The 114,685-nt window shown below is 70.5% G+C and carries 94 protein-coding genes and 14 pseudogenes; 66 read left to right on the plus strand and 42 right to left on the minus strand.

From position 1 onward, the window contains the following. From ACFPIH_RS37785 to ACFPIH_RS37820, 8 genes and pseudogenes are all read left to right on the plus strand, one after another. A pseudogene (locus ACFPIH_RS37785) lies at positions 1-269 on the plus strand (sugar ABC transporter ATP-binding protein); the annotation flags it as partial. After that, on the plus strand, positions 266-1,123 hold the full coding sequence (locus ACFPIH_RS37790; protein ID WP_381187326.1) for a sugar phosphate isomerase/epimerase family protein: 858 nt from the start codon (positions 266-268) through the stop codon (positions 1,121-1,123). The pseudogene ACFPIH_RS37785 and the gene ACFPIH_RS37790, both read left to right, overlap by 4 nt. Before the next feature lie 70 nt (positions 1,124-1,193). Further along, complete coding sequence (iolC, locus tag ACFPIH_RS37795) at positions 1,194-2,147, plus strand: 5-dehydro-2-deoxygluconokinase (protein WP_381187329.1); 954 nt, start codon at positions 1,194-1,196, stop codon at positions 2,145-2,147. Further along, positions 2,140-3,009: a Cgl0159 family (beta/alpha)8-fold protein gene (locus ACFPIH_RS37800; RefSeq protein ID WP_381187374.1), complete on the plus strand. Its 870-nt coding sequence runs from the start codon at positions 2,140-2,142 to the stop codon at positions 3,007-3,009. Before iolC ends, ACFPIH_RS37800 begins: the two co-directional genes overlap by 8 nt. A 130-nt stretch (positions 3,010-3,139) precedes the next feature. Further along, positions 3,140-5,017, plus strand: coding sequence for a 3D-(3,5/4)-trihydroxycyclohexane-1,2-dione acylhydrolase (decyclizing) (iolD, locus tag ACFPIH_RS37805; protein WP_381187332.1), 1,878 nt, complete (start codon positions 3,140-3,142; stop codon positions 5,015-5,017). A gap of 13 nt (positions 5,018-5,030) precedes the next feature. After that, complete coding sequence (locus ACFPIH_RS37810) at positions 5,031-6,521, plus strand: CoA-acylating methylmalonate-semialdehyde dehydrogenase (RefSeq protein ID WP_381187335.1); 1,491 nt, start codon at positions 5,031-5,033, stop codon at positions 6,519-6,521. Between the two features lie 20 nt (positions 6,522-6,541). After that, entirely contained in the window at positions 6,542-7,738 is a 1,197-nt protein-coding gene (locus ACFPIH_RS37815) for a Gfo/Idh/MocA family protein (protein WP_381187338.1), read from the plus strand. A gap of 34 nt (positions 7,739-7,772) precedes the next feature. Further along, on the plus strand, positions 7,773-8,771 hold the full coding sequence (locus ACFPIH_RS37820; RefSeq protein ID WP_381187341.1) for a sugar phosphate isomerase/epimerase family protein: 999 nt from the start codon (positions 7,773-7,775) through the stop codon (positions 8,769-8,771). Positions 8,772-8,859: 88 nt separating this feature from the next. On the opposite strand, the gene ACFPIH_RS37825 is transcribed toward ACFPIH_RS37820, so the two are convergent. After that, positions 8,860-9,363, minus strand: coding sequence for a MarR family winged helix-turn-helix transcriptional regulator (locus ACFPIH_RS37825; protein ID WP_381187343.1), 504 nt, complete (start codon positions 9,361-9,363; stop codon positions 8,860-8,862). Positions 9,364-9,624: 261 nt separating this feature from the next. Between ACFPIH_RS37825 and ACFPIH_RS37830 the strand changes: the two genes are divergently transcribed. Continuing rightward, the gene (locus tag ACFPIH_RS37830; RefSeq protein ID WP_381187376.1) at positions 9,625-10,872 is read left to right on the plus strand and encodes an MFS transporter; all 1,248 of its coding nucleotides are present in this window, start codon (positions 9,625-9,627) and stop codon (positions 10,870-10,872) included. Between the two features lie 138 nt (positions 10,873-11,010). Here the strand turns inward: ACFPIH_RS37830 and ACFPIH_RS37835 are convergent, their stop codons facing one another. After that, positions 11,011-11,925, minus strand: a complete 915-nt coding sequence (locus ACFPIH_RS37835) for a LysR family transcriptional regulator (protein ID WP_381187346.1) — start codon at positions 11,923-11,925, stop codon at positions 11,011-11,013. A gap of 120 nt (positions 11,926-12,045) precedes the next feature. Between ACFPIH_RS37835 and ACFPIH_RS37840 the strand changes: the two genes are divergently transcribed. From ACFPIH_RS37840 to ACFPIH_RS37885, 10 genes and pseudogenes are all read left to right on the plus strand, one after another. After that, positions 12,046-13,029 carry a fumarylacetoacetate hydrolase family protein gene (locus ACFPIH_RS37840; RefSeq protein ID WP_381187348.1) on the plus strand — a complete coding sequence of 328 codons (984 nt, stop codon included), beginning with the start codon at positions 12,046-12,048 and terminating at the stop codon, positions 13,027-13,029. Continuing rightward, positions 13,026-13,982, plus strand: coding sequence for a cyclase family protein (locus tag ACFPIH_RS37845; RefSeq protein ID WP_381187350.1), 957 nt, complete (start codon positions 13,026-13,028; stop codon positions 13,980-13,982). Before ACFPIH_RS37840 ends, ACFPIH_RS37845 begins: the two co-directional genes overlap by 4 nt. Positions 13,983-14,045: 63 nt before the next feature. After that, positions 14,046-15,218, plus strand: coding sequence for an FAD-dependent oxidoreductase (locus ACFPIH_RS37850; RefSeq protein WP_381187352.1), 1,173 nt, complete (start codon positions 14,046-14,048; stop codon positions 15,216-15,218). Continuing rightward, positions 15,215-16,222: an amidohydrolase family protein gene (locus ACFPIH_RS37855; protein ID WP_381187355.1), complete on the plus strand. Its 1,008-nt coding sequence runs from the start codon at positions 15,215-15,217 to the stop codon at positions 16,220-16,222. Before ACFPIH_RS37850 ends, ACFPIH_RS37855 begins: the two co-directional genes overlap by 4 nt. Before the next feature lie 3 nt (positions 16,223-16,225). Continuing rightward, complete coding sequence (locus tag ACFPIH_RS37860; RefSeq protein WP_381187358.1) at positions 16,226-17,158, plus strand: VOC family protein; 933 nt, start codon at positions 16,226-16,228, stop codon at positions 17,156-17,158. 33 nt (positions 17,159-17,191) lie between these two features. After that, complete coding sequence (locus tag ACFPIH_RS37865) at positions 17,192-18,145, plus strand: fumarylacetoacetate hydrolase family protein (RefSeq protein ID WP_381187361.1); 954 nt, start codon at positions 17,192-17,194, stop codon at positions 18,143-18,145. A gap of 18 nt (positions 18,146-18,163) precedes the next feature. Next, positions 18,164-18,511 (plus strand): annotated as a pseudogene (locus ACFPIH_RS37870) (CoA transferase subunit A); the annotation flags it as partial. Next, positions 18,511-18,759 (plus strand): annotated as a pseudogene (locus tag ACFPIH_RS37875) (CoA-transferase); the annotation flags it as partial. The pseudogenes ACFPIH_RS37870 and ACFPIH_RS37875, both read left to right, overlap by 1 nt. 34 nt (positions 18,760-18,793) lie before the next feature. Beyond that, a complete protein-coding gene (locus ACFPIH_RS37880) occupies positions 18,794-19,483 on the plus strand; it encodes a response regulator (protein ID WP_381187363.1) in 690 nt (229 codons plus the stop codon). A 94-nt stretch (positions 19,484-19,577) separates the two neighbouring features. Beyond that, entirely contained in the window at positions 19,578-20,828 is a 1,251-nt protein-coding gene (locus ACFPIH_RS37885) for a sensor histidine kinase (RefSeq protein WP_381187366.1), read from the plus strand. A 54-nt stretch (positions 20,829-20,882) separates the two neighbouring features. On the opposite strand, the gene ACFPIH_RS37890 is transcribed toward ACFPIH_RS37885, so the two are convergent. Continuing rightward, the gene (locus tag ACFPIH_RS37890) at positions 20,883-21,584 is read right to left on the minus strand and encodes a response regulator transcription factor (protein ID WP_381187369.1); all 702 of its coding nucleotides are present in this window, start codon (positions 21,582-21,584) and stop codon (positions 20,883-20,885) included. 217 nt (positions 21,585-21,801) lie between these two features. Here ACFPIH_RS37890 and ACFPIH_RS37895 point away from each other — a divergent pair, with 217 nt between their 5' ends. From ACFPIH_RS37895 to ACFPIH_RS37915, 5 genes and pseudogenes are all read left to right on the plus strand, one after another. Further along, positions 21,802-22,647 (plus strand): PaaX family transcriptional regulator, encoded by an 846-nt coding sequence (locus tag ACFPIH_RS37895; RefSeq protein ID WP_381187371.1) that lies wholly within the window; start codon positions 21,802-21,804, stop codon positions 22,645-22,647. A 103-nt stretch (positions 22,648-22,750) separates the two neighbouring features. Beyond that, complete coding sequence (locus ACFPIH_RS37900; RefSeq protein WP_385878514.1) at positions 22,751-25,048, plus strand: FUSC family protein; 2,298 nt, start codon at positions 22,751-22,753, stop codon at positions 25,046-25,048. A 112-nt stretch (positions 25,049-25,160) separates the two neighbouring features. After that, the gene (locus ACFPIH_RS37905) at positions 25,161-26,036 is read left to right on the plus strand and encodes a helix-turn-helix transcriptional regulator (protein WP_381184273.1); all 876 of its coding nucleotides are present in this window, start codon (positions 25,161-25,163) and stop codon (positions 26,034-26,036) included. 302 nt (positions 26,037-26,338) lie between these two features. Further along, the gene (locus ACFPIH_RS37910) at positions 26,339-27,256 is read left to right on the plus strand and encodes a helix-turn-helix transcriptional regulator (RefSeq protein WP_381184270.1); all 918 of its coding nucleotides are present in this window, start codon (positions 26,339-26,341) and stop codon (positions 27,254-27,256) included. A 19-nt stretch (positions 27,257-27,275) separates the two neighbouring features. After that, a pseudogene (locus ACFPIH_RS37915) lies at positions 27,276-27,707 on the plus strand (helix-turn-helix transcriptional regulator); the annotation flags it as partial. 64 nt (positions 27,708-27,771) lie between these two features. Here the strand turns inward: ACFPIH_RS37915 and ACFPIH_RS37920 are convergent. The 3 genes from ACFPIH_RS37920 to ACFPIH_RS37930 form a co-directional block, all read right to left on the minus strand. After that, on the minus strand, positions 27,772-28,302 hold the full coding sequence (locus tag ACFPIH_RS37920; protein ID WP_381184267.1) for a cupin domain-containing protein: 531 nt from the start codon (positions 28,300-28,302) through the stop codon (positions 27,772-27,774). Positions 28,303-28,394: 92 nt separating this feature from the next. After that, on the minus strand, positions 28,395-29,447 hold the full coding sequence (locus tag ACFPIH_RS37925) for a phosphotransferase family protein (RefSeq protein ID WP_381184264.1): 1,053 nt from the start codon (positions 29,445-29,447) through the stop codon (positions 28,395-28,397). Continuing rightward, positions 29,444-30,448, minus strand: coding sequence for a C-terminal binding protein (locus tag ACFPIH_RS37930; RefSeq protein ID WP_381184262.1), 1,005 nt, complete (start codon positions 30,446-30,448; stop codon positions 29,444-29,446). The genes ACFPIH_RS37925 and ACFPIH_RS37930 overlap by 4 nt, the downstream gene beginning before the upstream one ends. 666 nt (positions 30,449-31,114) lie before the next feature. On the opposite strand from ACFPIH_RS37930, the gene ACFPIH_RS37935 reads away from it, so the two are divergent. Further along, positions 31,115-32,398, plus strand: coding sequence for an MFS transporter (locus tag ACFPIH_RS37935; protein ID WP_381184259.1), 1,284 nt, complete (start codon positions 31,115-31,117; stop codon positions 32,396-32,398). 85 nt (positions 32,399-32,483) lie between these two features. Here ACFPIH_RS37935 and ACFPIH_RS37940 read toward each other — a convergent pair whose 3' ends face one another. Beyond that, positions 32,484-33,263 (minus strand): fumarylacetoacetate hydrolase family protein, encoded by a 780-nt coding sequence (locus ACFPIH_RS37940; protein ID WP_381184256.1) that lies wholly within the window; start codon positions 33,261-33,263, stop codon positions 32,484-32,486. A 184-nt stretch (positions 33,264-33,447) separates the two neighbouring features. Here ACFPIH_RS37940 and ACFPIH_RS37945 point away from each other — a divergent pair, with 184 nt between their 5' ends. After that, on the plus strand, positions 33,448-34,479 hold the full coding sequence (locus tag ACFPIH_RS37945) for a LacI family DNA-binding transcriptional regulator (protein WP_381184254.1): 1,032 nt from the start codon (positions 33,448-33,450) through the stop codon (positions 34,477-34,479). An 80-nt stretch (positions 34,480-34,559) separates the two neighbouring features. On the opposite strand, the gene ACFPIH_RS37950 is transcribed toward ACFPIH_RS37945, so the two are convergent. After that, positions 34,560-35,153, minus strand: coding sequence for an NADPH-dependent FMN reductase (locus ACFPIH_RS37950; protein WP_381184251.1), 594 nt, complete (start codon positions 35,151-35,153; stop codon positions 34,560-34,562). 366 nt (positions 35,154-35,519) lie between these two features. Between ACFPIH_RS37950 and eno the strand changes: the two genes are divergently transcribed. The 7 genes from eno to ACFPIH_RS37985 are packed head-to-tail and all read left to right on the plus strand — an operon-like array spanning position 35,520 to position 41,498. Continuing rightward, positions 35,520-36,830, plus strand: coding sequence for a phosphopyruvate hydratase (gene eno / locus ACFPIH_RS37955; RefSeq protein ID WP_381184248.1), 1,311 nt, complete (start codon positions 35,520-35,522; stop codon positions 36,828-36,830). A 60-nt stretch (positions 36,831-36,890) separates the two neighbouring features. Beyond that, on the plus strand, positions 36,891-37,589 hold the full coding sequence (locus tag ACFPIH_RS37960) for a VOC family protein (protein WP_381184245.1): 699 nt from the start codon (positions 36,891-36,893) through the stop codon (positions 37,587-37,589). Positions 37,590-37,634: 45 nt separating this feature from the next. Then, a complete protein-coding gene (locus ACFPIH_RS37965; protein ID WP_381184242.1) occupies positions 37,635-37,895 on the plus strand; it encodes a VOC family protein in 261 nt (86 codons plus the stop codon). A gap of 25 nt (positions 37,896-37,920) precedes the next feature. After that, the gene (locus ACFPIH_RS37970) at positions 37,921-38,487 is read left to right on the plus strand and encodes a carboxymuconolactone decarboxylase family protein (RefSeq protein ID WP_381184240.1); all 567 of its coding nucleotides are present in this window, start codon (positions 37,921-37,923) and stop codon (positions 38,485-38,487) included. A gap of 52 nt (positions 38,488-38,539) precedes the next feature. Then, the gene (locus ACFPIH_RS37975) at positions 38,540-39,637 is read left to right on the plus strand and encodes an alcohol dehydrogenase catalytic domain-containing protein (protein WP_381184237.1); all 1,098 of its coding nucleotides are present in this window, start codon (positions 38,540-38,542) and stop codon (positions 39,635-39,637) included. A gap of 26 nt (positions 39,638-39,663) precedes the next feature. Then, the gene (locus ACFPIH_RS37980; protein WP_381184234.1) at positions 39,664-40,572 is read left to right on the plus strand and encodes a LysR substrate-binding domain-containing protein; all 909 of its coding nucleotides are present in this window, start codon (positions 39,664-39,666) and stop codon (positions 40,570-40,572) included. Positions 40,573-40,631: 59 nt separating this feature from the next. Next, positions 40,632-41,498 (plus strand): 3-hydroxybutyryl-CoA dehydrogenase, encoded by an 867-nt coding sequence (locus tag ACFPIH_RS37985; RefSeq protein ID WP_381184232.1) that lies wholly within the window; start codon positions 40,632-40,634, stop codon positions 41,496-41,498. Between the two features lie 131 nt (positions 41,499-41,629). Here ACFPIH_RS37985 and ACFPIH_RS37990 read toward each other — a convergent pair whose 3' ends face one another. Continuing rightward, complete coding sequence (locus tag ACFPIH_RS37990; protein WP_381184229.1) at positions 41,630-42,115, minus strand: hypothetical protein; 486 nt, start codon at positions 42,113-42,115, stop codon at positions 41,630-41,632. Positions 42,116-42,339: 224 nt separating this feature from the next. Next, a complete protein-coding gene (locus ACFPIH_RS37995; RefSeq protein ID WP_381184226.1) occupies positions 42,340-42,603 on the minus strand; it encodes a hypothetical protein in 264 nt (87 codons plus the stop codon). 379 nt (positions 42,604-42,982) lie between these two features. Here ACFPIH_RS37995 and ACFPIH_RS38000 point away from each other — a divergent pair, with 379 nt between their 5' ends. After that, positions 42,983-43,477: a MarR family winged helix-turn-helix transcriptional regulator gene (locus tag ACFPIH_RS38000; protein ID WP_381184224.1), complete on the plus strand. Its 495-nt coding sequence runs from the start codon at positions 42,983-42,985 to the stop codon at positions 43,475-43,477. 75 nt (positions 43,478-43,552) lie between these two features. Further along, positions 43,553-43,663: pseudogene (locus tag ACFPIH_RS38005) on the plus strand (MBL fold metallo-hydrolase); the annotation flags it as partial. A gap of 74 nt (positions 43,664-43,737) precedes the next feature. Here ACFPIH_RS38005 and ACFPIH_RS38010 read toward each other — a convergent pair. Next, positions 43,738-44,403, minus strand: coding sequence for an SDR family NAD(P)-dependent oxidoreductase (locus ACFPIH_RS38010; RefSeq protein WP_381184221.1), 666 nt, complete (start codon positions 44,401-44,403; stop codon positions 43,738-43,740). Between the two features lie 95 nt (positions 44,404-44,498). Beyond that, on the minus strand, positions 44,499-45,092 hold the full coding sequence (locus ACFPIH_RS38015; RefSeq protein WP_381184218.1) for a TetR/AcrR family transcriptional regulator: 594 nt from the start codon (positions 45,090-45,092) through the stop codon (positions 44,499-44,501). 110 nt (positions 45,093-45,202) lie between these two features. On the opposite strand from ACFPIH_RS38015, the gene ACFPIH_RS38020 reads away from it, so the two are divergent. Continuing rightward, positions 45,203-46,213, plus strand: coding sequence for an NADP-dependent oxidoreductase (locus ACFPIH_RS38020; RefSeq protein WP_381184216.1), 1,011 nt, complete (start codon positions 45,203-45,205; stop codon positions 46,211-46,213). A gap of 40 nt (positions 46,214-46,253) precedes the next feature. Here the strand turns inward: ACFPIH_RS38020 and ACFPIH_RS38025 are convergent, their stop codons facing one another. The 3 genes from ACFPIH_RS38025 to ACFPIH_RS38035 form a co-directional block, all read right to left on the minus strand. Continuing rightward, on the minus strand, positions 46,254-47,771 hold the full coding sequence (locus ACFPIH_RS38025; protein WP_381184214.1) for a glycoside hydrolase family 43 protein: 1,518 nt from the start codon (positions 47,769-47,771) through the stop codon (positions 46,254-46,256). Between the two features lie 28 nt (positions 47,772-47,799). Further along, a complete protein-coding gene (locus ACFPIH_RS38030; protein ID WP_381184211.1) occupies positions 47,800-49,248 on the minus strand; it encodes a cellulose-binding protein in 1,449 nt (482 codons plus the stop codon). 182 nt (positions 49,249-49,430) lie between these two features. Further along, the gene (locus ACFPIH_RS38035; protein ID WP_381184208.1) at positions 49,431-50,480 is read right to left on the minus strand and encodes a LacI family DNA-binding transcriptional regulator; all 1,050 of its coding nucleotides are present in this window, start codon (positions 50,478-50,480) and stop codon (positions 49,431-49,433) included. A gap of 180 nt (positions 50,481-50,660) precedes the next feature. On the opposite strand from ACFPIH_RS38035, the gene ACFPIH_RS38040 reads away from it, so the two are divergent. From ACFPIH_RS38040 to ACFPIH_RS38065, 6 genes are all read left to right on the plus strand, one after another. Beyond that, positions 50,661-52,376, plus strand: coding sequence for a cellulase family glycosylhydrolase (locus ACFPIH_RS38040; RefSeq protein ID WP_381184205.1), 1,716 nt, complete (start codon positions 50,661-50,663; stop codon positions 52,374-52,376). A 71-nt stretch (positions 52,377-52,447) separates the two neighbouring features. Beyond that, positions 52,448-54,121, plus strand: a complete 1,674-nt coding sequence (locus ACFPIH_RS38045) for an ABC transporter substrate-binding protein (protein ID WP_381184202.1) — start codon at positions 52,448-52,450, stop codon at positions 54,119-54,121. A 13-nt stretch (positions 54,122-54,134) separates the two neighbouring features. Next, positions 54,135-55,109, plus strand: coding sequence for an ABC transporter permease (locus ACFPIH_RS38050; RefSeq protein WP_381184199.1), 975 nt, complete (start codon positions 54,135-54,137; stop codon positions 55,107-55,109). Continuing rightward, positions 55,106-56,035, plus strand: a complete 930-nt coding sequence (locus ACFPIH_RS38055) for a carbohydrate ABC transporter permease (RefSeq protein ID WP_381184196.1) — start codon at positions 55,106-55,108, stop codon at positions 56,033-56,035. The genes ACFPIH_RS38050 and ACFPIH_RS38055 overlap by 4 nt, the downstream gene beginning before the upstream one ends. A gap of 132 nt (positions 56,036-56,167) precedes the next feature. Beyond that, entirely contained in the window at positions 56,168-56,455 is a 288-nt protein-coding gene (locus ACFPIH_RS38060) for a DUF2218 domain-containing protein (protein WP_381184193.1), read from the plus strand. Then, the gene (locus tag ACFPIH_RS38065) at positions 56,452-57,402 is read left to right on the plus strand and encodes an NADP-dependent oxidoreductase (protein ID WP_381184191.1); all 951 of its coding nucleotides are present in this window, start codon (positions 56,452-56,454) and stop codon (positions 57,400-57,402) included. Before ACFPIH_RS38060 ends, ACFPIH_RS38065 begins: the two co-directional genes overlap by 4 nt. Here the strand turns inward: ACFPIH_RS38065 and pdxR are convergent. Continuing rightward, positions 57,389-58,969 carry a MocR-like pyridoxine biosynthesis transcription factor PdxR gene (gene pdxR / locus ACFPIH_RS38070; RefSeq protein ID WP_381184188.1) on the minus strand — a complete coding sequence of 527 codons (1,581 nt, stop codon included), beginning with the start codon at positions 58,967-58,969 and terminating at the stop codon, positions 57,389-57,391. The two genes, ACFPIH_RS38065 and pdxR, sit on opposite strands and share 14 nt — an antisense overlap. 21 nt (positions 58,970-58,990) lie before the next feature. On the opposite strand from pdxR, the gene ACFPIH_RS38075 reads away from it, so the two are divergent. After that, entirely contained in the window at positions 58,991-59,938 is a 948-nt protein-coding gene (locus ACFPIH_RS38075; protein WP_381184185.1) for a DMT family transporter, read from the plus strand. 344 nt (positions 59,939-60,282) lie between these two features. Here ACFPIH_RS38075 and ACFPIH_RS38080 read toward each other — a convergent pair whose 3' ends face one another. From ACFPIH_RS38080 to ACFPIH_RS38090, 3 genes are all read right to left on the minus strand, one after another. Beyond that, positions 60,283-60,777, minus strand: a complete 495-nt coding sequence (locus ACFPIH_RS38080) for a hypothetical protein (RefSeq protein ID WP_381184184.1) — start codon at positions 60,775-60,777, stop codon at positions 60,283-60,285. A 204-nt stretch (positions 60,778-60,981) separates the two neighbouring features. Beyond that, positions 60,982-61,281 (minus strand): hypothetical protein, encoded by a 300-nt coding sequence (locus ACFPIH_RS38085; protein WP_381184181.1) that lies wholly within the window; start codon positions 61,279-61,281, stop codon positions 60,982-60,984. 37 nt (positions 61,282-61,318) lie between these two features. Further along, positions 61,319-62,029, minus strand: coding sequence for a sigma-70 family RNA polymerase sigma factor (locus ACFPIH_RS38090; RefSeq protein ID WP_381184179.1), 711 nt, complete (start codon positions 62,027-62,029; stop codon positions 61,319-61,321). Positions 62,030-62,063: 34 nt separating this feature from the next. Between ACFPIH_RS38090 and ACFPIH_RS38095 the strand changes: the two are divergent. Beyond that, positions 62,064-62,342, plus strand: a pseudogene (locus ACFPIH_RS38095) (carboxymuconolactone decarboxylase family protein); the annotation flags it as partial. A gap of 33 nt (positions 62,343-62,375) precedes the next feature. On the opposite strand, the gene ACFPIH_RS38100 reads toward ACFPIH_RS38095, so the two are convergent. Continuing rightward, positions 62,376-63,206, minus strand: a complete 831-nt coding sequence (locus tag ACFPIH_RS38100; protein ID WP_381184176.1) for an SDR family oxidoreductase — start codon at positions 63,204-63,206, stop codon at positions 62,376-62,378. A gap of 68 nt (positions 63,207-63,274) precedes the next feature. On the opposite strand from ACFPIH_RS38100, the gene ACFPIH_RS38105 reads away from it, so the two are divergent. Beyond that, the gene (locus ACFPIH_RS38105; RefSeq protein ID WP_381184174.1) at positions 63,275-63,886 is read left to right on the plus strand and encodes a TetR/AcrR family transcriptional regulator; all 612 of its coding nucleotides are present in this window, start codon (positions 63,275-63,277) and stop codon (positions 63,884-63,886) included. A 387-nt stretch (positions 63,887-64,273) separates the two neighbouring features. Continuing rightward, positions 64,274-64,651 carry a nuclear transport factor 2 family protein gene (locus ACFPIH_RS38110; RefSeq protein WP_381184171.1) on the plus strand — a complete coding sequence of 126 codons (378 nt, stop codon included), beginning with the start codon at positions 64,274-64,276 and terminating at the stop codon, positions 64,649-64,651. A gap of 298 nt (positions 64,652-64,949) precedes the next feature. Here the strand turns inward: ACFPIH_RS38110 and ACFPIH_RS38115 are convergent, their stop codons facing one another. From ACFPIH_RS38115 to ACFPIH_RS38130, 4 genes are all read right to left on the minus strand, one after another. Continuing rightward, positions 64,950-67,997, minus strand: a complete 3,048-nt coding sequence (locus ACFPIH_RS38115; RefSeq protein WP_381184168.1) for an alpha-L-rhamnosidase — start codon at positions 67,995-67,997, stop codon at positions 64,950-64,952. 306 nt (positions 67,998-68,303) lie between these two features. After that, positions 68,304-69,575 (minus strand): ABC transporter substrate-binding protein, encoded by a 1,272-nt coding sequence (locus ACFPIH_RS38120; protein ID WP_381184165.1) that lies wholly within the window; start codon positions 69,573-69,575, stop codon positions 68,304-68,306. Between the two features lie 56 nt (positions 69,576-69,631). Beyond that, a complete protein-coding gene (locus tag ACFPIH_RS38125; RefSeq protein ID WP_381184162.1) occupies positions 69,632-70,453 on the minus strand; it encodes a carbohydrate ABC transporter permease in 822 nt (273 codons plus the stop codon). After that, complete coding sequence (locus ACFPIH_RS38130) at positions 70,450-71,397, minus strand: carbohydrate ABC transporter permease (RefSeq protein ID WP_381184159.1); 948 nt, start codon at positions 71,395-71,397, stop codon at positions 70,450-70,452. The genes ACFPIH_RS38125 and ACFPIH_RS38130 overlap by 4 nt, the downstream gene beginning before the upstream one ends. Positions 71,398-71,626: 229 nt before the next feature. Here ACFPIH_RS38130 and ACFPIH_RS38135 point away from each other — a divergent pair, with 229 nt between their 5' ends. The 6 genes and pseudogenes from ACFPIH_RS38135 to ACFPIH_RS38160 all read left to right on the plus strand — a co-directional run bounded on the left by ACFPIH_RS38135 (position 71,627) and on the right by ACFPIH_RS38160 (position 76,364). After that, entirely contained in the window at positions 71,627-72,670 is a 1,044-nt protein-coding gene (locus tag ACFPIH_RS38135; protein WP_381184156.1) for a LacI family DNA-binding transcriptional regulator, read from the plus strand. Between the two features lie 175 nt (positions 72,671-72,845). Continuing rightward, on the plus strand, positions 72,846-73,982 hold the full coding sequence (locus ACFPIH_RS38140) for an ABC transporter substrate-binding protein (protein ID WP_381184154.1): 1,137 nt from the start codon (positions 72,846-72,848) through the stop codon (positions 73,980-73,982). A 95-nt stretch (positions 73,983-74,077) separates the two neighbouring features. Continuing rightward, a pseudogene (locus ACFPIH_RS38145) lies at positions 74,078-74,428 on the plus strand (MarR family winged helix-turn-helix transcriptional regulator); the annotation flags it as partial. 88 nt (positions 74,429-74,516) lie between these two features. Next, positions 74,517-75,110 (plus strand): annotated as a pseudogene (locus tag ACFPIH_RS38150) (DsbA family protein). A 34-nt stretch (positions 75,111-75,144) separates the two neighbouring features. Continuing rightward, the gene (locus tag ACFPIH_RS38155) at positions 75,145-75,951 is read left to right on the plus strand and encodes an MBL fold metallo-hydrolase (protein WP_381184152.1); all 807 of its coding nucleotides are present in this window, start codon (positions 75,145-75,147) and stop codon (positions 75,949-75,951) included. Between the two features lie 2 nt (positions 75,952-75,953). After that, positions 75,954-76,364 carry a nuclear transport factor 2 family protein gene (locus ACFPIH_RS38160; RefSeq protein WP_381184150.1) on the plus strand — a complete coding sequence of 137 codons (411 nt, stop codon included), beginning with the start codon at positions 75,954-75,956 and terminating at the stop codon, positions 76,362-76,364. A 121-nt stretch (positions 76,365-76,485) separates the two neighbouring features. Here the strand turns inward: ACFPIH_RS38160 and ACFPIH_RS38165 are convergent. Beyond that, positions 76,486-77,452, minus strand: a pseudogene (locus ACFPIH_RS38165) (alpha/beta hydrolase). A gap of 409 nt (positions 77,453-77,861) precedes the next feature. Further along, positions 77,862-78,893, minus strand: a complete 1,032-nt coding sequence (locus tag ACFPIH_RS38170) for a LacI family DNA-binding transcriptional regulator (protein WP_381184147.1) — start codon at positions 78,891-78,893, stop codon at positions 77,862-77,864. A gap of 199 nt (positions 78,894-79,092) precedes the next feature. On the opposite strand from ACFPIH_RS38170, the gene ACFPIH_RS38175 reads away from it, so the two are divergent. The 3 genes from ACFPIH_RS38175 to ACFPIH_RS38185 are packed head-to-tail and all read left to right on the plus strand — an operon-like array spanning position 79,093 to position 83,839. Further along, positions 79,093-80,427, plus strand: a complete 1,335-nt coding sequence (locus tag ACFPIH_RS38175) for an MFS transporter (protein ID WP_381184144.1) — start codon at positions 79,093-79,095, stop codon at positions 80,425-80,427. After that, the gene (locus ACFPIH_RS38180; RefSeq protein ID WP_381184141.1) at positions 80,424-81,200 is read left to right on the plus strand and encodes an alpha/beta hydrolase; all 777 of its coding nucleotides are present in this window, start codon (positions 80,424-80,426) and stop codon (positions 81,198-81,200) included. The genes ACFPIH_RS38175 and ACFPIH_RS38180 overlap by 4 nt, the downstream gene beginning before the upstream one ends. Next, positions 81,197-83,839, plus strand: a complete 2,643-nt coding sequence (locus tag ACFPIH_RS38185) for a family 78 glycoside hydrolase catalytic domain (protein WP_381184138.1) — start codon at positions 81,197-81,199, stop codon at positions 83,837-83,839. Before ACFPIH_RS38180 ends, ACFPIH_RS38185 begins: the two co-directional genes overlap by 4 nt. Before the next feature lie 163 nt (positions 83,840-84,002). Here ACFPIH_RS38185 and ACFPIH_RS38190 read toward each other — a convergent pair whose 3' ends face one another. Further along, the gene (locus ACFPIH_RS38190; RefSeq protein ID WP_381184136.1) at positions 84,003-85,004 is read right to left on the minus strand and encodes a LacI family DNA-binding transcriptional regulator; all 1,002 of its coding nucleotides are present in this window, start codon (positions 85,002-85,004) and stop codon (positions 84,003-84,005) included. Positions 85,005-85,386: 382 nt separating this feature from the next. Here ACFPIH_RS38190 and ACFPIH_RS38195 point away from each other — a divergent pair, with 382 nt between their 5' ends. The 4 genes from ACFPIH_RS38195 to ACFPIH_RS38210 are packed head-to-tail and all read left to right on the plus strand — an operon-like array spanning position 85,387 to position 90,487. After that, positions 85,387-86,946 carry an ABC transporter substrate-binding protein gene (locus ACFPIH_RS38195; RefSeq protein WP_381184133.1) on the plus strand — a complete coding sequence of 520 codons (1,560 nt, stop codon included), beginning with the start codon at positions 85,387-85,389 and terminating at the stop codon, positions 86,944-86,946. A gap of 9 nt (positions 86,947-86,955) precedes the next feature. Then, positions 86,956-87,897 (plus strand): ABC transporter permease, encoded by a 942-nt coding sequence (locus ACFPIH_RS38200; protein WP_381184130.1) that lies wholly within the window; start codon positions 86,956-86,958, stop codon positions 87,895-87,897. Beyond that, a complete protein-coding gene (locus tag ACFPIH_RS38205) occupies positions 87,894-89,654 on the plus strand; it encodes a dipeptide/oligopeptide/nickel ABC transporter permease/ATP-binding protein (protein WP_381184127.1) in 1,761 nt (586 codons plus the stop codon). Before ACFPIH_RS38200 ends, ACFPIH_RS38205 begins: the two co-directional genes overlap by 4 nt. Continuing rightward, entirely contained in the window at positions 89,651-90,487 is an 837-nt protein-coding gene (locus ACFPIH_RS38210) for an ABC transporter ATP-binding protein (RefSeq protein WP_381184124.1), read from the plus strand. Before ACFPIH_RS38205 ends, ACFPIH_RS38210 begins: the two co-directional genes overlap by 4 nt. A gap of 1,330 nt (positions 90,488-91,817) precedes the next feature. Here the strand turns inward: ACFPIH_RS38210 and ACFPIH_RS38215 are convergent. The 3 genes and pseudogenes from ACFPIH_RS38215 to ACFPIH_RS38225 all read right to left on the minus strand — a co-directional run. After that, positions 91,818-92,822: pseudogene (locus ACFPIH_RS38215) on the minus strand (NACHT domain-containing protein); the annotation flags it as partial. Between the two features lie 174 nt (positions 92,823-92,996). After that, positions 92,997-95,348, minus strand: a complete 2,352-nt coding sequence (locus tag ACFPIH_RS38220; protein WP_381184121.1) for a glycosyl hydrolase family 95 catalytic domain-containing protein — start codon at positions 95,346-95,348, stop codon at positions 92,997-92,999. A 198-nt stretch (positions 95,349-95,546) separates the two neighbouring features. After that, positions 95,547-97,163 (minus strand): PucR family transcriptional regulator, encoded by a 1,617-nt coding sequence (locus ACFPIH_RS38225; protein WP_381184118.1) that lies wholly within the window; start codon positions 97,161-97,163, stop codon positions 95,547-95,549. A gap of 200 nt (positions 97,164-97,363) precedes the next feature. On the opposite strand from ACFPIH_RS38225, the gene ACFPIH_RS38230 reads away from it, so the two are divergent. The 3 genes and pseudogenes from ACFPIH_RS38230 to ACFPIH_RS38240 all read left to right on the plus strand — a co-directional run. After that, positions 97,364-98,836 (plus strand): sodium:solute symporter family protein, encoded by a 1,473-nt coding sequence (locus ACFPIH_RS38230; protein ID WP_381184115.1) that lies wholly within the window; start codon positions 97,364-97,366, stop codon positions 98,834-98,836. A 162-nt stretch (positions 98,837-98,998) separates the two neighbouring features. Further along, positions 98,999-99,742: a class II aldolase/adducin family protein gene (locus tag ACFPIH_RS38235; RefSeq protein ID WP_381184112.1), complete on the plus strand. Its 744-nt coding sequence runs from the start codon at positions 98,999-99,001 to the stop codon at positions 99,740-99,742. 70 nt (positions 99,743-99,812) lie between these two features. Next, positions 99,813-100,037: pseudogene (locus ACFPIH_RS38240) on the plus strand (ferric reductase); the annotation flags it as partial. 206 nt (positions 100,038-100,243) lie between these two features. Here the strand turns inward: ACFPIH_RS38240 and ACFPIH_RS38245 are convergent. Continuing rightward, positions 100,244-101,962, minus strand: coding sequence for a sensor histidine kinase (locus tag ACFPIH_RS38245; RefSeq protein ID WP_381184109.1), 1,719 nt, complete (start codon positions 101,960-101,962; stop codon positions 100,244-100,246). 155 nt (positions 101,963-102,117) lie between these two features. On the opposite strand from ACFPIH_RS38245, the pseudogene ACFPIH_RS38250 reads away from it, so the two are divergent. Next, positions 102,118-102,581: pseudogene (locus ACFPIH_RS38250) on the plus strand (PEP/pyruvate-binding domain-containing protein); the annotation flags it as partial. Between the two features lie 389 nt (positions 102,582-102,970). On the opposite strand, the pseudogene ACFPIH_RS38255 reads toward ACFPIH_RS38250, so the two are convergent. Then, a pseudogene (locus tag ACFPIH_RS38255) lies at positions 102,971-103,308 on the minus strand (leucine zipper domain-containing protein); the annotation flags it as partial. Positions 103,309-103,610: 302 nt separating this feature from the next. Here ACFPIH_RS38255 and ACFPIH_RS38260 point away from each other — a divergent pair. Continuing rightward, positions 103,611-104,075, plus strand: coding sequence for a pyridoxamine 5'-phosphate oxidase family protein (locus tag ACFPIH_RS38260; RefSeq protein ID WP_381184106.1), 465 nt, complete (start codon positions 103,611-103,613; stop codon positions 104,073-104,075). Positions 104,076-104,081: 6 nt separating this feature from the next. On the opposite strand, the gene ACFPIH_RS38265 is transcribed toward ACFPIH_RS38260, so the two are convergent. The 4 genes from ACFPIH_RS38265 to ACFPIH_RS38280 all read right to left on the minus strand — a co-directional run bounded on the left by ACFPIH_RS38265 (position 104,082) and on the right by ACFPIH_RS38280 (position 106,758). Then, positions 104,082-104,330, minus strand: coding sequence for a hypothetical protein (locus ACFPIH_RS38265; RefSeq protein ID WP_381184103.1), 249 nt, complete (start codon positions 104,328-104,330; stop codon positions 104,082-104,084). Between the two features lie 110 nt (positions 104,331-104,440). Next, complete coding sequence (locus tag ACFPIH_RS38270; protein ID WP_381184101.1) at positions 104,441-104,881, minus strand: pyridoxamine 5'-phosphate oxidase family protein; 441 nt, start codon at positions 104,879-104,881, stop codon at positions 104,441-104,443. A gap of 112 nt (positions 104,882-104,993) precedes the next feature. Further along, positions 104,994-105,668 carry a helix-turn-helix domain-containing protein gene (locus tag ACFPIH_RS38275; RefSeq protein ID WP_381184098.1) on the minus strand — a complete coding sequence of 225 codons (675 nt, stop codon included), beginning with the start codon at positions 105,666-105,668 and terminating at the stop codon, positions 104,994-104,996. Between the two features lie 19 nt (positions 105,669-105,687). Continuing rightward, a complete protein-coding gene (locus tag ACFPIH_RS38280) occupies positions 105,688-106,758 on the minus strand; it encodes a zinc-dependent alcohol dehydrogenase family protein (protein ID WP_381184095.1) in 1,071 nt (356 codons plus the stop codon). Between the two features lie 258 nt (positions 106,759-107,016). Between ACFPIH_RS38280 and ACFPIH_RS38285 the strand changes: the two genes are divergently transcribed. Then, a complete protein-coding gene (locus ACFPIH_RS38285) occupies positions 107,017-107,235 on the plus strand; it encodes an STAS domain-containing protein (RefSeq protein WP_381184094.1) in 219 nt (72 codons plus the stop codon). A gap of 435 nt (positions 107,236-107,670) precedes the next feature. Here the strand turns inward: ACFPIH_RS38285 and ACFPIH_RS38290 are convergent, their stop codons facing one another. The 3 genes and pseudogenes from ACFPIH_RS38290 to ACFPIH_RS38300 form a co-directional block, all read right to left on the minus strand. Continuing rightward, positions 107,671-108,168 carry a flavodoxin domain-containing protein gene (locus ACFPIH_RS38290; RefSeq protein ID WP_381184091.1) on the minus strand — a complete coding sequence of 166 codons (498 nt, stop codon included), beginning with the start codon at positions 108,166-108,168 and terminating at the stop codon, positions 107,671-107,673. An 85-nt stretch (positions 108,169-108,253) separates the two neighbouring features. Next, positions 108,254-108,505, minus strand: a pseudogene (locus ACFPIH_RS38295) (hypothetical protein); the annotation flags it as partial. Between the two features lie 87 nt (positions 108,506-108,592). Next, positions 108,593-110,974, minus strand: a complete 2,382-nt coding sequence (locus ACFPIH_RS38300) for a phosphoketolase family protein (protein WP_381184088.1) — start codon at positions 110,972-110,974, stop codon at positions 108,593-108,595. 36 nt (positions 110,975-111,010) lie between these two features. Between ACFPIH_RS38300 and ppk2 the strand changes: the two genes are divergently transcribed. Then, entirely contained in the window at positions 111,011-111,814 is an 804-nt protein-coding gene (gene ppk2 / locus ACFPIH_RS38305; protein ID WP_381184086.1) for a polyphosphate kinase 2, read from the plus strand. A 17-nt stretch (positions 111,815-111,831) separates the two neighbouring features. Here ppk2 and ACFPIH_RS38310 read toward each other — a convergent pair whose 3' ends face one another. From ACFPIH_RS38310 to ACFPIH_RS38320, 3 genes are read right to left on the minus strand one after another with little or no spacing between them, the layout of a single operon-like run. Beyond that, a complete protein-coding gene (locus ACFPIH_RS38310; protein WP_381184279.1) occupies positions 111,832-112,704 on the minus strand; it encodes a universal stress protein in 873 nt (290 codons plus the stop codon). A gap of 5 nt (positions 112,705-112,709) precedes the next feature. After that, positions 112,710-113,732: a zinc-dependent alcohol dehydrogenase gene (locus ACFPIH_RS38315; protein WP_381184083.1), complete on the minus strand. Its 1,023-nt coding sequence runs from the start codon at positions 113,730-113,732 to the stop codon at positions 112,710-112,712. A 37-nt stretch (positions 113,733-113,769) separates the two neighbouring features. Next, positions 113,770-114,675, minus strand: a complete 906-nt coding sequence (locus tag ACFPIH_RS38320) for a universal stress protein (RefSeq protein ID WP_381184080.1) — start codon at positions 114,673-114,675, stop codon at positions 113,770-113,772. Positions 114,676-114,685 lie beyond the last annotated feature (10 nt).

The following is a 114,685-nucleotide window of genomic DNA, read 5'->3' on the forward strand; positions in this document are numbered from 1 at the left end:
ACCGCGGCCTCGGCGTCATCTTCATCACCCACAACCCCCACCACGCCTACATGGTCGGCGACCACTTCAGCGTCCTGCGCCTGGGAACCCTCGAACTCTCCGCCTCCCGCGACCAGGTCAGCCTCGAGGAACTCACCAACCACATGGCCGGCGGCACCGAACTCGCCGCCCTCAAGCACGAGCTGGCACAGGTGAGGGGCGTCGACGTCGAAGAGCTTCCCGAGGCGAAGGCCCTCACCGTCAACACTCCGGAAGGCACCCCGTCATGAAGATCGCCCTCGACCCGTACATGATCCGCAACGTTCCGCTGCTCGAACTTCCCGCCGTGGTGGCCGAGTTGGGATACGAGTGGATCGAGCTGTCCCCCCGGGAGGACTTCATCCCCTTCTTCCGGCACCCGCGCGTGGACGACGCGACGGTGCGGAAGTTCCGCAAGGCGCTGGACGTGGCCGGCGTCGGCATCTCCTCCCTGCTGCCGCTCTTCCGCTGGTCCGGTCCGGACGACGACGCCCGCCAGGCCGCCGTACGGTACTGGAAGCGCTCGATCCAGATCGCCGCCGACCTCGGCGTGGACAGCATGGTCTCGGAGTTCAACGGGCGGCCGGAGGACCCCGACCGCAGCGAGGCCCAGTTCTGGAAGTCGCTGGACGAACTGCTGCCGGTGTTCGAGCGTGAGGGCATCCGTCTCGCCCTGGAGCCGCATCCGGACGACTTCATCGAGGACGGCTACGACGCGGTCAACCTGATCCGGGGCATCAACCACCCCAACGTCAGCTTCCTGTACTGCGCCCCGCACACCTTCCACATCGGCAACGACGCCCCCGGCATCGTCAAGTACGCGGGCGACCTGCTCACCCATGTCCACCTCGCCGACGCCCTCGACCACACGGCGTCCTCCGGGAACCGTTACATCCTCAACCCGCCCGGCACGACGGCCCGTATCCACCAGCATCTCGACATCGGACAGGGCGAGGTCGACTTCGACGAGCTCTTCCGGGAACTACGGGCGAACGACTTCGACGGCACGCTCACCGCGTGCGTCTTCGCCTGGGAGGAGCGGGCCAAGGAGTCCTCGGTGTTCATGCGCGAGAAGATCGCCGAATATCTGGCGATCCCCCGTTGAGAACGCCGATGACCGCCTTTTTTTCGGCCGCATTTTAAAACGCTTTAAGAACAGAAGGGAAAACGGTGTGATGCCGTTCGATGTGCTGACCGTGGGCCGTGTGGGGGTGGATGTGTATCCGCTCCAGACGGGCGTGGGGCTGGCGGAGGTCACTTCGTTCGGCAAATATCTGGGCGGCAGCCCGACGAACGTGGCCGTGGCCGCCGCCCGCTACGGCCGCTCGGCCGCCGTGATCACGAAGACCGGCCGGGACCCGTTCGGGGACTTCGTCCGCACGGCCCTGGACGGGTACGGCGTCGACAGCCGGTTCGTCGGTACGTCGGACATCGCGCCGACTCCGGTGACGTTCTGCGAGATCTTCCCGCCGGACGACTTCCCGCTGTACTTCTACCGGCTGCCGAAGGCTCCCGACCTGGACATCACGGCGGAGGAGCTGGATCTGAGGGCGGTGCGGGAGGCTCGGATCTTCTGGGTGACCGGAACCGGGCTGAGTGATGAGCCGAGCCGCTCGGCCACCCTCGCCGCCCTCGCGCACCGGGCGAAGGCGAGGCCGACGGTCTTCGACCTGGACTGGCGGCCGATGTTCTGGCGCGACCCGGCCGAGGCCCGTCGGCACTACGCCGAGGCCCTGCGCCACACCACGGTCGCGGTGGGCAACCTCGACGAGTGCGAGGTCGCCACCGGGGAGCGCGAGCCCTACGCCGCGGCCAAGGCGCTGCTCGCGGCCGGCGTCGAACTGGCCGTGGTGAAGCAGGGGCCCAAGGGCGTGCTGGCCATGGACCGGGACGGCTCGGCCGCCGAGATCCCGCCCGTCCCGGTGGACGTCGTCAACGGCCTCGGCGCCGGTGACGCCTTCGGCGGCGCGCTCTGCCACGGCCTGCTCTCCGGCTGGGACACCCGTCGCACGGTGGCCTTCGCCAACGCGGCCGGCGCGATCGTCGCGGGCCGGCTGGCCTGCTCCGACGCCATGCCGGCCGAGGCCGAGGTCGAGACGAGACTCCGTGAGGTGAACAGTGCTGGCTGAGAGGCTGAGCCGGATCGTGTCCGCCCGGGTGGGCGACCCCGCCGCCATCGCGACAGCCGCCGCACGGCGGGTGCGGGCGTCCTCGCTGCTGGGTGAGCACGGCAAGGCGATGATCATCGCCGCCGACCACCCCGCCCGGGGCGCCAACGGCGTCGGCGGCGACCCCGACGCGATGGCCGACCGCTTCGAACTCCTCGACCGGCTGTGCGTCGCGCTGGAGCGGCCGGGCGTGACCGGTGTCCTGGCCACCGCCGACATCCTGGAGGACCTCCTCCTGCTCGGTGTGCTGGACGGCAAGAGCGTGTTCGGATCGATGAACCGGGCGGGGCTCGCCGGTTCGGTCTTCGAGATCGACGACCGCTTCACCGGCTACGACGCCGAGACCATCGCCGCGATGGGCTTCGACGGCGGCAAGATGCTCACCCGCATCGCCCTCGACGACCCCGCGACCCCTTCCGCCCTGTCGGCGACGGCACAGGCCGTCAACGAACTGAACGACCGTCACCTCATCGCCATGGTCGAGCCGTTCCTCTCCCGCTGGGACAACGGCAGGATCCGCAACGACCTCTCCCCCGAGGCCGTCGTCAAGTCGGTCACGATCGCGTCGGGGCTGGGGCGCCGTACCGCCTACACCTGGCTGAAGCTGCCGGTCGTCGACGACATGGAACGCGTCCTGTCCGCCTCCACCCTCCCCGCGCTGCTGCTGGGCGGCGAGGTCAAGGACGCGGAGGCCGCCTTCGCGTCCTGGGGCAAGGCCCTCCGGCTCCCCACCGCACAGGGCCTGGTCGTCGGCCGCTCCCTGCTCTACCCCGCGAGCGGCGACGTGGCCGGCGCGGTGGACAAGGCGGTGAGCCTGCTGTGAGCGGCATCTTCCAGCGGCCGTCCCCGACCGGCAGCGCGTACGACGGGACGTCCGCGCTGCCCACCGCCCGTACCGGACGGGGCTCACTCCCCGCCCGGTACGGGCCCACGGACCACTGCGGAGGCGACCGATGAACACCGTACGGCTGACCACCGCGCAGGCCCTGGTGCGCTTCCTGGCGAACCAGTACAGCGAGCGCGACGGCCAGGAGCAGCGGCTGATCCCCGGGGTGTGGGGGATCTTCGGCCACGGCAACGTGGCCGGCATCGGGCAGGCGCTTCTCCAGGCCGCCGTCACCCAAGAGGCCGATCTCCCCTACTACTTGGCGCGCAACGAGCAGGGCATGGTGCACGCGTCGGTGGCGTACGCGAAGATGCGCGACCGGCTGGCGGCCTTCGCCTGCACGGCGTCCACCGGTCCCGGCTCGACGAACATGATCACGGGCGCGGCGCTGGCTACAACGAACCGGCTGCCGGTGCTGTTGCTGCCCAGCGACATGTTCGCCACGCGTGCCGCCGACCCGGTGTTGCAGCAGTTGGAGGACAGCCGGGGCGGGGACGTCACCGTCAACGACGCCTTCCGGGCCGTCTCGAAGTACTTCGACCGTATCTCCCGGCCCGAGCAGCTGATCCCGGCCGCTCTGGCCGCGATGCGGGTGCTCACCGACCCGGTGGAGACCGGCGCCGTCACCCTCGCCCTGCCGCAGGACGTGCAGGCGGAAGCCTTCGACTGGCCGGTCGAATTCTTCCGGCGCCGGGTGTGGCACGTGGGCCGGCCGGTGCCGGAGCCGGCCGCCGTCGAGCGCGCCGCCCGGCTGCTGCGCAACGCGAGGAAGCCGCTCGTCGTCGTGGGTGGCGGGGCGGTGTACTCGGGGGCGGAGACGGTGCTGCGGGCGTTCGCCGAGGGCATCGGGATCCCCGTCGCCGACACCCACGCGGGCAAGGGCGCGGTGCCCTGGGACCACCCCTGCGCGGTCGGCGGCATCGGCTCGACGGGGTCGTACGCGGCGAACGAGCTGGCCCGTGAGGCGGATGTCGTGCTCGGAATCGGCACCCGGTACTCGGACTTCACCACCGCCAGCCACACGGTGTTCGCCAACCCTGATGTCACCTTCGTGAACCTCAACGTGGCCCGTCTGGACGCCGTGAAGCACTCCGCCGAACCCCTGGTGGCCGATGCGCGACTGGGCATCCAGGCCCTGGCCGGGGCGCTGACGGGCTGGGAGGTCTCGGCGGAGTACCGGGCGCACACCCGTCAACTCATCGCCCGGAACCGGGAGATCGAGGACCGCTGCTTCCACGTCGGCCATGGCCCGCTCCCCGCCCAGACCGAGATCCTGGGCGCGCTCAACGACGTCCTGGACGACCGCGCCGTGGTCATCAACGCGGCCGGATCCATGCCCGGGGACCTGCAACAGCTGTGGCGGGCGCGGGATCCGAAGGCCTACCACGTCGAGTACGCCTACTCCTGCATGGGTTACGAGGTCGCCGCCGGCGTCGGCGCCAAGATGGCCGACCCGTCACGTGAGGTCGTCGTCGTGGTCGGTGACGGCTCGTATCTGATGATGGCTCAGGAGATCGTGACCATGGTCTCCGAGGGCCTGAAGGTCATCGTCGTCCTGGTCCAGAACCACGGGTTCGCCTCCATCGGCGCTCTGTCGGAGTCGCTGGGCTCGCAGCGCTTCGGTACCAAGTACCGCTATCGCGACGGTGGTTCGGGGCTGCTGGACGGCGAAGTCCTGCCCGTCGACCTCGCCGCCAACGCGTCGAGTCTGGGCGCGGACGTCCTGCACGCCACCACGGTCGACGGGTTCCGGGCGGCGATGGAGAAGGCGAAGGCCGCCACCCGCACGACGGTGGTGCATGTCGAGACCGACCTCTACGGACCCAATCCGCCGGGCCACGGCTGGTGGGACGTCCCCGTCAGTCAGACCTCCGCCCTGGAGTCCACCCGCACCGCGTACGAGACGTACGCCGCCCACAAGCAAGCCCAGCGGCACTACCTGTAAGGACACGCCACCTGTGAACACCATCCCCCACTGGATCAACGGCTCCCCGGTCACCGGCACCACCACGGCCCCGGTGTTCAACCCGGCCACCGGCCAGGAGCAGGCCCGGGTCGTCCTCGGCGGCGGCACGGACGTGGACGCCGCCGTCACCGCCGCCACGACCGCCTTCGAGACCTGGTCGGAGTCCTCCCTCACCCAACGCACCCAGGTCATGTTCGCCTTCCGGCAGCTCCTCGTCGAGCACGAGGAAGAGCTCGGCCGGATCATCTCCGCCGAGCACGGCAAGACCGTCGACGACGCGCGCGGGGAGATCACCCGTGGCCGGGAGGTCGTGGAGTTCGTCTGCGGGCTGGGCGACGTGCTGAAGGGCTCGTTCTCCGACCAGGTCTCCCGTGGCATCGACGTCCACGACTTCCGTCAGCCGTTGGGAGTCGTCGCGGGCATCACGCCCTTCAACTTCCCCGCGATGGTGCCGCTTTGGATGCACCCGATCGCGATAGCGACCGGCAACACCTTCATCCTGAAGCCGAGCGAGCGAGACCCGTCGGCGGCGAACTTCGTGGCCGAGCTGTACCGGCGGGCCGGGCTGCCCGACGGTGTGTTCAACGTCGTCCACGGCGGCAAGGACGCGGTCGACGCGATCCTCACCCACCCCGGCATCGAGGCCGTCTCCTTCGTCGGGTCGACGCCGATCGCCAAGTACGTGCACGAGCAGGCGACTTCGCACGGCAAGCGCGTCCAGGCCCTCGGCGGCGCCAAGAACCACGCCGTCGTCCTGCCCGACGCCGATATCGAGTTCGCCGCCAACCACATCACCGCCGGGGCCTACGGCTCGGCCGGCGAGCGGTGCATGGCGGTCTCCGTGGCCGTCGCCGTCGGTGAGGCGGCCGACGCCCTGGTCGAGGTGCTGGAGCGCAAGGCGCGTGAGGTGAAGGTCGGCCCCGGCGACGCGCCCGGCACCGAGATGGGCCCGCTGGTCACCAAGGCCGCGCAGGAGCGCGTCGAGAACGCCGTCGGCGTCGCCGCCACACAGGGCGCCACGGTCGTCGTGGACGGGCGCGGGCTGAAGGTCGACGGCCACGAGGAGGGCTTCTTCACCGGCCCTTCCCTCCTCGACCACGTCACGGCCGAGATGGACGCCTACCGGGAGGAGCTGTTCGGCCCGGTCCTCGCGGTCGTGCGGGCCGAGTCCCTCGACCAGGCCATCGGGCTGATCAACGCCAACCCGTACGGCAACGGCACCGCCCTGTTCACCGCCTCCGGTGAGGCCGCCCGCCGGTTCCAGCGCAACGTCAAGGTCGGCATGATCGGCATCAACGTCCCGGTCCCGGTCCCGATGTCGTTCTACTCCTTCGGCGGCTGGAAGGACTCCCTCATCGGCGACTCCGCCATCCACGGCCCCGACGGCATCCGCTTCTACACCCGCCCGAAGGTCGTCACCACCCGCTGGCCCCAGCCCACGCAGCAGACCGCGGTCGGCTTCGAGTTCCCCACCTCCAACTGACACCCCTCTAAGGACACACCATGACCACCTCCGCCAAGCCCCTCTCCGTCGCGGTGATCGGAGCCGGGATGGCCGGCCGCAGTCACGCCGCCGGATACCGCAACGTCAACACGGTCTTCGGGGCCGGTCTGCCGCCGGTCCGGCTGGCCGCGATAGCCGACGCCAATGTCGCGCTGGGCGAGGACGCCGCCCGCCGCTACGGCTTCGAGCGGGCGCTTCCGAGCTGGGAGGCCGTCGCCGAGGACCCGACCATCGACGCCGTCAGCATCGTCGTCGGCAATGCCCTGCACCGGCCGATAGCGGAGGCGCTGGTCGCGGCGGGCAAGCACGTACTGTGCGAGAAGCCGCTCGCAGGGTCGCTCGAAGACGCGCGCGCGATGGCCGAGTTGGAGCGCGGCGCCGAGGTCGTGACCGCCGTCGGGTACACCTTCCGGCGCTCCCCCGGCATCGCCGCGATCCGTGACCATGTGCGGCGTGGCGAGCTGGGCGACCTCACCCTGTTCAGCGGGCGCTACTGGTGCGACTACGCGACCGACCCGAACGGGCCGCTGAGCTGGCGGTTCAGGGGCGGTGCCGGTTCCGGCGCGCTCGGGGACGTCGGCTCGCACATCATCGACGCGGCCGAGTACGTCGCCGGTCCCATCGCCACGGTCTCCGGTGCCTCGCTCTCGACGCAGATCCCCAAGCGGCCGCTGCCGCTGGGCGCGGTCGTCGGGCACAACGCCGCTCCCGTCTCCGACGAGTTCGGCGAGGTGGAGAACGAGGACACCGCGTCCTTCACCGTCCGCTTCGAGTCCGGTCTCGTCGGTACGTTCTCCGTCACCCGCACCGGTTTCGGGCTGCCCAACGGGCTCGCCTTCGACGTCCTGGGCCTGGGCGGGCGGGCCGCGTTCGACCAGCACCGGCCGGCCGAGTACCTCTTCGACGACGCCCAGCCCGAGGCCCGTACGCGGGGCGCCCGGCAGATCATCGCCGGCCCGCAGATGCCGTACTTCGCCGGCGGGGTACCGATGGAGGCGCCGGGTGTGGGCGCCAGCAACGCCGACAACTTCACCTACCAGGCGCGGGCGTTCCTCGACCAGGTCGCGGGCGTGGGCGAGCCGCTGCCGGCCTGTGCCACGTTCGCCGACGCGCTGCGGACCATGGAGATCATCCAGGCCGTCGTCGCCTCCTCCCGCGCCGGCGGCACGTCGGTCGCCGTCCCGCCTGCCGCCTGACCACCCGTAGAGTCCGTAAAGAAGGAAAAGACACATGGCCCTCAAACTCGGCGCCTACACCGCCTGTCTGCACGACCGCACCCTCCCCGAGGCCCTCGACATCCTCAAGGCGAACGGGCTGACCTCCGTCGAGGTCAACACCGGCGGCTTCATACCCTCCCCGCACTGCCCGGTCGACCTCCTGCTGTCCTCGGCGACCGCCCGCGAGGAGTACCTGGCCCTCTTCGCCGAGCGGGGCATGGAACTGACGGGGCTGAACTGCAACGGCAACCCGCTCAACCCGCTCCCCGGCGTCGGCCCGAAGCACGCCGACGACCTGCGGCGCACCGTCCGCCTGGCCGGCCTGCTGGGCGTGCGGCACGTGGTCACCATGTCCGGGACCCCCGGCTCCGACCCCGACGCCAAGTACCCGTCCTGGGTCGTCAACCCCTGGGACGGCGTCTACATGGACGTCCTGGACTACCAGTGGGGTGTGGCCGTCGAGTTCTGGAAGGAGATCGACGCCCTCGCCCGGGAGAACGGCGTCCGGGTCGCCATCGAGATGCACCCCCACAACCTCGTCTTCTCCCCCGTCACTCTCAGGCGGCTCGTCGAGGAGACCGGGGCGACGAACGTCGGTGCCGAGATGGACCCCTCGCACCTCATGTGGCAGGGCATGGACGTCATCGCCTCCATCAAGTGGCTCGGCCCGCTGGTGTTCCACGCCGCCGCCAAGGACGCCACGCTCTGCCCCGGCGCCGACATCCGCGGCGTCCTGGACACCTCCTTCACCCGTGTCCCGGCCGACGCCCCCGGCAAGGTCCCCACCGGCTACGGCTTCTGGTGCAACGCCTGGCCCGAGAACCCCGCGTGGAAGTTCGTGGCCGTCGGGCTCGGCAACGACGTCCCCTTCTGGACCGAGTTCCTGGGCGCCCTCGCCGAGATCGACCCCGACATGGCCGTGAACATCGAGCACGAGGACGCCGCCTACTCCCAGACCGACGGTCTCGCTCTCGCCGCGAAGAACCTGCACAGCGCGGCAGCGGCACTCTGACCCACCCGGACCGAGGGCGCTCAGCAGAAACTCGCTGAGCGCCCTCGGTCACGAGGGATGTGGCAGCGCATGGCCGACCTGCTGCGGGTCAGCGGCGGTGCCAGGGCAGGGACGCCGGGTACGCGTCGTCCTCGCCGGCGCGGTTGAGGGAGGCGATGACGGCGGCGGTGATGGTCGCCAGCTGCTCCACCTGGTCGGGGGCGAGCGCGTCGAACACCGCGCGGCGGACCGCCGCGACATGGCCGGGGGCGGCGCCGGTCAGCAACGCCATGCCCTCGTCGGTGAGTTCGACCAGTTGCCCGCGCCGGTCGGCCGGGTCGTCGAGGCGCCGTACGAATCCGGACTCCTCCAGGCGGATCACCGCACGTGTGAGGCGGCTGCGCGTGAACTTCAGCTGCTCGGCCAGGGCCGACATGCCCAGGGTACGGTCTGATGCCGAGGACAGGCGGGCCAGCAGGCTGTAGTCCGCGTGCGCCATACCCGCGTCGCGCCGCAGCTGCTGGTCGAGGAAGTCGCCCAGCAGTGTCGAGCAGTCGATGAGGTTGATCCAGGCTCGCGACTCCTCAGGAGTGAGCCAGTGCGTGCGGGTCATGGCGGTCACTCTAGCCGAGGCGTTTGCCTGATCAAACAATCCCGCATCCACCGCGTGGATGAGGCGGATCCGGGATTCGGATCCCGTGAAGGATGGCAGCGGACCCCCGGGCACCCCATAGTCGTGCCTACCCGTACGCCGCAGTCCGGATCCGCCGCCGACGTACGGCCACCCAGCGCTCAGCATGCCGTGCGCCGTCGGCGCCAGTGAGGCATGCCCGCTCCCGAACGCCGTCCCCTGGACCTGGACCCTGGAGTCGCCATGCCCGGTTCCGTACGACCCCTGCCCTCCGCCGCGGTCGATGACGCCACCCCGGCCCCCGTCGCCGTGTCGGGCCCGGCCCATCTGCTGCGGGTGACCCTGCTGATGGCGGGCAGCTGTCTGCCGATCCTGGGGGCGGTGCTGATCGCCCCGGTGCTGCCGAAGATGCAGGACCACTTCGCGTCGACCCCCGGCGCCAAGGCACTGGTCCCGCTGGCGCTGACCGTTCCGGCGCTGTCGCTGGCGCTGCTCGCCCCGTTCGCCGGGGTGATCGTGGACCGGCTGGGCCGCAGGCGGCTGCTGGTCGTGGCGGCCGTCCTGTACGCCGTCTTCGGCACGGCACCGCTCTATCTGCACTCGCTGGGCGCGATCATCGCCGTCCGCGCCCTGGTCGGCGTCACCGAGGCCGCCATCATGACCTGCTGCACCACGCTGATCGGCGACTACTACTCGGGCCACCGGCGGGTGAAGTACCTGGCCCTGCAGACCATGTGCGCGTCGGCGTCGGCCACGGTCTTCTTCGTGCTCGGCGGTGCCATCGGGTCGGCGGGGTGGAAGGGGCCGTTCTGGGTCTACGCCGTGAGCCTGCTGCTCGCCCCGCTGATGGCCGTCGCCCTGCCCGCTCCGACGGCCCGCGCGACCGCGGCGGCCACCCCCGCCCCGGGCCGTCGGCCGTTCCCCTGGCGGCAGTTGGCCGGCATCTGCGCCCTCACCTTCTTCGGCGCGATGGTCTTCTACGCGGTGCCGGTGGAGATGTCGTATCTGCTCGACGACCTGGGGGTGGAGAACACCGGTGTGATCGGACTCGCCACCGCGATCGCCAGTGCCGCGACGGTGGGCGGTGCGGTGACCTTCGCCCGGCTCAAGCGCTCCCCCGACCCGATGCTGCCGGCCGTGCTGGCGCTCTGCGCGGCCGGCTTCGGGATGATGTTCCTCGCGGGCAACGCCCCGCTGCTGGTCATCGGGGCGGTCGTGAACTGCGTGGGGACCGGCATGCTGCTGCCCGCCCTCCTTACCAGTGCCATGTCCCGGCTGGCGTTCGAGGACCGCGGCCGGGGCACCGGGCTGTGGATGGCGGCCTTCTTCGGCGGCGAGTTCGTCTGCCCGCTGCTCCTGCTCGCCGCGGAGTCCGCGGTCGGCAGCCTCGCCGGTGCGGTGGGTGTGCTCGGGCTGACTGCCGCCCTCGTCGCGGCGGGGCTGTGGGCGACCCGGCGCGGATCGCGGCCGCTGGTGAAGCAGGTGGCCTGAGGGCAGCCCCCAGGGGCGCGGGGAAGTGCGCGCCCAGCCATGCGACAAGCCGCACCCGCCGATGCGCAATCCGCGGCAGACGCGACCGCGGCTCGGTCGTAGCTGGTCGCGCAGTTCCCCGCGCCCCTTGCGGGGCGCTCAGTTGCCGTTGCTCATCAGCGTCGCGCCCACCTCCGCGGCCCGCTGTCGTAGCCAGATGTGGGCCGCGTCCTGGGCGTGCACGGGATGCCACCACATCGCCTCCTGCACCGGTACCGCCTCGAAGGGACAGGGCAGGACGCGCACCGCCGCCGCGCGGACGGCTCGGCGGGCCAGGCGCTCCTGGATCATCGCGATCCGGCGGGTGCCCTCCACCATGTGGGGCAGCAGCTGGAAGGTCTGCACCCAGACCTCCACCCGGGGGCTGATGCCGAGCATGCTGAGCTGGCGGGCTGCCGGGGCGTCGTAGGGACGCTGGTAGACCGCCCAGGGCAGCTGCGACAGCTGGTCGAGGTGGAGTTCGTCGCCGACCTCCGGGTTGTCGTCGGCGACCATGCACAGCCAGCGGTCCTGGTGGACGTCGACGGCCGGAAACCCGTCGATGATGCCGTGCGGCAGCAGCAGACCGTCGACAGTGCTCAGCACGGTGGCGGTGTTCTCCACCACCGCGGGCGTCGAGTGCTGGAAGGTGAGCCGGATGCCGGGCGCCTCCTGGTGCAGGGTGCGGGCCAGCGCGGCTCCGAACACGGCCGCGCCGTAGTCGGAGGCGAGCAGGGTGAACTCGCGGGTCTCGGCGGCCGGGTCGAAGTCGGCCTGGCTGGCGAAGACGCGTTCCAGCAGGTCGCAGGCGGTCGCGCTGCGGTCCCGCAGGGCGACGCCGAGCGGGGTCAGCTCGTACGCGTTGCCGGTCCGGGCGAGGAGTTCGTCGTCGAAATGGCGGCGCAGCCGGGACAGCGCCGCGCTCATCGCGGGCTGGCTCAGTCCGATGCGCTCACCGGCCCGGGTGACGTTGCGCTCCTCCAGCAGCGCGCGCAGGGCGACGACCAGATTGAGGTCGAGTCGGGACAGGTTCACCGGGCACCACCTGGCAGCTGAGGACTATCCATGACATGGATTCGGAGGATCCACAGGATTGATTTCCGTGATTCTCCGAGCGGGGTCAGAGTAGACCGCAACCCAGCAGGAGGAAATCTGATGGCAATGCTCGCGCAACCTGCCGGCCCGTTCGCGCTCGGCACGTTCTCCGCTCCCGGAGGGAAGCCGTTCCCCGGCCTCCTGACTGGGAACCGTGTGCTCGACCTGAGCGGCGCTCTGGACTGGGCACCGGCCGATGTACGTGCCGTGGTGGAGCGGTGGGAGGAGAACCTGCCCCTGCTGCACACCCTGGCGGAGGACGACGCCCTTGGCCGGCAGCCGCTCGCTGACCTGCGCGTACACGCCCCGATCGAACCCCGCCAGATCTTCCAGTCCGGCGCGAACTACCGGCAGCACGTGATCGACCTGGAGGTCGCCCACCGCTCCCCCGACGACCCCCGCACCGTCGAGGAGGCGCGTGCGGAGATCGCCACGGCGATGGACCGCCGGGCCGCCGAGGACCTGCCGTACGTCTTCATCGGTCTGCCGACCACGATCGCCGGTCCGTACGACGACGTCGTCCTCCCCTCCTGGGCCGCGAAGCCGGACTGGGAGCTGGAGCTGGCGGCCGTGATCGCCAGGCCCGCCCACCGGGTGCCGGTCGAGGAGGCCCTGGAGTACGTCGCCGGGTACACGATCGCCAACGACCTCACCGACCGCGCCACCGTCTTCCGCCGGGACATGCCCGCGATCGGCACCGACTGGCTGCGCTGCAAGAACGCCCCCGGCTTCACCCCGCTCGGCCCGTGGCTGGTCCCGGCCGCTTCGATCGCCGACCCGGGCGACCTGCGGGTCACCCTGAAGCTGAACGGCGAGACCATGCAGGACGAGTCCACCAAGGACATGCTCTTCGGTGTCGCGCGTCTGGTGTCGTACGTTTCCCGGGCCGCCCAACTTCTGCCCGGTGACCTGGTGCTGACCGGGAGCCCGGCCGGCAACGGCATCCACTGGGGCCGGCTGCTGCGCGAGGGCGACGTCATGGAGGGCTCCATCACCGGGCTCGGCACGCAGCGCACCCGCTGTGTCGCGGAGGGCGCCTCGTGAACCGTCACGATCCCGAGGGCGCGATCGCCGAGGCCGCGAAGGCGTACTCCAACTGGGGTCGCTGGGGCGAGGACGACGTGCTCGGCACCCTGAACTTCCTCGACGAGGCGAAGCGGCGCGAGGGCGCGGCGCTCGTGCGGCGGGGCGCCAGCTTCTCGCTCTCGCAGCGCTTCGACATGAACGGCCCGCAGAAGGGCTGGCGGCGGCGCACCAACCCGGTGCACACCATGCTCGACACCGGCACCGACGCCGCCCTCGGCAACCAGGGCTTCCCGCACGGCATCGGCGGCGCCGACGACGTGATCGCGATGCCGTTGCAGTGCTCCACCCAGTGGGACGGCCTCGGCCATATCTTCGACCACGGCAAGGCGTGGAACGGACGCGACGCGGAGAAGGTCGTCACCTCCGACGGCGACCTCGTCACCGGCATCGAGCACATGGCGCCGTACGTCGCCGGGCGCGGGGTGCTCCTGGACGTCGGCCAAGTCCTGGGCACGAACGGCGAGTTGTCCGACGGCTTCGCGATCACCGAGGCGCATCTGCGGCGGACCGCCGAGGCGCACGGGGTGGCCGTCGGCCGTGGCGACATCGTCCTCGTGCGCACCGGACAGCTCGCCCGCGCCCGGCGCGACGGCTGGGGCGACTACGCGGGCGGGCCCGCGCCGGGGCTGTCGTTCACCGCTGCCGGCTGGCTGCACGGCACCGAGATCGCCGCGATCGCCACCGACACCTGGGGCTTCGAGGTGCGCCCGAACGAGTTCGACCACGCCTTCCAGCCCCTGCACCAGGTCGTCATCCCCAACGTGGGCCTGCTGATCGGCGAGATGTGGGACCTCGACGCCCTCGCCGAGGACTGCGCGGCGGACGGCGTGTACGAGTTCTGGCTGACCGCCGCGCCGCTGCCCATCACCGGAGCCGTCGGCTCCCCGGTGAATCCCGTCGCCGTCAAGTAGCCCCGTTCCGCACACTCCCTGCCGCCCGAAGCCGCGCGGCCCATCCCCGGAGGTATCCCCGACGTGACACACAGACCCACCGTCCCCCACTCTCGACTTCGCTCGAGCGGGGGGACCCCCATCGTCCTCGTCATAGGCGGCGGCACCTCCGGAAGCGCCCTGACCGTCCTGTTGCGCCGGGCCGGGATCGGCGTCGACCTCGTCGAGGCGAGCCCCGACTGGAAGGCCTCCCTCGGCGCCGGTATCACCCTCCAGGGCAACGCCCTGCGCGTGCTGCGCGAGGTCGGGGTCCTCGAAGGCGTCGAGAAGGACGGATACGCCGCCGAAGGCGTCACCGTCCTCGCGCCCGACGGCACCGTGCTGCACGCCCACGACGAGCTGCGCACCGGCGGCGACGACCTGCCCGCACACATCGGCATGCAGCGGCCCCGACTCCAGCAGCTCCTGATCGACGAGGTCCTCGCCTCGGGCGCCGACGTCCGCCTCGGCACCCGGGCCACCGCGTTCGAGCAGGACGCCGAGGGCGTGGACGTCACCTTCTCGGACGGCACGACCCGCCGCTACGACCTGGTGGCCGGCGCCGACGGACTGGGCTCCGCCACCCGCCGCATGATCGGCATCACCGACACGCCCGAACCCACCGGCATGGGCATCTGGCGCGCCCCCGCACCCCGCCCGGCCGGGGTCACCCGCACCGAGATGATCTACGGTGGCCGCTGCTTCATCGCCGGGTACTGCCCGACCGGCGAGGACACGGTCTACACGTATCTCGTCGAGCCGGCCCGCGACCGGGCCTCGCTGAACCCGGACACGTACGCCGACGAGATACGGGCGCTCAGCGAGGGTTACGGCGGCGCGTGGACGGAACTCCGCGCCGCGTTCACCGACCCGAAGGCCGTCAACTACGCCTGCTTCGACCGGCACCTGGTGGAGGGCCCGTGGCACCGCGGCCGGGTGGTGCTGGTCGGCGACGCCGCCCACGCCTGTCCGCCCACCCTCGCCCAGGGCGCGGCGATGTCCCTGGAGGACGTGCAGGTCCTCGCCGAGTTGCTGACCGGCCGGACCGAGTGGGACGACCGGCTCCTCACCGAGTACCACGCCCGACGGCTGCCCCGGGTGCGCATGGTCGTCGACGCCTCCGTCCAGCTCGGCCGGTGGCTGCTGGACGGGGTGCGCGACGCGGACGTGCCGGGGCTTGTGCACCGCACCCTGAGCGCGCTGAAGGAACTCCCGTGACCGGGCCCCGCCCGACACCGACGATCGACGTCCACGCCCATCTCCTGCTGCCGGAGGTCGAGGAGGCCGTCGCCGGTCACCCCGGCCACGCGGAGGCCCGCAGCCTCGACGCCCGCCGCAACGGGCCGGCGGCCCTCGCCGTGAACGGCCCCATGGTCGGCGAGCGGGTGCCCCGGCTGACGGACGTCGCCGTACGGCTGGCCGCGATGGACACGCAGGGTGTGGACGTCCAGCTGGTGAGCCCGTCGCCGTCGCACTACCACTACTGGGCCGATCCCCAACTGGCCGAGCGGGTCTGCCGGTTGGCCAACGAGGGCACCGCCGCGCACTGCGCGAAGGCCCCCGACCGGCTCTCCGGCCTCGGTCTGGTGCCGCTCCAACACCCCGGCCTCGCGGTTGAGTTGCTCGACCACGCGCTGGAACAGGGCCTGAAGGGCGTGGAGATCTCCTCGCACGCTCCCGGCCACGAGCTGTCGGACCCCTCGTACGAACCCTTCTGGTCCCGTGCCGAGGAGACGGGCGCGGTTCTCCTCCTGCATCCCTTCGGCTGCACCCTCGACGAGCGCCTCGACCGCTGGTACCTGTCCAACACCGTCGGCCAGCCCACCGAGAACGCCGTCGCGCTCTCCCATCTGATCTTCTCCGGTGCCCTGGACCGCCACCCGGACCTGAAGGTGATCGCGGCGCACGGCGGCGGCTATCTGCCCACCCACATCGGCCGCTCCGACCACGCCTGGTGGGCCCGCCCGGACGCGCGGGGCTGTGCCCGGGAGCCGAGCAGCTACCTGAAGCGGCTGTACTTCGACTCCCTCGTCCACGACCCGTACGTACTGCGGGAGTTGGTACGCGCCGCCGGTGCCGACCGCGTCCTGCTCGGCTCCGACTTCCCCTTCGACATGGGCAGCGACGACCCGCTCGGCGCGCTGCGCTCCGCGCTCCTGTCCGACCACGCCTTCCACGCCGTACGCGGCGCGAACGCCGCCGCCCTCCTCCTCAAGGACTGAGTCATGCGCCTGCTCACGCACCTGCGGCACGTCGACCTCGCCGTGCCCGACTACGACAAGCAACTCGACTTCTACGCCGGCGTCTGGGGCCTGACCAAGGTCGCCGAGGACTCCGGGATCTCCTTCCTGGCCGCCGAGGGCTCCCCCGAGCAGTACGTCGTACGGCTGCGCAAGGCCGCGGAGAAGCGGCTCGACCTCGTCTCGTTCGGTGCGGCTTCGGCGGCCGACGTCGACACCCTTGCCGAGCGACTCCTCGCCGGGGGCGTGCAGTTGGTGTCGGAGCCGGGCAAGGTCGAGACACCGGGGGGCGGTTACGGCTTCCGTTTCTTCGACGTGGACGGCCGTACCGTCGAGGTCTCGGCGGACGTCGAGGCACGGCGGCACCGCAGGATCGAGGAGAAGGAGTCGATCCCGGTCAAGCTGTCGCACGTCGTCCTCAACTCGCCCGACCTCGACAAGACCCGCGCCTGGTACGAGACCCACCTGGGCTTCCGCCACTCCGACACGCTCAGCTCGCCGTACGTCGGCGACGTCATGCACTTCATGCGGATCAGCAACCAGCACCACTCCATGGCCATCGCCAAGGGACCGCACACCTCACTGCACCATGTCTCCTTCGAGATGCGCGGCATCGACGAGTACATGCGCGGCTCCGGCCGTGTGATGCGCGCCGGCTTCAAGAAGGTCTGGGGTCCTGGCCGGCACATGGCGGGCGACAACACCTTCACCTACTTCCTCGACCCGCACGGCAACACCGTCGAGTACACGACGGAGTTGGAGGAGCTGGACGAGGACACCTGGCACCCGCACGTCTACGACTTCTCCCGGCCCGAGGTCACCGACCAGTGGGGCACGGCGAACCCGATGAACGAACTCGTCGCCAAGGAGTCCTTCAACGACGCCGACCCCGGCGTGTTCGTCGCCCCGCCGGTCTGAGCCCCTGCCGACTCCTCCCCTCCTGGACGTCCCATGCGTTTCGCATCGTACGAGTACCGCAACCGCCGTCAGGTGGCCGTCGTCGACGAGGACGGCACGCTCCGCCCCCTGCCCGGTGTCGGCTCGCTGACCGGTCTGCTCGCCGAGGGCGGCGGCGGTCTCCCCGAACCGCTCGACATCCCGGCCGGTCCAGATGTCTCCGAGGTGCGGCTGCTGGCACCGCTCCAGCCGCCCACCGTGCGGGACTTCGTCACCTTCGAGGAACACGTCGAGGGCGTACGGCGGTCCGTGGACGGGGCCGCCGGGGTGCCGGAGCAGTGGTACGCCGCCCCGACGTTCTACTTCACCAACCCCTACGCGGTGTACGGCCCCGGCGACGAGATCCCGGTGCCCCCGGGGTCGAGCGTGCTCGACTTCGAGCTCGAAGTCGCCGCCGTGATCGGCAGGGAGGGCCGCGACCTCACGCCCGAGCAGGCCCGCGACCACATCGTCGGCTACACGATCCTCAACGACTGGTCCGCGCGCGACCTCCAGTCCGCCGAGATGAGGGTGGGCCTCGGCCCGTGCAAGGGCAAGGACACCGCCACCACCCTCGGCCCGTACCTGGTCACTGCCGACGAACTGGAGAAGTACCGCGACCCGGACGGATTCCTGCGCCTGGCGCTGACCGCCGAGATCAACGGCGAGGTGGTCGGCAGGGACCTGTTGTCCAACATGAGCTGGACGTTCGAGGAGATGACCGCCTACGCCTCGCGCGGCACCGTCGTGCGCCCCGGTGACGTCCTCGGTTCCGGGACCTGCGGCAACGGCGGCTGCCTCGCCGAGCTGTGGGGCGTACGCGGCAGGCAGGACCCGCCGCCCCTGAAGCCGGGCGACACGGTCGCCCTCACCGTCGAAGGCCTCGGGACCCTCACCAACACAGTGGTGCCCGGCCCCGATCCCGTGCCCGTTCCGGCCGCCCGCCACCGCCCTCGGCAACGGCCGTGACAGAAAGGCCCTCCCGTCATGGACAAGGTCAGCGCGAGCGCCGCGGAGGCGGTCGCCGACATCCCCGACGGCGCGTCGCCGGCCGTCGGCGGCTTCGGCCTCAGCGGCATCCCCGACGTCCTCGTCCGGGCCCTCCACGAGCTGGGGGCTACGGGTCTGGAGGTCGTGTCGAACAACTGCGGCGTGGACGGCCGCGGACTGGGCGTCCTGCTGGCCGCCGGCCGCATCGCCCGCGTCACCGGCTCCTACGTGGGCGAGAACAAGGAGTTCGCCCGCCAGTACCTCTCGGGCGAACTGGAGGTGGAACTGGTGCCGCAGGGCACGCCGGCCGAGCGGTTGCGCGCCGGCGGCGCGGGCATCCCCGCCACGGCGCCCGTCGGGTCATCGTCCTGATGGAACACACCGCCAGGGACGGCACCCGGAAGATCGTGCGCGAGGGCACCCTGCCCCTCACCGGTGAGCGCTGCGTCCACCGGATCATCACCGAACTCGCTGTCCTGGACGTCACCCCCGAGGGCCTCGTTCTCGTGGAACGCGGGCCGGACGTCACCGCGGCGGACATCGCAGCCCGCACCGACGCACCGCTGATCCGGAGCCAGGGTCTTCCGTGTTGACCCGCGGGCGTACATTCGTGCGAGGATCGGCGGTGTGGACAGCACTGCGACGCGTGTTCTGATCGCCGACGATCAGGATCTGGTCCGGGCCGGATTCCGACTCATCCTTGACGCCCAGGACGGCATCGAAGTGGTCGGCGAAGCCGCCGACGGCGCACGTTGTGTCGAGTTGGCGCGTGAGCTGCGCCCCGATGTGTGCCTGGTGGACGTCCGTATGCCGAAGCTCAACGGCCTCGAGGTGACCAGACTGCTGGCCGGTCCCGGTGTGGCGCACCCGCTCCACGTCGTGGTGATCACCAGTTTCGATCAGGACGACTACGTCAACACCGCACTGCGCAGCGGGGCTTGCGGCTTCCTGCTGAAGGACGCCACCCCGGCGCTGCTGATCGAGGCGGTACGCGCGGCGGCCCGGGGCGACGCGCTGGTCTCGCCCGCGGTCACGGTCCGGCTTCTCAGACAGCTGGAGGACCAGCGCACGCCATCGGCGTCCTCCCTCGCCGGCCGGCCCGGGTCGCAGCTCAGTGCACGGGAGTTGGAGGTCGTACGGCTGGTCGCGGTGGGCCGCACCAACCAGGAGATCTGCGACACGCTGTTCCTGTCGCTGTCCACCGTCAAGACCCACCTTGGCAAGATCCACACCAAGCTCGGGCTGCGCAACCGGGTGGAGATCGCGGCCTGGGCCTGGGCGAACGGAGCCGTCCCGGCGAACCGCGGACTCACCTGACCCACCGGCGCGAGCCGCGCTGGTGGAGTGTCCGTGCTCAGACATTTTCGCGCAGTGCCCGCCCCGGCCGCACCCCCTGGATACGCTTCGAGGCATGTCACATACGGCGTCCACGCCTCCGTTCCAGCGTGCGCAGCGGCTGGCTCTCGGCGTGTTGGGCCTGGGGCTGGGGCTGCTGTGGGTGCTCGACCTGGTCCTGATCGGCTTCCATGAGCACGCCTCGATCGATTGGCTGCCCCTGGTGACCGGCACGGCCACACTGTGGCTGGCGTTCGGCTCGGAACGGCGGCTGAGCACGCCATGGCGGGCGGGGCTGGCGGGCGTCGGCTCGGCGGCGATGACCGTCACCTCGATGCTGCTGGAGTGGACCCCGCCCGACTGGGGGCTGTTGGAGACGGCGTCCCTGCTGGTCCTGGTCGTCCGCACCTGCCGAACGGTCGAACGGCCCGGCGTCGCGCTGGCGCTCTCGGCACTGCTCGCAGCCGCGGTCATCGACGAACCGCTGCGCACCGAGGGCTCCGGGATCACCCTGACCTATCCCTTCCTGCTGACGTTCGCCGTGGGCGCAGCGGTCGGAACCGGCTGCTTCCTGCGTACCCTGCAAGCACGCCAGGCCCGCACGGTGGCCGCGGTGCGCCTGGCCGAGAGACTGCAACTGGCCAGGGAACTCCACGACTTCGTCGCCCATCACGTCACCGGCATTCTCGCGCAGGCGAACGCCGCCAGTGTGATCCACCTGAGCCAGCCGCAGCAGATCGGGCCCATCCTCAACAACATCACCGAGGCCGGGCAGCAGACGATGGAGTCCATGCGCCGCTTGATCAGGGTGCTGCGCACCGACGACGAAGAGCCCGAGGTACGAGGGCCCGGCGAACTGTTCGCGCAACTCACCAAGCTGGTCAGCACGTTCGGCGACCAGGGCGACGGCTCGGTGGGCCGCCTGGAGGTCACCGCCGCCGCCCGGCGCAGCGAGGTGAGCCCCGAGGTGGGTGCCGCGATCCACTCCGTGGTCCGGGAGGCGCTGACCAACGTCCGTCGTCACGCGCCCGGCAGCCAGGCGACCGTACGCGTCCACCGGACCGGTGACCTGCTGTTCCGGGTCGATGTGCACAACACCGCGCCCCGGGGGTGGGCCGCCTCGCCCTCGGGCGGCCATGGCGGATACGGCCTGATCGGCCTGCGCGAACGCGCCGAGAACGTGGGCGGCACCCTGACCGCCGGCCCGACCAACGACCAGGGCTGGTGGCTCATCGCCCACTTCCCGACGGCCGCCTCCCCCGACGAGGACACCGACACCGTGCAACCGGCTTTCTCCAGCGCGGAGTTCGGACACCGGGACGGGTGAGACGACCGGTCGCCCCGCTCCCCCGAGCGACGTGCCCAGGGGCGGCGCGATACGTCAGGCAGGTGTGGAAGCAGCGGCGCGGCCTGCGTGGGCGGCGGCGTCGAGCCACAGCACCACGGCTTCCGTACGGCTGGAGACTCCGAGCTTGGTGTAGATGGCGCTGAGGTAGTTGCGCACGGTCTTCACGGCGAGAGTCATCCGCGTGCCGATCTCCGTGACTGTCAGGCCGCTCGCCACCAGGTCCATGAGCTGCCGTTCCCGCGGGGACAGCGACGGCCGGCACCGCGGGCCGCCGTTCCGCGCCGCGGCGGGGCGGGCCGCAGTGTGGCCGAGCGCGCCGGAGAGGGCCTCGGTGGCGGCCGGCGACAGCACGGTCAGCCCGGCGGCGGTACTGCGCAGCGCGTTCCGCAGCGTCCGGTCGTCGTAGTCGCCGTCGACCAGGCAGCTGACGACGCCGAAGCCCAGCGCGGTGGCGATCCGCCGCGCTCCCGTGACGGGAGAGAGCAGGAGGACCGGGGGCGCCCACTGGCCCAGTTGCCGGACGAGGTCGTGGGCCCAGTCCGGATCGCACAGCAGGACGACCTGGCAGTCGCCGCCGCTGATCTCCGCGTAGGGCGGCCGTACGTGCCGCAGGACCAGGTCGCCGAACCGGCGCAGCCGCTCGTGCTCCGGCCGGTGGCCGCCGACCACCGACACGACCAGGGGGTCGGGAGGCCGGGCGGCGGGCGCCGGGGCCGCGCACAGTGAGTGAGGCACCGTGTCTTCCTTCCGCCCGGAACGGCGACAACCGCGCGCGGTGTCTCTCCGGGACGCTGGGGAACAGTGCTTCGACTGTCCCGGGCCGGGCGGGGTCGCGGGATCGGCCGTTCGGTCGATTACCGGTGAGTGTGTCGGCCGAAGGTGCCGTGCCGGCACACGTGACGCCGTACCGCCGCGCGCCACCCCGTCGGCGGGCGACCGTAGGCTTGCCGCTGTGGACGACGACATCCTGGACACCTCGGACGGCCCGCAGCCGCGCCCGCAGTCGCTCATGCTCGCCTTCTTCGGCAACCACGTCCTGGAGGAGGGGGACCGTGACCTGTGCGTCTACTCGGGCAGCATCATCGACGTCCTCGGCCGCGTCGGAGTCGGTGAGCAGGCCGTACGGTCCACGCTGACCCGGATGGTCAACCGCGGCCTGCTGCAACGCCAACGGGAGGGCCGCAGGATGTACTTCGGTCTGACCCCGCAGGCGACGCGCATCCTCGACGACGGCCGCACCCGCATCTGGCAGCAGGGCGCGGTCAACGACGACTGGGACGGCTCCTGGACCCTGCTCGGCTTCTCCTTCCCCGACTCCTGGAAACGCCAGCGCCACGACCTGCGCTCACGGCTCACCTGGACCGGGTTCGGCGCGCTGTACAGCGGGCTGTGGATCGCCCCGGGGAACGTGGACGTCGTCGGCGTCGTCGAGGAACTCGGGCTCACCGACCACGTCAGGATCTTCCACGCCCGGGCCGACCGGGCCACCGACATCGAGCTGATGATCCGCGACGCCTGGGACCTGGAGAGCGTCGCGGCCCGGTACGTCACCTTCGACAAACGCTGGACCTCCCACCGGGGAGCAGGCTCCGGCGACGACCCGATCGGGACCCGGCTGCGGCTGGTCAGCGAATGGCTCTGGACCATCCGCACGGACCCCCGCCTCCCCGCCCGGCACCTTCCCCCCGACTGGCCGGCCCGCCCCGCGCAGGAGACCTTCCGGTGCGTCGCCGAACAGACCGCGGCGCCCGCGCTGCGGATGGCACGCGAACTGCTGGAGACCACCCCGTCGCGGTAGACGATCACGCTCTTGGACGTCCATGGTGCGGTTCTCGCCGGATCGGGGAACTCGTCACGCGAGGTATGCCGGACGCCGTGTCGAGAGGAGGTACGCGGTCAACATGGAGACACTCGGCCGAATCCGGGGCGGACGGGCCCTGTCGTGGCTGCGTGACCACGATCCCGAGCTGGCGGCCACCCGGCGTGCCGGGCGGACGGCCGTCGTGATGCCCGCCCTGTTCGCCCTGTGCAGCCAGGTCATCGGCTCGCCGACGATGGCGACGTTCGCCGCGTTCGGTTCGTTCTCGATGCTGCTGTTCGTGGACTTCACCGGCCCCATGGTGCAACGGCTGCGGGCGCACATCGGCCTCGCGGTGGCCTGGGCCGCCCTCATCTGCCTGGGGACGCTCGTGGCGGACGAGACCTGGCTCGCGGTCGCCGTCATGGTCGTCATCGGCTTCCTGGTGCTGTTCTCCGGCGTGGTCAGCTCCGTCCTCGCGGGCGCGTCCACCGCGCTGCTGCTGGCCTTCGTCCTCCCGGTGACCTCACCCGTCCCGTTCTCCGAGCTTCCCGACCGGCTCGCCGGAGCCGGCCTCGCGGCGGCCGCCTCCATGCTCGCGATCGGTCTGCTGTGGCCCCGCCCCGCCGCGGACCCGCTCAGCGCGCCCGCCGCCCGAGTCTGCCGCGCCGCCGCCGGGCAGTTGCGCACCGACGCGTCCCTCCTGGCGGGGGGTCCGGACGCGCCGAACCCGGCGCTGTGCCGCGCCAAGGCCGACGAGGCCTCCACCGCGGCAGCCGACCTGCGCTCCGTCTTCGACGGCACCCCCTACCGCCCCACCGGCCTGTCCACCGGGTCGCGTGCCGTCGTCCGTCTCGTCGACGAACTGACGTGGTTGAGCGGCGTCCTGGCCGACAGCGCGCCCTCTCGCGACGGCCACACCGTGTGCGACGCCGACGCCCGGTCCGTACGACGGGCCGCCGCCACCGTGCTCGATGAGGCGGCCGCGCTGCTCGACGCCCCGCACGGCTCGCCGGACGGGCTACAAAACGCCTCGGAGTGCCTGCGTACGGCCATGGCCGACATGGAACGCAACGCCACGGCCCGACTGCCCGTGCACCGGGGCGGAGCCGGTACGCCGTCACAGGCGCACCCCGTCATCGGCGCCCTGGACCTGTCGTTCCGGGCGCAGGAGCTGGGGTTCGCGACGCTGCAGATCGCCGGCAACGTGGACCGGGCCGCGGCGGCCGAACGCAGGAGCTGGTTCGAACGTCTGCTGGGCGGCGAGCCCGGTGCCGCGACCGAACCACTGGTCTCGGCGCGTGAGCGGGCCGCCGCCCACCTTCGACCGCAGTCCGTCTGGCTGCACAACAGCCTGCGGGGAGCGACGGGTCTGGGCATCGCGGTCGCCCTCGCGAACGTGACGGGCGTCCAGCACTCGTTCTGGGTACTCCTGGGCACGTTGTCGGTGCTGCGCTCCAACGCCCTCAACACCGGGCAGAACGCGGTGCGCGCCCTGGGCGGCACCGTCGCGGGTTCGATCGTCGGCGTCGTGCTGCTGCAGCTCATCGGCGACCACGGCACGGTTCTCTGGTTCCTGCTGCCCCTCGCGGTGCTCCTCGCCGGCATCGCCCCCGCCGCCATCTCGTTCGCCGCCGGCCAGGCAGCCTTCACCATCACCCTGGTCATCCTGTTCAACATCGGCCAGGACCCCGACTGGCACATCGTGCTCCTGCGGATCCAGGACATCGGAATCGGCTGCGCGGTGAGCGTGCTGGTGGGGCTCTTCTTCTGGCCGCGCGGCGCTACGGCGGCGGTCGACCGGGCGCTCGCCGAGGCGTACCGGGACAGCGCCGGTTACCTCGCGGGCGCGGTGGAATACGCCGTCAGCCGCTGCGGCACCACGCCCGCCTCCGCCGATGCCGCGCTGCAAGAACGCCTCGAAGCCGCTGCCGCCTCGCGCAGGCTCGACGACGCCTTCCGCAGCTACCTGGCCGAACGCGGCCCGAAACCGGTGCCCCTGGCCGAGATGACCACCCTGGTCACCGGCATCGTGGGGCTGCGCCTCGCGGCGGACGCGGTGCTCGGCCTGTGGCAACGCGCCGGCGAGCAGCAGACCGAGCCCGACCGCACCGATGCGCGCCGCGTCCTCGTGGGCGCGGTGGGCCGCGTCTCCGGCTGGTACCGGGACCTGGCCGCCGGCCTGGGCGAGAACGTTCCCGTCCGGGATCCGCTGCCGCGCAATCCCATGGCCGAAGCCGAGCTGGTCGAATCCCTCCGCCGTGAACTCAGTGACGAGCACGGGCAGGCCACGGACACCGCCGTACGCATCATCTGGACCGCCGACCACCTCGACGCCGCCCGCCGCCTCCAGCCGAGCCTGGCGGCCGCCGCGGGGGCGGGGGTGGGCAAGCCGTCCTGATCCAGGACGGTTTCCGTCGTGCAGCCGTCGGCGGCAACTGGTAGGGGCCGGGCCCTCGCGTCGTATTCACCGCAGGTCACAGGGCGCCTATGGTGCCTGTCACACTGGAGGCATGACACGCGAGCAGCCGGTCGGCAGCGGCGACAGCACCGAGCTGGGGCGCTTTCTGCGCGCCCACCGCATCAGGGTGAGTCCCGAGGACGTCGGGCTGACCGCCGGCCTCGGGCGGCGCCGCACGCCCGGACTGCGCCGTGAGGAACTGGCCACGCTCGCCGGAGTGAGTGTCGACTACTACGTACGCCTGGAACGCGGCAAGGAGATCCACCCCAGCCCGTCCGTGGTCGACGCCCTCGCCCGCGCCCTCCGCATGGACCGGGGCGAGCACGACCATCTGCGGGACCTCGCCGCATGCGCCGCCGGCACCATGCACCGGCCGTCGGCCTCGCCGAGCCGCTCCGTGCGGCCCGGGATCAAGCTGCTGCTGGAGAGCCTGCGCCCCAACCCCTCGTATGTGATCAGCCGGACGACGGACCTGCTCGCCTGGAACGCGAGCGGGCTGCGCCTGTTCCCCGGGATGGAGAAGTGGCCGGTCGGGAAACGCAACATCGCCCGCTACATCTTCCTCCACCCCGCAGCCCCCGCGCTGTTCGCCAACTGGAACGAGCAGATCCGTGCGTTCGTCGGCAGCCTGCGATCCCTGGCCACCACTGACCCGGGCCTTCCGGGGCTCGCCCGGCTCACCGACGAACTGCTCCTGGAGAGCCCGGAGTTCGCCCGTCTCTGGGAGCACTTCGACGTGAAGTCCCGCGGCCACGGCCACGGAACCTTCCGCCACCCGGACGTCGGCGACCTCGCGCTCAGCTATCAGTCCCTGCGGGTGGACGGCACCCAGGGCCATCGACTGGTCACCCATTACGCCGAGCCCGGAACCCCCGCCCACGACGCCATCGTCCTCCTCGACATGGACGCGTACCAGCACACCGCGTAGCAGCCAGGCGGGCCACATCACCCTCGACGTCAACGGTGACGACGATCGTGTCGCGGTCGGGGAAGGGCGCGCCCGAGTCGAGCGTCATCACGAAGAAGCCGAGCAGCACGGACGGCCTGTCCGAGGTAACAGAACTGGACACCGATGGCTCTCCTGATCACGAAACGAGTCCTCGGTACGGAATGTGTTCCTCAACCGCCATCCAGCCTGCGCGGGAGCGCTGTTCGGGGGTGTGAAAGGCCCCTCACATCCGGCTCACCTCGCACATGGATCTGGCACACCCCGCCTGCAAGACTGGCCCCATGGCACGTGAGCAGCGCGACGGCAGCACCACCGGTAATGGCAGCAACGGCACTGAGCTGGGGCGTTTCCTCTTCGCCCATCGCAGTCGCGTGACACCCGAGCAGGCGGGCCTCCCGGCCTGCTCCGGGCCGCGCCGCACGCCGGGGCTGCGCCGTGAGGAGCTGGCCACCCTCGCCGGCGTGAGCATCGACTACTACTCGCGCCTGGAACGCGGCAAGGAGGCCCGCCCCAGCGCGTCCGTCGTCGACGCGCTCGCCCGTGTCCTGCTGCTGGACGAACGCGAGCACAAGCACTTGCGGGACCTCGCCGTGTGCGCCGCCCGCCCCGCCGCGCCGGAACCCCCGACGGCGCCCACTTCGTCAGTGGGGCCGGGGGTCAGACTGCTGCTGGAGAGCCTGCGGCCCAACCCCGCGGTCGTGGTCAGTCGCACGATGGACCTGCTCGCCTGGAACCCGGGCGGGCTGCGGCTGTTCGTGGGGATGGAGCAGTGGCCGGCCGAGAAGCGCAACGTCGCGCGCTGGGTGTTCCTCAACCCCGGCGCCCGCACGGTCTTCGACCACTGGGACGAGCAGATCCGCGCCTGCGTCGGGCGCCTGCGCGCCCTGGCCGGCACCGACCCGGACGCCCCCGACCTTGTCGGGCTCGTCGACGAACTGCTCACCGAGAGCCCGGAGTTCGTACAGCTCTGGGACCGTTACGACGTACGGGCACACACCCACGGCAGCAAGACCTTCCACCTCCCGGACGTCGGCGACCTCACCCTCGACTACCAGTCCATGCAGCTGGAAGGCGCCCCCGGCCACCGGCTGGTCGCCCACTACGCGACCCCCGGCACCCCCGACCACGACAAGATGCTCCTCCTCGACATGACCGCCACCGGACCGGCCTTGAAACCCGCGGAGGAAAAGCAGAACTGAAGCGGTCCGCAGCGGCGCCGTGCCGGGGTGCGGGGTTCCGGGGTGCGGCAGGGCACCCACGCAGAGGTCGCGGCGGCAGCAGACTGGAAGCATCGGTCTGACGGCCGGTGCCTGCCTGCGCCGTACGCCCGGGCTGCGCCGCGAGGAACTGGCCACCCTGGCCGGGATCAGCATCGACTACCACGTCCGCCCGGAGCGCGGCAAGGAGACCCGGCCCAGCGCCTCCGTGGTCGACTCCCTCGCCCGCGCCCTCCTGCTGGAGGACGACGAGCACGAGCACCTGCGCGGCCTGGCCGGCACCGAACCCGACGCCCCGGACCTGACCCGGCTCGCCGGGTAACTCCTTCTCAGGAGCCCGGAGTTCGCCCGCCGCTGGGAGCGCTACGACGTCACCGGGCACTCCTTCGGCCGCAAGACCTTCCACCACCCCGAGGTCGGCGATCTCACTCTCGGACACGACGACGGCCGTGAAGGACGAGCCCACCTCTCCCCCACCCTGACGGCCTCCCTGCCCGTCAGCCGTCGCGTTCCGTGCCGACGAGGACGAAGGCCACCGTGGCCGGTTGGCCGCTGTGGTTGCGCCAGCCATGCCGGGTGCCGTTCTGGATCACGATGTCCCCTGCCGAGAGACGGGTGCGGTGGCCGTCGTCGAGCTCGAGGACGATCTCGCCCCGCAGCACGATGCCGTAGTCCACGGTCGGCGTCGTGTGCATGCCGTCGGGCTCGATGAGCTCCGCGATACCGGGCGAGTCGGCGCGCTGCTCGCGGTCGAAGGCGACGGGGTCGAACGCCGGGTCGGCCATCGCGGTGTCCGGCGGGAAGGTCAGGACGATGAACCGGGTGCCGCCGGGCGCCGGGAGCAGGCTGGTCACCTTCGGCGTGGGATCCTCCCCGGTCCGGCCGACCGGTTCGCCGGGTTCGGTGGCCCAGGGAAGTCGGGACACCCAGCCCGGCAGACTGGTGAACTCCCGGCTGCGCGGGACGGGGCCGTCGCTGACGACGACCGACCTGCCGTTCTCGTCGTGGCCGGTGACGACTCTGCGCATGCGTCTCTCCTCGGTCGGGTCAGGGGTTGGTGGAACCCGTCGTATCGGTGGGATGTGTCCGGTCCGCCGGCGGTCCCGTCGCATCGGGTGGGTCAGTCGGGCCGGCCGCTGCCGGGCTCGGCCGGGGCATCGAGCGCGGTCGCCCAGGCGTCCAGGGCGTCCGTGACCGTGTAGGCGGGTGCCCGGAGCAGGGACGATGCCACCGTGCGGACGAACAGCCGGTGCCGGTCGTCGGTGAGGTACTCCACCGGGGACTTGCCGTCCACGCGTGCGAGCAGCAGCGCCGGCAGCAGTGACGCGGCCCGCGACTCGAGGGCCGGCCGGGGCTCCCAGTCGACGCACCGGACGTACTCCTCGGTCAACGCCCGTGCGGAGAGCAGGAGTTGAGGACGCCGCTCGGGCACCACCAGGCTCTTGAGGAGCAGATGGTTGACGCAGAAGGCCAGGTCGAAGGCCGGGTCTCCGTACCAGGCGCACTCGGCGTCCAGCAGCACAGGTCCCATCGGGCCGACGAGGATGTTCTTGGGGCTGACGTCACCGTGCACCAGGGCCAGGTGGGTCGTGGCCGTACGGTCGGCGAGGCCCTGGAGGGTGTCACTCAGGGCGGGGTGTGCGGCGGCGGTGGCCAGCAGGTACGGCTCGATGCGCAGCGCGTGGAAGTTGTCGTCGGTGGCGAACTCCGCGGCGAGGGCGGCGTCGCCGGCGCTCGCCGCGTGCAGGGTGCCGAGCAGCGCTCCGACGGCCGCCGCGGTCGGCACCCGCACCTCGCCGTGCAGCAGTTGCGCCTTCCACACGGGGTAGTGCTCGGGGGGCAGGAACGCCATCGCGAAGAGGCCGGCTTCGGGGTCGTGGGCCAGCAGTTCGGGCACGCTGTCCGGACGGTGCCGGGACGCGAACCGCATCCACGCCCATTCGTAGGCGTTGCGCGACACCGGCGCCTGCCAGTCGGCGGCGACCTTCAGCTTGGCCAGGGCGCGTTTGACGCAGAGGGAGCGTCCCGGCAGGTCCACTCGCCACAGATCCGACGAGACGCCGCCGGCCAGCGGCGTCCAGCGTGCGGCTTCGCCGGGTCCGGCGAGTCCGTGGGCGGTGAGGAAGTCGGTCAGCGCGGGTTCCGGGCTCGTCTGCTCGGGGGGCCGGCTCATCGACGGTGCTCCGACCCGGCGGGCAGACCGCGGGGAGCGTTGCGGGCGTGGGCGGGTGCCTCGCCCGCCAGGGTCCGTACGACCTCCTCGGCGGCGCGGCGGCGCAGTTCCGTGACCGAGGCGTCGGAGGAGAAGGCGATGTGCGGGGTGAGGAGAGCGCCCGGCTGCTCCAGCAGCCCGGCGGGGACGTGGGGTTCGGTCTCCAGGACGTCGAAGGCGGCTCCGTCCAGGTGTCCGCTGTCGAGCGCCTTGATCACCGCGTCGGTGTCCACCAGGCCGCCCCGGCTGACGTTGACCAGCAGGCCCCCCGGGGGCATCAGTGCCAGCTGCTCGGTGCCGATGATGTGGTGGGTGCCGGGTGTGAGCGGCACATGGAGGATCACCACGTCGCTGCGGCGCAGCAGCTCCTCCAGGCCCACCATCTCCGCTCCGGGGGCGTCCTTCGGCGGGTAGGGGTCGTGGGCCAGGATCCGGCAGCCGAACGCGCCGAGTTTGCCGACGGTGGCGCGTCCGATGCGCCCGTATCCGACGACGCCGCAGGTCAGCGTCGACAGCCGGCGCAGCCGGGCGCCTGCGGGGTCCCACCGGCCGGCGCGGACCTCCCGGTCGGACTTGGCCAGGCCGCGCGTCCAGGCCAGCACCATGCCGACGGCGTGGTCGGAGACTTCCTCGACGCAGTAGTCCGGAACGTTGGTGACCCAGACACCGCGCTCGGTGGCGGTGTCCACGGCGATGTTGTCGAGCCCGACGCCGAGCCTGGCGACGATCCGCAGGTCCGGCGAGGCGCCGATCGCGGTGGCGGAGACGGGGGCCCAGCAGGTGAGGATCCCGGCGGGCCGGTGCTCGGCCACGAGCTCCTCGATCGCCTCGGCGGAGGCGGGATCGGCGGGGCCGGTCACCAGGGTGTGGCCCGCCTCCTCGATGACCGATCGCTCGACGGAGTCGTCGGGCCAGGCGTAGTCGGTGAGCAGCACGGTGCCGGGGCGGCTCGGTGGTTTCATGGCAGGTCGTCCTCGCAGAATCGTGCGGCCGCGGTGGACGGCCGGGCGTCACGCCCGGTCGCGTCCGACGAGCGGGTCTGATCGCCACCCGGAAGGGCGGCCGTCGGCGTGTCCGGTGGCCGTCGGCCGCCATGGGCGGGATGGAGGGGGTCGCTGGGCTCGGGTCGGGTGTCGCCGGCGCTCACCGACTTGTGGTCGGTGCGGGCGCCGCCGTAGGTCCCTGGAACGGGTCACGAGTTGCCGGGGCACGTCGAATCACTTTGTCACAGCCACGCGATGCTAACGATAGCACTCACGGTGTTCGACACGTCAAGCCAGAGTCACGCCGAAGAAATCCGGTGTTCACACCTTGACGCGCCGGATATTTCCCCCTCATGGTTTCTGCCAGCGCCGACCGTGTGACCGACGAGTGTCCGCACGAGGTCCGGCTGTCGAAGACGCCATAGCCACGGACGTCCCCGACGGGCGATATACGGCTGAATTCCGCATGCGGTGTCCGACCGCGCGGCAGCACGCGTCGCTCCCATTCCATCGGTCGACGACGGCATCGCCGTCGCCGTCCTGAGTCCGTGTTCAGCTCACCGCTTCCCGTCATCGCCCGTACGGCCCCGTACGGCGATGGATCCGCCGCGGCCTGCCGTGGCCCATTCCTCCTCAGGAGCCGCCATGACCCACGCAGCGCAAGTCGACACCGGCACGGTGCCCGCAAACGACACTCAGGAAAGCAGCCGTGCCCCTATTTCCCCCCTCATGATCGGGGTGGGATTCCTGCTGGTGGTCCTCTCCTACATGGTCAACGCGATGGACCGCCAGGTCTTTCCGCCGCTGCTGCCCAACATCCGCGCGGAGTACGGGTTCTCGCTGGAGCAGGGCGGCCTGCTGGCGACGAACTTCACCCTCGGTATGGCGCTGGCAGGCCTGCCCGCGGGCTATCTCCTGGACCGCTTCCGCCGCAAGACCGTGCTGCTGGTCAGCATCGTGATCTACTCCCTGGGCACGATGGCCACGCCCCTGGCCACCGGTCTCGCCGACATGACCCTCTACCGGGTCGTCTCCGGCTTCGGGGAGGGCATGCAGTCCGCCGCCATCTTCGCGGCGATCGGCGCCTTCTTCACCCACCGGCGCGGACTCGCCTTCGGCGTCATCGGCATGGGCTACTCCATCGGCGTGTTCATCGCCCCGCTCATCGGCGTCCGGCTCATGAGCGCGCACGGCACCTGGCACTCGCCCTTCTACCTGTTCGGCACGGCCGGGCTGCTGATCGCCACCGCCTCCCTGTTCCTCGTGAAGGCCGGTCTGACCGAGCGCTCCGCCGAGAAGACCGTCTCCACCAGGACCTACGAGTACATGCCGGCCTCCGCCTACAACCGCAACACCCTCGCGCTGGCCGTGCACTCGGTCGTCAGCGGTGTGGCCATCTACGGGTTCCTCGGCCTCTACCCGACGTACCTCATCACCTCGCTGCACTACACCGCCGAACAGGCCGCACTGGCCATGAGCCTCCTCGGCTTCGGCGGCATGCTGGGCGTGCTCGGCGGCTGGCTCGGCGACCGTGTGAACCAGCGCAACCTGCTGATCCTGAGCATGGTCGCCATCTCCGCCATCAGCGTGTGCATCTACGAGGCGCGTCCCGGAATCGGCGTGCAGTACGCGCTCGCCTTCCTCATGGGCGCCTTCGGCCTGGGCTTCATCTACCCCAACACCAACAGCGCGATGCAGCGGGCCGTCCGGCCCGAGCAGATCGGACGCGCCTCCGGTCTCTTCGTCACCAGCTACTACGGAACAGCGGCGTTCTCGGGCCTGCTCTTCGCCGCCCTGGTGGACTCCTTCGGCTGGAGCGGGGCCGGACTGCTGCAGGTCACGGTCCTGCCGCTGGCCGGTGCCCTGGCGCTGGCGTTCGTCCGCCCCGCGCAGTTCAACAACGCGGCTCGCGGGCGGGCCGGCCAGTGAGCCAGAGCTGACACACCACAGGGGCCTGCCCACCGCCGAGCGGTGGGCAGGCCCCTGTGCGTGGCCGTCCGGCTGGCATCCGCAGTCAGAGGCTCTCGGCCACGACCGGATTGCGCAGGACGCCGATGCCCTCGATCTCCACCTCGATCTCGTCCCCGGGCCGGATCGGACCGACGCCGGACGGCGTGCCGGTCATGATCGCGTCCCCGGGCAGCAGCGTCAGATAACGGCTCAGATAGCTGACGAGGTCGGGAACGGTGAGCAGCAGGTCGGCGGTGCTCGCCGACTGCATGACCGTGCCGTTCACCCGGGTCGTCAGCGCCAGGTCCGAGGGGTCGAGTCCGGTCGCGATGACCGGCCCGAGGGGAGCGAACGTGTCCTGTCCCTTGCCGATCAGAAGCGTGCCGAACGCGCTTTCCCTGCGCTGGACGACACGGTCGCTGACGTCATTGCCGCACGTATGGCCGAGGATGTACTCATGGGCCTCGGAGGGCTTCACATGGCGGGCTTCCTTTCCGATGACAACGACCAACTCGCCTTCGAAATGGATGAGTTCACCACCAGCCGGATAGACGATGGCATCACCCGGTCCAATCACCGCGGTGCTCGGCTTCATGAAGCACACGGGAACATCCGGAACCTCACGTTCGGTCTCGTCCACGTGTGAGGCGTAGTTGTAGGCGAACCCGAAGATCCGGGGTCGTTCGAGCGGCGGGAGAATGACCGCCTCGCCGACTTCGTCGACGTGCCCCGTAGGGGTGAGTCCGGTGAAGGGATCACCCTGGAATCTCGCGATCCTGGCGTCACCTGATTCCAGCTCTCCATAGTGACGCACACCGCCGACGGCGTACCTGACGATCCGCACGGAAACCTCCGCAACTAGGCAGCCGCGGGCGGCTGCACGGCCCATCCAGCAGTGCTAACGTTAGCACAATGGTGATGATCAACCCGGTGCCCACACTTCTCCGACCACGGAGCGCGACGGGAATGCTATCGTTGGCATACAGAAAGTGACGGCACGGGATCAGTCAGCTCGAGGGGGCCCTTACGTGATCACGACCAGGGACATCGCCGAACGCCTGGGAATCTCCGTCTCGACGGTCGGCCGGGCGCTCTCCGACGATCCCCGCATCAGCGAGGAGACCAAGTTCCGGGTCCGCCAGGCCGCTTCCGAGATGGGTTACGTCGGCAACCGCGCGGCCCGGATGATGCGCGGAGCGTCCAGCAACGTGGTCGCGCTGGTCATCCCGGACATCCGCAACAGCTTCTACTCGACGATCGCGCACGAGTTGTCCACGAACATGGAGGCCGAGGGCTTCCAGCTGATGCTCTCGGAGACCGACGACGACCGGATGGTGGAGCTGCGCCATCTGCGGGAGCTGTCCGCCAACCGCGTGGCCGGCGTCATCATCGTGCCCACCGCACGCCCCCACGCCGAGTCGGTCAAGCTGCTCAAGGCGGTCCCGCACCTCCAGCTGCTGCGCCGCCACCCGTCGCTCGGCTCCCAGTGGTTCGGTGTCGACGACCACGAGGCTCTGCGCCGGGCCACGGCACATCTGGTGTCACTGGGCCACACCCGCGTCGCCTATCTGGGCGGCCCCGAGGAACTGCCCACGGGCGCGGAGCGTCTGCGCGGCTTCCGCAGCGCCCTGAGCGAAGGCGGCCTGCCGGACGACGCGGGGCGTACGGAGCTGGGCCCGCCGTCGTCCGTGGACCACGGGCGCCAGGCGGTGCGCCGGCTGCTGAAGGGTCCGGACGCGCCCACCGCCCTCGTACTGGGATCGATCCAGCTCACCCTGGGGGTCCTGGAGGAGTTGTCCGCACAGCGGGTGAAGGTGCCCGGGGAACTGTCCGTGGTCGGATTCGGGGACGAGCCGGGGTTCTCCTGGTGGGGTCCCGGACTCACCACGATCGGTCTGCCGATCCAGGAGATGGCCACCGGCTGCGCGCTGTGGCTGATGCGCCGGCTCAAGACCAAGCCGGTCAACGACGGCCCGTACACGTCGGTCTCCCCCGGCTCACTGGTCCTGCGCGGCAGCACGGCGCCCCCTGACGGAAGGACGGTGTCCAGGTCCGTCTGAGCGGGGAACCCCACCCGCCCGCAGACGTGAAGGCGCCCGGAGCGATGGGCTCCGGGCGCCTTCACGTCTGCGGCGCCGGGTCAGTGTGTTCCGCTGCGCAGCCGGCGCATCACGCGGGCGGTGCGCGCGAGTTCGTCGAGCATCTGCTCGGCGGCGGCCTCGTGTATCTTGCCGGGCCGGAATTCGCCGTCCCCGACGAGTTCGTTGACGAACGGGATGCTCACGGTCGGACCGATCGGCAGCATCCTGAGGTTCGCCACGACCTGCTTGCCCATCTGCACCGCCCGGGTGCCCGCCGAGACGCCTCCGTAGCTGACGAACCCGGCCGGCTTGTGCTGCCACTCCACGACGAGGTAGTCCCACGCGTTCTTCAACGGGGCGGGGAAGGCGCCGTTGTACTCCGGGGTGACGAAGACGAACGCGTCCGACGCGTCGACGATCCGGCTCCATTCGCGGGTGTGGCTCCTCGTGTACTGCCGCAGGGCGGGCGGATGCGGCTCGTCGTAGAAGGGGAGCGCGAGTTCGTACAGGTCGACGGTGTGTGACTCGAACTGGTCGCACTCCGCGGCCCGGAGGGTGAACCAGTCCGCGACGGACCGGCCCACACGTCCGGGGCGAGTGCTGGCCACAACGGTGGTGAGGGTCATGGGCGCCGTGGAGGGCTGGGGTGTCATGCCGGGCTCGCTTTCCTGTCGGCCGGGATCCGGCCCGACGGACCCACGCCGCCTGTGCTGTCCGTCCGTCCAGGACAGCGCGGGTCCGCCGGAGTTCCTGCCGGAGCATCACGGGTTGTGCGAACGATAGCATTCACCCTCCGGCGGACCAAGGGTGCGCGAGCGAACCACGAGACCAAGGTGTCGAAGCTTCTCCCACCCCTTGACAGAGTCGTCGCCGCTTTGCACGATTGCGCTATCGATAGCACTACCGAGGCGCACATCGGCCTTCGCTGATCTCCGTTCGCTCGCGCCCGGTGCCGCCGCGCCGATTCAGGTGCGCCCCAGATGACCTCGACCGTCCGAACTCCGAAAGGTTGCACCGCCATGTCAGACGCGCGGATCGCCAGACTCCACGGCCGCAGGGTGTGGGACTCACGCGGTCGGCCGACCGTCGAGGTCGAGGTCCACCTCGCGGACGGCGCGATCGGACGGGCCATCGCCCCGGCGGGCGCTTCGACGGGCCAGGGCGAGGCGCTCGACCTGCGCGACGGCGGCAGCCGCTTCGGCGGGCTCGACGTCCGGCGCGCGGTGGGCTCGGTGAACCACGAGATCGCCCCCGCCCTCCTGGGCCTCGACACGACCGACCAGGAAGCCGTCGACCGGCTGCTGGTGGACCTCGACGGCACCCCCGACCGCAGCCGTCTCGGCGGCAACGCGATCGTGGCCACGTCCATGGCGACGCTGCACGCCACCGCCGCGTCGGCGGGTGTACCCCTCTGGCAGCACCTGGCGGGCGGACGACCGGTCCGCATCCCACTGCCGGAGATCCAGATCTTCGGCGGTGGCGCCCACGCGGACCGCCGCGTCGACGTCCAGGACTTCATGGTGATGTGCCCCGCGGCACGGAGCTTCTCCGAGGCCCTGGACTGGACGGCGGAGATCTACCGGGCCGCCGGCACTCTGATGCGGAAGGCGGGCAAGGCGCAGGGGGTCGCCGACGAAGGCGGCTTCTGGCCGGCGTTCGACTCCAACGAGGAGGCGCTGGAGATGCTGACCCGGGCGATCGAGAACGCGGGCTTCGCACCCTCGACCCAGGTCGGCATCTCACTGGACGTCGCGGCCTCGCAGTTCGGCAGCGGCGGCCAGTACACGCTGGCCCTGGACAACCGCACGCTGGACACCGGCGCGCTGATCGACATGCTGGGCAGCTGGATCGAGCGGTATCCGATTCTGTCCGTCGAGGACCCGGTGGGCGAGGACGACCACGACGGCATGGTGGAGTTCACCCGCCGCCACGGCCACCACTGCCAGGTGATCGGCGACGACTACCTGGTCACGAACGCCAAGCGGGTCGAGGCCGCGGCGACCGGCGGAGCGGCGAACGCCGTCCTGATCAAGCCGAACCAGGCCGGTACGGTCACGGAGGCGCTCCAGGCTCTGCGGGCCGGAAAGGAAGCCGGCTTCGGCACGATCGTCTCGGCGCGTTCCGGGGAGAGCGAGGACATCACCATCGCCCATCTGAGCGTCGGCTGGGACGCCGGCCAGCTCAAGGTGGGCTCGTTCACCCGCTCCGAACGCATGGCCAAGTGGAACGAGGTTCTGCGCATCGAGGAGTCCCTCGGTGAATCCGCGGAATTCAGCGGCTGGTCCGCATTCACTTTCGCCGCGGTCACATCCTCGGCGGCCAAGCCGTAAAACGGCCTTCAGGTATTACAGTCATCGAAATCCAGAGCCGATCAGAGCACGGAGACCAGCATGCTGCCGCCCGTCAATCTGCGCCCGAGTTTCAACATCACCCGCTCCAGTCACGTGCGTCTCACGGTCGCCGATCTGGCCGAGAGCCGGAACTTCTACGTGAACGTGCTGGGCCTGGTCGTCAGCGACGAGGACGAGCGCACCTGCTACCTGCGGGGCCTGGCGGAGGCCTGCCACCACAGCCTCGTCCTGGAGCTGGACGAAGAGGGCCCCGGCAGGAGCAGGCGGATCGGCTTCCGGGTGTTCCTCGACGAGGACCTGGACCTCGCCTACGCCTGGTTCCGTGAGCGGGGCCTGCCCGCCGAGTGGGTCGACGAGCCGTACCAGGGCCGTACCCTGCACGTCAGCGACCCCATCGGCACACCGCTCGAACTGTGCGCGCACATGGAGACCCGGCCGAGGCTGCACATCGACTTCGCGTCCTACAAGGGTGCCCACGCCCAGCGGCTGGACCACTACCAGACCTTCGCGCCCGACACGTACGAGCTGTGCGCGTTCTACGGCGAGCTCGGCTTCCGCAACTCGGAGTACCTGGAGCACGGCGACAAGCTGCTGGGCGCGTTCATGTACCGCAAGGGCACCTGCCTCGACCTCGCGATCATCGAGAACTCCGGGCCCGCCCTGCACCACTTCGCCTACACCGTCTCCGAGAGCCACGACATCTTCACCGCCTGCGACTGGGCGGGTATCCAGGGCTAGGGCGACGGCGTGGAGCGGGGCCCGGGACGTCACGGTCCGGGCGGGATGCTCTTCGCCTACCTCCGCGACCCCGACGGGCACCGGGTGGAGGTCTTCAACAGCCACTACCAGACGATCGACACCGAGATCGAGCCGGTGCGCTGGGACGCGGGATCGCTGAGCACCAACGCCCGCTGGGGCCTGCCGGCGCTGGAGAAGTGGTACTTCGAGGCCTCGCCCTTCGTCGGGGTGAAGCAGATCCCGGCGGCCGAGCCGCCGAAGCCGATGACACTCGAGCGGTTCCTGCTCGAACAGTCCGCACATTGACCCTTCCGTCCCCCGAGGAGACGCCATGGCACGAGTCCCCTACCTGCGCCGCGAGGACGCGGACGAGTCGCAGAAGCCCTTGTACGACCGGCTGGAAGCCGAGCGCAAGGTGCCGACGGCGAACATCTTCCTCGCCCTCACCAACGCGCCCACCCAGCTGGACGCCTTCCTGACCTACGCCAACTCCCTGCGGGCCGCCGACCTCAGCCCCCGGCTGCGCGAACTGGCGATCCTGACCGTGGGGTACGCGACCAGGTCGGCGTACGAGGTCGCGCACCACCAGTCGCACGGGCTGGCGGCCGGCCTCACCGAGGAACAGCTCGCCGCCGTGGCCGACTTCGAGTCGTCCGACCTGTTCGACGGGACGGAGAAGGCGGTGATGCGCCTCGCCAAGGAGTCCACGCTTCAGGTGGACGTCTCGGAGGAGACATGGCGTGCCGCGGCCGGCCACCTGACGGACAAGCAGATGGTCGAACTGTCTTTGTCCATAGCCTGGTACAACTCCGGCGTCCGCATCATGGGGCTGCTGGGCATCGACCTCGAAAACAATTATCCGAACCCTTTCCCGGAGTCGCAGGAACAGGTGCCGTAAAGGCCCGTTCCTCAGTGAGCCGTGATTTTCTAGGAGTATTTCAATGGCGAAAATGCTCGCTGCACGACTGCATGCGCTCGGGGAGCCGATGTCGATCGACTCGATCGACGTGCCCGTCCCGAGACCGACCGATGTGCTGGTGCGGGTCAAAGCGTGCGGGATCGTGCCGAACATGGCCAATGTCATCAACAACTGGCCGACCTGGTTCCCGCACCAGCCGTTGCCCAAGTTCCCCGCCATCTTCGGCCTGGACGCCGCCGGAGTGGTCGAACAGGTCGGCGAGGCGGTGCTGCACACCAGGCCGGGCGACCGGGTGTACGTCAACCCCCTCCGCTCCTGCGGAAGTTGCCAGGTGTGCCGGGGCGGCGACCTGAGCCGGTGCCGCTACTTCACCCTGAACGGCTACTTCAGCACCTCCCGTGACGGGCAGCGGATCTTCGACCTCTACCCCTACGGCGGTTTCGCGGAGTACATGACCGCCCCGCAGTACTCGATCGTCAACATCCCGGACAACATGACGTTCGAACAGGCCGGCAAGCTGGGCTACATCGGCACCTCCTACGGTGCCCTCAAGAACGCCGCCGCAAGCCCCGGCCAGGTCGCGCTCATCGACGGGATCACGGGAACCCTCGGTGTCGCGTCGACCGTGCTCGCACTGGCCTCCGGAGCCTCCCGGATCCTCGGAACCGGCCGCAACGAGGAACTCCTCAAGCGTGTCAAGGAACTGGATCCGGAACGCGTCGAGGTCTTCCGCCTTGGCGACGGCTCCACCGGCGAGTGGGCGAAGTCCCGCACCGGCGGCGAGGGCGCGGACTACGTGATCAGCGCCCTCGGCGCCAAGGCGCCGGTGGAGACGATGCTCGACTCCCTGCAGGGCGTCCGGCGGGGCGGCAGGGTGGTCAACGTCGGTGGTGTGGCCGACCGGCTGCCCGTGGACGTGAAGTGGCTCATGGACGAACAGGTCCAGCTGATCGGCTCCAACTGGTTCAGCACCTCGCAGGGGCAGGAACTCGCCGACATGGTGGCCACGGGCGCCCTGGATCTGTCCTACCTGCAGGCCAAGCCGTTCCCTCTCGCCAGGGTCAACGAAGCGATCTCGGGTCTCGACGACCGCGACGGCGGTTTCAGCAACTACGTCGTCATCCCCTGACCCCCTCACCCAGGACGGAGGACCCGGTGGAACTGCGCTGGCTGGAATCGTTCGTCGTCGTCGCGGAGGAACTGCACTTCGCACGCGCGGCCGACCGGCTGCATCTGGCTCCTTCGGCACTCAGCGCCCAGGTCAGGGCCCTGGAGTCACACCTGGGAGTCCGGCTGATCGACCGCGGACGACGCACCCGCCCGGCGCTCACCGGCGCCGGGCGGCTGTTCCTCGAAGAGGCACGGCTGACCCTCGCGCAGGCCGCCCGGGCGCAGGCGGTCGGCCGGCGTGCCGGCCGCGGGGAGCTGGGGCACGCCGAGATCGCCTACGTGGCCTCCGCCGCCTTCTCCGGTGTGCTGACCGACGTCCTCACCCGGTGCGCGGCCCTCGGCACCCATCTCACCGTGCAGGTACGCGAGTTGGAGACACCGGCCCAGCTGGAGGCGCTGTCCTGCGGGGACGTCGACGTCGGCTTCCTGCGCTGGCGGCCGGAGTACCCGGCCGGCGTCACGGCCACCTGTCTGCTCACCGAGGAGGTCGTCCTGGCACTGCCGGACGGCGCGCCGCTGGCGGCCCACGAGGCGGTGCCGGCGGCGGAGCTGCGCCACGAGAAGTTCGTGGCCCCGCACTTCGACGAGGAGTACGGCTGCCGCGACCAGATCCTGGAGGTGGCCGGACGAGGGGGCTTCAGCCCGCGGTGTGCGCCTCCCGTACGGGACTTCATCGCCGCTCTCACCCTGGTGGGCGGCGGTCTCGCCGTGGCACTCGTGCCGGCCTCGCTGCGCCGCGTACGGATACCGGGTGTCGCCTACCGCCCGCTGGCGGACGTACCCCTGACCACCCGGCTGGTGGGCGCGTACCGCACGGGCGAGACCTCGCCCGCGGTGCGCGGCGTGATCCGTCGGCTGCGGGAGGCGGCTGCCGCCCCGGCCGTCGCCGGCTGAGCTGACGCCACACGCGCACCACGCGCACGCACACGCAGAACACCGTCCTGGAGGGACACATGACATCGATCAAGCACGTGGGAGTCGTCGGCGCCGGGCAGATGGGCCGGGGGATCACCGAGGTCTGCGCCCGGGCCGGGCTGCGCGTCACGCTGTGCGACGTGACCGAGGACAGGGCCCGTGCCGGACTGTCGGGCGTGGCGGACTCCCTGCTCAAGGCGGAGAAGCGCGGAACGATCGGCCCGGAGGACCGCGCGCATGCGCTGGCCGGGGTCTCGGTCACCGCTGACCTCTCCCGTCTGGCCGGTGCGGACCTGGTCATCGAGGCCGCCGTCGAGGACGAGCCGGCCAAGACCGCGCTGTTCCGGCGGCTGGACGAGGTGGTCGCCGACCCGGCCGCCGTACTGGCCAGCAACACCTCCTCGATCCCCATCGCCCGGCTCGCCGCCGCGACCCGAAGGCCGGAGGCGGTGATCGGGCTGCACTTCTTCAACCCGGTCCCCGTCATGCCGCTGGTCGAGGTGACGCCCGCACTGCAGACCTCGAAGGCCACGGAACTGCGCGTGCGTGCCTTCGTGGGCGAGGTCCTGGGCAAGAAGACGGTCGTGGCACAGGACCGCGCGGGCTTCGTCGTCAACTCCCTGCTGGTTCCCTACCTGTTGGCGGCGGTACGGATGGTCGGCTCCGGCACGGCGACGGCGGAGGACATCGACACGGGGATGACGGCCGGCTGCGCCCACCCGATGGGCCCGCTGCGCCTCGCCGACCTGATCGGCCTGGACACCGTGGCGGCGATCGGCGAGGCGCTGTACGAGGAGTACCGCGAACCCCTGTACGCCCCTCCCCCGTTGCTGCGCCGCATGGTCGAGTCGGGCCTGCTGGGACGTAAGTCGGGCCAAGGGTTCTTCAGTTACCGCGCCGCCTGACGGGGCGGCACTCCCGTGCGATGGCGGGAGACCGGACTGGCCGGACACGACCACGCAACCGTGCCACAGGTGCGGCCGGAGGAGACCTGGCCCGGCGGCTCCCCGCCGAGTGAGGTCCAGGCCCGGGCCGCTCATGTCTCGTCGGTGAAGACCTCCGGCCACGCCGCGCCGTTGCCCGCGCGGCCCGCCCAGGACGCCGTACCCCGCAGAGCCGACATGAGCGCGGGCGGTGTCCCGGGGTCGCGCATGAGGGCGTACAGCTCCGGCGAGATGTCTCCCAGGCTCTGCGCGGCGACCTCCATCAGCTGCTTGCCGAAGGCGATGTCCCGGCGGGCGAAGTCGAGGATGGTGTCGGTGAGCCGCGTCCGGTCCTCCAGACTGATGACGCGGAGGTACGGGCGCCAGTCGTTGGCGAGTCCCTCGCGCCAGCCCTTGCCCGGCGGCTGGACCCCGTCGGTGAAGTCGAGGACACTGATCAGCAGTCCGCGCGCCGCCCGGTGGTGCCCCTCGGCGGCCAGCCGGCGGCAGAGGTGCGGCAGGTGTGGGTCACGAACACGTCCCGCAGATGGACGACCGCCCGGTCCGGGTCGTCCAGCAGGGGTACGACGGCCTCCCACGCGCGTACGGTCCGCCGGTCGGCGAGCGTGACCCTGCGCAGTGCGGCACGCACCTCGTCCTTCAAGGGGCGGGCGGCATCGCGCGGTGCGGGCCCGTTCGCGGGCTTGCGGGTCTGCCCCGCCTCCCGCACCGCGGCCTCGTGCTTCCTGGTGAGTTCGCCGGCGTCGGCGTACGGCGAAGGGCAGGTGGCCGGGCCGCAGCCCACCCGGTCGCGCACGATCTCCTACCACTCGGCCTTGCTCAACCTGCCGCCCAGCCAGGCCGACACGGAGGACGGGCCGACGCCGATCCACTGCGCGACCGCGGCGTTGCGCGGTTGCCGCCCCGTCTCCGGGTCCCCGTGGTCGGCGCCCCAGTGCGCAAGCGCCTGCCACAGCCAGGCGGCCTGCGGGCGCGAACCCGTGTCGTACGTCGTCCCGATGCCCGCCCAGTCGGTCCTGCGACCGCGACCCGTCGGAGCCGGACGCGCGCTCTGCGATTTCTTCACCACTCTCCCCCGGTGTACGGCGCTGAAGAATTCCCCCATCGTGCCAGGCCCCGGCGTCCGGGAAAGGCGGTTCGTCCGTTGCGCGCACGCCGGGCGGGGCGAACAAATCCCGTGTCGCGGTGAGTTGGTCCTGCCGGTCACCGACCGGGCCCTCTCCACCGCCCGCGGGGCCACCCCGCAGGAGCGGGCGCTGATCCTCACCGCGCTCAACGTGTCGCCCCGGCCGTCCTTGCGCTCCCGAGTCCGACGCCTGCTGCGCCGGCCTTGAGGAGGTCGGTCACGGCCGGAGCCCGCTGCGGATCAGTGGGGGCACGACCGCGTCGTACACGAGGCATGATCGGTACGGTGTGAGCGGGACGGTGAAGGGAACGGCGCGGACTTGAGCGATCAGGCGGGTATCAACACGGCGAGGGAGGCCGCCGACCACGGCCTCATCCTGGCGTTCGGACGGCTGCAAGGGGCGGCCAACCGGCTGGAGTACATCCTCGGGCGGGCGCTCGAGGAGGAGTGCGGCATCAGCCATCTCGTGTTCGAGGTGCTGCTGATCCTGGGGCGGGCGGGCGAGCCGGGGCTTCCGATGCGGGCCATCGCCCAGGAGCAGGTGCTCACCACCGGCGGGGTCACCCGGCTGGTGGACCGTATGGAGGCAGCGGGGCTCGTGACGCGCGTGGAATCGCCTGCCGACCGGCGCGGAAAGCTGGTGCGGCTCACCCCGCTGGGCGAGGAGACGACGGTCCGCGCGTCCGTGATCCATGTGGAGAACATCAAGCGGTACTTCGTGGCCCCGCTGCCCGAGGCGGACCGCGAGCGGTTCGCGGAGAATCTGCGCATCCTCAGTCACACCGCTCGGGACGTCCTTCCCCGGCTGCCCTGACCTGCGCAGCGGCGCCGGGTGTCGGTCCGCTGGTTCGGTTACGTCCAGGGCGCGAACGCCAAGATCAATGAGGTGACCGGTGCCCTCACCCTCGAAGGCCACCGCTTCGAGCTCAGGGGCGGCCCCGCGGCCCTGCCCGACCGCCACTACCTCTGGCAGGCCGAGCACCGCGCCCTTCTTAGCGGCGGCCGACGGTGCCGCGTTGGCCGAGGCGCTCGTCAAGCGTTACGCCTGACGAAGGGCACCGGGATGCCGAAGGGTCAGTCGGGCAGGGGCTCGGCGTAGTGGCGGAAGCCGTTCCGCCGGTGGTGGATGTCGTACAGGCGCTCGGCCAGGACCTCGGGGCTGCTGTGCTCGGCGTCCGGCCGGACGGCTCCCGGGATGATCAGCTGCGCGGCGTGGATGTTCTCCGGGGCGAGCGTGTCGTGGAGCATGCGGGCGTAGGCGCTCTCGGCGGCGAAGGCGATCGAGGTGCCGGCCCGGTCGGGGCGAGGGCGTACGGCGGTGCCGCCGTTGACGAACAGTAGGGTGCCCCGGCCGAGGGCACGCATGCCGGGCAGGACGGCGTTCACACAGGTGACGGGGCCTTTGACGGAGAAGGCGAGGGGGGCTTCGAGGTCGTCGGCGCTCGTGCCGAGAACCGGCTTCATGAAGTCGGCGCGGGGCGCGGGGCTGTACTGGAGGATCTCGACGGGTCCGAGGGCCTCGGCCACTGTCCGCAGGGCTGCGGTCAGGGACGCGGGGTCCAGGACGTCGGCGGCGAAGCCCCGGGCCTGGACGCCGTCACGGACCAGCTCGGCCGCGAGGCCCTCCAGGTGCTCGGCGCTGCGGGAGATCAGCGCCACGGTGTGGCCCGCGGCTCCGAACCGTCGGGCGGCGGCGAGACCGAGGCCTGGGCCGGCGCCGACGAGGGCGAAGGTCGTCATGGTGAGTCCTTGTGTGAGATGGCGGCCGGTTGTCGTCCGGGGCCGCACGGCCGACGGCAACCGGCCCTGAACGGTGTTCCGCATGCGCGACGATTTCAGCTACGGGCCCGAGGGCGGCGTTCCCCCGAGGGACCGGTGCTCGCTGGGTTTGTCAGGATCGCGCTCACGACGACATCGAGGAGATGATCGAGGCGTGGCGCGAGCGAGGGTTGATCGCCCAGCCACGCGAGCGACCCGGCCAGCGCGAACAGGTCGGTGCCGTCGATGTCGGTTCGCGCCCTGCCCTCGGCCTGAGCGCGGGCAAGGAGTCGTGTGCCGGCCGCTCGCATCGTGACGCACGAAGCGTGCAGTGCGGACTGCGGGTCCTCAATGGCAGTCACCATCAACGCCACGACGCCGCGATAGTTGTGCGCGCATGCGACGAAGTCGCGGAGCCACGACACCAGAGCGTCTTCGGGCGAGCTCGACGTCTCGAGTGTGCCTGCCGTTGCCGTCAGCTCGTCGAAGCTCGTGCGAAGCAAGGCCTCGAGCAGCGCCTCCCGTGTCGGGAAGTGACGGAGCAGCGTGGCGAGCCCTACGTCGGCTCTGCGTGCGATGTCACGCATCGACGCGTCGGCGCCTTGCTCGGTGATGACGGCGCCCGCGACTGCGAGCAGGTGGTCGTGATTCTTCCTGGCGTCGGCCCGCATCTGCCCCTCTTGACTATCCGGATCAGTGATCCATATATTCGGATCAGTGATCCGGATAACCGGATCACTGATCCGTTGAGCGTATCCCGCGACGGGAGCAGGAGGAAACGATGCCGACACACACGATGAGGGCGATCCGGCTGCATGAGCACGGCGGCCCTGAGGTGCTGCGTTACGACGAGGTACCGATTCCCGATCCGAAGCCGGGTGAGGTGCTCGTTCGCGTCCACGCGGTCGGCGTCAATCCTCCGGACTGGTACCTGCGCGACGGGCTGACCAACGTGCCTCCGGAGAAGAGGCCGAAGTTCAGCCTGCCCGTGACTCCGGGGACGGACGTGTCGGGTGTCGTCGAGGCCATCGCCGCGGATGTGGACGGCCTCTCCGTCGGTGATGAGGTCTTCGGTCTCCTCCGTTTTCCCAGCTTCGACAGCAGCGCATACGCCGAGTACGTGGCGGCGCCCGCGTCGGACCTCGCACGCAAGCCGGCCGGCATCGATCACGTGCACGCCGCCGGGGCGCCCATGGCCGGACTGACGGCGTGGCAGTTCCTGATCGAGCTCGGGCACGATCACCCGTCGCCCTTCCAGGCGGCGCGGCATCGCCCGACGGCACTCGACGCCGACACGACGGTGCTCATCAACGGCGCCGCGGGCGGCGTGGGGCACTTCGCGGCACAGCTGGCGAAATGGAAGGACGCACAGGTCGTCGCGGTGGCATCGGGCGGGCATGAAGCGTTCCTGCGCGAGCTCGGCGCCGACCGGTTCATCGACTACACCAGGAGCCGTCCCGAGGAACTCGTGCACGACGTCGACCTCGTTCTCGACACCGTCGGTGGCCGCGACAGCAGTCGCTTCCTGCGCACGCTCAAGCGCGGCGGCGCCCTGTTCCCCGTGTTCTTCGCCGAATACGACGACGAGGAGACCGCGAAACTGGGCGTCACGGTCTCGGGCACCCAGGTCCGCTCGAACGGCGCGCAGCTCGCCGAACTGGGAGACCTGCTCGACGCGGGCACGGTTCGCGTCGCGATAGACAGCACGTTTCCGCTCGCGGATGCCCGGGCGGCGCACGAACGCGCCGCCCGAGGACATATCCAGGGCAAGATCGTGCTCACGGTCGTCTGAGGAGTGGTCGGCGGAGACCGTCGTGCTCGTGTTGGCCCGGTCAGCGGTCGACCGGCTGGTACTCGAACCAGTCGAAGTGGACGGAGCCGGCGCCCGCGAGCATGCCGATCACCCGGCCGGTGAAGCCGCCGGCGACCTCGGTGGTGAGGTACCGCCCGTCCAGCGAGGCGAGTTCGACGAAGGTGCCGTCCGCCTCCTCGAAGCCGATGGTGACGGTGTCCGGGCCGGTGCGGGCGTCGTTCACCGTGTGCACGGCGGCAACCTCGATACGGAGAACCACAGGTCCGGGGGGCGTCTGCCGGGACGCGACCACCGTGTTCAGCGGACCGATGCGGGCGCTCACTCGCAGTTCACCGGGCGTGGCCACGATGTCGTAGTGATGCTGCTCGTCCAGGCGGACCGCCAGGCCACCGCCGCCGTCCGCCACGTCGGCCAGGGCTCGCACGCGGCATGACGTGTGTTGCTGCCGCCGTCCGACGAACGTCACGTCGGTGTCGTCCAGTGATCCGCCGCGGGCGTGCAGCGTGAGCCAGCCGGGCTTCTCCTTGGTGGTGCAGACCTCCGGCGGCCGGTGCCGCAACGACACCCAGTGCGGGGCCAGTTCACTCAGGTCGAAGTCCTCCCGGTCCGGCGTGCCGGCCTGGGGCCGCAGCGGCCAGGGCGGCGCGGGCATGGTGGCCGACAGTTCACCGACGACCGGCCAGTCGTCGGCCCAGTCGACCGGCACGAGAAACGTCTCCCGCCCCAGTCCGTGCCACCCCGGCGTGCCCCCGCCGGGGCGCACGCCGAGCAGCACCATCCACCATGAGCCGTCGGGCGCCTGCACCAGGTCCGCGTGGCCGGTGTTCTGGATGGGGTGGTCGGTGCCCCGGTGGGTCAGGATCGGGTTGGCCGGGCACGGCTCGAACGGGCCGGTGGGCGTACGGGCACGGGCGATCGAGACGCTGTGGCAGCGCTCGGTGCCGCCTTCGGCGATGAGCAGGTACCAGTAGTCGCCGATCCGGTAGAGGTGCGGCGCCTCCGGGGCCTTGGCGCCGGGGCTGCCGGACCAGAGCCGGCGCGACGGGCCGGAGGTCTCCCCGGTGTGGGGATCGATGCGGATCTGCCCGACGCCGGCGGTGGTGCACCAGCAGTTGCCGTCGTCGTCCCAGGCGAGGTCCGGGTCGATGCCGTGCACTCCGGTCAGCCGGACGGGATCGGACCAGGGGCCGGCCGGGTCGGTGGCCGTGAACAGCAGATTGCCGTCGCCGCTCACATTCGTGACGATCAGCCAGAAGCGGCCGTCGTGGTGGCGGAGGGTGGGTGCGTAGATCCCGCCCGAAGAAGGCGCGTCGAGCGGCAGGCGCAGTTGGCTCGGCCGGTCGAGGGCGTTGCCGATCTGTGTCCAGTGCACCAGGTCCCGGCTGTGGAAGACGGGCACTCCGGGGAAGTACTCGAAGCTGGAGCAGGCCAGGTAGTAGTCCTCACCCGCCCGGCAGACGGACGGATCGGGGTAGAAGCCCGGGATCACCGGGTTGTCGATGGTGTTGGCCTTCTCGGGCTTGCTCGACACCCTCATCGAATCCTTACGTCGTAGGTGGGTTGGTTCAGCGGTGGAGCTGGACGACCACGATCGAGTAGGCGGGTACGGTCTGGCGGGTTGCGCTGCCCGTCGTCGCGGAGCCGATCGATGTGGCGTTCTTGAGGTACGAGTACACCGTCGGGGTGGCCGAGGACGGGGTGAAGCCGCTGTAGGACAGGGTGACCGTCGCGTCGTTGGCGGGGTCCTTGTTGATGAGCATGACGCCGAGGTCGCCGTTGGTCCGTCGTACGGCGTGTGCGGAGACCAGGGAGGTCGACGCGGTGGCCCGGACCAGGGTGTCGCCCGGCGCACCCATCTTGGTGATCATCCGGGTGCCGTGGTACGGCGGGAAGGGGGTGTTCAGGGGCGGCTCGCAGGAGGCGCCGCTGGAGAGTATTCCTCCGTCGTCGTAGTCCGTGGCGCCTTCGACCGTGGTCACATGAGCGCAGTCCGTGCCGTTGTGCAGGTTCCACCAGTCGACGGTGAACGCGCCGTTCTCCATCCAGGTCAGATACTCGTCCGGCGCGAACAGACCGTTCGGGGAGGTGTTCTTGTAGGCGTTCGCGTTGACCTCCGTCACCGCGATGCCGACGTTGGGCGCGTTGCTCCCGGTGTACTGGTTGATCAGCGAGCGCAGGGTGGCGGCCATGGTCGGGATCTCGGCCTGGGGCTTGCCCAGCAGATCCGCCTGGCTGTTGCCGATCGGGTAGTGGTGCACGATGACGAAGTCGATCCTCGATCCGGCGATCGACAGGACCGTGCGGTTCCAGTCCGCCGAGTCACCGGGCCCGGTGATGCCGTCCGGCCACGCCCCCGGGGTGGTCAGCACCGCGCCGATCCTGATGGACGGGTCGACGGCCTTCATGGCCGTGGCGTACTGCACCAGGTTGGTCGCGTACGTCGTGGCGGTCTTGCTGGCGTGGTGGTCGATTTCCCAGGTCGCGCCGTAGAGGCCGTTGCCGTAGACCTCGTTGCCGATCTCCCAGTACTTGACGCCGTAGCCCTTGGTCACGTTGGCGTACCGCACCCAGGCCGCCGCTTCCCCGGGCGTACCCGAGCCGTAGTTGGCGGTGATGATCGGCTGTGCTCCGGCGGCTCGTACCGTGCCCATGAAGGTGTCGAACTCCGTTCCGGGTGCGACGTAGCCGCCCTCCACGGTGTGCGACTGCCAGTGGTAGCCGTCGGCGTAGCTGCCGCCCGGGTAGCGGACCATCCCGGTGCCGGCGTCCTTGAGCAGCCCGGGGACGGCCGTGTGGTTCATGTTGCCGTCGTAGACCGCGACGTTCATCCCGACACCGGCGGCCGGGATCTGCGCCAGCGCGCGGCCCGCCTCGACGGACACCGACGCGCTGACCGCCGTAGGAGCCGCCTGCGCCGACGGTGTGACAGCCGCACCCGAACCGGCCACGGCCAGCGACACCGCGACTGCCGGCCCGATCAGCCGGGCGCGATACCTGTGGACCAACCTCCGCATGAGCTCCTCCAAGGATGCGACCGAGGCGGGTGGAGTGGAGACGGCGTTCATCGTCCGCGAGGCGGCGGGGACTTTCCAGTCTCACGAGAGGAGCGAAAGTTTCTGCCCTCTTGCTCGGATAGTTTCCTGAGGGAGGCTAGTGACGGCCGCCGTCACCGGTCAACGGTCGCGTTGCGCGCCCCTCAGTTCCTGGGCGGAGCCGTACTGCCGCGGACGGTGAGGGTCGTCGCGATCTCCAGCCCGACCTGCGGTGCCTCTTCACCACGACCGAGCGTGAGCGCCATCTCGGTCGCGGCGGCGGCCATCTCGGTCAGCGGCTGGTGGACGGTGGTCAGGGGCGGGTCGACCCAGGCCACGACCGGCAGGTCGTCGAATCCGACGACGCTGAGGTCGTCCGGAATCCGCAGGCCGGCCTCGCGCGCCGCCTGGTACACGCCCAGCGCCTGCAGATCGTTCGCGGTGAAGATCGCGGTCGGGCGTTCGGGCAGGGCGAGCAGGGAACGGGCCGCCTCGCAGCCGTCCTCACCGGTGAGCGGGGCGTGCACGACGAGTTCCGGATCGACCGGCAGACCGGCGGACTGCATCGCGGAGCGGTATCCGTCCAGCCGGGCACAGCAGTACAGCTGGTCCTCAGGGCCGCCGATCATGGCGATGCGGCGGTGCCCGAGTCCGGTGAGATGGCGGGTCGCGGCCCGGCCTCCGGACCAGTTGGTGGCGCCCACGAACGGGACGTCGTCGGGCAGTTCCGTGGCCGGGTCGAAGACGACGAACGGGATCCCTTTCGCCTTCAGTTGCTCGCGCTCGGCCTCGGAGAGCTGGGCCACGGACAGGACGCAGTTGGGACGTCTGGAGACGGTGTCGTCCCAGGTGGGCTCGGCGGTGTCGTGCAGCCCGAACTCGGAGACCATGAGACCGACCCGGTGCCGACGGGCCACCCGCTCGACGCCCCGGATGATCTCGACCGCCCACATGTGCTTGAGCTCCCGGAACACGAGTTCCACGACGTTGTTCCGGCCCGCACCCGTGGGCTTGCGGTAGCCGTACTCGTTGACCAGTGCCTCGACCCGGGCGCGTGTGTCCGCGGAGACCCCCGACTTTCCGTTGATCACCTTGGACACGGTCGGGACGGAGACCCCCGCCGACTCGGCGATGAACGCGATGGTGACCGGCCGGGACAGGTCGCCCTGGCCGCCGTCCTTGTCCGCCGGCCCGTCAGCCGCGTAGTCCGCCAAGGTCGCCTTCCCGGGTCGTATGGGTGTGCCCGGTCATTCTGGCATCTCTTACCGACAGACCTGTGGCCCCGAGCACATCTGCATGTTACTTTCTCCGCCGCGTACAGCGAAAGTTTCCTTCACCGAGAGGCCCGTCCGAAGGGCCCGCGCCACCGCTCCCTCAACCGGAAGGTGCACGTGATGACGAGGAGACTGGCACGATTCCTCCCGCGGAGACTGACGGCACTGCTGCTGGCGGTCGTCCTGCTCCCGCTGCTGCCCGCCACCGCGCAGGCCGACGATCCGCCCGTCCCCCCGCCGAGCGCCCCGGCCGCCCGCAGCATGGTGGCGGCCATGCAGCCCGGCTGGAACCTCGGCAACACCTACGACGCCATCCCCGACGAGACCTCCTGGGGCAACCCGCCGGTGACCAGGGCGCTCCTGAAGAAGGTCAGGTCGCAGGGGTTCAAGAGCATCCGCCTGCCCGTCACCTGGGGCATCCACCAGGGCGCCGCGCCCGGCTACGCGATCGACCCGGCCTGGACGGCGAAGGTCCGGCAGGTCACCGACATGGCGCTGGACGAAGGCCTGTACGTGCTGCTCAACATGCACCACGACTCGTGGATGTGGGTCAACAACCTCTCGACGGACCACGACGCCGTGCTCGCCCGCTACAGCGCCACCTGGACCCAGATCGCGGCGGAGTTCCGTGACGAGCCGTCGAGGCTCGTGTTCGAGAGCATCAACGAGCCGACGTTCAGCGGCACTTCGGGCGACGACGAGAACTACCGGCTGCTGGCCGAGCTCAACCGGGTGTTCCATCGCATCGTCCGCGAGTCCGGCGGCAGGAACGCCACACGTCTGCTCGTCCTGCCCACTCTGTACACGAACGCCGACCAGGGCCGGCTGGACGCGCTGGCCACCGAGCTGACCTCCCTGCGCGATCCCATGGTCGCCACGACGATCCACTTCTACGGCTGGTGGCCGTTCAGCGTGAACATCGCCGGCTACACCCGGTTCGACGCCACCTCGGAGCAGGATCTCACCGCCACCTTCGACCGGGCGTACGGCACCTTCGTCACGCGCGGCATCCCGGTCATCATCGGGGAGTACGCACTGCTGGCCTACGACCACAATCGCCCCGGCATCATCGAACGCGGTGAGCAGCTCAAGTACTTCGAGTTCCTCGGCGACTACGCGCGCCGACGGAAGCTCACCACCATGCTGTGGGACGCCGGTCAGTTCCTGAACCGCGACACTCTCCAGTGGCGGGACCCGGAGCTCTTCGCCCAGATCAAGTCGAGCTGGACCACACGCTCGGGAACCGCCTCCAGCGACATGGTGTTCCTCGCCAAGTCGGCTGCCATCACCAGCCAGACGCTCACCCTCAACACCAACGGCACCGACTTCCAGGGCCTACGCCACGGCTCCCGCAGCCTCGTACGAGGCCAGGACTACACCGTCTCCGGCAACCAGCTCACGCTGGCGGCCGCCACGCTCGGCGAGTTGGCGGGCGACAGGTCGTACGGGGTCAACGCAACGCTGGAGGCCCGGTTCTCCCGCGGTGTCCCGTGGCGGATCGACGTGATCACCTACGACACTCCGCTCCTGTCGAACGCCTCGGGCAGCACCACCGGCCTGAGCATCCCCACCGAGTTCCGCGGGGACAAGCTCGCGACCATGGAGGCCAGGTACGACGACGGGAGCAACGCGGGCCCCGCGAGCTGGACTTCCTACCAGCAGTGGGACATCGCATTCACCGCGTACACCGGCGGCTCGATCAAGCTGACCTCCGACTTCTTCACCTCGCTGCAGGACGACTCCCGGGTGACGCTCACCTTCCACTTCTGGAGCGGCGCCTCGGCCACGTACCACGTCACCAGGACGGGCAGCACCGTCACCGGCACGACTGCCTGACCTCGTCGGTCCCCCCTCTCGCTGAACCCTCGGTTCGCACTGGCGAAAGCAGCCCAGCCATGACTCATGACATGAACCGCAGAACCCTCCTGAGTACGGCCGCGGCCGTCGCCGGTGCGGCCGCGATGGCGCCGTTGCTGTCCGCCTGCGGCGACGGTGCGCGGAACACCGGCGGAGCCAGCACGAAGAAGGGGCTCAAGGCCGCGCTCCCGGCCTTCGTGCCCGACGACTCGATCAAGCCGGACATCCCGTCGGTCGCCGGCCGCGCCGAGATCGCCACCGACCCCGGCTTCCTGACCTACCCGGCCCAGCGGGCCCGGACGGTCGACGGAGTTCCGGGCAGGGGCGGCAGCTACACGGCCGTCACTCCGCTGTGGGGCACCATCCCCTCCCCCGACAACTCCTTCCACCAGGCCATGAACAAGGCCCTGGGTGTCGACCTGGAGATCAAACCCACCGACGGCAACAACTACCTCACCATCGTCCCCACGATGACCTCGGCCAGGAAGCTGCCCGACTGGATCCAGCTGCCGGCCTGGTGGAACTCCGGTTTCAACACCGGCGGTCTGGCCGGCACCCAGCTCGCCGACCTCACTCCGTACCTGGCCGGAGACAGGATCAAGAAGTATCCGAACCTGGCCGCCATACCCAGCGGCGCCTGGCAGGCGGGCGCCTGGGACAACAATGGCGGCCAGATCTACGGCATCCCGTCCTACTCCAGCAGCTGTGTCGTCGCGGGAACCACCTTCTACCGCCGGGACGCCCTGGAGGCCAAGGGCATCACCGCCGAACAGATCACGTCCGCCGACGACTTGTTCCGGCTCGGCAGGGAACTGACCGACGCCAAGCGCGGGGTCTGGGCGTTCGACGACGTGTGGACCTACCTGTTCCCGTTCTGGGGTGTGCCCAACAAGTGGAAGGTCGAGGACGGCAAGCTGATCAACAAGTACGAGACGCCCGAGTTCCTCGATGCGCTCGACTGGCACCACGGGCTCGCCAAGTCCGGCTATGTGCACCCGGATGCCCTGGCAGGACAGGAGGCCTCCGCAGCCACCCGTTTCTACTCGGGGAAGGTTCTCGTCTCCGGCGGCGGCACCGGAGCCTGGAACCTCTCCGACCAGCAGTCCGGTTCGGCGGCCGACAAGAACTACCGCCGCGGTGCGTTCGACGTCTTCTCCGCCGACGGCAACTCCAGGCCGAGCCTCTTTCTGGGCAACTCCACCGGCGTCGTCAGCTATCTCAACAAGAGGCTGAGCAAGGACCGGATCGAGGAGCTGCTGGCGGTGGCCGACTACCTGGCCGCTCCCTACGGTTCGGCCGAGTACACCATGGTGAACTTCGGGGTCGAGGGCGTCCACCACACCATGGCCGAGGGAGTCCCCACCTTCACCGACGCCGGCAAGAAGTACGTGCAGCCCCAGACGTACTCGTTCCTGGCCTCGTGCCCACAGGTGGTCAGCAACCCCGGAGCCGACCAGGTGACCAAGGACTTCACCGCCTGGCAGGCCGCCAACGTCAAGTACCTGTACAAGCCGGTGTTCTGGAACATGAACATCTCCCTGCCGTCCTCTCTCGCCACCGCGGACGCGGCGCAGTCGGTCGAGGACACCATCAAGGACTGCTGTCACGGCAAACAGAAGGTCTCCGACGTCCAGGCGGCGATCTCCGCCTGGAAGAGCAGCGGCGACCGGCTCAAGAGGTGGCTGACGACCAACGTCCTGGAGAAGTACGGCACCGGTCAGTGAGGGGGGCGCAAACGTGACCACCACGGCCCCCGCGAAGGCCGGGAAGAAGACGGCGAAGAGGCCGCCCGCGGCGCACGTCAAGCTCCACTGGCGGATCAGGCTGCGCCGGGACAGGTCCCTGGTCATCATGACGATCCCGGCCGTCGTGCTGCTCCTGATCTTCAACTACGGACCGCTGTTCGGCCTGATCACGGCCTTCCAGTACTACGACCCCCTGGTCGGCGTCCGGCACAGCCCCTGGGCCGGCCTGGAGCAGTTCACCACGCTCTTCCAGGACCCCTTGTTCTGGGCCGCGTTGAAGAACACGCTGTACCTCAGCTTCGTCCAGCTGATCCTCTTCTTCCCGATCCCGATCGTCCTCGCCCTGCTGCTGAACACCGTGCTCAGCGAACGGCTGCGCAATCTCATCCAGTCGATCGTCTACCTTCCCCACTTCTTCTCGTGGGTGCTGACGATCACGATCTTCCAGCAGATGCTCGGCGGGGCCGGCGTGCTCAACCAGTTCCTGCGGCAGCACGACGTCGGCACCTGGGACATCATGACCGACTCGCACACGTTCGCCCTGCTGGTCAGCGCCCAGGCGGTCTGGAAGGAGGCGGGCTGGGGCATCATCGTCTTCCTCGCCGCGCTCGCCGCCATCGACACACATCTGTACGAGGCCGCCACGGTGGACGGCGCCGGCCGCGGGCGCCGGATGTGGCACATCACCCTGCCCGGGATGCGCGGAGTGATCGTACTGATGCTGGTGCTGCGCCTCGGCAACGCGCTCACGGTCGGCTTCGAGCAACTCCTGCTCCAGCGGGTGGCCGTCGGCCACAACGCGGCGGACGTCCTCGACACCTTCTCCTTCTACTACGGCATCGCCACCAACAACTACAGCTACGGAGCGGCCGCGGGGCTCTTCAAGAGCGTCATCTCGTTGTTGCTGATCTGGGGAGCGAACAGACTCGCGCACGTCTTCGGGGAGGACGGGTTGTACCGCACATGAGCACCGCCGTTCCGCTGCGACAGCGCAGCGGCAAACGCCCCGTGTGGGCCGAGCGACCGTCGGCGGCCGGAACCACGGGCAAGAGCGCCGCTCTCACGCTGGTCGTCGCCATCGTCCTGGTACCGCTGTGGATCATCGTGGTCACCAGCTTCTCCACGCAGGCCGCCGTCAACCGGGCCGGCGGCCTGGTGATCCGGCCCGACGGCCTCACGGTGTCCGCCTACCGGGAGATGCTCGCCGACCCGACCGTGCGCACCGCCGTGCTGGTGAGCCTGGGCATCACGATCGTGGGCACCGCCGTCTCGATGGTGGTGTCCGTGCTGTGCGCCTACGGGCTGTCCCGCGCGCGCTCCTACGCGCACCGGCCGATCCTGACGCTGCTGGTCGTCACCATGTTCGTCAGCGGCGGTCTGATCCCCACCTTCCTGGTGGTCACCGGCCTCGGCGGCTACGGCCGGTACTGGTCCCTGATCCTCCCGAGCGCGGTCTCGGTCTTCAACATCCTCGTCCTGCGCACCTTCTACTCCGGCACGTCGGCGGAGCTCATCGACGCCGCCCGCATGGACGGGGCCGGTGACTGGCGGATCCTGTGGTCGGTGGTGCTGCCCACCTCCCGTGCCGTCACCGCGGTGATCACCCTCTTCTACGCGGTCGGCTACTGGAACGCCTTCTTCAACGTCATGCTCTACATGCCCACGGAGAGCCAGAAGTGGCCCCTCCAGTACGTGCTCCTGACGTACGTGAACCGTGGCAACGGCCTGCCGGGTTCCGTCAACAGCGGCTTCGGCAACGCCCACGCGGAGACCGCTCCGCTGTCACTGCAGATGGCCGTGGTGGTGCTGACCCTCGTCCCCCTGCTCGTGGTCTATCCGTTCATGCAGAAACATTTCAGGACCGGTGTACTCACCGGAGCGATCAAGGGCTGACGGCTCCGGGGCCAGTCGTGCTGCGGTGATCCGAGAGGGCGCCGGGCGCGGGACACCGGCATCGGCGCGGTATGCTTCAAAATTAAAACACAGGCTTCGCCCATCCCCTCGCTCTCACCCCGGAGTTCCGCCATGCCCACCTCCCTCGGCCGCGCCGTCACCGACGCCGCCCCCCGCTATGCCAAGCAGCTCACCTCGCACTTCGGCCGGAAGGTTCCCGTCGAGGAGACCCCCGAAGGGTGGCATCGCCTCACCTTCGAGCAGACCGACGTTCTGCTCCAGCCCGGAGAGGACCACCTGCTGATCCGCGTGACCGCGCCCGACGCGTCCACGCTCACCGCCATCCAGGACGTCGTGGGCGGCCACCTGGAACGCTTCGGCCGCCGGGGCGAACTCACGGTCACCTGGGAGCAGTCGTGAAGGCCGTCGTGATCACCGGCTTCGGCGCGGAGCCGCATCTCGCCGACCTGCCCGTGCCGGAGCCGGGGCCGGGAGAAGTGCTGGTCCGCCTGCATGCCGCCGCGCTCAACCCCTTCGACTGGCAGGTCGCCGACGGAGCCCTCAAGGGCGCGGTCGAGCACGCCTTCCCCCTCGTGATGGGCTCGGACGGCGCCGGTGTCGTCGAGCGCATCGGCGACGGCGTGAACCTCTTCCGGCCCGGCGACACCGTCTACGGCCAGTTCATGAACGTCGCCCACGGACGCGGTTCGTACGCCGAGTACGCCCTGGCCTTCGAGGTCGGCAAGATCGCCCGCATGCCCGACGACCTGCACTTCTCCGTCGCCGCGGCGCTGCCCACCGCCAGCGTCACCGCCTACCAGGCCATCGAGGCCGCACGCCTGGACACCGGAGACGTCATCCTCGTCAACGGTGCCTCCGGAGGCGTCGGCCAGTCCGCGATCCAGTTCGCCGCCCACCAGGGAGCCCGGGTGCTGGCCACCGCCACACCCGACATCGCCGACCACCTCCACTCCCTCGGCGCCGACGAGACCATCGACTTCACCGCCGCACCCGCGGCGGAGCAGGTCCTGGCCTCCCATCCCGACGGCATCGACGCCGTCCTCGACCTGATCAGCCGCCCCGGCGGCAACGGCGCCGACGTCCTGGCAGGCCTGCTCAGGCCCGGCGGCATCCTCATCAGCACCAACCACGCCGCGGACCCCGACGCCCTGGCCGTCCGCGAGATCCGCGGTATCAACCTCTCCAGCAGCCCCAGCCGGGCCGAGCTGGAAGCCATCGCCGACCTCGCCGCCGCCGGAAAACTCCGCATCACCATCGACGCCGAGATCCCCCTGGCCGACGCCCCCGCCGCCGTGGCCGACGCCCGCTCGGGCAACGTCCGGGGCAAGCGGGTCATCCATCTCTGAGTACGACCCCGCCGACGCGGGTCCTGCCGGGGTTCAGGCTGCGCAGGGCGGCGCCGATGACGGCGACGCCCTCCTCGATCTCATGGGCGGGGCCCGCCGCGTAGCCGAGTACCAGGCCCGGAGGACCGGGGCTGATCCGGTGCCAGGACAGCGGATGCGCCTTGACCCCCCGTGCGAGAGTGGCCGCGGCGAGGTCGGTGTCACGGAAGCCGCCGCGCGGCTCGCCGAAGGTGACCATCAGGTGCAGGCCGGCGGCCGCTCCGTGGACGCGGGCACCCGGCAGGTGTGCCTCGACGGCCCGCAGCATCACATCCCGGCGTCGACGGTGGCGCAGCCGGACATGGCGCAGATGCCGTTCCAGGTCGCCCGAGTCCATCAGCCGGGCGAGGACCAGCTGGGTGAGGATGCCGTTCCCGAGGTCCGCGTACCGCTTGGCCGTCACGAGGGCGTCCAGCCGGCCCGGCGGTACGAGGAGCCAGCCCACCCGAAGCGCGGGTGCGAGCAGTTTCGAGACACTGCCCGCGTAGCAGACGCCCTCGGGTGTCAGCGAACGCAGCGCCGGTACCGGCGGCCGGTCGTAACGGTGCTCGGCGTCGTAGTCGTCCTCGATCACCACACCGCCCTCGGCCGCCCAGCTCAGCAGTTGGCGACGGCGTTCCCCGTCGAGGACGACACCCGTGGGGAACTGGTGGGCCGGAGTCAGCAGCACCGCACGAGCACCACTGGCACGCAGCGCACCGACGTCGAGGCCGCCGGCGTCCACCGGGACGGGGACGATCGCATGGCCCCCATATTCCAACTGCTGGCGTGCTCCCAGGGATCCGGGGTCTTCGACGGCGATACGGCGGATCCCGTCCGCTCGCAGGAGCTGCCCGAGCAGACCGAGCGCCTGTGCCACCCCCGCGACCACCACCACCTCGTCCGGGTCGGCGCGGATGCCGCGGTTGCGGGCCAGCCAGCCGGCCACGGCCCGCCGGAGGGCGAGGGCGCCCCGGGGGTCGCCGTAGCCGAAGTCGGCCGGGGTGACACCGGCGAGGACGGCACGCTCGGCGCGCAGCCACTCGGTGCGGGGGAAGGCGGCGAGGTCGGGGACACCCGGCGAGAGATCGATCCGGCAGGACAGGGCACGCAGCGCGTCGACGACGCCCTCGCGGTCGGCCGAGCCGAAGAGCGCGGGCCCGGCTCCCGCCGCGCCGCGGGCGCGGTCGCGGTCGCGGGGCGCCGCGGGAGCCGCCACCACCACCGTTCCGAGCCGGCCGCGACCGGCGATCTGACCGGACTCGGCGAGCCGCCGGTAGGCCTCGGTGACCACACCCCGGGTGACACGCAGCTCTTCGGCGAGCACGCGGCTCGCGGGCAGCCGTGCTCCGACGGGCAGCCGGCCGTCGGCGATGGCCGACCGCAGCCGCTCGGCGAGCCAGGCGGTACGCCCGCCGGGCGGCGCCTGGCTGACGTCCAGCTGAAGAAAGTCCGAGCCGACGGGCGCGCCGGCGTCCGGGGCGGCCGTCGGGTGTGGCCTTTTGGACCTCTCGAACGATGGCTTTGTGGACCTGCCCATGGCGTCCATTGTGAGGGCAGGGTGGACGGCATGGACACACCTTCCGCTCCGTTCGCCCAGCTTGTCCCGGGGATGGTCGGGATGGCGCTCGTCGGCAGCAGCGTCACCATCTCGCACACCCTCGTCGACGCCCCGTTGTTCACCGCCCAGGCCGTCCGGTACGCGGCCGCGACCGCGATCCTCGTGGTCGTCGCCCACCTCGCCGGTGCCCGCCCGGTGTGGCCACGGGGACGGGAGTGGCTGTGGCTGTCCGGGCTCGCGGTCACCGGTCTGGTGCTGTTCAACGTGGCCGTCGTCCGGGGCGTCGCGCATGCGGAGCCCGCGGTGGTCGCCGTCGCGGTGGCGTGCGTACCGCTGGTTCTCGGGGTGGTGGGCCCGCTGCTGGAGCGGCGCAGGCCGAGCCGGCAGGTCCTGTTGGCGGCGCCGGTCGTCATGACGGGCGCGGTGCTGGTGGAGGGAACCGGCCGTACCGATGCCGTCGGGGTGGCCTGGGCGGCGCTCGCCCTGGGCTGCGAGGCCGGGTTCACGCTGCTCGCGGTGCCGGTACTGCCACGGCACACCCCGTGGGGGGTGTCCGTGCACGCCACATGGCTGGGCGGGGTGCTGCTGGCCGTGCTCGGCGCGACGCGGGAAGGGCCTTCGGCCGCACGGGAGTTGTCGGGCGCCCAGTGGGCGGCAGTCGGCTACCTGGCGCTGATGGTGACGGCGGTCGCCTTCGTACTGTGGTACTCGACGGTACGCTCCGTCGGGGCCGGGCGGGCCGGACTGCTCACCGGTATCGCGCCACTGGCGGCGGCGGCCGTCGGTACCGTCTCGGGCACCGGCGTGCCAGGGCCGACGGTATGGCTGGGGATCGGCGTGGTGATCGCCGGCCTGATCGTCGGGCTGCGGCCACGCGACGTTCCCGCCGGGGAACTCACGGACATGGATCACCTGGCCCCGGCGGGTTCCCCGCCCGCCTCGGTGCGCTCCGAGTGACGGCGCGAACTCGCTTGCTCCTCCTGGTCACATCGACACGGTCCGCGCCTGGGACTCCTCCGGCAGGGAGATCGCAGTCTGAGGCCAACGGCCTCACCGGGGCCCCGGGGAGCGACGACCGAACGGCGTCGTTCCCCGGGCCATGGAGCGCCTCGCCGTCCGGGGCGAAGCGGGAGCCGTGACAGGGGCACTCCCATGCCTATCGGCGCGTCCATCCCGCCGTGCCCGGCTCAACATCGACACCACGCCCGACGGCCACGGTGACCTCGGCTCCCTCGACCTCAGCGACAACTCCCTGTCCCGGGAACGGCTCGCAGCGGCCGGCGACGACGGTGCCGCCCGTGTCAGAAGACGAATGGCCCGGGAAACAGCGGAGCACGCGGCGAGCAGATGATCGTGAGCCCCCAGATCTGGATGCGCAGCTGGGAACCGGTGCCCCAGGAGTCGAGGATGTCGCCCGGTGTCACCCAGGCGTGGAGCGGGCCGACGGTGAGCGGGTCACCCACGGTGAGGGTGGGGTTGGCCAAGGGCCCGGTGAAGGCGATCGGCCACGAGCCGTCGGTCCTGGCGAGCTGCAGGGTGGAGGTGAGGCTGTCCGCCTGGACCGGGAGCGGAACGGTGATCGAGGGCAGGGTGACCGTGATCGTCGCCGAGGTCCCCAACTGGGTGGCCGTGAACTCGGCGTCGGACAAGCCCCATTGCCCGCAGTTGTACGGCGCCGAGGCCCGGTCCGGTGTCACCGCGCCCGCCCCGGGCGCCAGCGCCACGGTGCCGGCCAACAGGGTGGCGGAAACGGCGGCCAATACGGCGGCACGTAACTTCCGCGTCGTACGTCTCATGGCTTCACTCCTCCTGCACGGACCTTCCATTCCTGACGGCCTGTCAGGTATGGCCCTCATTGACGCGCGGGGACCTTGAGAAGACAAGCGGCACGATCCGCCCTCCGGGCAGGTCCGGATAACGGGTGTGTTGTGCAGGGCTGCTGGGAAGGCGCAGCGACGGGTGGCGACGGGAGCCACTCCGGCCGCGGCTGCCTCGGCCAGTTACATGGCGAGGGTCTCGGGATCGCCCGTCTTGTTGGGGAGGGGACGAGGCTGCGAAGCAGAGTCCTCCACCGCCGACAGTGATGTGGACGAGCCACCGGAGAACAGGCCCGAGAGACCGCCGCCGAGGGCACCGAGGAGCAGGCCGCCAGGTGGGGTGGGTTCGCACAGTGCGGGGTCGGAGGCCCGGGTGCAGGCCGCTCCGACCCCGGCGTTGACGGCGGCCGAGGTGGCGGTGGCAGCGGTGCTGTCCGCTTCGAGGCCGAGGAGTTCGACGGCGCCCGCTCCGGCGGCGGGCATGAGGTGGCCGCTCGGCGGCGACTGCCTCGGCAGGGGCTCACGCCGGATCCGGCAGGTCCATCAGCGCGAGCTTTATGATCCCCGGGAGGCCGTTGACGAGCACCGTCCGCCCCTGAGTGGCTGCGCCGGCGGACAGTTGCGCGCCGGCTGCGACCTTGGTGGCACCGAGGGTGACGACCACGCCGGACGGGGTGTCGACGGTCAGTTTCACCTCGGGGTCGAGTACCCGCAGCAACTCCTCGAAGTCGCCGCGGCGAGCCGCCGCCAGGAAGGCCTGGACCACCTCTCGCTGCTCCCGTCCGACGGCGGTCGGCCGCTCAATCGTCTGCACCTTTCTGCGGGCGCGGCTGGCGAGCATCTTGGTGGCGGCGGTGGACCTGCCGAGGATCTGGCCGATCTCGTCGAACGGCACCGCGAACAGGTCGTGCAGCACGAACGCCAGCCGCTCGCCCGGCCCGAGCGACTCCAGAACGACGAGGAGCGCGGGCCCGACCGAGTCGGCGAGCACCGCGTCGTCCTCGGGAGCAGGATGGTCGTCGAGCATCACCACGAGCTCGGACAGACCGTCGTCGTAGGACGCCTCCGGGCGGGCCTGGCGCGATCGCAGGACATCGAGGCTGATCCGGCCGACCACCGTGGTCAGCCAGCCGGCGAGGTTGCGGATGGTCGCCGTGTCCTGGCGGGAGAGCCGCAGCCAGGCCTCCTGGACCACGTCCTCGGCGTCGGCGTCGGCGTGCGACCCGAGCACGCGGTGGGCGACCGCGCGCAGCCGGTCCCGCTGGGCCTCGAACGCCGGTGAGACGGAGGAACGGCTGCACCACGTGGTCGCGTGGCGCGAAACGCCCTTCTACACCGATGAGGAGCGGGCTGCCCTCGCCCTGACCGAGGCCGCCACCCGGCTCCAGGACGGCGCGGCGGGCGTGACCGACGAGATCTGGGACGCCGCCGCCGACCACTTCAGCGAAAAGCAGCTGGGCGCGATCACTCTGGAGATCGCGATGACCAACTTCTTCAACCGGATCAACCGCACGGTCCGGGAGCAGGCCGACAGGACCTGGTGAGTCGGGCGGGCCGCCGACCCCGGGTGTTCCGTGTCAGGCGCCCGGAGTGAGACGGCCGGCGTGGACGGCCGCGACGACCCCGCCGTCCACGAGCAGGTCACTGCCGGTGATGAAGGTGGCACCGGGGCCGAGCAGGAAGGCGGCGGCCTCGGCGATGTCGTCGGGAGTGCCCAGGCGACCGGTTCCCGATGCGGAGATCATGGCGCGCATGATCTGGCCGCTGTCGCCGTCGAGTTCCTGCTGTCCCATGGGAGTGGCGATCACGCCGGGGCTGATGGAATTGATCCGGGCTCCCCTCTCGCCCCAGGGGGCGCTGGCGGCCTGGACGCGCAGCCGGTTGCCGTACTTGGCCAGTGGATAGGCGCCCTGTCCCGCGACATCCGGATCGGTGAAGGGCAGGTCCAGCAGATCGTCGGCGGGTGTGTGGGCGAGAGCCTGCTCCTGCTCCGTGCTGAGGGGGACGGGCAGCATGTGCCCGGCCATGCTGGAGATCACCAGGCCGGCTCCGCCGGGCGCGACGACCCGCCCGAACTCCTCCAGGACCAACGCCGTACCGAGGAGGTCCACCTTCAGGACAGCGGCGGCGGGGGCCTGAACGGGGGAGAGACCCGCGGTGTGCACGACCTGTGCGACGGGGCCGAGCTGCGCCGCCGAGTTCGCGAGAGCGGCGACCGAAGGGCGTGAGGAGACGTCCACCGTCTGTGTGACGATGTCGTGCCCCTGCCCGCGCAGGAGATCCGCGACGGAGGCGAGGGTCTCCTCGTTGAAGTCGGCGAGCAGCACCTTGTTGCCCGTGCCCTGGCGCCGGGCGATGGCCTGTCCCATTCCGCCCGCACCGATGACGACGACCACGTTCGCACCCATGGGCACCTCCAATAACGTTACTATCCGTTTCGTAATTGTGGAGTGTACCTCTCGTAGGATGGGCCGCTATGGATGAGGTGCGGCGGCCTGGGCGGCCCCGGGACGCGGCCAGGGACGAGGCCATCCTCGACGCAACGCGGGAAGTCCTCCTGCGCGACGGCTATGCCGGTCTGTCGATGGAGAAGGTCGCTGCCACGGCCAGGGTCGGCAAACCCACGATCTACCGCCGCTGGTCCTCCAAGGCGACCCTCGTCGGCGATGCCGTGCTGCACAGCTTTCTCACTGCCGTGCCCGGCATCCGCCTGCCCGGCCAGCACATCACCGACGGCCCCGCCCAGCAGTTGACTGCCTGGTTCCGGGCCTACGCCGAATGGGTCGGCGACCCGCGCCATGCGGCCATGATCCTGGCTTTGACCGCTGCCGCCGCGGAGAGCCCGCACGACGCCGAAAGCCTCTATCGGCACCACACCCGCGCGCAGCACGAGGCCCTCGTGAGCTGTCTGCGTGCGGGAGTGACGAGCGGCGAATTCCGCGCCGACGCCGACCTCGAAGCGGTCGCCGACGCTCTCATCGGCTCCGTCCTCTACCAACTCCTCACCCGCACAAGCAGCGCCTCACCTCACCGAACCGAGCACCTGCTCGATGTTCTGCTGGCCGGACTGCGCACCACTGATCGCTGAGCCCTTTCAGCGTTTGAATGACGACATTCGATACGCCAGGACTTCAGACGTGCCGCCCCCGCTGCCGGTGTTCCCGCCCGCGCGATCTCCTGTGCGCCCCGAGAATGAGCCGGATGTACCTCCCGAGTACCACGGCCTCTTCCTTCCCCCGGGGGAACTCCGTGGCCCCCTTTCTCTACCGGCTGGGACGGTTCGCTGTCCGGCGACGCCGCGCGGTCGTCCTGTTGTGGATCGTCGTACGGGCGGTCGTCGGACTGGCGGACAACAAGGCCGAGGTCGAGTCGCTGACTGCGGTCTTCGGTGTGGGCGGCTGCTCGAGGGGCGGTGTGCCAGGTTCGCCCCTGCGCTCCCAAGGGGGGTGTCAGTGGCTCGTGCAAGGGTGCCCCCATGGAACCTTCGGGAGTGGTTGAGGCATTGTGGGATCGGATCCAGGCGCGCGATTGGTCAGGTGTCGCCGACTTGGTCGCAGAGGACGTCGTGGTCGAGTGGCCGATCAGCGCGGAGCGCATCGTCGGCAACAAGAACTTCGTCGCGGTGAACAGCGAATATCCGGGGGGCTGGTCGATCCGGGTGCTGCGGATCGTGGCTGACGGCAGCGAGGTGGTCTCCGAAGTCGAGGTGCCGCATGACGAGTTCGGCGTGTTCCGTGCGGCCTCGTTCTGGACCGTCCAGCAGGGACGGATCGTGCGCGGACGGGAGTACTGGACGAGTGTGGGGGCTGATCCGCGCCCGGCGTGGCGGACGGCTCTGGTTGAGCCCATGTGAGGCGGTTGCCGCTCGCAGCGGGGTTCCGGCTGATGTGTCCGTGCCGTAGCAAGGGCCGCGCGGGTTGGGTGAGTTGTGAAGCCGACCTGGGCCCGCGGGGCAGTCCGGACTTCGCGAAGCACGAGGTGGGGAACGCCGCAGGGCGGCCGGCGCCGGGCGCAAGCCGAAGCTGGTCTTCTGCGAACCGGCTGCTTCGTGCCAGGGCCACCATCAGCGCCGACCACCTCGGACAGCGGCGCGGAGGGAGTCGCCAGAACCGGCGCCGTCGGCAAAAAAAGCGCTGCCTCGCCTTCCCTCGTCAGCGCAGGTCGGCGGTCAGCCGATAGCGGCCCGAAGGCAAGCGATACGTGGACACCCCGTCCGAGTGGCCGAGGAACCGCACACCGCTCACTCGTGCCAAAGGGGTACGCCCCTCGTGGACCGAACCGGCGGAGGCGGCCGGAAGGCGGAGGGTGGCCTCACTGTTCGCGGGCACGACCGCTTCGTACGCCAGGGCCCTGCCCCCGCCCTCGACCGCCCACGCGCTCCGGATCTCGCCGTACGGCGACTCGTAGGTGCCGGAGACCCGTGTGATCTTCCCCGTGGGATCGAGGTGGGGTTGGAGAAGGAAGCGCTGGAAGCCGGGGCTGTCCGGGTCGCGGGCGATGCCGGCCATGTAGGCGTACATCCACTCCATGATCGCGCCGTAGGCGTAGTGGTTGAAGGAGTTCATGCCGACCGGGCCGAACCCGGCGTCCTCGGAGTAGGAGTTCCATCGCTCCCAGACCGTGGTGGCACCGTTCTTCACCGAGAACAGCCAGGACGGCAGCGCGTCCTGGTGCAGCAGCTTGTACGCCAGGTCCGCGCGTCCCTCGTCGGTGAGGACGGGGGCGAGGACGTTGACGCCGAGGAAGCCGACAGACAGCGTGTTCTCGGCGTACCGGACCCGGATGCTGTCCGGGTGCGCCTCCTTGTACGCCGCGTCGTTGCCGATGTTGTCCGCCAGATGGCCGACGAGGGCGCGGCGCTGGGCCTCCGTTTCGTAGAAGCCGAGCTTGAGGACCCACAGCAACGCGCTCTGGGTGTTGTCCTCCGTCTTCTGGTGGGGATCGGAGCCCGGTTCGATCGGAGAGGCCTCGCCCAGGCTGGACCTGACGGTGACTCGGCCGCCGTCGCTGCTCAGGTACTTGGTGATGAACGCCTGCTTGATGTGCCCGAAGAGCCGCTCGTACTCCGCGGCCTCCGCGGCCCGGCCGATCGCACGGGCCATCTTCGCCATCAACTGGGCCGAGTAGCCGTAGTAGACGTCGCTCATCAGCTGGGCGCTGGTCTTCTGCGGGGCGAGCCAGTCGCCGGTGAGGGATCCCTGCCCGGCGTAGGTGTCGCCGGTCTGCCGCCGGATCCAGTCCAGGTAGCGCGTCATCGACGGCCAGTTGCGCTCGACAATGGCGGTGTCGCCGGTCATCTGCCACACGGTCCAGGGCAGGACGACACCGCAGTCCGCCCAACCGCTGCCGCCGCCGGGGAAGTTGTAGCGTCCGCCGGGGGCGACGCCGGTGTACTGCGCCTTGTCCGCTCCGTAGATGGCCTGGGAGTCGACCACAGTGTCCTGGAAGTGGCTGAGGAAGACACCGGCGTCCACGTTGTAGAGGCCGGTCGTGGCGAAGACCTGGGTGTCGCCGGTCCAGCCGAGGCGTTCGTCGCGCTGCGGGCAGTCGGTGGGCACCCAGAGGTAGTTGCCTCGCTGGCCCCAACGGATATTGCTCGCCAGCTTGTTGACGTCGGGATCGTTCGTCGTGACGGTCCCCGTCTCGCGGACGGCGGAGGTGGCGACCTTGCCCGTCAGCCGGGTGACCGTGACGGTCTCCGACGCCGTGACGGACACATAGCGGAAGCCGTAGAAGGTCAGGGAGTCCTGATGGGTCTCCCCCTGCGGGTCGCCCTTGAGGATGTACGTGCTGGTGGCCTTGGCGCTGCGCAGGTTGGCCCGGTAGACGGAACCCTCGGGGCCGTCCGCGCCGGCGCTGTCGTCGTTGAGCATCTCGCCGAACCTGAACTCGACCTCGGCGCCGGCCGGGCCGCGCACGCCGTAGCGGGCCACGCCGACCATGTTCTGGCCGAGGTCGAAGACGGCGGTCTCGCCGCTGCCGATGGTGACCGGGGCGGAGGCCGCCTTCGCGGGGTCGGTCACCGTACGGGCCGGGTCCACGACGATGCGCCCTCTGCCGTTGGGGCTGCCGTCCTGGCCCGTCACACCGGTGGCGACGGTGATCGACCGCGGCCGCTGGTCCCAGCGGTCGATGAAACGCGCGGTCTCGCCCGGGTAGGCGAGCAGTCGCACGTCCGGGTACCTGTCCTCGAAGGCGACGCGTTCCACGTCCGACCAAGCGGCGTCGTCGAACCCGTGGGAGGTCCAGCCCGGCAGTTCCTCGCGGGCGTCGTACGTCTGGCCGTCATAGATGTCGTCGGCCCGAATGGGACCGGTGTCGGTGGCCTTCCAGCCGCCGTCCGTCCCGGTGACGACCGTCTGTGCCGTCCCGTCCGAGTAGCGGATCAGCAGCTTCGCCTTGACCGCGAGGGCGTTGCCGTCCTTCGAGTAGTAGGTGCTGCCGTCGGAGACCCGCCCGTTGTACCAGCCGTTGCCCAGGACGACGGCGAGCGTGACGTCGGGTGCGCGCGGCACGAGGTCGGTGACGTCGTACGTCATGTAGTCGACGCGTGCGTCGTAGTTCGTCCAGCCCGGCGGCAGGAGTTCGATCGTGGGATCGCCGTCCTGTTCGACCGTCACCCGGTGACCGTTGACGTAGGCCTCGTACACACCGAGGGCTGTGATGTACAGCCGCGCCTCGCGCACCTGCCGACGCCGTCCGATCCTGAGGTTCTCCTCCTTCCGCAGCATGGGGGCGCCGGCCGAGTTGGGGGCTTTCCCCCTCATCCCGATCCACTGCGCGCCGTCCCAGCCGGCCACACCGTCGGTGCTCATCAGGCCGGTCTCGAAGGAGGAGGGAGGCGCGGTGCCGACCGTACGGCCCTCGGCGTCCCAGACACTGACAGTCCAGTGGTAGCGGGTCGAGGCGCGCAGCGGCTCACCCGCGTAGGGGACGGCCACCGAGTCCGAGGAGCGCACCCGCCCGCTGTTCCAGATGTCGGCGCGCGCGGCGGTCAGCCTGTCCGGGGAGCCGGCGACGAGGATCTGGTACGACCCCTGCCGCCAGCCCCGGGTGGCGGACCGCGTACGCCACCCGAAGCGCGGGCGGTCGGCGTCCACACCGAGGGGATCGGTGCGGTGTTCCACTGTCAGCCCCTCTACGGGGCCGCCGTGCGGGCGGGGGGACTCTTCCGCCGCCGCACTCGTTCCTTCTGCCATGGCACTGGCTCCTATCGACATGGCACCGGCTGTCGCTGCGAGTACGGTCCGGCGACGTAAAGCCGGTCCGTACACCGGCCCGTGACCGCGAGGGGTCTTCACCTCCCGGGCCTCGCGGACCTCGTGGACTTCGCGGTCGGCATCGTCCGCACTGCGCCCTTCATGGCTCACGCCTTGGTCCTTTCGGTTCTCTGGGGAATCGGTCACAGATCGCGGGTGGTGAACGTGTGACCAGTTCGCGGTAGCCGGCCTTGCCGCGCGCCCGGCGGATGCCCGCCGCTCCGCTGTGGAAGCACTCCTCGATGCTCAGCTTCCGGACCTGTAGTCGGCGTCCATCTCGTCGAGGAGCTTCCCGGGCGTGGACTGACCGCTGAAGATCTCCTGGAGGCCGCTCAGCATGGTCTGCTGAACCTTGGGGTTGGGCCAGAGCTGGTCCATGAACGGGACCGTGCGGTCCGACCCGATGAACTTGGAGAGTTCGGCGAGTGACGGGTCGGCGGCGAAGCCCGTGTCGGGCAGGGCGGGCAGACCTCCCTGCTTCTCGACGAACAGGTTCATGCCCTCGGGCGACATCACGAAGTCCACGAACTTCAGCGCCAGTTTCTCGTTCTTCGCCTTGGCGTTGACGGCGTAGCCGGCGCCCGCGGCGGCGGGGATGAGGGTCTGGGACGCGTCGTCGGTGGCGGGCAGCGCCTTGAGCGTGAAGGTGCCCTTCGGGTTCTTGCCCTTGAGGAGGGCTGTCACCCAGTTGCCCTGCACGATGCCGAGGGTCTTGCCGGTGGCGGCGAGTTGCTGGCTGGCTTCGTAGGTGGTGCCCAGCGGGTTCTTCTGGAAGCAGCCGGTCCTCTCCATCGTCAGGTACTTGTCGAGGGCGGTGGTCCACGGCGACTTCGCGAAGGTCGCCCGGCCGGCCTGCATCTTCTTGTCGAAGTCCCGGTCCTCGCCGTACACGGTCGTGGCGACCAGCGCGTACAGGACGAGCTGGGTCACCCAGTTGTCCTGGTTGCCGAGTGCGAAGGCCGGGGTTCCCTCGGCCTTCGCGGCCTTGCAGAAGTCCAGCAGTTCCGTCCAGGTGTCCGGCGGGGTGAGCCCGGCCTTCTCCAGCGCCTGTTCGTTGTAGACCGCTCCGATGCCGTTCTGTCCGAAGACCGCGTTGTACGTCTTGCCCTCGTACTGGGCGACGGACTTCATGGCGTCCGGCAGCTTGGCGGCCCACGGCCGGTCCGACAGGTCGCGCAGATAGCCCGGCTTGGCGAGAACGTACGTGGCCGCCGGATTGCCGTTGCCGGGCCATACCGACAGCACGTCGGGCGCGGTGCCCGAGGACAGCTGGGTCCGGATCTGCTGCTGGTACTGGTCGGCGCCGCTGGTGGTGTACCGGACCTTGACGCCCGGGTTGGCCTTCTCGAACGCCTTGACGATGTCCTGGATCGAGCCCTGGTCGACCGACGCGAGGGTGAGCGTCCTGGAGTCACCCGAGCCGCCTTCGGAGCCCGCCCTGGTGCCGCCGCTGCACGCGGCCAGCACGGCCATGGACGTGACCGCCGCGATCAGGACCGGGAGTGCGCGTGTCTTCATGATGTCCCCCTCGGGGAAAGAACCACCGTGCGTGGGAGTCGGTCGGGTGCCGGGTGTCATCCCCGCAGCCCTCCCGCGAAGCCGTTGATGATGCTGCGCTGCAACAGGAAGTAGATGATCAGGACCGGCAGGATGCTGATCACCAGTGCGGCGAAGATGAGGTTCCAGTCGGTGACGTACTGGCCGACGAAACCGGCGATCGCGACCGGCAGGGTCTGCTGGGCGCTGCCGCTGAGGTACAGCAGTGGGGTGAAGAAGTCGTTCCAGACTGCGACGGTGTTGAGCACCAGGGCGGTCACCGTGACCGGTTTGAGCATGGGCAGGACCACGTACCAAAAGCCCTGCAGGGGTGTGCAGCCGTCGATCAGCGCGGCGTCCTCGAAGTCACGCGGCATGGCGCGCAGGAAACCGACGTAGAGGAAGACGGTGAACGGCACCTGCAGCCCCGAGTAGAAGAGGACCAGTGCCCAGGGTGTGCCGAGCAGGCCCATGTCGCGCAGGGTCTGGTACAGCGGCAGCGAGGCGAGTTGGAAGGGCAGGACGAGGCCGAGCAGGAAGCCCAGGTAGGTGCCCCGGGACCAGCGGGCCGTGACCCGCGCCAACGGGAACGCCGCGAGCGAGGACACGGTGAGTACGACGATGACACTGCACACCGTCACCAGCACGCTGTTGCCCAACGCCCCGCCCAGTGCGCCCTGTTGCCAGGCCTGGGTGAAGTTGTCCAGGGTGGGCGAAGTCGTCGGGCTGATCGGCGAGGAGGTGTCCGACGAGCGCCGCACCGCCAGGTTGACCAGAACGTACACCGGGAAGGCGACGAACAGGGCGGCGGCGATCATCGTCAGTTCCAGCGCGAAGGTGCGCCGACGGTAGCGGTTCATGACGCGGACCTCTCGTTGCGGGACAGCGCGAGGTACTGTCCGGTCGAGACGACCGCCACGATGATCGTGAGAACGACCGCGAGCGCGATGCTGTAGCCGAACTCGCCGAGCGTGAAGGCGTCCTTGTAGATCAGCGTCGAGATGGTGTCGGTGGCGTGTCCCGGTCCACCGCCCGTCAATGCGTAGACCTGGTCGAAGAGTTTGATTCCGCCGATGATCGACAGCATCAGGTTGATGGTGAAGGCCGGGGCCAGCAGTGGCCTGGTCACCGACCAGAAGCGCCGGACGGGGCCGGCCCCGTCCATGGCCGCCGCCTCATGGACCTCCCTGGGCACCGACTGCAGTCCGGCGAGGAAGATGACCATCGAATAGCCCGCGAACTGCCATACGATCACGCCGACCACCGACCACAGCGCCAGGCTCGGGCTGCCCAGCCAGTCCTGCCGCCATCCCCCCAGACCGACGGCACCGAGCAGGCTGTTGACCGCGCCGTCCGGGCCGAGGAGATTGCGCCAGAGGTAGGCGGTGACGATCGGGGTGATCACGGCCGGGGCGAACAGGAACACCCGGAGCACGTTGCGGGACTTGATGGCCGAGTTGACGCCCAGAGCCAGCAGCAGGCCCACCGCGTTCTGCACGACAGTGATGGACACGGCGATCAGCAGGGTGTGCCAGACGGCCTGCGTCGCGTCCTCGTCGCGGAACATCTCGGAGAAGTTGTCCAGGCCGACGAAGGAGAAGTCGGGCGAGAGACCGTCCCAGTCGGTGAACGCGTAGTAGACCCCACGCGCACTCGGCACCAGGACGACAAAGGCGAACAGCAGCATCGCGGGAAGGGCGAACCACCATGGCGGGGTGGTTCGCGCGCGCCGGCCCCGTGCAGCCGGTTCCGCGCCCGGGGGCCGGTCGACGTCCGGAAGTCGCTTGTGCGGGGTGGCAGTCACCTGTGAACCCCCTTTCTTGAAACGATTCAAGCAGCCGGAGTGGATTTGGGTAACGTTTCCCAAAGGGTGTGGCCAGACCTTAGGGAGCGTCCCGCATGACGTCAAGATGTTGCGCACACACTGCGATGGCGTTACGACGGCAGCCCCTGCCCCTTTCGAGCCGCCCCCTGAGCTGCGGAATCCGGCTTAGACTCGGCCGCCCGACGCCACCCCGAGAGGCAAGGACCGGATGGAGCCGACCGCATCACGTCGCAGGATCACCATCGTCGACGTCGCTCGGCACGCCCGGGTGTCCGTCACCTCCGTGTCCAAGGTGCTGCGCAACGCCTACGGGGCCAGCCCCGAGATGCAGGCCAAAGTGCGCCGCGCGATCGACGAGTTGGGCTACCGGCCGCACGCGGGCGCCAGAGCCCTCCGCGGGCAGACGTACACCATCGGCGTGATGCTGCCCGACATCCGCAACCCGTTCTTTCCGGAGATCCTCGACGGCGTCACCGACTCACTGGAGGAGACCGACTACCAGGTGTTCCTGGGACCGGGCTGCAACGGGGAGAAGGCGGAGGCCCGGGTCACCGAGGCGATGATCGACCGGGGCATGGACGGCCTCATCCTGGTCGCGCCGGTCTCCTCACGCGCCCACCTGGAGCACGTCGCCACAGCGGTGCCCACCGTCGTCGTCGGCCGCCACGGCTCCTCTCCCGTGTACGACACCGTGACCGACGACGATGTCGAGGGTGCGGCCCTGGTCGTCCGCCATCTCGCCGGTCTCGGACACCGCCGGATCGCCCACATCGAGCATCACGAGACCGACCCGACGCGCCTCGCGGAGATGCCCAACGCCCGGCGCGCCGACGGATATCGGCAGGCCATGCGGGCACACGGGCTGGAGGAGTGGATCGACGTGATCTCCACCAGCTACACCCAGGAGGGCGGTCACCGGGCGGCGCGGGAGCTGCTGGCCCGTCCCGTCGCCGCGCGGCCCACGGCCGTCTTCGCCGGAGCGGACATCGCCGCCATGGGCGTGCTCGATGCGGTCACCGAGGCCGGGCTGTCCGTTCCCGGCGACCTCTCGGTGGCCGGGTACGACAACACCACGTTCGCCGCGTTCGGCCCGATCTCGCTCACCAGCGTCGACCAGGCCGGCCAGGGGATGGGCCGAAACGCCGTACGGCTCCTCCTGGAACGGATCGCCGATCGCGGCCACCCGTCGACCAGGGTCACCCTCTCCCCCACGCTCGTGCCTCGCCGGTCCACGGCACGACCGGCGGAGTGAGCTGTCGGCGCCGAGCGATCCCACGGGGTTCAACCGTTCGATTGAATGTTGGATTGAATGTTTGAGAAACGTTGCCCATTCGCCGGCGACGGCCCCAGGATGGGTGACGCCCGACGGCCATGGCCGAGCCAGGCGCCGGGCTTCCTCCGTCCCCCCGCAGAGAGGTCTCCTCAGCATGCCCCGCTTCAGCAGACGACATGTCCTCGCCACCGGCGCCGGCGCCGCCGTCGGAATCGGCGCTTTCGGCGCCTCGGCCGGTACAGCCTCGGCCTCGCCGGCGAACTCCCCGCTCAAGGGCGGGCGCGAGGAGACCCGCACGCTCGACGAGCTGTACCGGGCCGCGCTCGCGGAGGGCGGCAGGCTCGTCGTCTACGCGGGCGGCGACACCCCGACCCAGCAGGACGGCACCAAGGCGGCCTTCAGGGACCGCTTCCCCGAGATCGACCTGACGCTGATCGTCGACTACAGCAAGTACCACGACGTGCGGGTCGACAACCAGTTCGCCACCGACACCCTCGTACCCGACGTCGTCCAGTTCCAGACCCTGCACGACTTCGACCGCTGGAAGAAGCAGGGCCGCCTGCTGCACTACAAGCCGGCCGGCTTCTCCAAGGTGTACGACGCGTTCAAGGATCCGCAGGGCGCGTGGGTCGCCACCGGCGCGATCGCCTTCAGCTTCATGTACGACACGGCGACGGTCGGTTCCAGGACGCCGCTCACCCCGCTCGACCTGGTCGACGCGAGATGGAAGGGGAAGATCGCCTCCGCGTACCCGCACGACGACGACGCGGTCCTCTACCTCTTCTCGCTGTACGCGAGCACGTACGGCTGGGACTGGGTGGCCGGGTTCGCCGCCCAGGACGTCCGGTTCGCGCGGGGCAGCAACTCCCCGGGCGACGCCGTCTTCGGCGGGCAGAAGGCGATCGGCGTCGGGACGGCGGGGTCCGCGGCCGGTTCCTCCCCCGTGACGTTCGCCATCGGCGCCGGGCATCCGTTCATGGCCTGGGGGCAGCGCACCGCCGTCCTCGAACAGGCGAAGAACTCCACCGCCGCCAAGCTCTTCCTCAACTGGCAGTTGTCGAAGGAGATGCAGAACGGCTCCTTCAACGGCTGGTCCGTCCGCACCGACGTCACACCCCCGACCGGCCTGAAGCCGATCTGGAAGTACCCCAACGCCCACGTGGACGGTTTCCCCCGGTTCATGGCCGACCGGGCCGCGGTCGAGCGCTGGAAGCAGACCTTCGCCCTGTACTTCGGCGAGGTCAAGGGCGACCCGACGCCCGGCTGGCTCGGGCTGCACCCGGGGGCGTAACGGCGGGCGGCTCGGGCCCGGTGGACCGCCGCCCCTCACGCCCGGGGCAAGATCGGTACGGTGCCGGTCGGGACCGGGAGAGGGGCGGCGCGGCCGTGAGCGAGCCGGCAGGGATCAGTACGGCCGAGGAGGCCGCCGACCATGAACTCGTCCTCGCGTTCGGGCGACTGCAGGGCGCCGCGAACCGGCTGGAGTACATCCTCGGGCGGGCGAGCCGGGACTGTCCGTGCGGGCCATCGCCCAGGAGCAGGTCCTCACCACCGGCGGCGCGACCCGGCTGGCGGACCGCATGGAGGCGGCCGGGCTCGTGATCCGGGCGGAGTCCCCCGCCGGCTCGGCGCCGAAAGCTGGTACGGCTGACCCCGCCGGGCGAGGAGACGACGGTGCGCGCTTCCCTGGTCCACATCGAGAACATCAAGGAGTACCCACCTTCTGAAATACCTGACGAGTCAGTTACTGTTCTGTCAGGCGGTCACCCGCACCGGGTGGGCCATCACTCGCCCGTTCGGGCATCACGCGCCTGGTGAGGTCACGATGAAGCCGGTCAACGTTTTCGACGCCTACCGCGGCGGGTCCCACGGCTTCTCCGTGTCGCTGCGCGAGGTGGTCTCCGGCGGTCTGTTCACCGGGACTCGCCGGGTGCCGATCCGCGAGTTCGGCCATGTCCGGGGCGCGAACGCGCAGATCGCGGAGCTGACCTGTGCCGAGTTCGGCGAGGGCTACGAGCGGCTGGTCGCCGACGGTCCGTTAGTCATGGACTCCGAGGCCGCCGCCCATGGCATGACCGCTCTGCGTCAGGCCGCCCCCGACCGGGCCGCAGCGCCGGCCACGGACCTGCGGCAGGTCTTCTACGCCGACGGCCGGAGTCGCTCCGACCCGGCCACGTATCGCATGGTCGCCGAGGCTTCCGGGCTGGACCCCGACACCGTCGTAGCCACCTTCGCATCGCCAGAGGCGCGGGCGGCCGCCGAGGCCGACTTCCGCCGCACGGCCGAGCTGGGCGTCACCGCCTGACCCACCCTGCCGGCCGTCGAAGACGGCTCGGTCGCTCCCCTGGCCCACGGTCGCGCCACCGCGGACGAGGTCGACCAGCGGCCGGTGTCCTGCGCGGTCACCCACACCTCTTGACCCTCTCCATCCCACCCCCCTCAAGGAGTTCCCCGTGAGCACCCTCTCCTTCAAGATCCTCGACCTCGACTTCCCCGCCGGCGTCAAGAACAAGACGGCCACGCTCGTCACCGGCGAGAGCGAGGCGCTGCTGGTCGACGCCGCCTTCACCCGTGCCGACGGCCACCGGCTGGCCGCCGGGATCCTCGACTCCGGCAAGAAGCTGACGACCGTCTTCGTCAGCCACGGCGACCCCGACTTCTACTTCGGCGCCGAAGTGATCGCGGACGCCTTCCCCGACGCGGTCTTCGTGGCCACGCCCCACGTCATCGAGCACATCCAGCACTCCTACGAGGGCAAGCTCAAGGCCTGGGCGTCGCTCGGCCCGAATCTCCCCACCCGCCTGGTCGAGCTGACCCCGCTGACCGGTGATCTCACCCTCGAAGGCCACCGCTTCGAGCTCAGGGGCGGCCCTGCGGCCCTGCCCGACCGCCACTACCTCTGGCAGGCCGAGCACCGCGCCCTCCTCGGCGGCGTACTGCTCTTCCAGCGGGAGCACGTCTGGGTCGCCGACACCCCCACCCCCGGCGACCGCGCGGCCTGGATCGACCTGCTGGACGAGATGGCCGCCCTCGACCCGCAGCTCGTCGTCCCCGGTCACCGGCTGCCCGCCACCCCCGCCGACGCCTCCGCCATCGCCGCCACCCGCGACTACCTGCTCGCCTTCGAGGAAGAGCTGGACAAGGCCGCCGACGGCGCCGCTCTCACCGAGGCCCTCGTCAAGCGCTACCCGGACAACGGGATGCAGATCGCCGCCCAGATCGGCGCGAAGGTCGCCAAGGGCGAGATGACGTGGGGCTGAACATGAGCGAGTTCGCCACCTCCACCGCACCCGCCGACGTCGTACGCCGCCAGTACCTGGCCTCTGCCGCAGGTGACCTGGAAGCCCTGCGCGCCACCCTCGCCCCCGACGTGGAGTGGACGGAGATGGCAGGCTTCCCCCTCGCCGGCACCTACCGCACCCCCGACGGGGTCACCGCCAACGTGATGGAGAAGCTCGGCCAGAACTGGGACGGCTGGACAGCCCACGACGACACCTACGTCGTCGACGGCGAGAACGTCGTCGTCCTCGCCCGCTACACGGCCGTCAACAAGGCCACCGGCACGCCGCTCGACGTCCGCGTCGCCCACCACTTCGTCGTACGCGGCGGACTCATCGTCCGCTTCGAACAGTTCGTCGACACCGCCCTCGTCCGCGAGGCCATGACCGACTGACCGGGGCGGGCCGAGTCCCATCTGCACCGGCAGGACCGGATCGGCCCGCCCCGTGCAGCGACGACTGCGCGGGCGCGCCGACAGCACGCAACGCGGTCCTCTCCCGTGCTGGCCTCTCCCGTCATTCCCCAAACAGGCGCCGGAGCCATCGCAGACGGGCCTCCCGGGCGTCGAGCGAGAGTGCGGCCTGGGGCACCAGGCCGTCGAAGCCGTGGAAGCCGCCCGGCCACACGTGCAGTTCGGCGCTTCCTCCGGCCTGCCAGATCCGCGAGGCGTAGGTGACGTCCTCGTCCCGGAAGGTTTCCGCGGAGCCGACGTCGATGAAGGCCGGAGGCAGGTCGGAGAGGTCGGCCGCGCGGGCCGGAGCGGCGTACGGCGTGACGTCGTCGGTGCCGCGGGCCTCCCCCAACAGGGCGTTCCAGCCGGTCTCGTTGGCGGTGCGGTCCCATACGCCGAGCCCGGCCATCTGGTGGGCGGACACGGTGTCGTTGCGGTCGTCGAGCATCGGGCACATCAGCAGCTGGCCCATGGGGCGAGGGCCCTGCCGATCACGTGCGAGGAGAGCCAGGGCCGCGGCGAGTCCGCCGCCCGCGCTGCCCCGGCCAGGATGACGCGGTCCGGGTCGCCGCCGATCTCCTCGGCGTGGGCCGCCGTCCACAGCAGACCCGCGTAGCAGTCCTCGACCGGTGCCGGGTGCGGATGCTCGGGGGCGAGTCGGTACTCCACCGACACCACGACCAGGCCCAGTTCCTCGGCCCAGTCGAGGGGCAGGCCCAGCCGGTTGGTGCCCACGACCATGCCCCCGGGATGCGTGAAGTAGACGATCGGGCGGGGGCCCGCCACGGAGGCGGGCCGACAGATCAGCAGCGAGACGTCCGGTGCGCCCGGCGGGCCGGGCACCGCCCGCTCCCACACCTCGAAGAGCCCACCACAGCTCAGTTCGTCGTTCGTCAGGAGGGGGACGTCGCCGTTGAGCCGCTCCCTCACCGTGGGGATGTCGTCCGGGGTCGCCGTGGTCGGCGCCTGGTCGCCGAGTTCCACGAGGACCGCGGCCAGCTCCGGTCGAAGGGCGGAGGGGGCGTGGTCATCTGGTCCTCCTGGGAGTTGATCGTCGACGTGGTCCTCGGCCCGTGGGGAATGCCGTCGCCGCGTGGCGGAACCGTCCGGTGGGGCGGAGCCGTGGCGTGGCGACGTGCGCCCGTCGGGCGCGGCGGTTCCCGCGAGGAAAGGCGGCTTCTGTCGAGGCGGGCGGGGCCGAGGCCCCGGGGTGTGCGGTCGTACGGGCCGGCTCGTTCCTTCCGGGCCGTGCGGGGCGGCACGTCTCCGGCCGAACAGCGGGCCGCGACCTGGTCGTTCGTGCGAGGGTCCCGGACGCCTCGCGCCGAGGGAGACGGGCGGAACCGTAACCGGCCGCCCCGCTCGCCGTCCAGCCCCTCACGGAGCGCCACGATTCTCGGGCCTCGCAGGCGTCGGCCTCGGCATCTCGCGGGCGCCGCCTCAGGCCGAGTCCCGCACCTCGACCCTGAGCGGGTCCTCGACGGGTCCGGCGGACGCCTCCTTCCGGTCGAGGGCGTCGACGACGCGGCGGGCCAGACCTCGCGCGAGGGTGTCGGTGTCGCGGACGACCGTGGTCAGTGCCGGTCGCAGGAGGGCCGCGCCCGGGATGTCGTCGACGCCGATCACGGCGAGGTCGTGCGGGGCGCGCAGTCCGAGGGACTGCAGGGCCAGCAGCACCGCCATGGCGATGTCGTCGTTGAAGGCGCAGATGCCCGTCACCGGCGGGTCGGCCGCGAGCCATGTCTTCACCGCCTCCGTGGCGCCGTTCAGGTCCAGCGGGACGGTGCGGACATCGGGCTCGGGAAGTCCGCGTTCGGCGCAGACCTCGCGGACGCCGTCCAGCCGTGGCTGGGCCAGGACGTCGAGTCGTGGGAGGTCCGGGTAGGCGTAGCCGAGCCGGCGGTGCGAGTCGACGAGGTGGCGGGCCTGCAGAGCACCGATCGGTTCCTCGGACACCAGAGGGGAAACCCGAGGGGAGACCGGAGAGGACCGGGCGTCCCCCGCTGCCGAGCCGTGCATCGTCATGACGACCTCGACGCCTGCCGCGCGCATGGCCTCGGCCTCGGTCTCGGGAAACTCGTTCAGGGCGAGGACCGCGGCGGGTGTCAGGGCTCGCCAGATCTCTCGCAGGGGCCGGGCCGGCTGGGCCGACGAGTGCACGAGGAAGGTGAACTCGTGTTCGGCGAAGGCGTTGGTCAGCTGCTGGATGAGCCGTCCGAGAACGTGTTGGATCGGCCAGTCCGGCAGCACGCCGAGCACGATGTCCGAACGCCCCGTCCGCAGGGTGCGCGCCGCGGCCGAGGGTGCGTAGCCGAGCCGGGCGGCGGCCTCCCACACCCTGCGACGCGTCGCCTCGGCGATCTTCTGGTGGGGGGTGTCGTTGAGGACGTAGCTCACCGTCGCCCGCGAGACTCCGGCCTCCCGCGCGACGTCCCCGCTGGTCACCCGTCTGCCGCTGGACGTCCCGGCCATGCATCCCCACCCTCTGACAGCTCGGACAGACCTCTTGCCAAACCCCGCAATCGCGGGCTAGCTTACCCGCTCAGTCAACCTACACGTTTAAGTGGCGCGTTTAAGTAACGCTCAGTAGCTGGAACCAGTAACTCCCCCTGAGCGCAACGCTTCAGGTCCCCAGCCTCCCCGTCTCTCCGGTACTCAACGAAGAGGACCCATGTCTGGCCTCACCGGCACCACGAGCAACCCCTGGAAGACCGCGACACTCGCCGGCATGGCCTCCTACCTGGACGCCGCCGCCCTGGTGACGTCGGGAATCGCCATCGGCGGCTACTACGCCGCACCGCTCCGGCTCGGTCCCGAGACCATCGGCTCCCTGCTGGGACTGCAGACCCTGGCGTTCGCCGCCGGTGCGCTCTTCGGCGGCCGGCTCGGCGACCGCTTCGGCCGCCGGACGATCTTCACCTTCTCGCTCGTCCTGTACGCGGCCGGTGTCCTGCTGCTTCTCGTGGCCGCGAGCCCCGTCCTGCTGTACGCCGGTGTCGTGACCACCGGTGTGGCCATCGGCGCGGACCTCCCCGTGTCGCTCGCGCTCGTCAACGAGGAGGCACCGGCCGGCAAGAAGGGCACCATGGTGGTGTTCTCCAGCATGCTCTGGCTCGCCGGCATCGTGGCCGTGCTGCTGCTCAGCTCCTTCATGGGAGCGCAGGGCGTACTCGGCGGCCGGATCCTCTTCGCCCACCTGCTGGTCGTGGCCGTCGTCGTGCTGCTCCTGCGCCTCACCCTCAGCGAGTCGGCCGAATGGGCCGCCGCACGCCGGGCCGCCGACTCCCACCCGAACTCCGCCGCCGAGACCATCGAGTTCAGTCGCGTCCGGGACCTCTTCCGGGCACCGACCGTCTACGCGCTCCTCGCGACGGGCCTCTACTACGCCACCTGGAACCTCGGCGCGAACACCCTCGGCCAGTTCGGCACCTTCCTGTGGACCGCTCTGGCCGACGGGGAGGTCGCGCAGTACTCGCGGCTGACCCTGCTCGGGCTTCCGGTGGGCTTCGTCGCCGGTCTGGTGTTCATGCGCGTGGTCGACCGGCCCGCCAGGCACGCCTGGTTCGCCGCGGGCACCACCCTGATCGTCATCGCCTGGGCCCTGCCCGCACTGCTCGGACCCGGCAGGTTCACGCTGGTCGCCGTCATGCTCGTCTCCGGCCTCGGCAACTCCTTCGCCGGTGAGTCCCTCTACAAGCTCTGGTCCCAGGAGCTCTTCCCCACCCTGCTGCGGGCCACCGCGACCGGTGTGACCATGGCGTTCACCCGGGCCCTCGCCGGACTGGCCGCACTGGGCACGCCCGCCTTCGCCCTGGGCCACACCGGGCTGTTCTTCGGCCTGCTCCTCGGCGTCACGGTGATCTCGGCGGTCATCGGCCTCGCCTGGGTGCCCCGCCTGCCCAAGGCCTCCCGGTCCGAGGAGCCCGCCGACGCCTCCCCGCCTGCCGCACCCGCCGAACCGAGCGGCGCTTCCGCCCCCGAGACGACCGAAAAGGCTGTTCCTTGATCCGCCATCACGACTTCCGTCACGACAATCTGACGCTGCGCTCGACGCTGCACATCCCCGAAGGGCCGCCGGGAACCCGCCATCCGACCGCGGTGTTCGTTCACGGCTTCACCTCCAACCGCCTCGAACTGCCCAACTTCGTCGCCATGTCCCGGCTGCTGGCAGCCCACGGCATCGCCTCGGTCCGATTCGACCTCTCGGGCCACGGGGAGAGCGACGGCGATTTCTTCGACGTGACCATCACCGGCGAGATCGCCGAGACCCGTACGGTCCTGCGGACCGTACGGACCCTCGACTTCGTGGACCCCGACCGCATCGGCCTGGTCGGCATGAGCATGGGAGGGGTGGTCGCCGGGATCACGGCCGCCGAGGAGACCGGGATCGGCGCGCTGTGCCTGTGGTCCCCGGCGGCGGTCGCCCCGTTCGAGATCGGCAGGGGCTGTCTCAAGGGCCGCCGGCTCGCCCCGGAGATCGAGGAGAAGGGCTACGTCGACGCCGACGGCCACCGGATGAGCCCCGCTCTCGTCGAGGACATCGCCGGCCTCGACGTCTACGGGCGGTCCGGCGCGTTCACCGGGCCCGTCCACATCCTGCACGGCGACAAGGACGACATCGCTCCCCTGGAGTACGTACGCCGCTACCTGGACCACTACGACGGGAACGCGGAACTGGAGATCGTCGAGGGCGCCGACCACGCCTGGGGAACCGTCCCCCACCGCACCACGCTGCACCGGTCCACGCTGCGATTCCTCCGGAGGCACCTCCAGCGATGAAGACGTCGAGCCCCACGGCACACCACGCGACGGACGCCACGACCTCCGTCACCGGCCTGCGCACCGCGGACGACTCCGGTCTCGTCGCCACCCCGTACCCCATGCCGCGCCTGTCGTGGTCGCTGTCGAGCGAACGGCCGGGCGTCCTGCAACACGCCTATGAGATCCAGGTGTCGGCCGACCCGTCCTTCACCGGCCCCGCGTCGAGCGGAGAGGTCGAGTCCGACACGGTGACCGATCACGCGTGGCCGGCGCAGCCACTGAACAGTCGCGAGATCCGGTACTGGCGTGTCCGTGCCCGCACCGACCTCGGGTGGACGGAATGGAGCGACCCGGCCCGTGTGGAGGCCGCGCTGCTCGACGACGTGGACTGGGCGGCCCGCCCCGTCCATCTGCCCGATGACCGGGGCCGTACCTCCCCCGGCCCCGTGCCGTTGCTCCGCCGGGAGTTCCACCTCCCGGCGGAGCCGGTGTCCGCCCGCCTGTACGTCACCTCGCTCGGCGTGCACCGCACCACGGTCAACGGGCGTCCCGTCTCCGGCGACCTGCTGGAACCGGGCTGGACCAGCTACCCCCATCGACTGCTCTACGCGGCCTACGACGTCACCGACCTGCTCGTCCCCGGGGCGAACGCCCTCTCCGCGGCGGTCGGCGACGGCTGGTACCGCGGCCATCTCACCTGGCACAAGAAGCGCGACGTCTACGGCGACTCGACGGCACTGCTCGCCCAACTCGAAGTCGGCCTGGCCGACGGGACCAGGGTCACGGTCACCACCGACGGCCGCTGGAAAGGCGGTTACGGCGGCCTCCGGGCGGCGGACCTGTACGACGGCTGCGAACTCGACCTCCGCCACGAGCCCCACGGCTGGCAGCTGCCGGGCTTCGCCGACCAGGACTGGGAACCCGTCGCCGTACTGCCCCTGCCCCAGGGGCTGACACAACGCGCCCACCCGCCCGTGCGCGTCGTCCAGGTCGTCCGGCCGGAGCGGCGAACCCTGCCCGACGGCACGATCGCCGTCGACGCGGGCGAGAACCTGACCGGCTGGCTGAGACTCCGCGTCGAGGGGCCGGCGGGTGCCGTTGTCACCGTCCGGCACGCCGAAGTCCTCGACGGCGAGGGCCGCCTGCTGACCAGCATCCTGCGCGGCGCCCGTGCCACCGACCAGTACACATTGGCCGGCGGCCCGGCCGAGCTGACGCCGGAGTTCACCTTCCACGGCTTCCGGTACGCCGAGATCGTCACCTCACCGGACGTGACCGTCGAGGCGATCGACGTCGAGGTGGTGGCCAGCGACCTGCGCCGTATCGGCGAGTTCCGCTGCTCCGACGAGCGCGTCAACACCCTGTACGCCAACGTCGTACGCTCCCAGCGCGGCAACTTCCTCGCCGTGCCGACGGACTGCCCGCAGCGGGACGAGCGGCTCGGCTGGACCGGCGACATCATGGCCTTCGCCCCGACGGCGTGCGCCACCTTCGACAGCGGCTCCTTCCTCGACAGCTGGCTCACCGACCTCCGTCTCGAGCAACGGCCCGACGGTGCGGTCCCGCTGGTGATCCCCGATGTGCCGCTCGGCGAACTGCCGCCCGCCGAGCTGCCGTTCGCCGGTGCCGCCGCGGGCTGGGGCGACGCCGCGACGGTCGTACCGGCCGCCCTCTACGAGGCCTACGGACAATCCAGCATGCTGGAACGCCACTACGCGGCGATGCGCGCGTGGGTCGATTTCACCGTCGATCACCTGGACGAGGACGGCACCTGGAGCGGCAACGCGCAACTCGGTGACTGGCTCGACCCGTCGGCTCCCCCCGAGGACCCGGCACGCGCCACCACCGACTCCGCCTATGTCGCCACCGCCTTCGTCGCGCACAGCGCCCGTCTGCTCGCCGACACGGACCGTGAACTGGGCCGCCTCGACGACGCCGCACGGTACGAGGCCCTGCACCGGCGTACCGCCGAGGCCGCCTGGCGCAAGTGGGGCGACCACGCCCGCACCACCCAGACGGGCTGCGCGCTCGCCCTCGCCTTCGCCATCGTGCCGGCCACCGAGCGGGCCGACGTGGGCAAGGCCCTCGCGAGTCTGGTGCGCGCCAACGGCGGCCGTATCGCCACCGGGTTCCTGGGCACACCGTTCGTGCTCCCCGCCCTGAGCGGCACCGGCCACACGGCAGAGGCGTACGAGCTGTTGCTCAACCCCGAGTGTCCTGGGTGGCTCTACCAGGTCGCCCGCGGTGCGACGACCATGTGGGAACGATGGGACGCCATCCGGCCCGACGGCACCATCGACGTCGAGAAGGCGGGCACGATGCTGTCGTTCAACCACTACGCCTACGGCGCGGTCGCCTCCTGGCTCTACCGGTCCGTGGCCGGTCTACGGCCCACCGCACCCGGCTACCGCACCCTCGACATCGCCCCACGCCCCGGCGGCACGCTCACCTCCGCCGAGGCCTCGGTCAGCACGCCGTACGGCACCGCGTCCGTCGCCTGGTCGATCAGTGGCGACACCCTCGCGGTGAGGGCCGTACTGCCGCCCGGCACCACCGGACGGTTCAGCGCACCCGAGGGCTGGCGCTGCGCGGAGACCGTCGACGGACTCGCAGCCGGCAGCCACTCCCTGTCCCTGCGTCCGGTCACCAGTCCCTGAAGCCACCCACAACCGGAGCCCGTCACCATCGGCTCCCTTCACGCCCGGTCCCGCAGACCGGGCTCACAGACGGCGGCCCGCTGCTCCCTGACACGCAGCGGGCCGCCTCCCTCCTCCGTGCCGACTCGGGTCGTGACGGCTTGGAACGTGACCGCTCGGGCCGTCAGGCCGACTCGCGGACCTCCAGCCGGATGTTCGGCTCCATTTGGTTTCCGGGGGCCTGCGCGCCGTCGAGCGCGGCCCGCACCGAGTTCGCGTACAGCTCGGCGATCCCGGGGAGGTCCTGGACGACGCTGGTCAGTGGTGGCCAGGACACCGCTGCGGCAGGGCTGTTGTCGACGCCGACCACCGCCATGTCCCGAGGGGCTTCGAGGCCGAGGTGCCGCAGACCGGCCAGCACGCTCATGGCCACATCGTCGTTGAACGCGCAGATGCCGGTCACTTGGGGATCGGCGGCGAGCCAGGACCGGACCGCGTCGGTGGCCGCGCCCGGTGTCAGCGGGACGGTCCGGACGTCGGGGGCGGGCAGTCCCAGCTCGGCGCAGACCCTGCGGACACCGTCCAGGCGCGGCCGGGCGAAGACGGCGACGCGCTCGTCGTCGGGGTACGCGTAGCCGAGTCGCCGGTGGGAGACGGCCAGGTGGCGGGCCTGAGCGGCACCGATCGCGTTCGCGCTGGTGATGCCCTCGTCCGACCCGAGCCCCTTGTCGTCGTACAGGGCGGCGATCACCTCGATGCCCGCGGCCCGCATCGCCGTCGCATCGGAGTCGGAGAACTGCTCGAAGGCCAGCACGGCGGCCGGTGTGAGGGCCTTCCAGATCTCGCCCAGCGAGCGGGCGCCCCGGATACCGGAATGCACGACGAAGGTGAGATTACGCTTCGCGAACGCAAGCGTCAGCTCCTGGATGAGCCGGCCGGTCGCATAGCCGAGCGGCCAGTCGGGCAGCAGGCCGAGCACCACGTCGGAACGTCCGTACCGGAGGGTTCGCGCCGCGGCCGACGGGGCATAGCCGAGCCGCTCGGCCGCCGCCAGAACGCGCTGACGTGTCGCGTCGGTGATCTTCTGATGCTGGGTGTTGTTGAGGACGAAGCTCACCGTCGCCCGCGACACACCGGCCTCACGAGCCACATCCGCACTCGTCACTCTCCCGCTTCGCGGTGCCATCGACGACCACCTTCCACGAACCTCTTGCGCGACGCAGGAGACACGGTTAGTTTACGGACACCCACTTTAACGTGTTAGCGACACGTTAAAGCTACTCCAAGTAGCCATGAGGCGAGGTTGTTCGATGGGACGCCCCATCGATTCATCCGATCGCCGACATTGAAGCAGACGGTCCGCGGCGCCCACGAGACGGAGTGATCCTCCGGGTACGTCGCAGTGGGCCCGGTTCATTCACGCATCGGCATCGCCCTCGACTTCCGGCGGCCCCTCCCGCTGAACCCTCATCTGAACACTTGCAAATCCGTCCTACCTGGCAGTCCGCCTTGGCGGCCCTCCTCGGCGACCTCCTTGTTCGGCCCGCCTTTCCTTTCGGAGACCCTCGATGAAGAGAAGAACCGCACTCCAGGCCTCGATCGGCGTCGTGGTCACGCTCACGCTCGCCGCCTGCGACGGTGGACAGACCGGCGGCAGCGCCGGAAGCGCCGGCCCGGTGAACCTGACCATCGCCCTGTCCTCGGCGCCCAACAGCCTGGACCCCGCCCAGGTCGCCGTCGGGCCCTTCCTGAACTACATGGATCCCGCCTACGCGACCCTGCTGACCCGCAAGGCCGACGGCACCCTGGGGGCCGGGCTGGCCGACAAGTGGGGCTACGTCGGCAAGAAGAACACCGAGTTCGAGCTCCACCTGCGCGAGGGCGTGAAGTTCGCCGACGGCACGCCGACCACCGCCACCGACGTCGTCAATTCGTTCAAGTACTTCCAGAAGGGCAGCGGACCCACCGTCGCCTACTACCGTCCCCTGGCCTTCTCCACGCCGGACAGTTCGACCGTGGTGATCAGCAGCCCGACACCGAACCCCGACATGGGCACCCTGTTCACGCCCGCGTACATGGGCGGCGCCATCATCAGTCCGGCCGGGCTGAAGGCCCCGAAGAAGCTGGCCTCCGCGTCCTTCGGTGCCGGACCGTACGTGTACAGCGCCCAGCAGTCGGTCTCCGGCGACCACTACGTCTACGTCCCGAACAAGAACTTCTACGACAAGGCCGCCGTCCACTTCAAGAGGATCACCGTGCGGGTGATGCCGAACGTCAACTCGCAGGTGCAGGCCCTGAAGTCCGGGCAGATCGACCTCATGTACGGCACTCCGGACGTGGCGCCGACCGTCAAGGGCACCAAGTCGCTCACCACGCTCCAGAAGCCCACCACCTGGGCGGGCCTGTTCCTCCTGGACCGTGAAGGCACCGTCGTCAAGGGGCTCGGCGATGAGCGGGTCCGGCAGGCACTGAACTACGCCATCGACCGCACCGCGATCACGAAGGCGGTCTACGGCGGCTTCGGCACACCGGTCTCCCAGCCGGCGATGCCCGGCTACGACGGCTACAGCCCCGTGGCCGCGGACATGTACCCCTACGACCCGGCCAAGGCCAAGAAGCTGCTGAAGGCGGCGGGATACGACGACGGACTGACCATCCCGGTGAACTACGGGTCGTTCGACCCCTCGACGACCAAGATGGTTCAGGCCGTGCAGGCCCAGCTCGCCGAGGTGGGCGTCAAGCTGAAGCTGAGGGCCGCCACGAACTTCGGCGCCTGGATCAACGACCTGCTGTCGAAGAAGTACGCGGCCACCGTGCTGTCACCCGGCACGGGCGGCGAGCCCAACTTCTACGCACAGCAGGCGGGCTTCACCAAGACGGGCATCATGAACCTCTTCGGTGTGACCGACCCGGACGTCGATGCCGCCTACGCCCGGCTCGCCAAGTCGGACGCGAAGTCCAGCGGGGCGGCGGCTAAGGATCTCACCGATGTGATCGTGCGCAAGGCGCTCGCGCTGCCGGTGTCCGGTACCGACACGATCGCCCTCTACAACACCAAGTTGCAGGGAGTGCAGTTCCCGGAGGGCAGCGCCCAGCTGACCTCGAACACCATGTGGACCGTTCGCTGACGAGGACCGATGCTTTCCATCATTCTCCGCAGGCTGGCGCTGTCCATCCCGCTCCTTGTGATCGTCTCGGCGATCACCTTCCTCCTGGAGTCGTTCGTGCCGGGAGATCCGGCACGAACGCTGCTCGGCATCAACGCGACGCAGGAGCAGTACGACGCGCTGAGAGCCGCCATGCATCTCGACCAGCCGGTCGTCGTGCAGTACTGGCTGTACCTCCGTGACGTCCTGCACGGCGACTTCGGCGACTCGCTGTTCACCGGTGAATCCGTGCTGGGGCTGATCGGGCAGCGTCTCGCGGTCACCCTGGCGCTGGTGATCGGGGGGACCGTGCTCGCGAGCCTGGTCGGCGTCGTACTCGGCGTGTACAGCGCGACGCGCGGCCGGTTCAGCCGCCGGCTGTTCGACATCGTGTCCCTGCTGGGCAGCGCGGTGCCCAACTTCTGGATCGCACTGCTCTTGGTCGCCGTGTTCGCCGTCAAGTTCGCGCTCTTCCCCGCCACCGGATACACCCCCTTCGCCGATTCGCCGGGGCAGTGGGCAGCCGGCCTCGTCCTGCCCGTGATCTCTCTCTCCATCGGCGGAGTCGCCTTCATCTCCAAGGTCACTCGCGACGCGATGCTGTCCACCCTCGGCCTCGACCACATCAGAACGCTGCGGGCCTCCGGCATCGGGCCCTCGTCGATCATCTGGAAGCACGCCCTGCGGGGCTGCGGACTGCCGGTGGTGACCACGATCGGCCTCATGATGATCACGTTCATCCCCGGCACGATCCTCATCGAGAACGTCTTCACCCTGCCCGGTCTGGGCACCACCGTCGTGGAAGCGACCAACCAGCACGATCTGCCGGTCGTGCAGGGCCTCGCCATCACCTTCACGGTCATGGTGATCGTGGTGAACCTTCTCGTCGACGTCCTCTACAGCCTCCTCAACCCGAAGGTACGTACGGAATGACCACCGTCGAGGCGCCTCCGAAGGCGCGATCGCAGGCGAGGATCAACCCCTTCGCCGGGATATGGCGCCGTCCCGTCACCGCCGCGGCGCTCGTCGTGGTCGCCGGGATCAGCGTCGCCGTCGTCCTCGCCCCGCTCCTGGCACCGCACCCGCCGCTGGCGCAGGACCTGCTCCACACGCTGTCCGGCCCGTCGGCGGACCATCCACTGGGCACCGACGTCCTCGGCCGCGACGTGCTGAGCCGACTCCTCTACGGCGGACGGCCGACCCTGATCGGGGTGGGCCTCGCCGTACTCGTCTACGCCGTTTTCGGCATGTCGCTGGGCATACTGGCCGGCTATCTGCGCGGCTGGACCGACCGGATCATCGTCGCCGTGCTGGACGTCATGCTCTCGGTTCCGGCGGTCATCATCACGCTCGCCGTCCTCGCGATCTTCTACCAGAGCAACGTCGCCGCCATGCTCACGCTCGGCTTCTTCGCCTCCGCGGGCCTCGCCCGGATCATCCGCAGCTCTTGCCTCGCGCTGCGCGAGGAACTGTTCGTGGACGCCGCCAGGGTGTCCGGGCTCGGGCCGGCACGGATCATGACACGGCACATCCTCCCCCGCCTGACAGGGCAGTTGCTGGTCCCGGTCTTCCTCTTCTCGGGCAACGCCCTCGCCATCCAGACCGGCCTCGGCTTCCTCGGACTGGCCACTCCGGCGCCCGCCCCGAGCTGGGGCGGCATGGTCGGAGAGGCCGCGCAGATCATGCAGCAGAACCCTTACCTGCTGTTCGTCTCCGGTGGCGTGATCGGCCTCATGTCCCTGTCCTTCGGACTGGTCGGCGACGGCCTGCGGGACCTCGAACAGGACCGGCGGCAGGCAACCGGCGGCCGGTTGCGGCGGCCCGGTCCCGCAGTGACCCCTCAGGATGCCGCCAAGCCGTCGGACACACCGCCGGTCGGGGCGGTACTCACCGTGCGCGACTACTCGATCGCCTTCGCCACCGCGCAAGGTCCACGCAATGTCGTCGACTCCATCGGCTTCTCGGTCCGCCCCGGTGAGATCTTCGGGCTCGTGGGCGAATCCGGCAGCGGAAAGACGGTGACGGGCCTGTCCCTGCTCGGACTGCTCCCTCCCAACGGGGCCGTGACGAGCGGATCGGCCTGGCTGGCCGGTACCCGGATCAGCGGTCTGCCGGAGCGGGAGTTGCAGCGCATCCGCGGCAGCGAGATCGCCCTGGTGTCGCAGGAACCCATGGTCGCCCTCGACCCGTACTTCACCATCGGCTCCCAGCTGGCCGAGGTCATCCGGCGCACCGGTGACGTGACGGGCGGAAAGGACGCCGTACGGCAGCGGATCCGGGACCTGCTGACCAGCGTCCACCTGCGCGATCCGGACGACGTCGTACGCCGGCACCCGCACGAACTCTCCGGCGGCATGCTCCAGCGCGTCGTCATCGCCATGGCGCTGGCGGGGTCGCCCAAGGTGCTGATCGCCGACGAACCCACCACCGCACTGGACGTCACGGTGCAGGCCGGCGTCCTCGATCTGCTCCGCTCGCTGCGCGACGAGCGCGGCATGGCGATCGTCCTGATCACGCACGACCTGGGAGTGGTGGCGGACACCTGCGACCGGGCGATCGTGATGGAGAAGGGCCGGATCGTGGAAGAAGGCTCGGTCGAGGACATCTTCTATCGGCCCCGACACCCGTACACGAAGAAACTCATCGAGAGCACCCCCAGCATCGCGACGACCGAGGGCAGGATCGCGTGACCGGCACCCCCACACTCCAGATCGACGGCCTCGCGGTCCGCTACCCCTCCCGCGGCTGGCGCAAGCCCCCGACCACGGTCATCGAGAACGTGTCGTTCGAGGTCGGTCGGGCGGAGACGGTCGCGCTCGTGGGCGAGTCCGGCTCGGGCAAGACCACCATCGGCAGAGCGGTGCTGGGTCTGACGCCGGTGAGCGGCGGTCGCGTGCTGCTGGACGGGCGGGACATCACACGGCTCACCGGCCGTGCCCGCCGCGCGCTGTCCACCGATCTCCAGGCGATCTTCCAGAATCCGTACGGCTCGCTCAATCCGGCCCTGCCGGTGGGACGGACGCTGGCCGAGCCCCTGCTCGCCGGTTCGACCCGCTCACGCGGCGAGGTCCGCGATCACATCGCCGACCTGCTGCGCCGCGTGGGCCTGCCCGAGGACGCGGCCGACCGGTACCCGGCCCAGTTCAGCGGAGGTCAGCGCCAACGCATCGCCATCGCCCGGGCAGTCGCCCGGCAACCCAGGATCATCATCTGTGACGAGCCGACCAGTGCCCTCGACGTCACCACCCAGGCCGCCGCTCTCGCCCTGCTCGCGGAACTCCAGCAGTCACTGGGATGCGCGTACCTGTTCATCACCCACGACCTCGCCGTCGTCAAGGAGTTCGCGGCGCGCACCCTGGTGCTCCAGCACGGACGCATCGTCGAAGAGGGACGCAGCACCGAGGTGTGCGCCCGGCCGCGGCACGAGTACACCCGGCGGCTGGTGGCGGCCGCCCCCGTCCCGGACCCGGTACTGCAACGCAGCCGCCGTCACCAGCGCCTGGAGGTGAAAGCAGCCTCGTGACACCCACCGGCTCTGCCGCAAGCTGTTTCTGCAGGCGGATGTGGCGGAACTGGTGCACCGGGCCGCTGCGGCGCAACAAGCCGCGACGGTGGGCGTCGTCGAGGAAGCCCATGAAATGCCAGGGCACTTGCCGGGACACGGCGAGCCAGGCCCGGGTGAGGACGAACGCGCCCCAGCAGGTGCCGGCCACCCCCACCATCCGGTCCGTGGCCATGAAGGCGAAACCCATCAGGGCACCCACGAACACCCCCTTCTGCGCGCCCAGTCCGAACCCGGCCGTCAGCCCCGCCCCGACGGCCACCACAGGGCCCGCCACCAGTGCACGCGCTGCCGCGGCGGCCCGGTCCGCGCCAAGGACGGAGCGGGGGCTGACCGAGCGGTCGAGGTTGGCCGGGTTGTCGATCCACAGGTGGAGGCTGTCAACGACGCCCAGGGCCAAGCCCATCGCGAGCGACAGGATGCCGAAGACGAGGCCGGTGGTGAGCCCGTTGACCAGCCCGAGCAGGAAACCGAGGACGGCGCCGAAGAGCAGGCCGAGGAGAAGTCCCGCACTGACGCGGCGCAGGATGTTCAGCCGATGGCCCCGGATGCGGATCTGCACGGCAGTGGGTTTCGTGCGGCCCCCATGGATGACGAACCCCGCGGCGAGTCCCGCGAGGATGCCGGTGGACGTGCCCTGCCCGACGCCGAGGGCGAGTTCTCCGTCCACCACCGTGGGCATCCCGGTCGCGAGTCCGACGGCCAGGGCGCAGGCACGCCCGAGCACCGGCCCCCGCACCCGCTCGCCCAGCGGCCGCAAGGACGGGGAAAAGGCGCGCACACAGCCGAGCACCGTGAGGGCCGCCCCGGAGGAGAGCCCCACGGGCCACCCCCACAGGTCCGTGATGACGAAGCCGCACGGCACCCCTGCCGCGAGTCCCACGGGCAGTCCGCTCACCAGCCGTCCCGTGGTGGAGGTGACCGCCGACGGCAGTGTCCACCATTCGATGTCGCGCCGACCCTCACGCTCCAGCCACTGCGCGAGGAACCGCAGCCAGCGCCGGACCCGAAGCACGGTCCAGGGGCCGCTGTGCCGTTCCGGGTCAGGCCGGTCGTAGGCGACCCTCACGAGTTCGTGGAGGAGATGCTTCTCAACGGCCTCCGGGTGCTCGAAGATGACCAATTCGGACGGGTTGGAGTCGCGGGGCGCGTACACGTTGCGTGCGAGCCACACCATCAGCGGAACCTGGAGCACGTCGGCGACCGGGCTGCTGCGCGTGCGGTCGAGCAGGTCCCAGACCACGTTCCAACGGCCGGGCGGGATATGGGCGGTGTTGTACTCCAGATACGCCTTGACGGCCTCGCCGGACACCGGTGACAGCTCCACCGCGGCGGCGGCCGGAAGCCCGCTGCCCACCGCGTCGACGGCCTGCCGGTATTCGTCGGTGCGGCTGGTGATGACCAGCGGGGCGTACGCGCCGTACTCCACGAGCCGTTCCATCGCCTTGGGCCGGGACGGCTCCGCGATTTCATCGAATCCGTCCAGGACCAGCAGCAGATGTCCGTCGCGTACAAGACGGGCACCCAGCGGCTCCACGGCGCGCGGGTTGCGATCGGGGGCGTCGAGCCCGTCGAGTCCTTCCCGGGGAGGTTCGGCCCACGGCGTGGCCAGCCAGGTGAAGTCACGTATCAGCAGACCCGTCACCCAGGGGCGCAGCTCCTCCTCGTTCGGGTCCCACGAGTCGAGCGAATAGAAGACCGGTACCGGCCCGCCCGGCTCACGCGCCTCGAGCAGATCGCGGGCGAGGCGGCGGGCCAGATGCGTCTTGCCCCCGCCGCCCCGGCCGAGGACGACGAGCCGCCCGTACCTCAGCCGTCGCGCATACGTCTCACGCAGGGCCTCGTACTCCCCGGCCGGCGCCTGCGGATCCAGGCCGTGGTCCGGCGGCGCCGGGGCGTCGGTGAGCAGGTCGGCCCAGGTGAGCCAGGTCATTACGGCTCGGGCCGCCGGGGTCACCGACCATTGGACGGGGAAGGACGAGCGGGGATCCTGATGACGCCTCTCTCCCTCTTCGGCGATCCATTTCTCTCGCACACGCCGGACCAACAGGTCGATCGCATCGCCCAGTTGGGCCCGCGACGGCGTGCCACCGTGCCGGGCCCAGCCAATCAGGGTGCGGACCAGCTGCCGCGTCACCGGGACCAGCGCGAGCACGCCGCCCGACACGGCCAGCCACTGGGTCGTCTTCTCCACGCCCAGTGAGGCCATATACAGCGCAAGGCCGAAGAGCGCAGCGGCCAGGAGCGGCAGCCCGACCCGTCCGGCGAACCGCCGTGTTCCCCCGATCCCTCTCATAGGCTCAGGATGAAGGAACAAATCCTCCCAGGCCAAGGGGATTTGGGAAATTCCGCCTCCGGAACCACCCGGAAGTCGAGCATGTTCCGTGCCGCCATCTCGCCGGGACGGAGATCGGGCGGGCAGGCAGCACACCAGCGCCCGCTCCACGCCCCGTCTCCATCGCCGAGGGACTCATTCCGGCAGTCCCCATGGCTTCGCCTCGCCGACGGCCGGTACGTCGCGCGGTTGCAGATCCGGGTGGGCGCCGCGCGGGGCGACGACGGCCGTCTGGTCCCGGCCGAGCGGGATCTCTATACGGCCGGGGCCCGTCTCCCGGCAGCGCAGCCGACGGCCGTGCTCGTCCCTCACCTCGATGGCGCCGGCGATGCCGTGTTGGAGTACCAGTGGCGCACCCGCCTCGCTGTGGACCCGCACCCACCGGGTCCTGCCGCCGGAGCGGTCCGCGTCGACCAGGAACGCGCCCTGGGCACGCAGTGACTGGAACGAGACATCCGGCCAGCGACGTGACACGGAGGGGAAGACCCGAACGACGCCGCCATGGCTCTGCAGACCCATGTCGAGGATCGACTGGGCCGTGGTCAGAGGGCTCTCGACGGCCAGGTTGCCGTCCTCGGCGTACATGGTGTTCGCGGTCATGTAGCAGTTGCTGAAGGACTCGTCGAAGAGGTTCCCGGTGAAGGTGGTGAGAAAGTCGAGGGCGTCCTCGGGCCTCCCCATGCGCGACGCCATCGAGGAGGCCGCCGCGTAGCTGTACCCCGCCCAGAGGCTGCGGTCCTCGGCCCAGTGGTCGAACGTGGTCCGCATGACGTCCCGGTCGGCCGGCCGGTCCCAGTTGAGCTCGTGCAGCGGGTACAGCCACAGCATGTGGGAGAAGTGGCGGTGGGAGTCGGCGAGTGGCTTGTCGGCGCCGATCATGACGCCGGTCGCGTCGCGCGGGTAGTCGACCAGACGCCGCAGGATCTCCCGCCAGCGCCCGGCACGCGGGTTGTCGGTGCGGAGGATGCGCAGGCAGTCGAGGAGAGTGGCACAGCCCCAGCGGAGAAGGGAGAGGTCATAGGTGCAGTCCACCGCGTCCGCGTACTCCGGAGACCGGGTGAGCGGCAGGTGCAGCTTGCCGTCACCGCCCTCGTAGAGGAAGTGGTCGTAGTAGTTCACCGCTTTGACGAGGATCGGGTACAGGACGTCGCGCACGATGCGCGTGTCCATGGTGTGGCGGTAGCTGAGCCAGACGTTGTGCATGGCCCAGGAGAGGTTGCCGTTGTTGTCCGTCTTGGCGGACGTGCCGGGGACACCGACGGTGTGGGTGCCGGGGCGCAGCGTCCAGTCGGAGGGATGGGCCAGAGCGTAGATCTCCTCGTTCGGGATCGCGGGAGGGAGGGACAGCGGCAGGTTCTTCTCGAAGTTCTTGAAGGTGGAGGTGACGGAGTCGAGTTCCAAGTGGTTGGATCCCTGGATCAGCCAGGTGGCGATCTGAACGTTGAGGTTCCACCAGACCGCGGTCCAGCTGCCGCCGGTCTCCGGATACCAGGGCCCCCACTCGGACATCGAGGGTCCTCCGGCGCGGGTGGCGCAGGCGGCCTTGTAGAGCTGGATCCAGTAGAAGTCCTGAATCCGCTTGTCGGGCACGGAGAGCAGGCTGCGCCGGTAGAAGCGGTTCCACCAGCCGCGGTGCTCGCGCACCAGTTCGTCCGGGTCCTTGGCCAGAGTGCGCGCCACCTCGGCCACGGCGAGTTCGGTGGTTTTCGAGAGGTCGTCGGGGTAGCGGTAGACGATGTGCGCGGCAAGCAGTCTGCCGGTGCCGACACGGCGTTCACGCCAGGCGGTGGCCCACCCGCCGCCGGCGATCAGCGGCTGTTCGACGTAGTGGGTGGTGCCCGCGGAGCCGACGCGGGGGTCGGGGTTGCCGGTGTAGTCGGCGGGCTTGCCCTTCGTTCGGGGCGAGGTGGCGGACATCCATGTGAACGACCAGGTCGCGCTCTCCTCTCCCGCGCTCGGCCGGGTGGAGATCAGCAGAGCGGTACGGGCGTTGTGGACCAGCATCGAGAAGTGGACGCTGCCCCGGGTGGTGGTGATGGTGCCGTTCAGCTCGGCGTCCCAGATGTCGAGGGTCCAGTCGACATCGGTCACCTCGCCTGCCAGCGTGAGATCGAAATGCCCTATGGGCAGCCGTGAATAGCCGTAGGTGGCGGCCCACTGGGGTCGCTGGTCCTGAACCTGATTGTGACTGACCATCACTTTCACGGAGTTGGCCGTCGCGCCCCGGTAGACGTTCACCCCGAGCAGACCGTTGCCGAGGAAGGGACCGTCCTTCCAGTCGCCGGGCATCCGCCGCCACCGCGGAGCGGCGGCCCTGGCCAGCCGTTCGGGCAGACTTCCCGCCCCGCCGGGCCCCCGGGGCGCGGCCCAGGCGGTGCCGGATCCGGTCAACCGCCCTCCGGCACCGAGCGCGACCGCCGAGCCGACAACGGCCGCCGAGCCGAACACTCCTCTGCGAGAGATCCCGTTCCCTGGTGTCGGGGTCACGTATGTGCCTCCTATATCCGGTTGTGAACTACCCGGCATGGTGCAGGCAAGGGGAGCTCCAGGGGAAGACCTCCGACGTATCAGAATTCGGACGAGTTCATATCCGCAGGTAAGTTGGGCAGCTCGGCTACTTCGAGGCGCTGGAGGGCTCCAGCCAACCGATGTATAGGCGTGGAGGAGAGCACGGAGCGAACACGCTCACATGCCGCGCGCAGAGCGAGAGACGACTCCCCGAGAACCCTCGTCGGCATCGCCGGGCAGCCAGTGCAGGGCGAACCAGAGTTCCATCCGTACGCCGGGGTCCTGCAGGTCGACATCGAGGAGTTCGCCGACCCGTGCCAGGCGGTGGCGCACGGTGTTGCGGTGAACGTGAAGGGTCGCGGCGGTACGGTCCCAGCTGCCGTGCAGGGTCAGCCAGGTCCGCAGGGTGCCGAGGAGGACCGAGGCGCCCGGCGCACCGGCCTGGTCGAGAGGGGCGAAACGGGTGCGGGCCAGATCCTGGGCGTCGGCAGCGGGGATGAGCCCGTGCACGGTGAGCGGGTCCTCGGTGTGGACGGCAGCGGGCACCTGGGTGGCGATCGCGCGTCGGAGGGCGCGTTCGGCCTGACGATCTGCATGCGGCAGGTCCGAGGCCGGCACAGGTGTGCTGAATCCGAGGACCCAGCCCAGGTCGGCGGCTTGCGCAGGAGCCTCGGGGCGGGCGTCCGGTGCACTGGGGACCAGCGCTCTGAGTTCGGGGCCGTCGACGTGCAGGTAGGGGGTGCCCAGGGCAGTGCCCAGGGTGGCGAGTTGTGCCGGGTCGTCGTCCGGGTGCGGTGCCGGCGTGGAGTGTGGGGGCGTGTGCCGGCCGTGGACCACGGTCCAGTGTCCGGCTTGTGTCGTGCCGACGGGTGTGAGGGCGGGTGCGACGTCGGCCGGGGTGGCTCCGAGCATGAGCCGTACCAGCGCGCCGGCGCTGTGGGTGTCGGTGCCCAGGGCGTGCCGTGGGCTGGTGAGCAGGGCCAGCAGAACGGTTGCGGTGCTGGTGATCTGACGGTGGACCGGGGTCGGGGCCGTGGTGGTGGCCTGGCCGAGGGCGAGCGACATGCTGGTGCCGTCCGCTGCGGGCAGGGTGTGGACGGTCAGGTGGGTTCCGCCCTGGTGATCGGCTGCCGCGGCCGGTGCGGATCGTCCGGTGGGGCCTGTGCGGACGCGGGCGGTGGTGCGTACGGCGAGGTCACGTACGCGGTCCGGGGTAGGGGAGGAGGGGCGGGGGCCGGCGCTGAACAGTTCGTTGCCCTGAGCGTCGTAGAGGACCGCCCAGGCCCCGGTGTGAGCGCTGAGCCGGTCGAGCACGGCCTGGAGCGCATCCGGCCGGGCGGCGGCCGTGGCCAGCGCAGATTGCGCTCGGGAGATCTCGCGAAGCTCACGGTTTCGGGTCTCGGCGATCGCGGCGTACGTGGCTTGCCCGACGGCGACGAACGGGGTGGCCGGCGGCAGCCGCAGGAGCGGCAGCCCGTGGCGGTCGCAGGCGGCGATGAGCTCCGGCGGAACCTCCTCGTGCACCGGGGCGACGCCGAACCCGAGCGCGCTCACTCCGGCGGCGACGACCCGCCGTACGTACGTGTCGATGCCCTCCGCGTCGAGAGGAAGACGCACGCCCGCGGTGAGGAGCAGCTCGCCGCCCACCAGATACGGTGTCGGGTCCTCGATCTCCGTGGTGCCCACCGTACTGACATGGGGGTCCCCGACAGGACCTGCGACCTGACGAAGTCCCAGGTCGGGGTCGGCGAGCAACACGCTCAGAGGCACGGACGGCTGCTCGGACTCGGTCATGAGGGGACATCCTCCCGGCCCGGCGGCATCACGCAGGACTGCGGGAATCATCCAATGGGCGCATCCATATTGGACAGAACCGCCACTTCGGCGCCAGCGCGAACGTCGATATCGTCATGCCACTCGCAGGGCACTTCCCCCGGCCCGGCCCCGCACCCGGTCGCCGACCTCCCCTCTCTTTCCGCTCCCGGAGGACTCTGATGACCGTCGACTACTTCGTCATGGCCGCATACCTGCTGGGCATCATCGGCGTCGGCTGGTGGGGCAGGAAACGCGCCGCCTCCAAGAGCGACTTCCTCGTCGCCGGAAGGCGACTGGGCCCGCTCATGTACACCGGCACGATGGCCGCCGTCGTCCTCGGCGGCGCCTCCACCATCGGCGGCGTACGCCTGGGCTACACCTACGGCATCTCCGGCGCCGCCATGGTCTTCGCCATCGGACTCGGACTGCTGGCCCTGAGTGTCTTCTTCTCCGCCCGCATCGCCCGCCTCAAGGTCTACACCGTCGCCGAGATGCTCTCCCTGCGCTACGGCGACACCGCCGCCGTGATCTCCGGCATCGTGATGTGGATCTACACCCTCATGCTGGTCGTGACCTCCACGATCGCCTACGCCAGCGTCTTCGACGTCCTGTTCGACGTACCCAGCTGGATCGCGGTGCTCATCGGCGGCACGATCGTCGTCGGCTACTCGGCGCTCGGCGGCATGTGGTCCATCACCCTCACCGACATGGTGCAGTTCGTGGTCAAGAGCCTCGGGGTGCTCGTCCTGCTGCTGCCCATCGCCGTGGTCAAGGCCGGTGGCTTCGGCGCCATGGCCGACAAGCTGCCTGACGGCTACCTCTCCCCGACCTCCATCGGCGGTCAGACCATCCTCACCTTCGTCCTGATCTACACCTTCGGCATGCTCATCGGGCAGGACATCTGGCAGCGGGTCTTCACCGCCCGCTCCGACCGGGTCGCCGCCTGGGGCGGTACCGTCGCCGGCGTCTACTGCCTGGTCTACGCCCTGGCCGGAGCCGTCATCGGCATGGCCACCAAGACCCTTTACCCCAGCCTCGCCGCCGCCGACCAGGCGTTCGCCACGATCGTCCAGCACGCCCTGCCCACCGGTGTCAGGGGCCTGGTCCTGGCCGCCGCCCTCTCCGCGATGATGTCCACCGCGAGCGGCGCCCTGATCGCCTCCGCCACCGTCGCCAACAACGACATCTGGGCCCGGCTGCGCCACCGCGTCCGCCCCGCCGCCACCGGCTCGGAGAACGCGCAGGACGGCGACGAGATCAGCTCCAACCGGCTCGCCATCGTCATCCTCGGGGTGGCCGCCATGGCCATCGCCTGCATCCTCGGCGACGTCATCGAAGCCCTCACCGTCGCCTACAACCTGCTCGTCGGCGGCCTGCTCGTGCCCATCCTCGGGGGCCTTCTCTGGAGGCGCGGGAACCTGCCCGGCGCCATGGCCTCGATGATCGCGGGCGGCACCACGGTGATCGCCTTCATGGTGATCGACGGGCTCCTCGCCAACGAGCCGATCTACTACGGCCTGCTCGCCGGCCTCGCCGCCTACGTGGCCGTCAGCCTCCTGACCGAGCCGACCGAAGAAGCCGTCGTCGAGGCGTGGCACCGCCGCCTGGCAGGCGAACCGGGCCCCGTCACACCGGAGTTCAGCACGGTCTGACACCGCGAGAGCCGGCCCGAGCAACGCCGCAGCATCGAACGCGCCCCGGGCGACCGGCCCGGGGCCCCACCCTGGACCACCTCGTTCCAGTGCGGGCCATGCGCTCATCCCCCCACCCCCGCCCCCACCAGCACCGGCCCCACGCCGGAAGGAAAGCCACTGATGACCGAGCTGTCCCTGCGCCGTGAACTAGCCGCGGTCTACCGCCTCGTGGCGCACTTCAGGATGACCGACCTGATCTTCACGCACATCTCCGTCCGGCTCCCCGGTCCGGAGCAGCACTTCCTGATCAACCCCTACGGCCTCCTCTTCGAGGAGATCACCGCTTCGAACCTGGTCAAGATCGACCTGGCCGGCCGCCCCGTCGAGGAGAGCCCCCACCCGGTCAACCCCGCCGGCTTCGTCATCCACAGCGCCATCCACGCCGCCCGGTCCGACGCCCACTGCGTCCTGCACACCCACACCAAGGCCGGCTGCGCCGTCGCAGCCCAGGAACAGGGCCTGCTCCCGCTCCACCAGATCTCGATGGAGTTCTACGGCAGGCTCGGCTACCACGACTACGAAGGTGTCGCCCTCAACCTCGCCGAACAGCAGCGCCTCGTCGCCGACCTCGGCAATCACCCCGCGATGATCCTGCGCAACCATGGCCTGCTCACGGTCGGCGCGACCCCCGCCCAGGCGTTCCTGCGGATGTACTACCTGGACAAGGCATGCGAGATCCAGACCGCAGCCACCGCCGCGGGCACGCGGCTCGTCATCCCCGGTCCCGACATCTGCGAACTCACCGCACGCCAACTCACCGGCGAGGACGACAGCTCGGACCTCCAGGACGACCAGGCATACGACCTCGCCTGGTCGGCACTGCTCCGACTGGTCGAGCGCATCGCCCCCGACCACAAGGACTGACCCGCAGGCGAGGACGGGCTGGTATCGGCGGGTGCGGGCCTGTAAGACGTTCGGTGCAACTCCCGATCATGGCACCCGCGTGCGGGCGGAGGGCGCCTACAGCGCGCTGACCGCCGACCGGCGGACCGCGCACAAGTCCCTGCTGATCGCGGGCGGTGTCGGCATCACCCCGCTGCGGGCCCTGTTCGAGACAGCGCCCGGCGACGTCACCCTGGGCGGCGAGCTGGAGGCCGTCGCACGGTGGCGCGGGGCGAAGGTGCTCTACGCGCTCAACGGCCCGCACGGCCCACTCCCTGCGCGCGGCCGTGCCCGATCCCCTTCGAGCTGCGAGGCCCTCTTGCACACGTTGAAGAAGACCCGTCCGCTGCGCCGCGTCGTGCTGCACGTCGGAGGGATCGGCAGGATCGAGCGGATCGGCGGCGACGGATTACACCAGCGACGGCTACCGCCAGTCACTCCGGTCGGCACTGGACTCCGCAGGCCGCTGACGTCCGCCGGGGCCTACTGCTTCTGCACCGGTACCCGCCACACCAGCGCGGTGCCGCCGCCCTCGGGCTTCCCCAGTTCCAGTCGGCCTCCCAGTTGCTCGGCGCGTTCGGCCATGTTGCGCAGCCCGCTGCGGCGGCCGTCGGCCGGGATGCCCACACCGTTGTCCGTGACCGACAGCCGTACCTCGCGCCCGCCCGTGGCCAGGAGTACGTCGGCGCGGTTCGCATGGGCATGCCGGGCGATGTTGGTCAGGGCCTCGGAGAGCACCGCCACCACGTGGTCGGCGATCTCCTTCGGTACGTCGGTGTCCAGCAGTCCCTCCATGCGCACGCTGGGGGCGAATCCGAGGACCGGCGCGGCCTCCCCGACCACCCGTACGGCGCGGGCCCGCAAGCCGGCCTCCCCCGCGCCCTCTCGGGTGCGCAAGCCGAAGATCGTCGACCTGATGATCTTGATGGTCTCGTCGAGGTCGTCGACCGCGCGCACCACGCGTTCGGAGGCCTCCTCGTGCTCGATGAAGCGGCCGGCGCTCTGCAGCGTCATACCGGTGGCGAACAGCCGCTGGATCGCCAGGTCGTGCAGGTCCCGCGCGATCCGGTCACGGTCCTTGAGCACCGCGACCTCCTCCGCGTCCTGGCGGCGTTCCGCCAGCTCCATCGCGACGGCGGCCTGTGCGGCGAAGGTCTTCAGGGGCTCGGTCTCCGCCGCCGAGAACACCGGCTGACCGGCCTTTCGCGCCAGCAGGACCACGCCTCGCGGACCCCCCTCGCCCGCGCCGATGGGCACGGCCACGGCAGGGCCGAGTCCGCCGAACCGCTGAGGCTCCAGGGAGATCCGTTCGTCATGGCCGACGTCCGCGCTGGAAACCGGGGCGGCACCGGAGAAGGCCAGCCCCATCAGGCTGCTGTCCATCGGCAGGACAAGGCCCCGGTGCACCTCGGCGTCCATGCCGACGGCGATCTCTACGGCGAGCGACCCGGTGTCCTCCATGGGCAGCGCGACCGCCGCCAGAGCGGCTCCCGTGATCTCGCGGGCCCGCTCGGCGATGAGGGCGAGGACCTCGGTGCGGTCACCGCCGGACATCAGGTTGTGGGTGATGTCCGCGTTCGCCCGCAGCCAGCGTTCCCGCAGCCGGGACTCCTCGTACAGACGCGCGTTGTCGATCGCGACGCCGGCTGCCACGGCGAGCGTCAGAGTGACCGAGACGTCCTCCTCGTCGAACTGGGCGCCGCCCCGCTTCTCGGTCAGGTACAGATTGCCGAAAACCTGGTCGCGCACCCGGATCGGGACGCCGAGGAAGGTGTTCATGGGCGGGTGATGCGCCGGGAAGCCGTACGAGGCCGGGTGCTCGGAGATCTTCGCCAGCCGCAGCGGCTCGGGATGACTGATCAGCTCTCCGAGGATGCCGTGGCCCTCCGGATACGGGCCGATCCGGGCGATCTGCTCCTCGCTGACGCCGATCGTGTGAAAGGCCGACAGCCGCTTGCCGTCGGGACCGATCACGCCGAGCGCCGCGTACTCCGCGTCGACCAGCGCGGCGGCGGCCTCCACGATGCTGAACAGGGCCTGCTCCAGGTCCAGCTCCCGGCCGACCGACAGCACCGCCTCCAGCAGGCTGTGCACCCGGTCGCGGGTGCCGCGGGCGGCGTCCAGACGCGCCTGGAGTTCCTCCAGCAGCTCGTCCAGCCGCAGCTGAGGCAGCCTTGCTCGGGCCTCCTCGGGGCTTCCCACCGGTACTCCTCCGCCCCTCAACGCACAGACACCCACCGGTCCGATCATGTGCCACGGTAGTGGTCTGCCGCTGGCTGCGAAAGCGAATCGGGCCGAGCGCGCGAGGCTCGCCCTGACGCCCCCGGTTCAGCCGACGGTGGGCTCGGCCTGCACCGCTGCCCCATGCGCGTCGCACTTACGTGTACGACTTCGCATCAGGCGGCCGTGGCAGGGCCGCCCTGCTCGGCGGCAAGGGCGCGAACCTGGCCGAGATGCCCGGATGGGCCTGCCCGTCCCGCCGGGCTTCACCGTGACCACCGAGGCCTGCCAGGCCCTCCTGGCCACCGGCACCGAGCCGGACACGCCGGCCCGCGAGATCAAGGTGTCCGGCGACGAACGCTTCGCCTGGGACTCCTATCGCCGCCTCGTACAGATGTTCGGCAGTACGGTGATGGGCGTCGACGGCTCCCTCTTCGAGGACGCTCCGGCCGACCTCAGGCGGGCCCTGGGCGCGGCAGACGACCTGGGCCTGAACGCGGCGGACCTGGCCGAGCTCGTCGGGACGTACAAGGACCTGGTCCGCGCGGAGACCGGCGAGGACTTCCCGCAGTCCCCGAGCGAGCAGCTGCGCCGCGGTGTTCAGCGCGGGGGTCACCTGGGCCTCGGCCCGGTCGACGACCTCTGTGTGGAGGAATTCCTTTCCGGTGCGCAACTGCCCACGTGTCCGCCGACGGAACCGGGCGCGCACCCGGGCACGCCTGTTGGACGATCAAAAAGGCATCGACCGGGGCAGATTGAACTTCCTCCCGTCATCGAGGCGATGATCCCGGGAAGCACCGCCTGCCCGATCAGGCCGGCCCATGGGGAGCCGAGCCAGACGATGAACCGTGGGGGCGGCAGTCCGAGGCCCTGACAAACCTCCCGGACCGCGTCCTCGGCGGCAGCGCGATCACCCGGCCCGGTCGCCCAGTCGACCGCGTCCCAGTCCTTCCTCATCTCACGGATGATCGTTTCCTGCTCTGCGGTGAACCCCGTGATCCGCCTGCTGGATGCCATGGCCGTACCTCCCGGAGACGCTTCATGACGACACCGCACTTCCATGCGGTGGGCGGTTGATGCCGCGATCCGTGCACGGGCGGCCGGCCGCCGCGGACCGATGCGGTGCTCGCGTCGCATCCGCAGCACCTCCGCCTCGACGCCGGCGGGTGTCCGCCAGGGCAGTGGTGCGGGCGGCTGGAGCGGTCGTGCCTGCCCGCGGCGCCGTGGCGGCGGTAGCGGCTCGCCCAGCGGGCGGCGGCGGTGTGGCTGACCTGGAAGCGTTCCGCGGCCCGCCGCACAGGCCAGCCGTCGTCGACGACACACCGGGCCGGGAAAACGGTGACCGCCGTGAGGGACGTCCGGCCCCGCGGCCGAGGACCATCGGCAGCTGCGAGAACACCGCCTTCCGAGAGATAGTGAGGACAGGAGCGGCACCGATCCCCCGCGGTGTCGCTCCGTTCACGTCGCCATGCGGTCAGTCGCGCGGAGCAGGGACCTCCGGACGCCGACCTGGGCCGAACGGCCCTGGCGCGAGAGGCGCCCACGCGCTTCGAATGGCCCGGTCATCAGGCCCACGTGTGGCTGCGGGAGACGGAGAACTGTGAGTGACCCGACGATACGGACACCTGCCATGGCCGGCGACGACGACCGGTCGGACACCTCGGAGGCACGCAGGAGCGTCGAGCTGGACGGCGTCGAGGCGCTGCGGCTGCTGGGCAGCGTGTCCCTGGGGCGGGTCGTCTTCACCCGGCACGCGCTGCCGACCGTCCGGCCGGTCAACCACGTCCTGGTCGACGGCGACATCGTCATCCACACCCACGGTGACGCCACGCTGACCCGTTACACCCGGCAGACCGGGGGTGAGGGGGCCGTCGTCGCGTACGAGGCCGACGACATCGACCCCGACACCCACCTTGGGTGGAGCGTCGTCGTCACGGGCTTTGCGCGGCTGGTCACGGACCCGCGGGAACTGGCCCGCTGTCAGGCGTTGTTGCGTCCGTGGGTGTCGCAGAGGATGGATCATGCCGTTCGCATCAGCCCCGATCTGATCACCGGGGTCCGCCTCACAGCCGACGGTCCGTCCCCGTCGGCCTGAACGACGTCAGTCGTGCGGGACCACGGCGACCGGCGCGACCGCGTGCTGCAGAACGGCCTCCTCGGTCACTTCGAGGCCCGGGAACTTGCGTGCCAGGGACGGGCCGGCCCCTCCCGTGCGTCGGCCTCCGGTGCGCTGCCGTGGACCACCCGCAGCCCTGCGGCCCGCCTGGCCGCTGCGGAGAACGCGAACTCGGCACGGCGTCGCGCCGGCGGACTTGTCGATGCGGTGCTCGACGAACGCACCGGCCTCCACGGACGATCCTCCTCGTGCGTCATCACCCCGGGCAGCGGCCGGGAGAGCCCGCGGAAAGGCCGAACGGCCCTTGTTTCAAGGGCCGTTCGGACCGTGCGAAGGCATGGCGATCAGGACGGAAGGTCCACTCCGTACAGGGTGCGTCCGCCGACGAGATCGCGTCCGGTGACCAGCTCGGGGTCGATGCGCACGAAGACCTCCTGCGGCGCCGGCGCCCAGGAACGCGGCCCGGTACGCAGCAGTCGTGCGTGCTCGGCGGGGTCGGTCACGAGGGTGGCCGACCCCATGACCACGACGCTCCAGCCGGAGTGGGTGGCGGTGTCGACCTCGTCGGCCTCGAAGGCGACCACCGCTCCGTCGATCGCGCCCACGAGTTCGGAGGAGGCCGAGGTGCGGACCAGCACCGCGCCGTCATGGTCCAGGCAGAAGTTGACCGGCAGGACGGCGGGCAGCGCCTGCCGTGTGTACACGATGCGCCCCACAGGCACCTCGGCCAGCAGGCGCAGGCACTCCTGCCGGTCGAGTTCGCGGAATCCGTCGTTGGCGTCCATCTGCCTTCTCGTCTCTCCCCTGACATCGCGCTACGGGCACTGTCCATCGTCGAGCGGTGCGGTGTCCCCGGCCAGGGACCATCGGTCCCCAGCCACCTGAGAAGGGCCCTGCTCAGACCGCGATACGGCGGCCCGTGACGGCGTACGGTTCGATGCGCACCCACTGGTCGCGCCGGCCGCCGGTCCACGGCGCGCTGTACGCCTGCTTCGCGAGCCGACGCTCCTCACCGATGTCCGTCACCGTGCGGGCGTGGCCGCGCACCAGCACGCTCCAGCCCTCGCTGAAGACGTCGTCGATGCGGTCGACTTCGAAGGCGACGGAGCAGCCGGCCGCGAGCGACGGTGTCGCGCCGCGCGCGGTGCGGAAGACGATCGTGTCGTCAACGACGCTGTAGTTCACCGGGACGATCACCGGCCCGAGCGCGGTGGACACCGCGAGCCGCCCCACACCGTGCGCCGACAAGAGCTTGGCGCACTCGGTCCTGCTCAGCTCGGTGAACTCGGGAGTCTGTCCGGCCCGTCCAGGACCAGGCGGCAGATCGGCGTCGCCTCCGGTGAGTGCCGAGACCGTGGTCCGCAGGACCGCCGCCAGCGCGAGCAGTGCGCCTCGGCTCGGTGCGGCGTCAGGGTGCTGCTCCAGGTGCGCCACATAGGTGGGGGCCATGCCCGCTCGGGCGGCCGTCTCCTCCCGCGTCAGCCCGAGCCGGACACGGCGTGCGGCGATTCGGCGGCCGAGGTCGCCCGAGGGCGCGCCCTCAGTCACGTTCGACTGGGCCTGTTCGGTCATGGCCGGTCACGTCCTCTCGTCAGGCCGCCGGGACGGCGACCTCGTCGTGCGGCTGCCCGCCGAGCACCACCTTGAGGGCGCCGGTGTCGGCGGCCCGGGCGAAGACCTCGTACGCCTCCTCCATGCGCTCCAGCGGGAAGGTGTGGGTTATCAGCTGCGCGGTGGGCAGTCGGCCGGCGGCGGCCATGCGCAGCAGGGTGGGCGTGGAATGGGTGTCGACCAGGCCGGTGGTGATGGTGATGTTCTTGATCCACAGGTCTTCGAGGTGCAGTGTGGCGGGCTTGCCGTGGACGCCGACGTTGGCCACGTGGCCGCCGGGCCGCACCATGCGGGTGCACATCTCGAAGCTCTCGGGTACGCCGACGGCCTCGATGACCACGTCCGCGCCCAGACCGTCGGTCAGATCGGCGATCAGCTGTTCGGGGCCCTCGCGGGCGTCGGCCACGGCGTCGGCGCCGAGCTGCTTGGCGGCCTCGAGCCGGGAGGCGGCCAGGTCGACGGCGACGATCCGCTCGGGCGCGAACAGTCGCGCCGTGGCGATCGCCGCGAGTCCGACGGGACCGGCCCCGACGACGGCGACGGTGTCGCCCGGACGTACCCGCCCGTTGAGGACGCCCACCTCGTAGGAGGTCGGGAAGATGTCCGCCAGCAGGACGGCGTCCCTGCTCTCCACCGCGCCGGGCAGGGCGTGCACGGACAGGTCGGCGTAGGGGACGCGGACGTACTCGGCCTGGGTGCCGTCGATCAGGTGGCCGAGGATCCAGCCCCCGCCGCCCCGGCACTGGCCATAGCTGCCCTCACGGCAGTAGCGGCAGCGGCCGCAGGCGCTGATGCAGGAGACCAGCACCCGGTCGCCCGGACGTACGGTCCGGACGTCGCCGCCGACCTCCACGATCTCGCCGACGGCCTCATGGCCCAGGACCGTGCCTGGGCGCACCTCGGGTACGTCGCCCTTGAGAATGTGCAGGTCCGTGCCGCAGATGGTGACCGCGCCGACCCGTACGATGGCATCGGTGGGCTCCTTGACGGCGGGGTCCGGGACCTCCTCCCAGGCGGACTGCCCGGGGCCGTGGAAGACGAAGCCTTTCATTGCGCTTCTCACCGCCCTTCGCTCAACTACGGAGATTGCCGCATACATTCATCTTGTCCGGTAACCACCTGATCCGCTTGGGCCGTCCGGCCCCCATCGCCCGCCGGACGGTCCCCACTGAGCGCATCACACCGTGGGTGGCGCGACCGTCGTGACCCTGCGAGGCGAGATCGACCTCCTGGCGGTGACCGCGCTCGTGGCACGTCTGGACGCGCTGCCGCCGGTCCGCGCCCCGATCTGGTGCTCGACCTGCGTCCCATGTCCTTCATCGACTGCACCGGTCTGGGCGTGCTGTGCCGGGCGCTGAAGCGGGTGCGGGCCCGGCAGGGCCGACTGCGGCCGGTCACGGACAGCGCCCGTTTCCTGCGGATCCTCCGCTGCACGGGCCTGGCCGGCGCCTTCGACATCCACCCCCGGTGGCCCACGGACCTGGCCGGTACGTCGGTCGCGGAGTCCGTCTCCGCTTCGGCCGGCTGAGCCGGCACGACGGTGGGCCCGGTACCCGAGCGGCCTGCCGAAGATCCTGACCTGGCATGCGACGGGGGCGGCCGGCCCCTCCGGGCCGTACCCGAGGCGCATGAGCGCACGGCTGAGGATGCGCGCGGTGCCGTCCGGGATACCCGTCAAGGCATCGCGCAGGTCGGGCCATTCGACGGCCTGATGCATCACGGAGGCGCGCACGCCGTACGCCGTCGCGGCGAGCCACACGTGCTCAAGGGCCTGCCCGGCGCGCAGCCACTCCCCCGGCCGTCGCCTTGGAGCACGACACGGACGGACTTGTTCGGCACCGGAGCGGCCTTCCGGTGGCGGCTCGGCGGTAGCGGACCGGACGACGTCATGAGCGCGGCCCCGAGGCCCGGGTTCTCGCCGGGCGCCGGGGCCGCTTGAAGGGGCCGGACAGCTCCTCTCCTCCTACGCGTGCGTCAGTGCGTCGGCGATGCCTCCCGCCCATGCCTGGATCACGCCGAAGTCCCGGAAGTCGCCGCCCTTGCCGGAGCGGAGGATCATCCCGGCCACCCACCCTTTGGCGCCGTCTTCCAGGCATCCGCCGAAGGTGACGTGGTCCCGGACGTCCAGCCGGGTCATGGCCCGCTGCACGCCCCGCACGGGCGGGATGCTCCGCTCGGAGGCGGAGGCGTCGAGCGGGCCGCTGCTGAAGAACCACACCGGGCGCTCCGCCAGGAGGACGCGGTTGCGGCGGACGAACCGCCGCGCGTCCTTGTGCCAGCGCCCCGCGTAGAGCCCGCCGCCGACCACGACGGCGTCGTACCGCGCCACGTTCGTCACGGCCCGGGCCGGCTTCGCCTCGACGGTCAGCCCGGTCTTGCGCAGGACGTCGGCGATGGCTTCGGCGATCTCCGCGGTGGATCCGTTCGTCGTTCCGTAGGTGACCAACACGGTGTCGTTCATGGTGATCCGTCTCCTTTCACAGTCGGCGCAGCCGGGCGTCGGCCACGCCGTGCACTGCCTGTGGCTGTTGCCCGGTACGCAGGCGGGCGTCGTCCGCGTTGGTGACGATCGCGACGCGGCTGCCTTCCGGCAGCGGCTGGGAGTGGAAGAGAGCCGCTGTTTCGAGGAGTTCACCGACCGAGCGGGTCGCGGTGATGCCGGCCTGGGTGAACAGCGCGCCGCGGGTCATGGTGCGGGTGGCGGCGACGCGTCGTCCGTCGACCGTGATGGCGATGTCGTTGACGGCGACCACCTCGATCTCCTGGGTGCCTTCCTCGGCCCGGTCGAGGGCGGCCCGCAGGTAGGTGCGGCCGAAGCGGCCGAAGCCGTTGATTCCGACGCGTACGGTCATGGCGGTGGGTTCCTTACGGGGACAGGGCGGCGGTCAGGCGCTCCAGGTCCAGTCGGCGACCTCGGGCAGGTCGGTGCCGTGCTCGCGGATCCAGGCCTGGTGGCGGGTGCGGACGTCGGCCATCTGCTGGCGTACGGCGGCGGCGCGCACGGCGAGGCCGGGGACGCGGTCGATGACGTCCATGACGAGGCGGTAGCGGTCGAGGTCGTTGCGGACGACCATGTCGAACGGCGTGGTCGTCGTGCCCGACTCCTTGTAGCCGCGCACGTGCAGGTTCTGGTGGCCGGTGCGGCGGTAGGCGAGGCGGTGGATGAGCCAGGGGTAGCCGTGGTAGGCGAAGATCACCGGCTTGTCGGTGGTGAACAGGCCGTCGTACTCGAAGTCGCTCATGCCGTGCGGGTGTTCCTCGCGCGGGAGCAGCCGGGTCATGTCGACGACGTTGACGACGCGCACGGCGAGCTGTGGGAGGTTGCGGCGCAGCAACTGGGCGGCGGCCAGCACTTCCTGGGTGGGCACGTCGCCGGCGCAGGCGAGGACGACGTCGGGCTCCCCGTCGTTCTCCGTACCCGCCCACTCCCAGATTCCGGCGCCGCGGGCGCAGTGCGCGCGGGCCGCGTCCATCGAAAGCCAGTCGAAGCAGGGCTGCTTGCCGGCCACGATGACGTTGACGTAGTCGCGGCTGCGCAGCGCGTGGTCGGCCACCGACAGCAGGGTGTTGGCGTCCGGCGGCAGGTAGACGCGCACGACCTCCGGGCTCTTGTTGAGGACGTGGTCGACGAATCCGGGGTCCTGGTGGGAGAACCCGTTGTGGTCCTGGCGCCACACGTGCGAGGTCAGCAGGTAGTTGAGGGAGGCGGCGGGCGCCCGCCACGGCAACTCCCGTGACGTCTTCAGCCACTTGATGTGCTGGTTGACCATCGAGTCGACGATGTGCACGAACGCCTCGTAGCAGGAGAACAGTCCGTGCCGGCCTGTCAGCAGATAGCCCTCCAGCCAGCCCTGGCAGGTGTGCTCCGAAAGGATCTCCATCACCCGGCCGTGGTGCTCGAGGTGTTCGTCGACCGGCAGGTGCTGGGCCTGCCAGGCCTTTCCGCTGACGTCGAAGACGGCCTGGAGCCGGTTGGACGCGGTCTCGTCCGGGCCGACGAGACGGAAGTCCCGGCGTGCACCGGTGTCCTTCATGACCCGGGCCAGGAGGTCCCCCAGGACGCGGGTCGGCTCGTGCAAGGTGGTGCCCGGCTTGTCGACGGATACGGCGAACTCGTCGAGCGGGGCGATGGGCAGATCCCGCACGAGAAGACCGCCGTTGGCGTGCGGGGTGGCGCCGAGCCGCTGGGAGCCGTCGGGGACGCAGGCGAGGACGTCGGCGACAGGCCGGCCGTCGGCGCCGAAGAGTTCTTGGGGCTTGTACGAGTGCAGCCATGCCTCCAGCCGGCGGAGGTGGCCGGGGTTCTCCCGGACTCCGGACAGCGGGACCTGGTGGGCGCGCCAGGTGCCCTCCACGGGCACGCCGTCCACCTCGGCGGGGCCGGTCCAGCCCTTCGGGGTGCGCAGCACGATCATCGGCCAGTGCACGCGCTCGCTGACACCGTCCTCACGGGCGGTCCGCTGCATCACGGCGATACGGTCGAGGGCGTCGTCCATCGCCGCCGCCATGGCCTTGTGCACCTGGACCGGATCGTCGCCGGTCACATGGATCGGCTCGTGCCCGTATCCCCGCAGGAGCTCGTCGAGTTCGGCCTCGGGGATGCGGGAGAGCACCGTCGGATTGGCGATCTTGTAGCCGTTGAGGTGCAGGATCGGCAGCACCGCGCCGTCGTGTACCGGGTCCAGGAACTTGTTGGAGTGCCAGGACGCGGCCAACGGCCCGGTCTCCGCCTCGCCGTCACCGATCACGCAGGCCACCAGCAGGTCCGGGTTGTCGAAGGCGGCGCCGTACGCGTGGGACAGCGAGTAGCCGAGCTCACCGCCCTCATGGATGGAACCGGGCGTCTCCGGGGCGACATGGCTGGGCACACCGCCGGGGAAGGAGAACTGCCGGAACAGCCGCGCCATGCCCTCTCCGTCCCTCGGCACGTCCGGGTAGGTCTCGCTGTAGCTGCCCTCCAGCCAGGCGTTGGCCAGGATGGACGGCCCTCCGTGGCCCGGGCCCCAGACGCACAGGGCGTCGAGCCCGCGCGCCTTGATCACGCGGTTGAGGTGGGTGTACACGAGGTTGAGGCCCGGCGAGGTGCCCCAGTGGCCCAGCAGCCTCGGCTTGATGTGCTCAGGCCTCAGCGGCTCGGTCAGCAGCGGGTTGGACATCAGGTAGATCTGTCCGACGGCCAGATAGTTGGCGGCCCGCCAGTGCGCGTCCAGGGTGCGCAGTTCGTCGTCGGAAAGTACGGTGGCGTCCTGGTGTTCGACCTTGGGCATGAGGGACTCCGGTATTCATCGGGCGGTGGAGGCGGCATGGCCGGCAAGAAGGCGGCGGAGCTGCCGCGCAAGGTGTACGAGAAGGAACTGCTGCGCCTGCAGACCGAGTTGGTGAAGCTGCAGGAGTGGGTGCGGGCGTCGGGCACCCGGCTGGTGGTCGTCTTCGAGGGACGGGACGCGGCGGGCAAGGGCGGCACGATCAAACGGGTCGCCGAACACCTCAATCCGCGCGTCGCCCGGATCGCGGCGCTCCCCAGGCCGACCGAGCGCGAGCGCACGCAGTGGTACTTCCAGCGGTACGTCGAGCATCTGCCGGCGGCCGGGGAGATCGTGCTGTTCGACCGGTCCTGGTACAACCGGGCCGGGGTCGAGCACGTGATGGGCTTCTGCACACAGGAGGAGTACCGGCTCTTCCTCCGCCAGTGCCCGATCTTCGAGCGGATGCTGGTCGAGGCCGGGGTCCTGCTGCGCAAGTACTGGTTCTCGGTGAGCGACACCGAGCAGCAGGAACGCTTCCGGCGCCGGCTGGACGACCCGCTGCGGCGCTGGAAGCTGTCCCCGATGGACCTGGAGTCGATCACCCACTGGGAGGCGTACTCCCGGGCGAAGGACGAGATGCTGGTGCACACCGACATCAGCGAGGCGCCCTGGTACGTGGTCGAGAGCGACGAGAAGCGCCGGGCGCGGCTGAACATGATCGCCCATCTGCTGGACTCCGTTCCGTACCGCGACGTTCCGCCGCCCGTCCTCGAGCTGCCGGAGCGGCCGAAGTCGACCGGCTACGTACGCCCGTCGCGTGATCTGCAGACCTACGTCCCCGACCACGCCGCGAGCCTCTGAGCAGCCGGCCATCCCTCTCACGCCCGCTCGGGTACGACCGCGACGGCGCAGGCGGAGTGGTGCAGCACCGTGTGGGCGACGCGCCCCAGCTGCAGTCCCGGGTGTCCCGGATTGCGCCGGGCACCGACCACCACCGGGTCCGCCTCGTGCGAGGCGTCCAGGAGGACCCTGCGGGCGGGACCCTCGACCGTGCGTCGGCGCAGGTCCACAGCCGCGGGTGCGTCGTTCAGTGCCTTGTCCAGGACCTCGGTGGCGTGCTGCTCGTGCAGCCGCGCGGGTTCACCGGCGAGCAGGGGGTGGTCGGTGGTCTCGTGCGCGGGGCACCGCCAGGCCCGTACGGTGTCCAGGGTCGTGTGGCGCAGCTTCGCCTCCTGGACGGCGAAGCGCAGGGCTGCGGAGTCCGTCGCCTTCTCGCCGATGCCCACGACGACCCGGCCGCGCGCGACCGGCCGGACCCGGTTGTCGTGGCTGCCGCGCAGCACGATCACCGGGCACTCCGCGTGGGCGGCGACGGTCAGGCCGACCGACCCGAGCAGCATCTCCACGAAGCCGCTGCGACCGCGGCTACCGAGCACCAGGGCGGCGGCGTCGCGTCCCTCGCGGACGAGTGCGTACTCGGGCTCCTCGGGCAGCACGTCGGTGGAGACCGCGACGTCGGGCCGGCGCAGACGGGCCCGCTGCGCGGCGGTCCGCACGATGTCCTCGGCCGTGACCTGCTCGGACGGCTCGCCGAGGTCCTGCGCGAGGGACTCCCCCTCGTAGCGCTCCCAGAGGGAGGCGTACACGAGCCGCAGCGGGAGCCCGCGCAGGGCGGCCTCGTCGGCCGCCCAGTCGGCGGCCCGCAGGCTGGGTTCGGAGCCGTCCACACCGACCACGATCGGGAGGACCACGGTGCTCACCGTCCCGCGTCCAGGTCGAAGACGATCCGGGCCTTGACCTCGCCGCGCAGCACCTCGTCGATGGAGTCGTTGACGGAGGCGAGCGGGCGGGCCTCGTAGATGACCTTGGTGCGGCCTGCGGCATGCAGCTGGAAGACCTCGGCGAGGTCCTGCCGGGTGCCGACGATCGAACCGATCACCGAGGTGCCGTTCAGGACGGTGTCGAAGATGGGGACGCGGACCGTGCCGTGCGCGGGCAGGGCGACCATGACCAGTTTGCCGCCGCGCCGCAGCCCGGAGTTGACGGCCTCGAAGGCCGCGTCGTTCACCGCGAGCGCGATCGCCGCGTGGGCGCCGCCGTGCCGCTTCAGCACCTCGCCGACGTTCTCCTTGCGGGCGTCGATCAGGATGTCCGCGCCGAGTTCGGCGGCCAGTTGGAGCTTCTCGTCGGTGACGTCGATCGCGGCGACCGTGGCTCCGGCGATCTTCGCGTACTGCACGGCGAGGTGGCCGAGGCCGCCGACGCCGGAGATCGCTACGAGCTGGGTGGGTTTGACGTCGGCGACCTTGAGCGCCTTGTACGTCGTCACGCCCGCGCAGGTCAGCGGCGCGGCGTCCAGGGCGGTGATCCCGTCAGGCACCGGCTGGGCGAAGTCTGCCCAGGCGAGCATCTTCTCGGCGTAGCCGCCGTCGCAGCCGTAGCCGGTGTTGATCTGCTGCTCGCACAGCGTCTCCCAGCCGGACAGGCAGTGCTCGCACCGCCCGCACGCCCTGCCGAGCCAGGGCACGGCGACCCGCTGCCCGACGGCCAGGTGGGTGACGCCGGTGCCGAGGGCCTCGACCAGGCCGACGCCCTCGTGCCCGGGGACGAAGGGCGGGTTCGGCTTGACGGGCCAGTCGCCGTGCGCCGCGTGGATGTCGGTGTGGCACAGCCCGGACGCCTCCACCCGGACGCGGACCTGGCCGGGGCCGGGCTCCGGGTCGGGGCGATCCTCGATGACCAGGGGCTCGCCGAACGCTCGTACGACCGCTGCCTTCATGGGTCTCTTCTCCTCGGAAGGGGTGATCGGGGGTGGGTCAGCTGTGGGGGACGACGGCGACGGGAGCGGTGGAGTGGTGCAGGACGGCCTGCGTGACGTGTCCGATGTGGGCGCCGAACGGGCTGCGCCGGATGCGCCGGCCCACGACCACGAGGGAGGACTCGCGGGAGGCTTCCACGACGTGGACGGCGGCGCTGCCGTAGCGGGACACCTCGACGACCTCGACGTCCGGGTACTTCTGCCGCCAGGGCCGCAGCGCCTCGGCCAGCGCCTCGGCGTCGTTGAGGGCCAGCGCCTCGTGCAGGGCGGGGTTGGCGGGCGCGCCGTACGCGTAATAGGGCGGCGGGTTCCAGCCGTGGACGACCCGCAGGGACGTTTCGCGGAGCAGGGCGGCGGCGAAGGCGAACTCGATCAGCGTCTCGTCCGGGTGCTCGACGTCGAGTCCGAGGACCACGGGCAGGAACGGGGTCGCGGCGGAGGGGATGCCCACCGGGTCCGGCTCGTGCTCGTCGGCGGCCACTTCCATCGCGCGGACCAGCACGACGGGGCGGTCCGCGTGCGCGACGGCGGACAGGCCCACGGAGCCGACCATGAACCCGCCGATCCCGCTGAGACCGCGCGAGCCCAGGACGAGCAGCTCGGCGCTCTTCGCGGTCTCGGCAAGGGCGTCACCCGGGTGTCCGGAGAGCTGCTCGCTGATCACCTCGACGCCGGGGTGGCGCAGGCTGATGCCCTCGGCGGCTTCGCGCGGTATGCGCTCGGTCCAGTGCTGCTGGGTCTCGGTTCCCAGGAGAGGCGCCTGAGCCATCGGCTCCGGGACCGGCTCCCAGACATGGACGATCTTCAATGGCAGGTCGCGCAGTTGCGCTTCGCGAGCCGCCCATTCTGCGGCGGCGCGGCTCTCGCGCGAGCCGTCGAGACCTACGGTGATGGTGCGGAGCATGATCTCCACC

Origin of the sequence: Streptomyces vulcanius, assembly GCF_042653945.1 — a bacterium.
Classification (GTDB): Bacteria; Actinomycetota; Actinomycetes; order Streptomycetales; family Streptomycetaceae; genus Streptomyces; species Streptomyces mangrovi.

Coding starts and splice junctions, on each gene's coding strand:
- ACFPIH_RS38230 (WP_381184115.1), top strand. CDS start 97,364: ATGACCGTCGACTACTTCGTCATGGCCGCATACCTGCTGGGCATCATC.
- ACFPIH_RS37950 (WP_381184251.1), bottom strand. CDS start 35,153: ATGACACCCCAGCCCTCCACGGCGCCCATGACCCTCACCACCGTTGTG.
- ACFPIH_RS38205 (WP_381184127.1), top strand. CDS start 87,894: ATGACCACCGTCGAGGCGCCTCCGAAGGCGCGATCGCAGGCGAGGATC.
- ACFPIH_RS37815 (WP_381187338.1), top strand. CDS start 6,542: ATGACCACCTCCGCCAAGCCCCTCTCCGTCGCGGTGATCGGAGCCGGG.
- ACFPIH_RS38110 (WP_381184171.1), top strand. CDS start 64,274: ATGGAACCTTCGGGAGTGGTTGAGGCATTGTGGGATCGGATCCAGGCG.
- ACFPIH_RS37820 (WP_381187341.1), top strand. CDS start 7,773: ATGGCCCTCAAACTCGGCGCCTACACCGCCTGTCTGCACGACCGCACC.
- ACFPIH_RS37865 (WP_381187361.1), top strand. CDS start 17,192: ATGCGTTTCGCATCGTACGAGTACCGCAACCGCCGTCAGGTGGCCGTC.
- ACFPIH_RS38085 (WP_381184181.1), bottom strand. CDS start 61,281: ATGCCCGCCGCCGGAGCGGGCGCCGTCGAACTCCTCGGCCTCGAAGCG.
- ACFPIH_RS38315 (WP_381184083.1), bottom strand. CDS start 113,732: ATGAAGGCAGCGGTCGTACGAGCGTTCGGCGAGCCCCTGGTCATCGAG.
- ACFPIH_RS38020 (WP_381184216.1), top strand. CDS start 45,203: ATGCCGACACACACGATGAGGGCGATCCGGCTGCATGAGCACGGCGGC.
- iolC (WP_381187329.1), top strand. CDS start 1,194: ATGCCGTTCGATGTGCTGACCGTGGGCCGTGTGGGGGTGGATGTGTAT.
- ACFPIH_RS38300 (WP_381184088.1), bottom strand. CDS start 110,974: ATGCCCAAGGTCGAACACCAGGACGCCACCGTACTTTCCGACGACGAA.
- ACFPIH_RS38290 (WP_381184091.1), bottom strand. CDS start 108,168: ATGAACGACACCGTGTTGGTCACCTACGGAACGACGAACGGATCCACC.
- ACFPIH_RS38105 (WP_381184174.1), top strand. CDS start 63,275: ATGGATGAGGTGCGGCGGCCTGGGCGGCCCCGGGACGCGGCCAGGGAC.
- ACFPIH_RS37965 (WP_381184242.1), top strand. CDS start 37,635: ATGCTCTTCGCCTACCTCCGCGACCCCGACGGGCACCGGGTGGAGGTC.
- eno (WP_381184248.1), top strand. CDS start 35,520: ATGTCAGACGCGCGGATCGCCAGACTCCACGGCCGCAGGGTGTGGGAC.
- ACFPIH_RS38235 (WP_381184112.1), top strand. CDS start 98,999: ATGACCGAGCTGTCCCTGCGCCGTGAACTAGCCGCGGTCTACCGCCTC.
- ACFPIH_RS38170 (WP_381184147.1), bottom strand. CDS start 78,893: ATGGCCGGGACGTCCAGCGGCAGACGGGTGACCAGCGGGGACGTCGCG.
- pdxR (WP_381184188.1), bottom strand. CDS start 58,969: ATGGACGCCATGGGCAGGTCCACAAAGCCATCGTTCGAGAGGTCCAAA.
- ACFPIH_RS38010 (WP_381184221.1), bottom strand. CDS start 44,403: ATGACGACCTTCGCCCTCGTCGGCGCCGGCCCAGGCCTCGGTCTCGCC.
- ACFPIH_RS38320 (WP_381184080.1), bottom strand. CDS start 114,675: ATGCTCCGCACCATCACCGTAGGTCTCGACGGCTCGCGCGAGAGCCGC.
- ACFPIH_RS38135 (WP_381184156.1), top strand. CDS start 71,627: ATGGAGCCGACCGCATCACGTCGCAGGATCACCATCGTCGACGTCGCT.
- ACFPIH_RS37885 (WP_381187366.1), top strand. CDS start 19,578: ATGTCACATACGGCGTCCACGCCTCCGTTCCAGCGTGCGCAGCGGCTG.
- ACFPIH_RS38025 (WP_381184214.1), bottom strand. CDS start 47,771: ATGAGGGTGTCGAGCAAGCCCGAGAAGGCCAACACCATCGACAACCCG.
- ACFPIH_RS38100 (WP_381184176.1), bottom strand. CDS start 63,206: ATGGGTGCGAACGTGGTCGTCGTCATCGGTGCGGGCGGAATGGGACAG.
- ACFPIH_RS37900 (WP_385878514.1), top strand. CDS start 22,751: ATGGAGACACTCGGCCGAATCCGGGGCGGACGGGCCCTGTCGTGGCTG.
- ACFPIH_RS38080 (WP_381184184.1), bottom strand. CDS start 60,777: ATGAGACGTACGACGCGGAAGTTACGTGCCGCCGTATTGGCCGCCGTT.
- ACFPIH_RS38190 (WP_381184136.1), bottom strand. CDS start 85,004: ATGGCACCGCGAAGCGGGAGAGTGACGAGTGCGGATGTGGCTCGTGAG.
- ACFPIH_RS38115 (WP_381184168.1), bottom strand. CDS start 67,997: ATGGCAGAAGGAACGAGTGCGGCGGCGGAAGAGTCCCCCCGCCCGCAC.
- ACFPIH_RS38140 (WP_381184154.1), top strand. CDS start 72,846: ATGCCCCGCTTCAGCAGACGACATGTCCTCGCCACCGGCGCCGGCGCC.
- ACFPIH_RS38280 (WP_381184095.1), bottom strand. CDS start 106,758: ATGAAAGGCTTCGTCTTCCACGGCCCCGGGCAGTCCGCCTGGGAGGAG.
- ACFPIH_RS38285 (WP_381184094.1), top strand. CDS start 107,017: ATGTCCTTCATCGACTGCACCGGTCTGGGCGTGCTGTGCCGGGCGCTG.
- ACFPIH_RS37910 (WP_381184270.1), top strand. CDS start 26,339: ATGGCACGTGAGCAGCGCGACGGCAGCACCACCGGTAATGGCAGCAAC.
- ACFPIH_RS37825 (WP_381187343.1), bottom strand. CDS start 9,363: ATGACCCGCACGCACTGGCTCACTCCTGAGGAGTCGCGAGCCTGGATC.
- ACFPIH_RS38045 (WP_381184202.1), top strand. CDS start 52,448: ATGAACCGCAGAACCCTCCTGAGTACGGCCGCGGCCGTCGCCGGTGCG.
- ACFPIH_RS38225 (WP_381184118.1), bottom strand. CDS start 97,163: ATGACCGAGTCCGAGCAGCCGTCCGTGCCTCTGAGCGTGTTGCTCGCC.
- ACFPIH_RS38185 (WP_381184138.1), top strand. CDS start 81,197: ATGAAGACGTCGAGCCCCACGGCACACCACGCGACGGACGCCACGACC.
- ACFPIH_RS38120 (WP_381184165.1), bottom strand. CDS start 69,575: ATGAAGACACGCGCACTCCCGGTCCTGATCGCGGCGGTCACGTCCATG.
- ACFPIH_RS37920 (WP_381184267.1), bottom strand. CDS start 28,302: ATGCGCAGAGTCGTCACCGGCCACGACGAGAACGGCAGGTCGGTCGTC.
- ACFPIH_RS38270 (WP_381184101.1), bottom strand. CDS start 104,881: ATGGACGCCAACGACGGATTCCGCGAACTCGACCGGCAGGAGTGCCTG.
- ACFPIH_RS38015 (WP_381184218.1), bottom strand. CDS start 45,092: ATGCGGGCCGACGCCAGGAAGAATCACGACCACCTGCTCGCAGTCGCG.
- ACFPIH_RS38040 (WP_381184205.1), top strand. CDS start 50,661: ATGACGAGGAGACTGGCACGATTCCTCCCGCGGAGACTGACGGCACTG.
- ACFPIH_RS38125 (WP_381184162.1), bottom strand. CDS start 70,453: ATGAACCGCTACCGTCGGCGCACCTTCGCGCTGGAACTGACGATGATC.
- ACFPIH_RS37925 (WP_381184264.1), bottom strand. CDS start 29,447: ATGAGCCGGCCCCCCGAGCAGACGAGCCCGGAACCCGCGCTGACCGAC.
- ACFPIH_RS37960 (WP_381184245.1), top strand. CDS start 36,891: ATGCTGCCGCCCGTCAATCTGCGCCCGAGTTTCAACATCACCCGCTCC.
- ACFPIH_RS37985 (WP_381184232.1), top strand. CDS start 40,632: ATGACATCGATCAAGCACGTGGGAGTCGTCGGCGCCGGGCAGATGGGC.
- ACFPIH_RS38195 (WP_381184133.1), top strand. CDS start 85,387: ATGAAGAGAAGAACCGCACTCCAGGCCTCGATCGGCGTCGTGGTCACG.
- ACFPIH_RS38055 (WP_381184196.1), top strand. CDS start 55,106: ATGAGCACCGCCGTTCCGCTGCGACAGCGCAGCGGCAAACGCCCCGTG.
- ACFPIH_RS37840 (WP_381187348.1), top strand. CDS start 12,046: ATGGCAATGCTCGCGCAACCTGCCGGCCCGTTCGCGCTCGGCACGTTC.
- ACFPIH_RS38260 (WP_381184106.1), top strand. CDS start 103,611: ATGGCCGGCGACGACGACCGGTCGGACACCTCGGAGGCACGCAGGAGC.
- iolD (WP_381187332.1), top strand. CDS start 3,140: ATGAACACCGTACGGCTGACCACCGCGCAGGCCCTGGTGCGCTTCCTG.
- ACFPIH_RS38075 (WP_381184185.1), top strand. CDS start 58,991: ATGGACACACCTTCCGCTCCGTTCGCCCAGCTTGTCCCGGGGATGGTC.
- ACFPIH_RS37790 (WP_381187326.1), top strand. CDS start 266: ATGAAGATCGCCCTCGACCCGTACATGATCCGCAACGTTCCGCTGCTC.
- ACFPIH_RS37970 (WP_381184240.1), top strand. CDS start 37,921: ATGGCACGAGTCCCCTACCTGCGCCGCGAGGACGCGGACGAGTCGCAG.
- ppk2 (WP_381184086.1), top strand. CDS start 111,011: ATGGCCGGCAAGAAGGCGGCGGAGCTGCCGCGCAAGGTGTACGAGAAG.
- ACFPIH_RS37830 (WP_381187376.1), top strand. CDS start 9,625: ATGCCCGGTTCCGTACGACCCCTGCCCTCCGCCGCGGTCGATGACGCC.
- ACFPIH_RS37905 (WP_381184273.1), top strand. CDS start 25,161: ATGACACGCGAGCAGCCGGTCGGCAGCGGCGACAGCACCGAGCTGGGG.
- ACFPIH_RS38160 (WP_381184150.1), top strand. CDS start 75,954: ATGAGCGAGTTCGCCACCTCCACCGCACCCGCCGACGTCGTACGCCGC.
- ACFPIH_RS38060 (WP_381184193.1), top strand. CDS start 56,168: ATGCCCACCTCCCTCGGCCGCGCCGTCACCGACGCCGCCCCCCGCTAT.
- ACFPIH_RS37975 (WP_381184237.1), top strand. CDS start 38,540: ATGCTCGCTGCACGACTGCATGCGCTCGGGGAGCCGATGTCGATCGAC.
- ACFPIH_RS38275 (WP_381184098.1), bottom strand. CDS start 105,668: ATGACCGAACAGGCCCAGTCGAACGTGACTGAGGGCGCGCCCTCGGGC.
- ACFPIH_RS37930 (WP_381184262.1), bottom strand. CDS start 30,448: ATGAAACCACCGAGCCGCCCCGGCACCGTGCTGCTCACCGACTACGCC.
- ACFPIH_RS38030 (WP_381184211.1), bottom strand. CDS start 49,248: ATGCGGAGGTTGGTCCACAGGTATCGCGCCCGGCTGATCGGGCCGGCA.
- ACFPIH_RS38175 (WP_381184144.1), top strand. CDS start 79,093: ATGTCTGGCCTCACCGGCACCACGAGCAACCCCTGGAAGACCGCGACA.
- ACFPIH_RS37860 (WP_381187358.1), top strand. CDS start 16,226: ATGCGCCTGCTCACGCACCTGCGGCACGTCGACCTCGCCGTGCCCGAC.
- ACFPIH_RS37935 (WP_381184259.1), top strand. CDS start 31,115: ATGACCCACGCAGCGCAAGTCGACACCGGCACGGTGCCCGCAAACGAC.
- ACFPIH_RS38200 (WP_381184130.1), top strand. CDS start 86,956: ATGCTTTCCATCATTCTCCGCAGGCTGGCGCTGTCCATCCCGCTCCTT.